98 protein-coding genes and 1 tRNA gene (1 of these 99 only partly in view) are annotated in these 115,343 nt (G+C 65.9%); 74 read left to right on the forward strand and 25 right to left on the reverse strand.

Annotated elements, in window-relative coordinates; all coding sequences use genetic code 11:
• Positions 1 to 37: 37 nt before the first annotated feature.
• The gene (locus ACSE4D_RS15880; RefSeq protein WP_436326261.1) at positions 38 to 1,105 is read right to left on the reverse strand and encodes a hypothetical protein; all 1,068 of its coding nucleotides are present in this window, start codon (positions 1,103 to 1,105) and stop codon (positions 38 to 40) included.
• On the opposite strand from ACSE4D_RS15880, the gene ACSE4D_RS15885 reads away from it, so the two are divergent.
• The 24 genes from ACSE4D_RS15885 (at position 1,091) to ACSE4D_RS16000 (ending at position 26,570) form a co-directional block, all read left to right on the forward strand.
• Entirely contained in the window at positions 1,091 to 2,071 is a 981-nt protein-coding gene (locus ACSE4D_RS15885) for a hypothetical protein (RefSeq protein ID WP_436326262.1), read from the forward strand. The genes ACSE4D_RS15880 and ACSE4D_RS15885 overlap by 15 nt on opposite strands.
• On the forward strand, positions 2,068 to 3,093 hold the full coding sequence (locus tag ACSE4D_RS15890) for an HAD-IIA family hydrolase (RefSeq protein ID WP_436326263.1): 1,026 nt from the start codon (positions 2,068 to 2,070) through the stop codon (positions 3,091 to 3,093). The genes ACSE4D_RS15885 and ACSE4D_RS15890 overlap by 4 nt, the downstream gene beginning before the upstream one ends.
• Positions 3,090 to 3,302 carry a hypothetical protein gene (locus ACSE4D_RS15895; protein ID WP_436326264.1) on the forward strand — a complete coding sequence of 71 codons (213 nt, stop codon included), beginning with the start codon at positions 3,090 to 3,092 and terminating at the stop codon, positions 3,300 to 3,302. The genes ACSE4D_RS15890 and ACSE4D_RS15895 overlap by 4 nt, the downstream gene beginning before the upstream one ends.
• Complete coding sequence (locus ACSE4D_RS15900; protein WP_135542057.1) at positions 3,299 to 4,105, forward strand: TlyA family RNA methyltransferase; 807 nt, start codon at positions 3,299 to 3,301, stop codon at positions 4,103 to 4,105. Before ACSE4D_RS15895 ends, ACSE4D_RS15900 begins: the two co-directional genes overlap by 4 nt.
• The gene (locus ACSE4D_RS15905) at positions 4,102 to 5,058 is read left to right on the forward strand and encodes an NAD kinase (RefSeq protein WP_425120360.1); all 957 of its coding nucleotides are present in this window, start codon (positions 4,102 to 4,104) and stop codon (positions 5,056 to 5,058) included. Before ACSE4D_RS15900 ends, ACSE4D_RS15905 begins: the two co-directional genes overlap by 4 nt.
• The gene (gene recN / locus ACSE4D_RS15910) at positions 5,059 to 6,762 is read left to right on the forward strand and encodes a DNA repair protein RecN (RefSeq protein ID WP_436326265.1); all 1,704 of its coding nucleotides are present in this window, start codon (positions 5,059 to 5,061) and stop codon (positions 6,760 to 6,762) included.
• A gap of 15 nt (positions 6,763 to 6,777) precedes the next feature.
• Positions 6,778 to 8,016 (forward strand): putative cytokinetic ring protein SteA, encoded by a 1,239-nt coding sequence (gene steA / locus ACSE4D_RS15915; protein WP_436326266.1) that lies wholly within the window; start codon positions 6,778 to 6,780, stop codon positions 8,014 to 8,016.
• The gene (locus ACSE4D_RS15920) at positions 8,009 to 8,986 is read left to right on the forward strand and encodes a copper transporter (protein WP_135542049.1); all 978 of its coding nucleotides are present in this window, start codon (positions 8,009 to 8,011) and stop codon (positions 8,984 to 8,986) included. Before steA ends, ACSE4D_RS15920 begins: the two co-directional genes overlap by 8 nt.
• Positions 8,983 to 9,888, forward strand: coding sequence for a hypothetical protein (locus ACSE4D_RS15925; protein WP_425120363.1), 906 nt, complete (start codon positions 8,983 to 8,985; stop codon positions 9,886 to 9,888). The genes ACSE4D_RS15920 and ACSE4D_RS15925 overlap by 4 nt, the downstream gene beginning before the upstream one ends.
• Positions 9,885 to 11,594: a murein biosynthesis integral membrane protein MurJ gene (gene murJ / locus ACSE4D_RS15930; protein ID WP_425120364.1), complete on the forward strand. Its 1,710-nt coding sequence runs from the start codon at positions 9,885 to 9,887 to the stop codon at positions 11,592 to 11,594. The genes ACSE4D_RS15925 and murJ overlap by 4 nt, the downstream gene beginning before the upstream one ends.
• Positions 11,591 to 12,814, forward strand: coding sequence for a glycosyltransferase family 4 protein (locus ACSE4D_RS15935; protein ID WP_436326267.1), 1,224 nt, complete (start codon positions 11,591 to 11,593; stop codon positions 12,812 to 12,814). Before murJ ends, ACSE4D_RS15935 begins: the two co-directional genes overlap by 4 nt.
• A 33-nt stretch (positions 12,815 to 12,847) precedes the next feature.
• Entirely contained in the window at positions 12,848 to 13,984 is a 1,137-nt protein-coding gene (locus tag ACSE4D_RS15940; protein ID WP_436326268.1) for a group 1 glycosyl transferase, read from the forward strand.
• Positions 13,985 to 13,992: 8 nt separating this feature from the next.
• The gene (locus tag ACSE4D_RS15945; protein WP_426937447.1) at positions 13,993 to 15,672 is read left to right on the forward strand and encodes a CTP synthase; all 1,680 of its coding nucleotides are present in this window, start codon (positions 13,993 to 13,995) and stop codon (positions 15,670 to 15,672) included.
• Between the two features lie 92 nt (positions 15,673 to 15,764).
• On the forward strand, positions 15,765 to 16,565 hold the full coding sequence (locus ACSE4D_RS15950; protein WP_135542037.1) for an NUDIX domain-containing protein: 801 nt from the start codon (positions 15,765 to 15,767) through the stop codon (positions 16,563 to 16,565).
• Positions 16,566 to 16,571: 6 nt separating this feature from the next.
• Entirely contained in the window at positions 16,572 to 17,522 is a 951-nt protein-coding gene (xerD, locus tag ACSE4D_RS15955) for a site-specific tyrosine recombinase XerD (protein ID WP_135542035.1), read from the forward strand.
• Between the two features lie 38 nt (positions 17,523 to 17,560).
• Complete coding sequence (locus tag ACSE4D_RS15960) at positions 17,561 to 18,430, forward strand: ParA family protein (protein WP_135542081.1); 870 nt, start codon at positions 17,561 to 17,563, stop codon at positions 18,428 to 18,430.
• Between the two features lie 146 nt (positions 18,431 to 18,576).
• Entirely contained in the window at positions 18,577 to 19,488 is a 912-nt protein-coding gene (locus ACSE4D_RS15965; RefSeq protein ID WP_436327142.1) for a segregation and condensation protein A, read from the forward strand.
• A complete protein-coding gene (gene scpB, locus ACSE4D_RS15970; protein WP_425120369.1) occupies positions 19,485 to 20,156 on the forward strand; it encodes an SMC-Scp complex subunit ScpB in 672 nt (223 codons plus the stop codon). Before ACSE4D_RS15965 ends, scpB begins: the two co-directional genes overlap by 4 nt.
• Positions 20,157 to 20,173: 17 nt before the next feature.
• A complete protein-coding gene (locus ACSE4D_RS15975; protein WP_135542029.1) occupies positions 20,174 to 21,034 on the forward strand; it encodes a pseudouridine synthase in 861 nt (286 codons plus the stop codon).
• The gene (locus tag ACSE4D_RS15980; protein WP_436326269.1) at positions 21,031 to 22,269 is read left to right on the forward strand and encodes a prephenate dehydrogenase; all 1,239 of its coding nucleotides are present in this window, start codon (positions 21,031 to 21,033) and stop codon (positions 22,267 to 22,269) included. Before ACSE4D_RS15975 ends, ACSE4D_RS15980 begins: the two co-directional genes overlap by 4 nt.
• Entirely contained in the window at positions 22,266 to 22,925 is a 660-nt protein-coding gene (gene cmk / locus ACSE4D_RS15985) for a (d)CMP kinase (protein ID WP_436326270.1), read from the forward strand. The genes ACSE4D_RS15980 and cmk overlap by 4 nt, the downstream gene beginning before the upstream one ends.
• On the forward strand, positions 22,922 to 24,433 hold the full coding sequence (der, locus tag ACSE4D_RS15990; RefSeq protein ID WP_436326271.1) for a ribosome biogenesis GTPase Der: 1,512 nt from the start codon (positions 22,922 to 22,924) through the stop codon (positions 24,431 to 24,433). The genes cmk and der overlap by 4 nt, the downstream gene beginning before the upstream one ends.
• On the forward strand, positions 24,434 to 25,927 hold the full coding sequence (locus ACSE4D_RS15995) for an AI-2E family transporter (RefSeq protein ID WP_436326272.1): 1,494 nt from the start codon (positions 24,434 to 24,436) through the stop codon (positions 25,925 to 25,927).
• A gap of 16 nt (positions 25,928 to 25,943) precedes the next feature.
• Positions 25,944 to 26,570, forward strand: coding sequence for an L-threonylcarbamoyladenylate synthase (locus tag ACSE4D_RS16000; RefSeq protein ID WP_135542023.1), 627 nt, complete (start codon positions 25,944 to 25,946; stop codon positions 26,568 to 26,570).
• Positions 26,571 to 26,677: 107 nt separating this feature from the next.
• Here the strand turns inward: ACSE4D_RS16000 and ACSE4D_RS16005 are convergent, their stop codons facing one another.
• The 5 genes from ACSE4D_RS16005 to ACSE4D_RS16025 form a co-directional block, all read right to left on the reverse strand.
• Positions 26,678 to 27,382 carry an ABC transporter ATP-binding protein gene (locus tag ACSE4D_RS16005; RefSeq protein WP_135542021.1) on the reverse strand — a complete coding sequence of 235 codons (705 nt, stop codon included), beginning with the start codon at positions 27,380 to 27,382 and terminating at the stop codon, positions 26,678 to 26,680.
• Positions 27,382 to 28,170, reverse strand: a complete 789-nt coding sequence (locus ACSE4D_RS16010) for an ABC transporter ATP-binding protein (RefSeq protein ID WP_135542019.1) — start codon at positions 28,168 to 28,170, stop codon at positions 27,382 to 27,384. The genes ACSE4D_RS16005 and ACSE4D_RS16010 overlap by 1 nt, the downstream gene beginning before the upstream one ends.
• Positions 28,167 to 29,258 carry a branched-chain amino acid ABC transporter permease gene (locus tag ACSE4D_RS16015; RefSeq protein WP_135542017.1) on the reverse strand — a complete coding sequence of 364 codons (1,092 nt, stop codon included), beginning with the start codon at positions 29,256 to 29,258 and terminating at the stop codon, positions 28,167 to 28,169. The genes ACSE4D_RS16010 and ACSE4D_RS16015 overlap by 4 nt, the downstream gene beginning before the upstream one ends.
• A complete protein-coding gene (locus ACSE4D_RS16020; RefSeq protein WP_135542015.1) occupies positions 29,255 to 30,121 on the reverse strand; it encodes a branched-chain amino acid ABC transporter permease in 867 nt (288 codons plus the stop codon). The genes ACSE4D_RS16015 and ACSE4D_RS16020 overlap by 4 nt, the downstream gene beginning before the upstream one ends.
• 87 nt (positions 30,122 to 30,208) lie before the next feature.
• Entirely contained in the window at positions 30,209 to 31,420 is a 1,212-nt protein-coding gene (locus ACSE4D_RS16025; protein WP_135542013.1) for an ABC transporter substrate-binding protein, read from the reverse strand.
• A gap of 449 nt (positions 31,421 to 31,869) precedes the next feature.
• On the opposite strand from ACSE4D_RS16025, the gene ACSE4D_RS16030 reads away from it, so the two are divergent.
• Positions 31,870 to 32,613: an SDR family oxidoreductase gene (locus tag ACSE4D_RS16030; RefSeq protein WP_135542011.1), complete on the forward strand. Its 744-nt coding sequence runs from the start codon at positions 31,870 to 31,872 to the stop codon at positions 32,611 to 32,613.
• Positions 32,614 to 32,741: 128 nt separating this feature from the next.
• A complete protein-coding gene (locus ACSE4D_RS16035) occupies positions 32,742 to 33,941 on the forward strand; it encodes an acetyl-CoA C-acyltransferase (protein ID WP_135542009.1) in 1,200 nt (399 codons plus the stop codon).
• 349 nt (positions 33,942 to 34,290) lie between these two features.
• On the opposite strand, the gene ACSE4D_RS16040 is transcribed toward ACSE4D_RS16035, so the two are convergent.
• Positions 34,291 to 37,314 (reverse strand): hypothetical protein, encoded by a 3,024-nt coding sequence (locus tag ACSE4D_RS16040; RefSeq protein WP_436326273.1) that lies wholly within the window; start codon positions 37,312 to 37,314, stop codon positions 34,291 to 34,293.
• Positions 37,315 to 37,667: 353 nt separating this feature from the next.
• Between ACSE4D_RS16040 and ACSE4D_RS16045 the strand changes: the two genes are divergently transcribed.
• The 6 genes from ACSE4D_RS16045 (at position 37,668) to ACSE4D_RS16070 (ending at position 45,206) form a co-directional block, all read left to right on the forward strand.
• Positions 37,668 to 38,984, forward strand: a complete 1,317-nt coding sequence (locus ACSE4D_RS16045; protein ID WP_135542007.1) for an MATE family efflux transporter — start codon at positions 37,668 to 37,670, stop codon at positions 38,982 to 38,984.
• Positions 38,981 to 39,862: a GNAT family N-acetyltransferase gene (locus tag ACSE4D_RS16050; RefSeq protein ID WP_240690049.1), complete on the forward strand. Its 882-nt coding sequence runs from the start codon at positions 38,981 to 38,983 to the stop codon at positions 39,860 to 39,862. The genes ACSE4D_RS16045 and ACSE4D_RS16050 overlap by 4 nt, the downstream gene beginning before the upstream one ends.
• 277 nt (positions 39,863 to 40,139) lie before the next feature.
• Entirely contained in the window at positions 40,140 to 41,354 is a 1,215-nt protein-coding gene (locus ACSE4D_RS16055; RefSeq protein WP_135542006.1) for a metal-dependent hydrolase family protein, read from the forward strand.
• A gap of 194 nt (positions 41,355 to 41,548) precedes the next feature.
• A complete protein-coding gene (locus ACSE4D_RS16060) occupies positions 41,549 to 42,091 on the forward strand; it encodes a DedA family protein (RefSeq protein WP_135542004.1) in 543 nt (180 codons plus the stop codon).
• A 372-nt stretch (positions 42,092 to 42,463) separates the two neighbouring features.
• A complete protein-coding gene (locus ACSE4D_RS16065; RefSeq protein WP_135542002.1) occupies positions 42,464 to 43,855 on the forward strand; it encodes a sodium:proton antiporter in 1,392 nt (463 codons plus the stop codon).
• A 43-nt stretch (positions 43,856 to 43,898) separates the two neighbouring features.
• Complete coding sequence (locus ACSE4D_RS16070) at positions 43,899 to 45,206, forward strand: MFS transporter (protein WP_135542000.1); 1,308 nt, start codon at positions 43,899 to 43,901, stop codon at positions 45,204 to 45,206.
• Between the two features lie 283 nt (positions 45,207 to 45,489).
• Here ACSE4D_RS16070 and ACSE4D_RS16075 read toward each other — a convergent pair.
• Positions 45,490 to 45,563: transfer RNA gene (locus ACSE4D_RS16075), tRNA-Pro, on the reverse strand.
• A 230-nt stretch (positions 45,564 to 45,793) separates the two neighbouring features.
• Between ACSE4D_RS16075 and gcvH the strand changes: the two genes are divergently transcribed.
• Genes gcvH through ACSE4D_RS16095 form a run of 4 tightly spaced genes read left to right on the forward strand, consistent with a single transcriptional unit; the run spans position 45,794 to position 49,244 of the window.
• A complete protein-coding gene (gene gcvH, locus ACSE4D_RS16080; protein ID WP_135541998.1) occupies positions 45,794 to 46,198 on the forward strand; it encodes a glycine cleavage system protein GcvH in 405 nt (134 codons plus the stop codon).
• On the forward strand, positions 46,198 to 47,343 hold the full coding sequence (locus ACSE4D_RS16085; protein WP_436326274.1) for an FHA domain-containing protein: 1,146 nt from the start codon (positions 46,198 to 46,200) through the stop codon (positions 47,341 to 47,343). Before gcvH ends, ACSE4D_RS16085 begins: the two co-directional genes overlap by 1 nt.
• A gap of 10 nt (positions 47,344 to 47,353) precedes the next feature.
• A complete protein-coding gene (locus ACSE4D_RS16090) occupies positions 47,354 to 47,839 on the forward strand; it encodes a bifunctional nuclease family protein (RefSeq protein ID WP_135541994.1) in 486 nt (161 codons plus the stop codon).
• A gap of 10 nt (positions 47,840 to 47,849) precedes the next feature.
• On the forward strand, positions 47,850 to 49,244 hold the full coding sequence (locus ACSE4D_RS16095) for a class II 3-deoxy-7-phosphoheptulonate synthase (RefSeq protein WP_135541992.1): 1,395 nt from the start codon (positions 47,850 to 47,852) through the stop codon (positions 49,242 to 49,244).
• Positions 49,245 to 49,413: 169 nt separating this feature from the next.
• Here the strand turns inward: ACSE4D_RS16095 and ACSE4D_RS16100 are convergent, their stop codons facing one another.
• Both ACSE4D_RS16100 and ACSE4D_RS16105 read right to left on the reverse strand, forming a co-directional pair.
• Positions 49,414 to 51,483 (reverse strand): protein kinase domain-containing protein, encoded by a 2,070-nt coding sequence (locus ACSE4D_RS16100; protein ID WP_135541990.1) that lies wholly within the window; start codon positions 51,481 to 51,483, stop codon positions 49,414 to 49,416.
• Positions 51,480 to 52,751 carry a lytic transglycosylase gene (locus ACSE4D_RS16105; RefSeq protein WP_240690048.1) on the reverse strand — a complete coding sequence of 424 codons (1,272 nt, stop codon included), beginning with the start codon at positions 52,749 to 52,751 and terminating at the stop codon, positions 51,480 to 51,482. Before ACSE4D_RS16105 ends, ACSE4D_RS16100 begins: the two co-directional genes overlap by 4 nt.
• A 125-nt stretch (positions 52,752 to 52,876) precedes the next feature.
• On the opposite strand from ACSE4D_RS16105, the gene ACSE4D_RS16110 reads away from it, so the two are divergent.
• Complete coding sequence (locus ACSE4D_RS16110) at positions 52,877 to 53,227, forward strand: Rv2175c family DNA-binding protein (RefSeq protein ID WP_425119620.1); 351 nt, start codon at positions 52,877 to 52,879, stop codon at positions 53,225 to 53,227.
• 79 nt (positions 53,228 to 53,306) lie between these two features.
• Here the strand turns inward: ACSE4D_RS16110 and ACSE4D_RS16115 are convergent, their stop codons facing one another.
• Together ACSE4D_RS16115 and ACSE4D_RS16120 are read right to left on the reverse strand one after the other, a co-directional pair.
• Positions 53,307 to 54,650, reverse strand: a complete 1,344-nt coding sequence (locus ACSE4D_RS16115; protein ID WP_436326275.1) for a polyprenyl synthetase family protein — start codon at positions 54,648 to 54,650, stop codon at positions 53,307 to 53,309.
• Positions 54,647 to 55,192 carry a hypothetical protein gene (locus ACSE4D_RS16120; protein ID WP_436326276.1) on the reverse strand — a complete coding sequence of 182 codons (546 nt, stop codon included), beginning with the start codon at positions 55,190 to 55,192 and terminating at the stop codon, positions 54,647 to 54,649. The genes ACSE4D_RS16115 and ACSE4D_RS16120 overlap by 4 nt, the downstream gene beginning before the upstream one ends.
• Positions 55,193 to 55,252: 60 nt before the next feature.
• Between ACSE4D_RS16120 and dinB the strand changes: the two genes are divergently transcribed.
• The 3 genes from dinB to ACSE4D_RS16135 all read left to right on the forward strand — a co-directional run bounded on the left by dinB (position 55,253) and on the right by ACSE4D_RS16135 (position 57,907).
• Positions 55,253 to 56,488 (forward strand): DNA polymerase IV, encoded by a 1,236-nt coding sequence (dinB, locus tag ACSE4D_RS16125; RefSeq protein WP_135541984.1) that lies wholly within the window; start codon positions 55,253 to 55,255, stop codon positions 56,486 to 56,488.
• A 131-nt stretch (positions 56,489 to 56,619) separates the two neighbouring features.
• Positions 56,620 to 57,027 (forward strand): DUF3040 domain-containing protein, encoded by a 408-nt coding sequence (locus ACSE4D_RS16130; RefSeq protein WP_135541982.1) that lies wholly within the window; start codon positions 56,620 to 56,622, stop codon positions 57,025 to 57,027.
• Positions 57,028 to 57,220: 193 nt separating this feature from the next.
• On the forward strand, positions 57,221 to 57,907 hold the full coding sequence (locus ACSE4D_RS16135; protein ID WP_436326277.1) for a YdcF family protein: 687 nt from the start codon (positions 57,221 to 57,223) through the stop codon (positions 57,905 to 57,907).
• A gap of 75 nt (positions 57,908 to 57,982) precedes the next feature.
• Here the strand turns inward: ACSE4D_RS16135 and ACSE4D_RS16140 are convergent, their stop codons facing one another.
• The 3 genes from ACSE4D_RS16140 to ACSE4D_RS16150 all read right to left on the reverse strand — a co-directional run bounded on the left by ACSE4D_RS16140 (position 57,983) and on the right by ACSE4D_RS16150 (position 62,836).
• The gene (locus tag ACSE4D_RS16140; RefSeq protein ID WP_436326278.1) at positions 57,983 to 60,466 is read right to left on the reverse strand and encodes a transglutaminaseTgpA domain-containing protein; all 2,484 of its coding nucleotides are present in this window, start codon (positions 60,464 to 60,466) and stop codon (positions 57,983 to 57,985) included.
• A 74-nt stretch (positions 60,467 to 60,540) separates the two neighbouring features.
• Positions 60,541 to 61,842, reverse strand: coding sequence for a DUF58 domain-containing protein (locus tag ACSE4D_RS16145; RefSeq protein WP_436326279.1), 1,302 nt, complete (start codon positions 61,840 to 61,842; stop codon positions 60,541 to 60,543).
• A gap of 4 nt (positions 61,843 to 61,846) precedes the next feature.
• On the reverse strand, positions 61,847 to 62,836 hold the full coding sequence (locus ACSE4D_RS16150; RefSeq protein WP_135541330.1) for an AAA family ATPase: 990 nt from the start codon (positions 62,834 to 62,836) through the stop codon (positions 61,847 to 61,849).
• A 487-nt stretch (positions 62,837 to 63,323) separates the two neighbouring features.
• On the opposite strand from ACSE4D_RS16150, the gene mraZ reads away from it, so the two are divergent.
• The 22 genes from mraZ (at position 63,324) to nrdR (ending at position 89,370) form a co-directional block, all read left to right on the forward strand.
• Complete coding sequence (gene mraZ, locus ACSE4D_RS16155) at positions 63,324 to 63,755, forward strand: division/cell wall cluster transcriptional repressor MraZ (RefSeq protein WP_135541328.1); 432 nt, start codon at positions 63,324 to 63,326, stop codon at positions 63,753 to 63,755.
• Between the two features lie 168 nt (positions 63,756 to 63,923).
• Positions 63,924 to 64,886 carry a 16S rRNA (cytosine(1402)-N(4))-methyltransferase RsmH gene (rsmH, locus tag ACSE4D_RS16160; protein ID WP_135541326.1) on the forward strand — a complete coding sequence of 321 codons (963 nt, stop codon included), beginning with the start codon at positions 63,924 to 63,926 and terminating at the stop codon, positions 64,884 to 64,886.
• A complete protein-coding gene (locus ACSE4D_RS16165; RefSeq protein WP_135541324.1) occupies positions 64,883 to 65,440 on the forward strand; it encodes a hypothetical protein in 558 nt (185 codons plus the stop codon). Before rsmH ends, ACSE4D_RS16165 begins: the two co-directional genes overlap by 4 nt.
• A gap of 75 nt (positions 65,441 to 65,515) precedes the next feature.
• Positions 65,516 to 67,297 (forward strand): peptidoglycan D,D-transpeptidase FtsI family protein, encoded by a 1,782-nt coding sequence (locus ACSE4D_RS16170; RefSeq protein WP_436326280.1) that lies wholly within the window; start codon positions 65,516 to 65,518, stop codon positions 67,295 to 67,297.
• A complete protein-coding gene (locus tag ACSE4D_RS16175; protein WP_436326281.1) occupies positions 67,294 to 68,916 on the forward strand; it encodes a UDP-N-acetylmuramoyl-L-alanyl-D-glutamate--2,6-diaminopimelate ligase in 1,623 nt (540 codons plus the stop codon). The genes ACSE4D_RS16170 and ACSE4D_RS16175 overlap by 4 nt, the downstream gene beginning before the upstream one ends.
• 1 nt (position 68,917) lies before the next feature.
• On the forward strand, positions 68,918 to 70,384 hold the full coding sequence (locus ACSE4D_RS16180; protein WP_135541320.1) for a UDP-N-acetylmuramoyl-tripeptide--D-alanyl-D-alanine ligase: 1,467 nt from the start codon (positions 68,918 to 68,920) through the stop codon (positions 70,382 to 70,384).
• Entirely contained in the window at positions 70,381 to 71,469 is a 1,089-nt protein-coding gene (gene mraY, locus ACSE4D_RS16185; RefSeq protein ID WP_135541318.1) for a phospho-N-acetylmuramoyl-pentapeptide-transferase, read from the forward strand. Before ACSE4D_RS16180 ends, mraY begins: the two co-directional genes overlap by 4 nt.
• 52 nt (positions 71,470 to 71,521) lie before the next feature.
• Positions 71,522 to 73,030: a UDP-N-acetylmuramoyl-L-alanine--D-glutamate ligase gene (gene murD, locus ACSE4D_RS16190; protein ID WP_205683372.1), complete on the forward strand. Its 1,509-nt coding sequence runs from the start codon at positions 71,522 to 71,524 to the stop codon at positions 73,028 to 73,030.
• A gap of 1 nt (position 73,031) precedes the next feature.
• Complete coding sequence (gene ftsW / locus ACSE4D_RS16195) at positions 73,032 to 74,630, forward strand: putative lipid II flippase FtsW (RefSeq protein WP_436326282.1); 1,599 nt, start codon at positions 73,032 to 73,034, stop codon at positions 74,628 to 74,630.
• Position 74,631: 1 nt separating this feature from the next.
• Positions 74,632 to 75,732 carry a UDP-N-acetylglucosamine--N-acetylmuramyl-(pentapeptide) pyrophosphoryl-undecaprenol N-acetylglucosamine transferase gene (locus ACSE4D_RS16200; RefSeq protein WP_436326283.1) on the forward strand — a complete coding sequence of 367 codons (1,101 nt, stop codon included), beginning with the start codon at positions 74,632 to 74,634 and terminating at the stop codon, positions 75,730 to 75,732.
• Positions 75,733 to 75,734: 2 nt separating this feature from the next.
• The gene (gene murC, locus ACSE4D_RS16205) at positions 75,735 to 77,135 is read left to right on the forward strand and encodes a UDP-N-acetylmuramate--L-alanine ligase (protein ID WP_425119608.1); all 1,401 of its coding nucleotides are present in this window, start codon (positions 75,735 to 75,737) and stop codon (positions 77,133 to 77,135) included.
• Positions 77,136 to 77,140: 5 nt separating this feature from the next.
• A complete protein-coding gene (locus ACSE4D_RS16210) occupies positions 77,141 to 77,896 on the forward strand; it encodes a cell division protein FtsQ/DivIB (RefSeq protein ID WP_436326284.1) in 756 nt (251 codons plus the stop codon).
• Between the two features lie 227 nt (positions 77,897 to 78,123).
• Complete coding sequence (gene ftsZ, locus ACSE4D_RS16215) at positions 78,124 to 79,308, forward strand: cell division protein FtsZ (RefSeq protein ID WP_436326285.1); 1,185 nt, start codon at positions 78,124 to 78,126, stop codon at positions 79,306 to 79,308.
• A gap of 1 nt (position 79,309) precedes the next feature.
• A complete protein-coding gene (gene pgeF, locus ACSE4D_RS16220; protein ID WP_436326286.1) occupies positions 79,310 to 80,068 on the forward strand; it encodes a peptidoglycan editing factor PgeF in 759 nt (252 codons plus the stop codon).
• A 78-nt stretch (positions 80,069 to 80,146) separates the two neighbouring features.
• Positions 80,147 to 80,671 carry a cell division protein SepF gene (locus ACSE4D_RS16225; RefSeq protein WP_135541298.1) on the forward strand — a complete coding sequence of 175 codons (525 nt, stop codon included), beginning with the start codon at positions 80,147 to 80,149 and terminating at the stop codon, positions 80,669 to 80,671.
• Between the two features lie 94 nt (positions 80,672 to 80,765).
• Entirely contained in the window at positions 80,766 to 81,065 is a 300-nt protein-coding gene (locus tag ACSE4D_RS16230) for a YggT family protein (RefSeq protein ID WP_135541297.1), read from the forward strand.
• A 337-nt stretch (positions 81,066 to 81,402) separates the two neighbouring features.
• The gene (locus ACSE4D_RS16235) at positions 81,403 to 82,212 is read left to right on the forward strand and encodes a DivIVA domain-containing protein (protein WP_135541296.1); all 810 of its coding nucleotides are present in this window, start codon (positions 81,403 to 81,405) and stop codon (positions 82,210 to 82,212) included.
• A gap of 96 nt (positions 82,213 to 82,308) precedes the next feature.
• Entirely contained in the window at positions 82,309 to 82,842 is a 534-nt protein-coding gene (locus ACSE4D_RS16240) for a signal peptidase II (protein WP_436326287.1), read from the forward strand.
• The gene (locus tag ACSE4D_RS16245; protein ID WP_436326288.1) at positions 82,839 to 83,762 is read left to right on the forward strand and encodes an RluA family pseudouridine synthase; all 924 of its coding nucleotides are present in this window, start codon (positions 82,839 to 82,841) and stop codon (positions 83,760 to 83,762) included. The genes ACSE4D_RS16240 and ACSE4D_RS16245 overlap by 4 nt, the downstream gene beginning before the upstream one ends.
• Positions 83,763 to 83,928: 166 nt before the next feature.
• A complete protein-coding gene (gene dnaE / locus ACSE4D_RS16250; RefSeq protein ID WP_426937503.1) occupies positions 83,929 to 87,438 on the forward strand; it encodes a DNA polymerase III subunit alpha in 3,510 nt (1,169 codons plus the stop codon).
• A gap of 121 nt (positions 87,439 to 87,559) precedes the next feature.
• Entirely contained in the window at positions 87,560 to 88,870 is a 1,311-nt protein-coding gene (gene hisD / locus ACSE4D_RS16255; RefSeq protein WP_436326289.1) for a histidinol dehydrogenase, read from the forward strand.
• 2 nt (positions 88,871 to 88,872) lie between these two features.
• Positions 88,873 to 89,370, forward strand: coding sequence for a transcriptional regulator NrdR (nrdR, locus tag ACSE4D_RS16260; RefSeq protein ID WP_135541286.1), 498 nt, complete (start codon positions 88,873 to 88,875; stop codon positions 89,368 to 89,370).
• A 280-nt stretch (positions 89,371 to 89,650) separates the two neighbouring features.
• On the opposite strand, the gene ACSE4D_RS16265 is transcribed toward nrdR, so the two are convergent.
• Positions 89,651 to 91,882: a HelD family protein gene (locus ACSE4D_RS16265; protein WP_436326290.1), complete on the reverse strand. Its 2,232-nt coding sequence runs from the start codon at positions 91,880 to 91,882 to the stop codon at positions 89,651 to 89,653.
• Between the two features lie 153 nt (positions 91,883 to 92,035).
• Complete coding sequence (locus ACSE4D_RS16270) at positions 92,036 to 92,788, reverse strand: spermidine synthase (RefSeq protein WP_436326291.1); 753 nt, start codon at positions 92,786 to 92,788, stop codon at positions 92,036 to 92,038.
• Between the two features lie 309 nt (positions 92,789 to 93,097).
• Between ACSE4D_RS16270 and ACSE4D_RS16275 the strand changes: the two genes are divergently transcribed.
• Both ACSE4D_RS16275 and ACSE4D_RS16280 read left to right on the forward strand, forming a co-directional pair.
• Entirely contained in the window at positions 93,098 to 94,309 is a 1,212-nt protein-coding gene (locus ACSE4D_RS16275; RefSeq protein WP_436326292.1) for a DUF4192 family protein, read from the forward strand.
• Positions 94,310 to 94,583: 274 nt separating this feature from the next.
• Positions 94,584 to 96,092, forward strand: a complete 1,509-nt coding sequence (locus ACSE4D_RS16280; protein ID WP_425119603.1) for an RNA polymerase sigma factor — start codon at positions 94,584 to 94,586, stop codon at positions 96,090 to 96,092.
• A gap of 143 nt (positions 96,093 to 96,235) precedes the next feature.
• On the opposite strand, the gene ACSE4D_RS16285 is transcribed toward ACSE4D_RS16280, so the two are convergent.
• On the reverse strand, positions 96,236 to 97,081 hold the full coding sequence (locus ACSE4D_RS16285; protein ID WP_436326293.1) for an N-acetylmuramoyl-L-alanine amidase: 846 nt from the start codon (positions 97,079 to 97,081) through the stop codon (positions 96,236 to 96,238).
• A 127-nt stretch (positions 97,082 to 97,208) separates the two neighbouring features.
• Between ACSE4D_RS16285 and ACSE4D_RS16290 the strand changes: the two genes are divergently transcribed.
• Complete coding sequence (locus ACSE4D_RS16290) at positions 97,209 to 99,320, forward strand: DNA gyrase/topoisomerase IV subunit B (RefSeq protein WP_436326294.1); 2,112 nt, start codon at positions 97,209 to 97,211, stop codon at positions 99,318 to 99,320.
• Positions 99,321 to 99,367: 47 nt separating this feature from the next.
• Here the strand turns inward: ACSE4D_RS16290 and ACSE4D_RS16295 are convergent, their stop codons facing one another.
• Positions 99,368 to 100,261, reverse strand: a complete 894-nt coding sequence (locus ACSE4D_RS16295) for a M56 family metallopeptidase (protein ID WP_436326295.1) — start codon at positions 100,259 to 100,261, stop codon at positions 99,368 to 99,370.
• A gap of 18 nt (positions 100,262 to 100,279) precedes the next feature.
• Positions 100,280 to 100,642, reverse strand: a complete 363-nt coding sequence (locus ACSE4D_RS16300; RefSeq protein ID WP_135541270.1) for a BlaI/MecI/CopY family transcriptional regulator — start codon at positions 100,640 to 100,642, stop codon at positions 100,280 to 100,282.
• 245 nt (positions 100,643 to 100,887) lie between these two features.
• Between ACSE4D_RS16300 and ACSE4D_RS16305 the strand changes: the two genes are divergently transcribed.
• From ACSE4D_RS16305 to cydC, 3 genes are read left to right on the forward strand one after another with little or no spacing between them, the layout of a single operon-like run.
• Positions 100,888 to 102,453, forward strand: a complete 1,566-nt coding sequence (locus tag ACSE4D_RS16305; protein WP_425119631.1) for a cytochrome ubiquinol oxidase subunit I — start codon at positions 100,888 to 100,890, stop codon at positions 102,451 to 102,453.
• 12 nt (positions 102,454 to 102,465) lie between these two features.
• A complete protein-coding gene (gene cydB, locus ACSE4D_RS16310) occupies positions 102,466 to 103,488 on the forward strand; it encodes a cytochrome d ubiquinol oxidase subunit II (RefSeq protein ID WP_135541268.1) in 1,023 nt (340 codons plus the stop codon).
• Positions 103,485 to 107,045, forward strand: a complete 3,561-nt coding sequence (gene cydC, locus ACSE4D_RS16315) for a thiol reductant ABC exporter subunit CydC (protein ID WP_425119600.1) — start codon at positions 103,485 to 103,487, stop codon at positions 107,043 to 107,045. The genes cydB and cydC overlap by 4 nt, the downstream gene beginning before the upstream one ends.
• Here cydC and sepH read toward each other — a convergent pair.
• Entirely contained in the window at positions 107,020 to 108,144 is a 1,125-nt protein-coding gene (gene sepH / locus ACSE4D_RS16320; protein ID WP_425119599.1) for a septation protein SepH, read from the reverse strand. The two genes, cydC and sepH, sit on opposite strands and share 26 nt — an antisense overlap.
• Positions 108,145 to 108,402: 258 nt before the next feature.
• On the opposite strand from sepH, the gene ACSE4D_RS16325 reads away from it, so the two are divergent.
• Entirely contained in the window at positions 108,403 to 109,515 is a 1,113-nt protein-coding gene (locus ACSE4D_RS16325; RefSeq protein ID WP_425119598.1) for a ferrochelatase, read from the forward strand.
• A 64-nt stretch (positions 109,516 to 109,579) separates the two neighbouring features.
• Here the strand turns inward: ACSE4D_RS16325 and ACSE4D_RS16330 are convergent, their stop codons facing one another.
• A complete protein-coding gene (locus tag ACSE4D_RS16330; RefSeq protein ID WP_135541260.1) occupies positions 109,580 to 109,807 on the reverse strand; it encodes a hypothetical protein in 228 nt (75 codons plus the stop codon).
• Positions 109,808 to 110,091: 284 nt separating this feature from the next.
• Between ACSE4D_RS16330 and ACSE4D_RS16335 the strand changes: the two genes are divergently transcribed.
• On the forward strand, positions 110,092 to 110,391 hold the full coding sequence (locus tag ACSE4D_RS16335; protein WP_135541258.1) for a DUF4193 domain-containing protein: 300 nt from the start codon (positions 110,092 to 110,094) through the stop codon (positions 110,389 to 110,391).
• A 95-nt stretch (positions 110,392 to 110,486) separates the two neighbouring features.
• On the opposite strand, the gene ACSE4D_RS16340 is transcribed toward ACSE4D_RS16335, so the two are convergent.
• Positions 110,487 to 110,942 (reverse strand): DUF3093 domain-containing protein, encoded by a 456-nt coding sequence (locus ACSE4D_RS16340; protein ID WP_135541256.1) that lies wholly within the window; start codon positions 110,940 to 110,942, stop codon positions 110,487 to 110,489.
• A gap of 64 nt (positions 110,943 to 111,006) precedes the next feature.
• On the opposite strand from ACSE4D_RS16340, the gene dut reads away from it, so the two are divergent.
• From dut to ACSE4D_RS16355, 3 genes are read left to right on the forward strand one after another with little or no spacing between them, the layout of a single operon-like run.
• On the forward strand, positions 111,007 to 111,480 hold the full coding sequence (gene dut, locus ACSE4D_RS16345) for a dUTP diphosphatase (protein WP_425119597.1): 474 nt from the start codon (positions 111,007 to 111,009) through the stop codon (positions 111,478 to 111,480).
• 6 nt (positions 111,481 to 111,486) lie between these two features.
• A complete protein-coding gene (locus tag ACSE4D_RS16350; protein WP_425119596.1) occupies positions 111,487 to 112,299 on the forward strand; it encodes a DUF3710 domain-containing protein in 813 nt (270 codons plus the stop codon).
• 6 nt (positions 112,300 to 112,305) lie between these two features.
• Entirely contained in the window at positions 112,306 to 112,683 is a 378-nt protein-coding gene (locus ACSE4D_RS16355) for an OB-fold nucleic acid binding domain-containing protein (RefSeq protein WP_425119595.1), read from the forward strand.
• Positions 112,684 to 112,757: 74 nt separating this feature from the next.
• Here the strand turns inward: ACSE4D_RS16355 and ACSE4D_RS16360 are convergent, their stop codons facing one another.
• Both ACSE4D_RS16360 and ACSE4D_RS16365 read right to left on the reverse strand, forming a co-directional pair.
• Positions 112,758 to 113,435 carry a potassium channel family protein gene (locus tag ACSE4D_RS16360; protein WP_425119594.1) on the reverse strand — a complete coding sequence of 226 codons (678 nt, stop codon included), beginning with the start codon at positions 113,433 to 113,435 and terminating at the stop codon, positions 112,758 to 112,760.
• A complete protein-coding gene (locus tag ACSE4D_RS16365) occupies positions 113,432 to 114,106 on the reverse strand; it encodes a potassium channel family protein (RefSeq protein ID WP_425119593.1) in 675 nt (224 codons plus the stop codon). The genes ACSE4D_RS16360 and ACSE4D_RS16365 overlap by 4 nt, the downstream gene beginning before the upstream one ends.
• 136 nt (positions 114,107 to 114,242) lie before the next feature.
• On the opposite strand from ACSE4D_RS16365, the gene ACSE4D_RS16370 reads away from it, so the two are divergent.
• Positions 114,243 to 115,343, forward strand: partial view of an APC family permease gene (locus tag ACSE4D_RS16370; RefSeq protein ID WP_425119592.1) — the 5' portion only. Its footprint extends 804 nt past the window's final position; only the first 1,101 of its 1,905 coding nucleotides appear in the window; the start codon lies at positions 114,243 to 114,245; the stop codon falls past the right edge of the window.

Consider the following 115,343-nt stretch of genomic DNA (forward strand, 5'->3'; position numbering starts at 1 on the left):
TGTCATCCGCGCAATGATCTTCCACGTCCGCTGTCATTCATCCCCTGGTGCCGAGGCGACGCGGACTGCCGCTGCCGCCGAACCGATTCGACTTGTGCTGGCCGTTCGACTGGATTCGCCTTGATTCTAACAGAGGGCTGACGCGGTGACCTGGGAGTCGACGGGTGAGAGGAGAGCTCGCGGCGGAGTCTGACGTGTCCCCGCACACAGGGCGACTCGGCGGTGAGTGCACTAGAATGGAGCGGAACATTGAAAAGACTTCATAGGGAGAATCGTGGCCCAAGGGGATTCGCGAGACAGCCAGAACAACCGCCGCGCAGAAGGCGGTCGCGGCGCAGATCGCGACAACAATCGCAACCGTCGACCGGACAACCGGGACGGCCGCGGGCCACGCCATTCCGATCGCCGTGATGACCGCCGAGGTGGGTATCAGGGCAACCGTCGTGACGATGACCGTCGCGGTGGGTACCAGGGAAACCGTCGTGACGACGATCGCCGAGGCGGGTACCAGGGAAACCGTCGTGATGACGATCGCCGAGGCGGGTACCAAGGCAATCGTCGCAACGATGATGATCGTAGGGGCGGTTTCAACCGTGACCGTCGTGACGATGACCGTCGTGGTGGGTATCAGGGGAATCGTCGTGATGACGATCGCCGAGGCGGGTACCAAGGGAATCGTCGTGATGACGATCGCCGAGGCGGGTACCAAGGGAACCGTCGTGATGACGATCGCCGAGGCGGGTACCAAGGGAACCGTCGTGATGACGATCGCCGAGGTGGCTACCAGGGCAATCGTCGCAACGATGATGATCGTAGGGGCGGTTTCAACCGTGACCGTCGTGACGATGATCGTCGTGGTGGTTACCAGGGGACTCGTCGTGATGATGACCGCCGGGGCCGCGGAGGATACGGTCGCAATGACAACGACCGCCGTGCGTCGCGCAAGACCGATACCGGCGAATACGCACGCGAGCAGCGCGCCCGCCGCCCGCGCGTCCAAGAACCCGAGATCCCCGAAGGCGTCACCGGCCGCGAGCTCGACAAAGAGATCTTCGCTCAGCTGCGCTCCCTCGACAAAGAGAACGCGATCATGGTCGCCAAGCATCTCGTCGCCGCGGGCGGGCTGCTCGACCTCGATGCCGACCGCGCCCACGAACACGCGAAGGCCGCTATGGCTCGCGCCGGCCGCGTGGCCGTCGTCCGTGAAGCCCTCGGCATCGCTGCCTACTACGTCGAAAGATACGATGAGGCCGTGCGTGAACTGCGCACCCACCGCCGCATCTCCGGGTCGAATGACAACATCGCGCTCATCGCTGATGGCGAACGTGGCCGCGGCAAGCCGGAGAAGGCCATCGAGCTGCTGAAGCAGTCCGAAGAGCTCGACCTCGACAACGATGCTCGCACCGAACTCGTCATCGTCGCTGCCGGAGCGAAGTCCGACCTCGGAGACATCGCCGGCGCACGTCGACTCATCGAAGCCGAGGACTTCACCCAGAAGCCCAGCGGCGCACTGGTCCGTCTCATGGCCGCCTACGCCGAAGTGCTGCGCATCGACGGCGAGCCCGAACTCGCCGACAAGTACGAAGAGCTCTCCCGCCGCACGGCCAAGGCGACCGGCACACTCTTCGGCGACGAGGAGCCGGACCTCAACGCCGGTGTCGAGATCGAAACCGTCGACGAGATCGAAGACGAGCCCGAGGCCGCAGGCGACGCGTCCGCCGAGACCGGCGGCGAGACTGACGACCGCAAGTCCGAGGCCGCAGAGGAACCGTCCACCGAAGCCGGCAGCGAGACCGACGACCGCAAGCCCGAAGTCGCAGAGTCCGAAGCCGGAGAAGGTGCGTCCGCCGAGTCAGCAGCACCTGCCGACCAGACCCCCTCGTCGAAGACGCACGTCTCGGCGAAGGAACTGAAATCCGTCAAGGTCACCGACGAGGAGATCGAATCCGAACTCGACGAGATCCTCGCCGAGGCAGAAGCCGACGCCGGCACGGAAGGTGACACCGTTACCACCGACACCGCCGACGCCGGGACCGACACCGAGACCGCCGAGGCCGACGGAGACCAGTGACACTCCCCGCCGAACAGGCACAGACGTCGCACGGTTCCACGCCTGAGACCACGGGCGTGCCCATCGACTGTGTCCTGTTCGACCTCGACGGCGTCGTCTACCACGGCACCCACGCGATCGACGGAGCCGCTGACGGCATCAACTGGCTCCATTCCCAGCAGATTCCCGTCAACTACGTGACCAACAACGCCACACGCACCGCCGAAGCGACCGCGGAGAAGATCACCGGGCTGGGTATCGACGCCTCCGACGACGAAGTGACCACCTCGGCGCAGGTGCTCGCCGAACGCCTCGCGCAGCGGTTCGGGACCGGCGCCCGTGTCCACCTCGTCGGCACGACCGGACTGCGCATCGCGCTCGAAGACGCCGGACTCGAGATCACGGACTCCCCGGAAGCCCGGCCAGTGGCCATCGCGCAAGGACTCGACCCGAACATCGACTACGAGACGATCGTGCGCGCCTGCGCGACCATCCGTTCGGGAGCCGAATGGTGGGCGAGCAACCCCGACTTCTCCCTCATCACCGAATCCGGCAAGGTCCCCGGCAACGGAGCATTCGTCGAACTCATGTCCCGACTCACCGACACCGAACCCGTCATCGTCGGCAAACCCGCCCCGCACATGATGGAATTCGCGGCCAGCCGCCTCGGCGCCAGACGACCGCTGATGGTCGGTGACCGACTGAACACGGACATCGAAGGCGGACGTGCCGCCGGCTTCGACACCGCGCTCGTGCTCACCGGAATCCACGACATCCACGATGCACTCCGCGCAGCACCCGAACGCCGACCGACCTTCATCCTGCCGAGTCTGCGCGGCCTCGAAACCCTCATCACCGGCGCCGAGCGCAGCGAATGCACGCAGATCGAAACCGCCCTGCACCGAGCCTGGGACGCCATCGACGCGGGCGACACCGACGCCGAGGCGGTGCTGACCGAAGAGCAGCTGCCGCGCACGATCGGCGACCGTCCCGACACCTCCGACACCTCCGGGATTCGCAACGATGTTGAGGAGGACCAGTGACCGAATCACCGCGACCGACCCCTCCACCGCAGGCCCAACCGACACCGACACCGACACCGACCCCGACACCGGCTTCGCTGAGTGGAGACGTGCCCGTCGACGGCTGGCGTGCGCACCTCGCCGAGACCAAGGACGCCCCCGCCGCGCAGCGTCATGAGCGCCTCGGCACCCTGCTCGACGAACTCGACTCCCAGGTGGGCTCCTTGTGAGCAGGCTCGACCGGGCACTCGTCGACCGCGGACTGCTGCACTCCCGCTCCCGCGCGGCCCGCGAAATCGCCGCCGGCCGTGTCGGCGTCAACGGCCGCACCATCACCAAGGCCTCCCACGAGGTGGCCGAAGCCGATGACCTCACCGTCACCGAACCCGACCCCTGGGTCGCCCGCAGCGCCCACAAACTCCTCGGCGCCCTCGACGCCTTCGCACTCACGACCAGGCTCAGCGACCTCACCGCCCTGGACGCGGGCGCATCCACCGGCGGTTTCACCCAAGTCCTCCTCCAGCACGGAGTCGCCGAGGTCTGGGCGGTCGACGTCGGCCATGACCAGCTCGCCCCCATGCTGCGCGAAGACCCGCGCGTCCACGTCCGCGAAGGCCTCAACCTGCGCGAACTCTCGAACTCCGACGTACCGAGCGTCGACCTCGTCGTCGCCGACGTCTCCTTCATCTCCCTGCGCCTGCTCCTCGAACCGCTGCTGGCCGCCACGGCATCGACCGGGCAGCTGCTGCTTATGGTCAAACCCCAATTCGAACTCGCCCGCTCCTGCCTCGACAAGCACGGCGTCGTCACGTCCGCGGCCCACCGCCGCCGTGCGATCGACTCCGTCGTGACCGCCGTCGGCGAACACGCCGCACGCGTGAGCGACATTGCGGCCTCACCCTTGCCGGGACCCAGCGGGAACAGGGAGTACTTCCTGCGTGTTCGACCCGGCCGCGCCCCGGATGAGTCCGATAGGCTCGACGAAGCAACCATCCCCGCCCACCTGGACAAGATCATGAGAGGAGAGTCGTGACCAGACACATCATGGTGCTGCTGCACCCCCAACGTGAAGAGTCGGCCGTGGCCGCCGTCAGCGTATTCAAAGCTCTCCTCGACGACGGCATCACCCCCGTCGTCCTCGACGACGAGATCGTCGGCATCCGCGCCCGCCAAGCCGCGGCCCTGGGCACCGAAACGGTCGCCGAAGCCGACATCCTCGACCACTGCGTCATCATCGATGCCTCCGAGCTTGGGGAGTGGAAGAACGCCTGCGAACTCGTCATCGTCCTCGGCGGCGACGGCACCATCCTCCGCGCCGCCGAACGCTTCCACGGCTCCGGCGTACCCCTCATGGGCGTCAACCTGGGCCACGTCGGCTTCCTCGCCGAAAGCGAAAGAGAAGACCTCGCCGAGGCGGTCCACCGTGCCTCCCAACGCGACTACCTCGTCGAAGAGCGCCTCGCCCTCGACGTGTCCGTCTGGCACGAGGGGGAGAACATCTTCAACGCCTGGGCGCTCAACGAGGCGACCGTGGAGAAAACCTCGAAGTCGCGCATGGTCGACGTCGTCCTCGGCGTCGACGCCCGCCCCGTGTCCTCCTTCGGCTGCGACGGCGTCATCCTCGCCACCCCCACCGGCTCGACCGCCTACTCCTTCTCCGCCGGCGGCCCCATCGTGTGGCCCGAGGTCGAAGCGCTCATCCTCGTCCCGATCTCCGCCCACGCCCTCTTCGCCGAACCGCTCGTCGTCAACCCGAACTCCCGGCTCGGTGTGGAGATCTCCCCGACGAACCCCGACTTCTCCGCCGTGTTGTGGTGCGACGGCCGCCGTGCCCTTGAACTGCCGTCGGGCGCCCGCGTCGAGGCCACCCGTTCGAAGTCGCCGATCCGACTCGCCCGCCTGCACACCGGACCCTTCACCGACCGACTCGTCGCGAAGTTCCGCCTGCCCGTCTCCGGGTGGCGGGGCCCGATCAAGGAGGCCTGATTGATCTCCGAACTGCGCATCTCCCACCTCGGCGTGATCGCTGAAGCCGAGGTCGAACTCGACACCGGCTTCACCGTCGTCACCGGTGAGACCGGCGCCGGCAAGACGATGTTCGTCTCCGCCCTGTCCCTGCTCATGGGCCGCAAAGTCGGCTCCGGAGTCGTCCGCAAGGGCGCGGAGAAAGCCGAAGTCGAAGGCATCTTCACCGATGTCGCCGAGACCGTGCGCGAGCGCATCGAAGAAGCCGGCGGCAGCGCCGAGGACGAAGCGATCATCTCCCGCACCGTCGCGCTCAAGGGCCGCGCTCGGGCCACCGCGGGCGGACGCACCGTGCCGATCTCCGTGCTCACCGACATCTCCTCCGACCTCATCACCCTCCACGGCCAATCCGAACAGCTGCGACTCAAAGGCACCGCCCAGCAGAGACAGCTCCTCGACGCCGCCGGAGGACAGAGACTCGCCGAGGTGGCCGCCCGCTACCGTGCCGCGTTCGAGTCCTGGAAAGAGACCGAAGCCCGAGTCTCACGCATCAAAGACTCCACCGCGGCCCGCCGCGAACGCATCCTGTGGCTGCGCGGCTGCCTCGAAGCCATCGACGCCGTGCGCCCCGAACCCGGCGAGGATGAGACGCTGACCGCCCAGGCCGCGAAGCTCGGCGCCGCCGCCGAGATCACCCGCGCCGTCGGCGCCGCCCACGACCTGCTGCTCGGCTCCGAAGCCGACGACGCCGGAGCCGCCGTCGACCTCGTCCATCAGGCCATCGCCGCGATCAGCGACGTCGAATCCTCCGACCGAGAACTGACCACGATCCGCGAAGCCCTGGGCGACGCGGTGCTGCGCTTGTCGGACTCCGCCGCGGAACTGTCCTCCTACCTCTCCGGCTTCGACGAACTCGGCGAGACCTCACTGGAAGAGACCGAAGCCCGCCGCGCCGAACTCGGCACCCTGGCCCCCTACGGCCAGAACGTGGCCGAAGTCCTCGACTTCGAAACCCGGTCCGCGGCCGAACTCACCGAACTCGAAACCGAAGACCGCGACCTCGACGGCCTCGACGCCGAACTCGACCAAGCGCGGACCGAGATGGAAGAAGCCGCCGCGGCGCTGTCTGAGATCCGCACCGCCACCGCGCAGGAATTCTCCCAGGCCGTGAGCGAAGAGCTCGCGGCACTGTCGATGCCGAAGGCGAGCGTCGACTTCGAGCTCACGCCCCGGGAACCGACCAGCCACGGTGCCGACGAGGTGCGGCTGACCTTCGCCGCGCACGCATCCTCGACCCCCGACGACATCGGCAAGATCGCCTCCGGCGGTGAACTCTCCCGCGTCATGCTCGCCATCGAAGTCGTCCGCGCGGCCAGCGAATCCATTCCCACCTACGTCTTCGACGAAGTCGATGCCGGCGTCGGCGGCAAGGCGGCCGTGGAGATCGGCCGCAGACTGGCGAAGCTCGCCCGAAACGCCCAGGTCATCGTCGTCACCCACCTGCCGCAGGTCGCGGCGTGGGCCGACACGCACGTGACCATCGTCAAAGACGATGACGCCGAGACCGTGCGCTCGGGCGTGCAGGAACTCAGCGACGAAGACCGCGTCGTCGAACTCTCCCGCATGCTGGCCGGAATGGACGACTCCGACTCGGCGAAGGCCCATGCGGCCGAACTCCTCGACAATGCGCGGCAGGTCAAGGACGCCGGTGCGAGGACCACATGAGACAATGGCCGGACCATGAGAGTGCGTAGACATCGCGACGTTCCCGCCGCACCGACCCGGTCCGGTCCCGCCCCTGCCCGCCTGGACCGACGCACGAAAGACCTCACCAAACGCCTCGAAGCAGGCGATATCGCGGTCATCAAACACTCCGACATCGACCGGATCTCCGCCGAGGCCCTCGTCGCCTGCCGACCGGCCGCGGTGATCAACGCCGACAAATCGATCTCCGGCCGGTATCCGAACCTCGGCCCGGGCATCATCGTCGACGCCGGCATCCCCCTCATCGACGCCACCGGAGCAGAGATCTTCGACGCAGTCGACGAGAACGCCGAGATCTCCACCGAGGGCGGCACCGTCTTTGCAGGCGACACCGAGGTGGCCACCGGAGTTCTGCAGACGCACGAGACGATCGCCGACGACATGCACATGGCCGAAGCCGGAATGAACTCCGTGCTCGTGGACTTCATCGACAACACGATCGAATACATCCGCAAGGACTCCGACCTGCTCTCGGCCGAACTCGTTGTGCCCGAAGTGAAGACGCAGTTCACCGACCGACATGTGCTCATCGTCGTCCGCGGATACCACTACAAGGAGGACCTGGCGATGCTGTCCTCCTACATCCGCGAATACCGGCCCCTGCTCGTCGGCGTCGACGGCGGTGCCGATGCGATCATCGAAGCCGGCTACCGCCCCGACATGATCGTCGGCGACATGGACTCCGTGTCCGACGCCGCGCTGACCTCCGGAGCCGAGATCGTCGTCCACGCCTACCGTGACGGCAACGCGCCGGGCACCGAACGCGTCGAATCCCTCGGCGTCGAATGTGTGGCCTTCGCCGCCTCCGGCACGAGCGAAGACATCGCGATGCTGCTCGCCGATGACAAAGGCGCCGAACTCATCGTCGCCGTGGGCACCCACGACACCGTCATGGAGTTCCTCGACAAAGGCCGCAAGGGCATGGCCTCGACGTTCATCACCCGCCTGCGAGTGGGATCGAAGCTCATCGACGCCAAGGGAGTCTCCCTCCTCTACCGGCAGCGCATCTCCAGCCTGCAGCTGGCCGTGCTCATCATCGCCGGACTCGTCGCCCTCGGCGTGGCGATGACCGCAACCTCGGCCGGGCAGACCTTCCTCGGCCTCATCGGCGCCCAACTCGACGGCCTCTTCGGCTGGATCGGCTCCCTCTTCGGCGGGGACCCCGCGGCCTCGACAGAATCCGCCGGCTTCATCCAAGGACTGACCCGTGATTGATTTCCGCTACCACCTCGTCTCCCTCGTCTCGGTGTTCCTCGCACTCGCCGTGGGCATCGTCCTCGGCGCGGGCCCGCTCAAGGAACCGATCGGGGAATCCCTGCAGAGCCAGGTCGATGCGCTGCGCAGCGACCGAGACACTCTGCGAGCGAACCTCGATGCGGCCAAGGGCAACATCGACAAACAGAACGATTTCGTCACCGCAGCGGCTCCCGAACTCATCAAAGGCACCCTCAAGGGCCAAGACGTGAGCATCATCGCCGGACCCGAGGCCGACCCCGAGCAGGTCGAAGAGGTGAGCAACAGGGTCAAGGAAGCCGACGGCACGATCGCCGGCGACGTCTCCTTCGTCCCGACCACGCTCAGTCTCGAGGACTCCTCTGCGTTCCTCGAACAGCTGCGCAAGATCGTGCCGAAGCTGCCGAAGGACGATTCGACGGCGATCCGCGCGGCACTGGTCATCGCGCTCACCGGAGATGCCTCGATGCTCGAAGATCCCGCCGACCGCGACGCCGCGGAGAAGAAGTCCTCGCAGCTCTACGACGCCTTCGTCGACGCCGACCGTCTGCGCACCGACACCGATCACAAGACGACCTCGCTGTTCATCGTCGTCGACGATGAGAATTCGACTCTGGCCGAGGAGACGAAGCCGAGCCCGCAAGCCACCGATGACAAGGCCACCCGCACCCTGGTGACCGACTTCGTCACCGCACTCACCGCCGAAGCCACCTCGGTCGTCGTCGCCGGCGACGCCGGATCGTCCCAGAACGGACTCGTCAACGTGCTGCGGACGGAGAAGTCGCGGGCCAGCACCGTCGACGGACTCGGCCTCGGCGCCGGCCCCGTCATCGCCGTTCGGGCGCTGGCCGCCGGTGAAGCCGGCACCCACGGACACTACGGATTCGCCGAAGACGCGGAAGGGATCCTGCCCGCGAAGACGGACGAGACGAAGAAGGAAGAGGCGAAATGATCCGCTCCATCGTCAGCACCGCCGTCGCCGGACTCGCCGGATACGCGGCGACGAAGGCCGTGCTCAGGTCTCGGCTGCGCACCCAGCGGGACGTGGTGCGCACCAACCACGCCGGCCGCGAGGTCTCGCTCATCGAAGGCCCGGCCGTCACCGCTGGACTGCTCGCCGGCGGACTGCTCATCGAAGACCCCCGGCAGCGAGCCGCGACCCTGCTGGCCACGGCCGCGGCGGGCGGCCTCGGTGCCGTCGACGACTTCTGCGAATCCGGGTCCTCCAAGGGACTGCGCGGACACCTGAGCGCACTCGCCCGCGGTGAGATCACGACCGGAGCGCTCAAGATCACCGGAATTCCGCTCGCCGCGATCGCGGCCGCGACGATCCTGCGCAGCGGGGCACCTCGGCCCGGGGCCCACGGACTCGCAGACAGCCTCGGATCCGCCTTCGGCACCGGCCTCGGTGCTCGGAAGAACGACCGCGCCTGGTACGCCGCGGCCGCGGACATCGTCGTCACCGGGGGTGTCATCGCCGGATCGGCGAACCTGTTCAACCTCCTCGACCTCCGACCCGGTCGCGCACTCAAGACAGGGGCGCTCACCCTGGCGCTGACCGACCACGAACGTCGCGTGTCCTGGTCGCCGTCGGCCGCGATCGCCGGCGCCACGGCAGCGGCCTGGCCCGAGGACTTGGCCGGTGAGGTCATGCTCGGGGACACCGGCGCGAACGCGCTGGGCGCTGCCATCGGCGTGATCCTCGCCGAAACCGCGAGCCCGGGACGCCGCCGTCTCATCCTCGCCGTCCTCGCCGGACTCACCCTGGCAAGTGAGAAGGTGTCGTTCACCTCCGTCATCGAGTCCACCCCCGGACTGCGGGAGATCGACGCCTTCGGCCGCGAGGGCGTGTGAGCAAGCTCGTTCGAGTCCTCGCCTCCACGGCGCTGCTCGTATCGATCATCACCCTGCTGACCCGACTGGTCGGTTTCCTCCGCTGGTTGGTCTTCTCCGCGACCGTCGGTGCCGGCACCGTCGGCACCGCCTACCAGAGCGCCAACCAGGTGCCGAACATCCTCTTCGAGGTCGTCGCCGGAGGCGCCCTGGCCGGGGCCGTCATCCCGCTGCTCGCGATCCCGCTGGCCCGATCGGACCGCGCGACGGCCGGGCGGATCGCCTCCGGACTGCTGACCTGGGCCGTCTCGGTGACCCTGCCGCTGTCGATCCTGCTCGCCGTCTTCGCCGCGCCCATCGCGAACGTCCTCGTCGATGCGCGGACCAGCGACACCGGAGTGCAGGCGACCGTGCAGCTGCTGCTCATGTTCGCCCCGCAGCTCGTCCTCTACGGCATCGGCGCCGTGCTCACCGGCGTGCTCCAAGCCCACCGGAAGTTCCTCTGGCCGGCGTTCGCCCCGCTGCTGTCCAGCCTCGTCGTCATCGGCAGCTACATCGCCTACCGCATGGTCGGCGGCAACGACGACACCTGGCACTCCCACCTCGGCTGGCTCGGCTGGGGCACGACCATCGGCGTGGCCGCCCTCGCCCTGCCTCTGGCGCTGCCGATGGCCTCGACCGGGCTGAGACTGCGTCCCACCTTCTCCTTCCCGCCCGGGGTCGCCCACCGGGCGCTGCGACTGGCCGGGGCCGGGATGTCGGCTCTGCTCGCGCAGCAGGGCGCCGTGCTCGCGACCCTGACCCTGTCGAACCATTCGGGCGGAGAAGGCACGTTCGTCCTCTTCAGCTACATCAACGCCGTCTACCTGCTGCCGTATGCGGTGCTCGCCGTGACCGTGGCGACCGTGATGTTCCCGACCCTGTCCACCTGGGTGGGACGATCCACCGACCCCGAGGCGACCGACACGCACCGTACCGAAGCCCGGGTGCGACTGCGGGCCGTGACATCGACGACGACCGCGCTCATCGTCGCCATCGGCGGCCTCGGCGCCGTCATCCTCCTCTCCGCGGCCGGACCGCTGCAGACCTTCTTCATCGCCATCGACGCGGAGAAGAGCTCGTCGGCGCCCTTCGACTCGATGGCACAGGCGATCATGGTCATGGCACTGGCCGTGCCCGGCTGGTGTTTCGTCGCCTGGGGCACCCGCGTGTTCTACGCCCTCGAACGGTCCCGCCATTCGGCTGCGGCGACGACGACCGGGTGGCTCCTCGTCATCGTCGGCATGATCGCGGCCATCCTCGTGACGAATGCGAACGGGGATCCGGGGCTGACGCTCATCGCCATCTGCTGCGGCTACGTCTTGGGCATGAGCGTCGCCGGAGGATTCCTGCTCACGTCCATCCGCCGCGTCCTCGGCCCCACCGGCCTCGCGCTGGTCGGCCGCCGCGGACTGCTCACCCTCGGTGCCGCCGCCGTTGCCGGAACCGCGGGAGTCGTGACCTCGCAGTGGCTCGGGGGACTGCTCGACAATTCCGCGGGATCGGCCGTGCTCGCCGGCACCGTCTCCGCGCTGCTCGGCTGCGTGGTCTTCGCGCTCATCGTGCTCATCATCGACCGCGGCTTCCTGGGCGAGGTGCGCAGACTGCTCGCCGACCGGAAGGACACGGGTGCCGGCGAAGCGACGGTACCGCAGGGCACTGGAACGGACAGGGAGGAAGAATCATGAGGATCGTCTTCGTCATCGGCACCTCCACCGGGGGAGTCGGCACTCACGTCAAGGCACTGGCCCGCGACCTCGGTGCGGCCGGTCATGAGATCGGCGTCATCGGCCCCGCCGCGACCGATGAGCACTTCGGTTTCTCCCTGCTGCCCGGAGTCCGCTTCGCCGTGCTCGAACTCGGCACCGGAATCGGACCCGCCGATGCCGCCCTGATCCGGCGGCAGCGCAGTCTGCTGCGCAGCTTCGATGCGCAGATCGTCCACGCCCACGGGTTCCGCGCCGGACTCATCACGCAGCTGACGCTGCGCACCCTGCGCTCCCGTCCGCGTTTCGTCCTCAGCCTCCACAATCGGGCCAGCGGCCAGGGACTGCGTGGGAAGGTCGAAATCCGCGTGGAGACGATGCTCGCCCGCGGCGCCGACCTCGTTCTCGGTGCCAGCACCGACCTCGTCGAACGTGCCCAGGAACTCGGTGCCCGCGATGCCCGGTTCGTGCCCGCCGCCGTACCCGAGGTGACACCGGTGAGCGCCGAGGCGGCCGCCGCCACCCGCGCCCAGCTGGCAAGCACCTACGGCTTCGACGAGGGCGCGGTCATCGTCCTCGCCGTGGGCAGGGTCGCACCGCAGAAGAACTACCCGATGCTCGTGCGCGGGCTCGGCCGCCTCGGCGACACGACGGGCAGCACGAACCCGACCCGGACAGCGGACGCGGCACGCACGGGACAGGACGCCTCGCGCACGAAACAGGACGCGGGCGATCCGGCCCTCGTCGTGCTCATCGCCGGCGCCGCCGACGAAACGGTGCTCGGCGAAGTCCGGGCACAGTACGCTGAGCTCAGCGCCGCCTCGGCGATTCCCCCTCTGCATTTCCTCGGCGCACGCAGCGACGTCGCCGAACTCGCCGCAGCCGCGGACATCTACGTGCTCACGAGCGTGTGGGAGGCCCGCGCGCTCGTGCTCCAGGAAGCGCTCATCTCCGGCAAGGCGATCGTGGCGACCGCAACCGGCGGCAGCACCGAACTCGTCGGCGACGCAGGTGTCCTTGTCCCCGATGACGATGATCGGGCCTTCGCCGCCGCCGTCGCCGAACTCGCCGGAGACCCCGCCCGATGCGCCGAGCTCGGGGCACGGGCACGAGCCCGCGGAGCCGAGCTTCCCGGTGAAAGGGAAGTCGCCGAAGAACTCGCAGGCATATACACGGAACTCGTGTCTGCCCAGGTAGGCTAGAAGCAGCGTCGATCGAAAGTAGAGGATGAGGAAATGAGCGAATCCGGCGAGGTCAACCCACTGAGCGCAGACACGAGGATTCTGCACGTGCTCGCCGAGACCACCGGCCCAGTCGTCGAAGTGGCGAAGCTCGCCGTGCTCGGTCACCTCCGCGCGGGCTTCAAAGTCGCCGTCGCCGCACACCGGTCGCTGCTGGGCACCTTCGGAGTTCCCGAGGAGCTGGCCGACGAATTCCGCGAGATCGAACTCGCGGCGCGCCGACGCTTCTCCATGGCCGACCCGAACACCGCCTTCACCCTGCACAAGTACTACCAGCACGTGGACATCGTCCACGCGCACGGACTGCACGCGGCGACGCTCGCCGGGCTCGCCTTCACCGGTCTGCCCGCCCGCCTGCATCCGAAAGCCGTCGCCACGATCGAGTCCTTCGACTCCGCGAACGTCATCGAGAAGACCGGCGCCGAGATCGTCGGCCGCACCGCCACCGCCGTCCTCGGCACGACCGAACCCGTCGTCGACTACTACAGCGGGCGGGTCCCGATCGTCGAACGCGCCGAACTCGTCCACCCGGACATCGACGTCGACCTCACGGTGCGCACCCCGCGCGCCGATGTCCGACGCGAACTCGGAGTCAAGGAAGGCACCTGGGTGGTCGCCAGCCCCATCGCCCTGCGCGATCACACGGCGCTGGCGACCGTGCTCGACGCCGCCGTCCAGATCAACAGCCGACGCCCCGACCGCAACGTCGTCTTCGTCCTCACCGGCACCGGCAAGGACCGGTCGACGGTGTCCCGCGAATTCTCCGACCGCGGCGTCATCGTCGCCCCCGCCGGTGACCTCGTCGATGTGGCCGCGGCCGCTGACGTCGTCATCGCCAGCGAGACGATGACCGGCCTGTCCCACGAAGACCTCATGCAGCTGTCGAAGCCTGCCGTGTTCATCGGCAGCGAACGCCGCGCCGGCATCTGGGGAGAGGCCGCGAAGAGCGTCGACGCCGACGACACGGACGGTCTGCTGCGTGAGATCAATCATCTTCTCGACGACCCGGCCGGACGCGGCACCTCCGCCGTAGCCGCGAAGAAGCGGGTCATCGACGTCAGCAACGGCGCCGCGATCTCCGCTACGCTGCTCGACCTGTACGCCGAGGCCGACGCCGCCGCGGATTCGTGAGCCGGACTTTGATAGAATCAAATCCCGTGGTGAATCGAACTGGCCCAGGTGGCACTCATACGGCAAAGCACATCTTCGTCACGGGAGGCGTCGCCTCTTCGTTGGGAAAGGGACTGACGGCATCGAGCCTCGGTCATCTGCTCACTCAGCGCGGCCTCACCGTGGCCATGCAGAAGCTGGATCCCTACCTCAATGTGGATCCCGGCACGATGAATCCCTTCCAGCACGGTGAGGTCTTCGTCACCGAGGACGGGGCCGAGACCGATCTCGACATCGGCCACTACGAGCGTTTCCTCGACAACAACCTCGACGGCGCCGCGAACGTCACGACCGGCCAGGTCTACTCCTCGGTCATCGCCAAGGAGCGCCGCGGCGCGTACCTCGGCGACACGGTCCAGGTCATCCCGCACATCACCGACGAGATCAAGGCGCGCATGCGTGCGCAGGCCGAACGCCCCGAGGCCGACCGCCCCGACGTCATCATCACCGAGATCGGCGGCACCGTCGGCGATATCGAATCTCAGCCCTTCCTCGAGGCCGCCCGCCAGGTCCGCCACGACATCGGACGGGACAACGTCTTCTTCATCCACGTCTCCCTCGTGCCCTACCTCGGGCCCTCGGGCGAACTGAAGACGAAGCCGACGCAGCATTCGGTGGCGACCCTGCGCTCGATCGGCATCCAGCCCGATGCGATCGTGCTGCGCTCCGACCGCGAGCTGCCGGACTCGATCCGGGCGAAGATCGCCGGGGCCTGTGACGTCGAAACCGACGCGGTCGTCTCCTGCGTCGACGCTCCGAGCATCTACGACATCCCGAAGGTCCTCCACGACGGCGGCCTCGACGTGTTCGTCATCCGCAGCCTCAACCTTCCCTTCCGCGATGTCGACTGGACGAAGTGGGACTGGGTGCTCGAACGTGTGCACAACCCCTCGAGCGAGGTCACGATCGGCATCGTCGGCAAGTACATCGATCTGCCCGATGCCTACCTGTCGGTGACCGAGGCGCTGCGTCACGGCGGTTTCGCCAACGACGCGAAGGTCAAGATCCGCTGGATCGCCTCCGATGACTGCGAAACCGAAGCCGGAGCCGAGAAGGCGCTGGCCGGACTCGATGCGATCTGCGTGCCCGGCGGCTTCGGCATCCGCGGCATCGAAGGCAAACTCGGCGCACTCAAGTACACCCGCACCCATCAGATCCCGACCCTGGGTCTGTGCCTGGGACTGCAGTGCATGGTCATCGAGTACGCCCGCAATGTCGCCGGCATCGAGGCGGCCTCGTCGTCCGAGTTCGACCCGGAGACCACGGTCCCGGTCATCGCGACCATGGCCGAGCAGCTCTCCATCGTCGAAGGCGAAGGAGACCTGGGCGGGACCATGCGGTTGGGCACCTACGAAGCGAACCTCGCCGAGGGCAGCGTCGTCGCCGGTGTCTACGGTGCGACGACGATCAGCGAACGGCACCGCCACCGCTACGAGGTCAACAACACGTACCGGGATCAGCTCGCCGAGGCGGGGCTGGAGTTCTCCGGCACCTCACCCAACGGTGAGCTCGTCGAGTTCGTCGAACTGTCCGCCGAGACCCACCCGTTCTATGTCTCGACACAGGCCCACCCCGAGCTGAAGTCGCGTCCGACCGCGCCGCACCCGCTGTTCGCGGGGCTCGTAGCCGCGGCGCTGGCGCGTCAGTGAGCACTGTGACCACTGTTGTCAGCGAATGCCGTCGGCGGACACGCCGGCGGCATTCGCCGTTGCACCACCGTCGATGAAGAGGAAGGCAGACGATGAGCACCCTGCAGGATGAGCCGTACACTCCGTCGATCTCCGGATCCGAGGTCGTCTACCGCGGTGCGGTCTGGGACATCCGACGCGAGAGCTTCGACCTGCCCGAAGCCTCCGGACTCGTCCGCGACCTCATGGCCCATACCGGTGCCGTGGGGATCGCCGTCGTCGACGACCAGCAGCGGATGCTCCTCGTCCAGCAGTACCGGCACCCGGTGCGGTCCCGTCTGTGGGAGGTCCCCGCGGGCCTGCTCGACGTTGCCGGAGAAGACCCGGTCGACGCGGCCAAGCGGGAACTCGTCGAAGAAGCCGACCTCACGGCCGAACGCTGGGAGGTTCTCAGCGACTCCTGCCTGACACCGGGCGGCAGCTCCGAGACGATGCGGCTCTACCTCGCCCGTGACCTGGCGTTCGTGCCCGAGGCCGACCGGCATGAACGCGACGAGGAGGAGGCAGGGTTCCGCTTCCGCTGGGTCAGCGTCGACGAGGCGCTCGACGCTGTGGCCGAAGGACGGGTCACGAATGCGATCGCCCAGTTGGCGATCTTCCAGGTCGACAGAGTGCTGCGCGCCGAAGCGGCCGGACAGCCGGTTCAACTGCGCGCCGTCGACTCACCGCGGCCCCTCGTCGACGGACGCCCGGATTTCGGTCGCGGTGCCGAGGTCGAGACGAGAAGCGAGCCGACAGAGAACGTGGTCGCGGGAAGCGCGCCGACAGGGAACGTGGCCGGGCGAAACGCGCCGACAGGCAGCGCGACCGCGGGGGACGGACCAACCGGTTCCGATCGCACCGACGAGGCCTGATTCCTCGTGGCTCGGCACGGCGCCGAACTGCTGCCCGACGACCTCTCCGCAGAACTGCGTCGAGGGTTCGAGTCCTACCTCAATTCCCTGCGCTTCGAACGCGGCCTGTCCCGCAATTCCATCGACGCCTATGCTCGTGACCTCGCCCGATACGGAACCTGGCTGAGCGGTGAGGGGATCGGCCGCCTCGGCGAGGTGGAACGGTCCACCGTCGAAGCCTATGGTCTGCACCTGCTCGACACGGGGCTCGCTCCGCGGTCGCGGGCACGGGCCCTCGTCGCAGTCCGGCGCTTCCACACCTTCGCACTGGCGGAGAATCTCGCCCCCACGGACCCGGCTTCCGAGGTCAGTCCGCCGCAGGAAGGGCTGCGCCTGCCCAAGGCGCTCTCGCTCGACGAGATCGAGGGGATGCTTGCCACGACGGCGGGGGAGGAGCCCGTCCAGATCCGGGCCGCGGCCCTGCTCGAGCTCCTCTACGCCACGGGAGCGCGCATCTCCGAAGCGGTCGGCGTCGACCTCGATGACGTCGACCTCGACTCCGGGCTGGTCCGTCTCTACGGCAAGGGCGGGAAGGAGCGGATCGTTCCCTTCGGATCGCACGCGGCAACGGCACTGGGGGCGTGGGTGTCGCGCGTGCGGCCGGGGATGGCGGCGAAGGCGAAGACCTCGTCGCCGGCCGGGGCGCTGTTCCTCAACGCCCGCGGAACCCGGCTCTCGCGGGTCTCCGCATGGCAGATCGTCAAAGACGCGGCCGAGGCGGCACGGATCGACGCGGAAGTCTCTCCGCACACGTTCCGGCACTCCTTCGCCACCCATCTGCTCGAGGGTGGGGCCGACATCCGTGTCGTTCAGGAGCTGCTCGGGCACGCCTCGGTGACGACGACGCAGATCTATACGAAAGTTTCTGAAGAGACACTGCGGGAAGTGTACGCGACCTCGCACCCCAGGGCGCGGTAGGGTTGGACGAAGAGCAACGAAAGGTGGCCATCCGAGTGATGAATACGCAAGAGGCGTTGGATATCCCCCAGCAGAAGACCGCAGCAGCCGAGCCCGAGGAATTTCCGGAGCCGGCCCCCTTGGCTTCGCATGGACCCGCCCGCATCATCGCCATGGTCAATCAGAAGGGCGGGGTCGGGAAGACGACCTCGTCGATCAACCTCGGCGCGGCTCTGGCCGCATACGGCCGGAAGATGCTGCTCGTCGACTTCGACCCGCAGGGTGCCCTGTCCGTCGGCCTGGGCCTCAACCCCTATGACCTCGACATCAGCGTGTACAACCTGCTGATGAATCCGCGTCTGGACCCGCACGAGGTCATCGTGGGCACGGACTTCGAGGACATCGACATCCTCCCGGCCAACATCGACCTCTCCGCCGCCGAAGTCCAGCTCGTCGGCGAGGTCGCCCGTGAGCAGGTGCTTGCGCGGGCGCTGTCGAAGGTCGCCGACGAATACGACGTCATCCTCATCGACTGCCAGCCCTCGCTCGGTCTGCTCACCGTCAACGCCCTCACCGCCGCCCATGGTGTGATCATCCCGCTTGAGACCGAGTTCTTCGCCCTCCGCGGCGTCGCGCTGCTGGTGGAGACGATCGAGAAGGTCCAGGACCGGCTCAACCCCTCGCTCGAAGTCGATGGGATCCTCGCGACGATGTTCGACTCGCGGACCCTGCACTCGAAGGAAGTCATGTCGCGGGTGACCGAGGCCTTCGGCGACAAGGTCTTCGGGACCGTCATCAACCGCACCGTGAAGTTCCCCGATGCCTCCGTGGCCGCCGAACCGATCACGAGCTTCGCTCCCAAGCATGCCGGGTCCGAAGCCTATCGGCGACTCGCACGGGAGCTCATCGCCCGCGGAGGCGCACCCTGAGCGAGACCATCCAACAGGGCACGCACGATCCCGCAGCCCGCACCGACGACGGTGTCGGAACTGCGGATGACACGGGCACGGCCGTTGAAGGGTTCCAGGTCGAACTCGAGAACTTCTCCGGGCCCTTCGATCTGCTGCTCGGGCTGATCTCGAAACGACGTCTCGACGTCACGGAGATCGCCCTGGCCGAGGTCACCGACGAGTTCATCTCCTACACCACCGAGCTCAAGGACAAGGCGAACCTCGCCGAGATCTCCCAGTTCCTCCTCGTCGCGGCCACCCTGCTCGACCTCAAGACCGCGAGGCTGCTTCCGCACGAAGTGGGCGAGGAAGTCCTCGACCTCGAACTGCTCGAGGCCCGCGACCTGCTCTTCGCCCGCTTGCTCCAGTACAAGGCGTACAAGTCCGTGTCCGGCTACCTCGCCGAGGCGATGGCCGCCGGATCGATCCGCGCGCCCCGCGACGTCGTCCTCGAAGCCGAGTTCCAGGACGTGCTGCCGCCGCTGGAGATAAACATCGGCCCCGGTGAGCTGGCCGGGATCTTCGCCACCGTGCTCCAACGCGACCACACACCGCCGAGTGTCGCCGTCGACCACATCCACCTGCCGCTGGTCAGCGTCTCCGAGCAGCGCGGCCACATCCTCTCCCTGCTGCGCGCCGGAGAGCTCGACTTCGCCGAACTGCTCGAGACCGCGGAGAACACCCTGGTCGTCGTGGCCCGATTCCTCGCACTGCTCGAACTGTTCAAGGTCGGACTCTGCGATTTCGACCAGCCCGAACCGCTGGGGCGGCTGCTCATCCACCGCACCGAAATGAGCGAAGACGGCGTCGACCTGCGCACCGAGGGCGACTGGAGCGGAGACGAAAGCGGCGACGAAAGCGGCGACGACTCAGCAGGCGGCGACCCGTCGACGTCCGACAACGACGAGGGCGTTGGCGATGATGGGGGAGGCGACCCGTCGACGTCCGACAACGACGAGGGCGCTGGCGATGATGGGGGAGATGACAACAAGGACGATGAGGGCACTGACGCTGCTGGGGGAGATGCGCAATCATGATCGATGACGAGATCCTTGCCGGCATCGAAGCCGTGCTCATGATCACCGACTCGGCCGTGTCCGCCGAGGAGCTCGCCACTTCTCTCGGCCTCGACGTGGACACCGTTGTCGAAGCGATCACCACACTCAAGGCCGACTACGACGGCGATGCGGACCACCGGCAGCGCGGTTTCGAGATCCGCCACGTCGCCGGAGGCTTCCGCATCTTCTCCCGCGGTGACTACCACGAAGTCGTCAAGGACTTCCTCACCGCCGGGCAGAGCGCGAAGCTGTCCCAGGCCGCGCTCGAGACCCTCGCCGTCATCGCCTATCGGCAGCCGATCTCCCGACCCCGCATCGCCGCGATCCGCGGAGTCAGCGTCGACGGCGTCATCCGCACCCTGCTGCTGCGCGGACTCATCGTCGAAGCCGGGAAGGAAGCGTCCACCTCGGCGCTGCTCTATGCCACGACCCCGCAGTTCCTCGACACGATGGGCATGAACGCGATCGACGACCTGCCGGACATCGCCCCCTACCTGCCCGAGGACGCCGACGTCGCCGAACTCGGCTCCGATGACGATGAGGTGCTGGCCGAGATCGACGGCGACCTCGATGCCGATGACGATATGCCTGCCACCGGGGCCGATATCGCGGCCCCGGGCGCCGAGATGTCACGACTTGACGATTGATTTGAGAGAATGGGTATATGAGTCCCTACCGTGATCCACGCGCCCCTGGCGGGCGCCAGAACCGACCGAGCCGAAAACAGCGTGCATCGACCGCCGCGAAGTCCTCGAACAAGGGCGGTTCCGGCACCGGCCAGACATCGGATGCCCATGTCAGCGACGGTGTGAGGCTGCAGAAGGTGCTCGCCGAGGCGGGCCTGGGCTCACGTCGGGCCTGCGAGCAGCTCATCGTCGACGGACGCGTTGAAGTCGATGGGCAGATCGTGACCGAGCTGGGCACCCGGATCGACCCCCAAACGCAGTCCGTGTACGTGGACACAGTGAGAATTTCGACACAGACCAAGAAGGTCTACCTCGTGCTCAACAAGCCGGCCGGCGTCGTATCGACGATGAGCGACCCCGAAGGTCGCCCCTGCCTGGCCGACTACGTGCGCAACAACACCGAACGGCTCTTCCACGTCGGTCGTCTCGACACCGAGACCGAAGGTCTCATCCTGCTCACCAACGACGGAGAGCTGAGCAACCGTCTGGCCCATCCGCGCTACGAGGTTCCGAAGACCTACCTGGCGAAGGTCAAGGGCCAGCTGGCCAAGGACGCCGGCGCCATCCTCAAGGCCGGAATCGACCTCGAAGACGGCTTTGTCAAGGTCGACGACTTCAAACTCGTCGATTCGACCCCCGGCAAGTCCGTCGTCGAACTCACCCTCCACTCCGGCCGCAATCGGATCGTGCGCCGCCTGCTCGAAGAGATCGGCCACCCCGTGGAACGACTCGTGCGTCTGCGCTTCGGACCGGTCGTCCTCGACGAGCAGAAGCAGGGCAAGATCCGTCCGCTGCGCTCCGATGAGGTCGGCTCCCTCTTCGAGGCCGTCGGATTGTGAGAGTCCACATCATCGGCACCGGCCTGCTCGGTGCCAGCCTGGGCTTGGCGCTGAGCGCAAAGGGCCATCAGGTGACCCTCGAAGACACCTCGCCGACGGCTCAGCAGCTCGCTGCGGACCTCGGTGCCGGACGTCTCCTCGACGACGCTGCCAGCGCCGACCCGAGCACCGATGCCAAGACCGACTCCGGCACCGACCGCACTGCCGACTCCGGCACCGAGCCGAGCGCCCAGGCGGCCGGCTCGTCTGCACCCACGGCAGCGGCTTCGGCTTCCACGGTCACGACTTCGGCTCCCATACCCCCGGACATCGTCGTCGTGGCGACCCCACCCGACGTCGCCGCCCGCGTCATCGCCACTGCGCTGCAGAGCTACCCGAACGCGACTGTCACTGATGTTGCCAGCGTCAAGACCCGCCTCCTCGAGTCGGTGAAGACCCTGGTCACAGCCGCTCAGCTCGACCGGTACATCGGATGCCATCCGATGGCCGGGCGGGAGAAGTCCGGGGCGATCGCCGCACAGTCGGACCTCTTCACGGCCCGGCCCTGGGTGATCTGCTCGGACGAGGACACACCGGGCTCCCGCCTCGGCGAGGTCATCGCCATGGCCGAGGACACGGGCGCCTCTGTGCTCCACCTCGACCCGCGCATCCACGATGCCGCGGTCGCGAAGGTCTCGCATGTGCCGCAGATCGTCTCCTCCCTCGTCGCCTCCCAGCTGCGGCACGCACCGCTCGAGGAGATCGCGCTGGCGGGGCAGGGCCTGCGCGATGTCACGCGCATCGCCGCATCGGATCCGGGCCTGTGGACGCAGATACTGACCGGCAACGCCGAGGAAGTCCGGTCCGTGCTCGTCGACCTGCGGACCGAGCTCGACGAAGTCATCGGCGCTCTCGAACTCGGTCCCGGGGCGACCGGACAGCTTGCGAAGGCGATCGCGCTGGGCAATGAGGGACACGACCGGATTCCCGGCAAGCACGGGCAGCCGCCGACCACCTATGCTGTTGTCACGATCCTGGTTCCGGACACGCCCGGAACCCTGGCCCGGCTGTTCAAGGACATCGGCGACCTCGGCGTCAACGTCGAAGACTTCCGGATGGATCACGCCTCCGGTCGGAAACTCGGCATGGTCGACGTGTCCGTGGTCCCGGCCATCCAGCAGGAGCTGGAGATCGGATTGCTGTCGAAGGGATGGCAGATCCCCGAATCCGCCATCGAGAAAGAAGGAACTGCATGAGCGTCATAGCCATTGACGGACCGTCCGGAGTGGGGAAGTCGAGCACCGCCAAGGAGGTGGCGCGCAGGCTGGGCTACCAGTACCTCGACACCGGTGCGATGTACCGGGCGATGGCGTGGCTGTGCCTCAACCGTGGAGTCACCGACCCCGTCGACGTGCTCGAACAGGTGCGAGGCGCCGATCTGGAGATCTCGCTGAGCCCCGACGATTTCTTCGTCTCCGTCGACGACATCGACGTCACCGAGGACATCCGCGGTGAGGACGTGTCCGCGAATGTGCAGACCGTCTCCGGCGTCATCGACGCACGTGAGGAGCTCATCGACATGCAGCGGGCGTACATCGCCGCCGCCCCCGAGGGCATCGTCGTCGAAGGCCGCGACATCACCACCGTCGTCGCCACCGACGCCGAGGTGCGCATCCTCATGACCGCTCGCGATGAGGTCCGCGTGGCCCGCCGGGCGAAGGAAGTCCACGGAAACGCCGACGCCGAGGCGGTCGCCGCCACCCAGGATCTCGTCACAGGCCGTGACGCGAAGGACTCCGCCACGACGAGCTTCCTCGAAGCCGCCGACGGAGTGTATACACTCGATACCAGCGACATCGATTTCGACCAGGTGGTCGAGACGGTGCTGCAGCTGGTGAAGGACTCACAATGAGCGAACCCGAATTCCACGAGACACCCGACGAGGACCTCGTCGACCGCGTCGAGAGCATCAGCGACGAGGAAGCCGAGCAGCGGGCGACCGCGCTCGAAGCCGGACTCGAAAGCTACGAGCTCGAAGACGAAGACCGAGCGCTGCTGCACGCCTACGGTTTCGAGGACGAGGAAGAGGAGGCCCTCGGTGCCGCTCCCGTGCTCGCCGTCGTCGGCCGACCCAATGTCGGCAAGTCGACGCTGGTCAACCGCATCCTCGGTCGCCGCGAAGCCGTCGTCGAAGACGTTCCCGGAGTCACCCGTGACCGGGTGAGCTACCGCGCGGAGTGGAACACGAAGGAATTCACCCTCGTCGACACCGGCGGTTGGGACCAGGACTCGAAGGGCATGGCCTCGCGGATTGCAGTGCAGTCCGAGATCGCCGTGGACATGGCCGATGCCGTTGTGCTCGTCGTCGATGCGACGACCGGTCCGACCTCGACCGATGAGATGATCGTGAAGATGCTGCGGCGGAAGAAGAAGCCTGTCATCCTCGCCGCGAACAAGGTCGATGACGAGCGCGGCGAACTGATGGCCGCCGAACTGTGGGGCCTGGGCCTGGGCCAGCCGTGGACGGTATCGGCTCTGCACGGTCGCGGAGTCGCTGACCTGCTCGACGAGGTTCTGACGATTCTGCCCGAGGTCTCGGCCGTCGACGCCCGTATCGAAGAGGGCGGACCGCGTCGCATCGCGCTCGTCGGGCGTCCGAACGTCGGCAAGTCCTCCCTGCTCAACCAGCTCATCGGCACCGATCGTGTGCTCGTGGACAATGTCGCCGGCACCACGCGTGACCCCGTCGATGAGCTCATCGAGCTCGGCGGGAAGCAGTGGCGTTTCGTCGACACCGCCGGCATCCGTCGTCGTGCCCATCAGGCCAGCGGCGCTGACTTCTATGCTGCGCTGCGGACGCAGACCGCGCTGGAACGCGCCGAGGTGGCCCTCGTCCTCCTCGAGGTTCAGGAGCCTCTGAGCGAGCAGGACGTGCGCATCGTGACCACCGCAGTCGAAGCCGGGCGTGCCGTGGTGCTCGCGTTCAACAAGTGGGATCTGCTCGATGACGAACGCCGCTACTACCTCGAACGGGAGATCGAACGGGACCTCGGGCATGTGGCGTGGGCTCCGCGGGTGAACATCTCCGCGAAGACCGGTCGGCATGCGGAGAAGCTCGTCCCCGCGATGGAGGCAGCACTCGAGGGCTGGGACACCCGCATTCCGACGGGGCGGCTCAATGCCTTCCTCGGTGAGCTCGTCGCTGCGAACCCGCATCCCGTGCGCGGCGGCAAGCAGCCGCGCATCCTCTTCGGCACTCAGGCGCAGTCGCGTCCGCCGAAGTTCGTGCTCTTCACCACCGGATTCCTCGACCCCGGCTACCGTCGATTCATCATTCGCCGTCTGCGTGAGACCTTCGGGTTCAAGGGCACCCCGATCGAGGTGTCAATGCGCATCCGCGAGAAGCGGCGGAGACGCTGAGTGAACGAGGGCGAGCGGTCCGAGGATTCGACCGCACACGACGATGCGGCAGCCGGTGCGGCCGGTTCCTCGGCACGCCCTGCTGAGCCCGGCCCATCCGCTCCACCTGGCCCGTCCGCTCCGACTGGCCCGTCCGCTCCGACTGGCCCGTCCGCTCCGTCCGCGGAGTCGCAGTCTGAACAGGCCACGGACGCCGCTTCGGCTGCCGACTCGGAAACGACGGGGGACGACTCCGGTCGCGCCGCCTCGGTGATCGAGGATTCGGCTGCCGGCATCGACGAATCAAACGCAGGTGTCGACGACTTGGGCGCCCACCTCGACGGCTCGGGAGTCGGCGTCGACGAATCGGGCCCTGGCTTCGACGACTCGGGCGCCGACGTCGGCCCCCGGCCCTGGCACTCGCGCCCACCGGCACGCGCGCTCATGATCGCGGTGACCATGGCGGGGCTGGCCTACGCTCTCATGTTCTTCCGCGGTCTGCAGGACATCGTGGCTCCGGTGTTCCTCGCCCTCAACTTCTACATCGTCGTCTACCCCGTGCAACGGCTCCTCACCCGGTTCAAGGTGCCGCGCGCGATCGGCGCATCCATTTCTGTGGTCCTCGTGCTGTGCATGATCCTCGCCTTCTTCGGGCTCACAGCGTGGTCGGTGGCCGAGCTCGTCATCCTCATCCCCAGCTACAGCAACGAACTCGCCCACTCGTACCAGAACGCACTGGCGCTGCTCTCGGACATCGGGGTGACCTCCTCGGTGATCCAGCAGCAGCTCAAGGCCTTCGACGTGCGCTCCGTGCTCGATGCCATCTACCCGCTGCTGACGAACGTGTCCTCGGTCGCGGGTCTGCTCACGACGGTGATCATGTCGGTCTTCTTCGTGGCGATGGATTCGATGGGCATCGACAAACGGATGACGATGCTGTTGGACATCAAACCCTCCCTGTCGGCCTCGTTGGGCGACTTCGCCCGCGGAGTCCGTCGCTACTGGGTGGTCGCCACGATCTTCGGTCTCATCGTCGCCTTCCTCGATGTCGTCGCCTTGGCGATCATTGATGTTCCACTCATCTGGGTGTGGGGCGTGCTCGCGTTCCTCACGAACTACATTCCGAACATCGGCTTCGTCATCGGCCTCGTCCCGCCGGCTCTGCTCGCGCTCGTTGACAGCGGCTGGCAGTCGGCGGTGTGGGTGATCGTGGCCTACAGTGTGCTCAACTTCGTCATCCAGGCGATCATCCAGCCGAAGTTCACAGGAGAATCCGTCGGCGTGACCCCGCTCGTGTCGTTCCTCTCCCTGCTGTTCTGGGTGTGGATCCTCGGGTGGCTCGGAGCCTTGTTGGCGCTGCCGGCGACCCTGCTGCTCAAGGCGCTGCTCGTCGACGCGGACCCGCGGGCGAGGTGGGTGAACATCCTCCTGGCCTCCGACGCGGACACGGGGACGGGAAATCCGGTGACGGGATCGGCGCGAAAGGGCGCGGCCCCCTCGCCCTCCGAAGCCTGAGTGGTTAGCATGAAGTATGGCGACACTACTGAATATCCATCCGGAGAACCCACAGGACCGACTGATCGAGAAGGCCGCCGAGTCCCTGAGAAATGGTGGGCTCATCGCCTACCCCACGGACTCCTGCTACGCGCTGGGCTGCGCCCTGGACAACAAGGACGGCATCGAGCGGATCACCCGCATCCGGCAGCTGGGCTCGAAGCACCACTTCACGCTCATGTGCCATGATTTCGCCCAACTGGGACAGTTCGTCATCGTCGACAACTCGGATTTCCGGGCGATCAAATCAATGACGCCGGGGCCGTTCACCTTCATCATGAAGGCGACGAAGGAAGTGCCGCGGCGGATGATGCATCCGAAGAAGCATTCGGTCGGGGCGCGGATTCCGCAGAATGTCACCGCGCTGGCTCTCGTCGAAGCGATGGGCGAGCCGATCCTGTCGTCGACTCTGCTGCTGCCCGGCGATGAGGATCCGCTCACCCACGCCGAGGATGTCGTGGACCAACTGGGCAACGACGTCGACATCGTCATCGAATCCGGCGTGCCCGGAGTCGTGCCGACCTCGGTCATCGACTTCACCGGCCGGTTCCCCGAGGTCGCCCGCGTCGGAGCCGGAGACGTCTCCCGCTTCCTCGAGGAATGACGAACGCGTGCACCTGCACGCATAACCGACCGACAATCAGAACGGATGATGCCTCGCCGAGGTGGTGGTTGCGCCTCGGCGAGGCATCAGCTGCGTCTCGGAGCGCGTCAGAGACCCAGATAGGCTGCCTGGACGTCCGGATTGTCAAGCAGCCGAGAGGCATCATCGGCGAGCACGATCCGACCTTCAGCGAGGACATAGCCGCGATGGGCGATCGCCAGCGACGCCTTCGCATTCTGCTCGCTGAGCAGGACGCCGATGCCGTTGCGATTGATCTGTGCGACGGATTCGAGGACCTGTTCGACGACGATCGGTGCCAGACCCATTGACGGTTCGTCGAGGATCAGCAGGCTCGGATCCGACATCAGCGCCCGACCGATCGCCACCATCTGCTGCTGTCCGCCCGACAGCGAGCCGGCCGGCTGCTTCGCCTTCTCCTTGAGGATCGGGAACAGGTCGAGAACCTCCGCATAGATCTCCTCGGTGCGGGAACTGTTCCTGTGCGGGTACGACCCCAGCCGCAGGTTCTTCTCCACCGACATCTTCCCGAACAGATGACGTCCCTCGGGGCAGTGTGCGATTCCGGACTTGACGATGGCGTTGGCGCGGGCTCGGTGGAGTTTCCGGCCCTCGTAGTCGATCGTTCCCGTCCGCACGCGCATGAGTCCGCTGATGGTTCTGAACAGCGTGGTCTTTCCCGAACCGTTCGCGCCGAGGATGACGGTGAGTTCGCCCGCCCGCGCGGTGATGCTCACGCCGTGGAGGACGTCGGTGGCATCGTAGCCGGTGCTGACATTGTCGAGTGTGAGCATCACTTCTCCTTCTGGTCCGTCGGATCCTGGGGCGTCGAACCGAGATACGCATGGATGACGTCCGGATTCGACTGGATCTCGGAAGGCACGCCGAAGGCGAGCTTCTGCCCGTGGTCGAGGACGAGGATCGTGTCCGCGAGATCCATGATCATCGTCATCTTGTGTTCGACGAGGAGGACCGAGACCCCACGCTGGGGCAGCGAACGGATGAGGTTGCCGAAGTCCGCGGTCTCCTCCTCGGGGATGCCGCCGGCGGGCTCATCAAGGAGAATCAGCTCCGGTTCGGTCGCCAAGGCCATGGCGACGGCGGTGCGCTTCTGCACCTCTTGCGGAACATTGGAGGCCAGATCGTGCCGGTATTCCGCCACCCCGCAGTACTCGAGAGCCTCCATGGCACGGTCTTCATTGATCCGAGACTCCCGGCGGTGCCGCGGAGTGTGGAAGACAGCGTCGAAGATGGTGGACTTCGAACGCACGATCCGACCTGCCAGCACGTTTTCCAACAGGGTGCTGTCATCGAACAGGTTCGTGGTCTGAAAGGTGCGTGCGATTCCTCCGGCCACCGTATTGTGCGGCGAGGAGTGGGTGATGTCCTCGTCCTTGAAGCGGATGCTGCCGGACGTCGGCCGGTAGAAGCCGTGAACGAGGTTGAACAGGGTCGATTTGCCGGCACCGTTGGGGCCGATCACCGCGGTGATCCGTCCCTCTTCGACGTCCAGGTCCACGTCCTTGACCGCATCGAGTCCGCCGAAGCGTTTGCCGAGGCCACGTATTTCCAACAGGGTCATTTCTTCTCCTCGGGAGCGGCCGGGCCGCCGGAACGGGTGACATGGGAATCTGCCGCGTCGTCGTGTCCGGACGGGCCACCTCGGTTCGCTGACTCAGCGGCTTCCGCGCTTCGGCGGGCGGCGGCAACTCGCCGTCGACGATTGCGTTTGTCGACGAACCCGCCGAGGTAGCCGATGATTCCCCTGGGTGCGAAGATCACGAGTGCGACGATGATCGGTCCCAAGACGATGAAGCGGTAGGCCTGGAAGTCCTGGAACAGCTCGAACAGGAATGTCACGATCATGCTGCCCAAGAGCGGTCCTGCGACCGTACCCATGCCTCCGACGAGGATGAACATGAGGAATTCGAAGGTCTTGTCCAGGGACGCGGAATCCGGGCCGATGAAGCCGACGACGGTGGCGTACAGGCCGCCGCCGATGCCGCCGAAGACCGCGGAGGCGGCGAAGGCCAGCTGCTTGCTGAAGCCGACTCGCACTCCGATGGCGTCGGCGAGGTCTTCGCTGGTTCTGATCGTGAGCAGGGTCCGGCCCACACTCGAGCGGCGAACTGCGTAGGTGATGTAGACGCAGATGAGCAGGATGACGAAGACGAGGTAGAACATTGCCACCGGCGAACCGAAGTCGACGAGGCCGCCTCCTTCGGGGAACTTCACATTGTTGACTCCCGAGTGCGCATGGGTGACAGATTCCCACCGGCTGATGACCAGGAAGATGATGAAGCCGATGGCCATGGTGAAGATGGCGAAGTATTCGTCTTTCGTGCGCAGTGCGATGAGCCCGCACAGGTATCCGATGACGGCGGTGCCGATCACGGAGACGGCGAAAGCAGACCAGAACGACCAGTCGTAGTCGGTGGTGAGCAGTCCGACGCCGTAGGCGCCGATTCCGAAGAAGCCGCCCTGCGCCAGGGACAGCTGTCCCGTGAAGCCGAGGATGATGTTGAGTCCGTAGACCGCGATCGCCGCGCACATTCCGACGGTGATGACTCGCATGGCGTAGTTCTCGTGTGCGAAGAAGAGCGGAGCCGCAGCGATGAGGACGACGAGGGCGAATGTGCCGATGATTCTCGGGTTCTTCAATGCGTTCATCGCTGCACCGCCTTCGTGAAGAGTCCATTGGGTTTGATGGCCAACACGGCCACGAGAACGATGAAGGCCACGGTGTCACCGAATGCCGAGGACACATAGGTGGCGGTCATCGTCTCGGCGATCGCCAGGACGAAACCGCCGAGGATCGCACCGGGCAGGGACCCGAGCCCGCCGAGGATGATGATGGCGAAGACCTTGAGGTTGAGGGCATCGCCCATCGTGGGGGAGAGCAGGTTGATCGGTGCGACCAGTCCTGCCGCGATCGTGGCCAGGAGGGCCGAGAGCCCCAAAGTCAGCATCGACACCATGGACGGGTTGATTCCGACCAGGGAGGCGCCGATGCGATCCTGTTCGATCGCTTCGATCGTCTGTCCGTGGATGGAGCGTTTGATGAACCAGGCCAGCAGGGCCAACACGATCACCGCAGTGATGATGATGACGATGCGCTGGGCGGAGATCTCGGCGCCGAGGACTCGCAGTTCGCCGGTGATCGGTGTGTCCATCCGGCGGAAATCCGCGCCCCAGATCGCTTGTGCGAGGGCTTGGAAGAAGAACATCGCACCGACGGCCGCGATCATGTGGTGAGTGTGCGGAGAGTTCCGAAGCGGGTGGAAGACCAGACGTTCGAGACCGACGCCGAGGACGAAGAGGATGATCGCGGCCATTCCGATCGCCGCGATGTAGGGGACGCCGATGGTCGTGAGGAAGAAGTACGTGATGTAGGCGCCGAGCATGTACAGCGAACCATGCGCCAGGTTCGGAATGCGCAGGACGCCGAACACCAGGGTCAGACCGATCGCAGCCAGACAGTAGACACCGCCGAGTGCGAGGCCGTTGAAGAGTTGTTGGATGAAGAGAGTCATGATGATTCTGGTCCTCTGCAGGCATGAGGGCGGCTCGGGTGAGGCGCCGTCGTGGCGCCTCACCCACTGTCGTGCCGCAGACGGAAGTTACTTGTTGTCCGAGACCTGTTCGATCGGGATCTTCGTGTACTTGCCGTCGTCATCCAGGAAGGTCGCCTCGAGGTTCGGGTTGACCAGATGCCCTTCGTCGGTGATCTCCTCAGGGAACCCGTTGACCTTGTACCGGTCGTCGACTTCCGGAAGCGCGTCCGTGATGGCTTCGCGAATCTTCTCCGGATCGTCGGTGCTGCCCGAGACTTCCATCGCCTTGGCGATGATGGCGATGCCTTGGTAGTTCAGCGCCGTTTCGCTGGTGGCCACCTTCTTGTCCCCGGCTTTGTCGGCGAACTTCTTGAGGAAGTCCTCTGTGCCCGGGTCTTCGTATTCGGCGACAGGCAGGACTCCGACGGAGTTCTTGAGATTGTCGAGCTTCGTCACGGTCGCCATCTCGTCGAGTTTGGCCTGATCCATGACGAGGAAGCTGCCCTTGAAGCCCTGCTTGCGTGCTTCCTCCATGATCAGAGCGGTCGGCTGAGAGGGTCCGCCGACGAAGATCGCATCGGGCTTCTCTGCCAGTGCCTTGGAGACGGGTCCGGCGAAGTCGGAGACCGTGGCGTAGTCGATGCTGTTGTCCTTGCCGATCTCTCCGCCGGCGGCGCTCCACGATTCGGTGATCGACTCGGTCCACTGCTGACCGTATTCGCTCTGCGTTCCCAGCAGTGTGAGCTTCTTCCCGCCATGTTCCATGGCGGTTTCGGTGAACTCATCGGCGTAGGACTCGAAGTTCGGAGGGATCATCATCGTCAATGGATTGTCCGATTGCACGATCGCCGGATCCGAGGTGTACGCGGAGATGAGGAAGTTCGATCTGCCGCTGTTGATCTGCTGGATCGCTTTGATCGCACCGGCGTTGGGGGAGACGACGACCGGTGCTTTGTCCTGATCGGCCAGGCGCTGGGCATTGCTTGCCGCCGTGGCTGGTGCGTATTTGTCGTCGAGGGCCTTCAGCTCCAGAGTGACGGGCTTGCCGTCGACTTCGACTCCGTCGGAGTTGAGGTCGTCGATGGCCATTTCGAGGCCGATCTGGACGTTCTCTCCGTATGCTGCGCCTCCACCGCTGAGCGGTCCGGTGTAGCCGATGACGACTGTGTCGCCTTCTCCCGAACCTCCACCTCCACAGGCGCTCAGCGACAATGCGAATGCGCCCACGACTGCGGCGGCCAATAGTCTTCGACTGCGGTTTCGCGAGACAGAGTGCATCTTTTCTCCTTTGAAAAGCTCCCGGAGCGAGGACGCTCCACACAGTGTCCGAGGTGTCTTCTGTGACGGTTCTCGGAAGGCGCCGTCGAGATGAGATCGACAGCGACTGATTTGAACCTTCCCAAAACAATCCGGCGAAGTCAATGATTTTCGACGAGATTTTTGAACGTTCGATAATCAATCAGATTCGTCGCCTTGTTTCCGTAAAAGGCGAGGTGAGGCGTGGTGCGGAGCCGAATCCGGGGCGCTCGCGCCGCCTGTGCGGCTCTGCTATCGCGCTGATATGCCCACACTTTGAGCAATCAATCGTTCAGCGACGAGAAATGGTCTAGAGTGAAAGCGGTTGCGCAAGAGACCCCGGTCACATCGGCACTGCAGCGGAGGGTGACAGCTCGTGATCGCGCGATACGACATTGATATCTGAGACCACTATTCTGAGGAGCACGAATATGACTCGTACAGCTATCGTCACCGGAGGCGGACGCGGCATCGGCGCGGCAATCGCCAAGCGGCTCGGCGCCGACGGACTCAAGGTCGCCGTCCTCGACATGGGGCCGACAGACGACACCGTCGCAGCAATCAAGGCCGACGGAGGGGAAGCCCTCGGGCTCGAAGCCGATGTCTCCGACGAGGACTCGGTCAACGCAGCCGTCAAGCAGGTCGCTGACACCCTCGGTGCGCCCACCGTTCTGGTCAACAACGCCGGGATCCTGCGCGACAACCTGCTGTTCAAGATGTCGTATGAGGAGTTCAACAAGGTCCTCTCCGTCCACCTCGGCGGAGCTTTCCTCATGGCCAAGGCCGTCCAGTCGTACATGGTCGAAGAGAAGTTCGGGCGCATCATCTCGATGTCGTCGACTTCGGCGCAGGGCAACCGCGGGCAGACGAACTACTCGGCCGCGAAGGCCGGAATCCAGGGCATCACGAAGACCTGGGCCATCGAGCTCGGCAAGTTCGGCGTCACCGCGAATGCCATCGCCCCCGGCTTCATCGAAACCGACATGACGAAGGCCACGGCCGAGCGCGTGGGCATGGACTTCGACGACTTCGTCAAGGCCTCTGTCGAAGGCATCCCGGTTGCGCGCTCCGGCAAGCCCGAGGACATCGCCCACACGGCATCGTTCCTCGCCTCAGAAGGCGCCGGATTCGTCTCCGGTCAGGTCATCTACGTTGCCGGTGGGCCGAAGGACTGACCGTGAGCACCTGTTTGCGGGAAGCGGATCCCGCACGTCAGTGCCTGCTGGCGGGCAGCAGTTCTCGCAGGCCAGCACCATCCATGAACTCATGACGCGATGTTCGACATCTTCGAAAGGTTAGATCCATGAGAGAAGCAGTCATAGTCTCGACCGCGCGCACGCCGATCGGCAAGGCCTACCGCGGTGCATTCAACGACACTCAGGCCCAGGAGCTTGCCGGACATGCGATCAAGCATGCCGTTGAGCGGGCAGGTCTGGAAGGCGGTGAGGTCGAGGACGTCGTCTTCGGCGCCGCGCTCCAGCAGGGCAGCCAGAGCACGAACGTGGCCCGCCAGGCAGCGTTGCGCGCGGGTCTGCCCGTGACGGTCCCGGGGATGTCGATCGATCGGCAGTGCTCGTCGGGTCTGATGGGCATCGCCACTGCTGCGAAGCAGGTGCTCTTCGATGGTCAGGAGATCGTCGTGGGCGGTGGCGTGGAATCGGTGTCGTTGGTCCAGAACGACAAGATGAACATGTTCAGGGCGAAGGATCCGTGGCTCGAAGAGAATGTTCCCGGCATCTACTACCCGATGCTGGCCACCGCCGAGGTGGTTGCTGAGCGCTACGGCGTCAGCCGTGAAGCTCAGGACGAGTATTCGCTGTCCTCGCAGCAGCGCACTGCTGCCGGTCAGGAAGCCGGCCGTTTCGACGAAGAGATCGTGCCTCTGCCGACGACGAAAGTCGTTGTCGATAAGGAGACGAAGGAGACTTCGCGACAGGAGGTCCTCCTCACAGCCGACGAGGGCAATCGTCCTTCGACGACGCTGGAGAGCCTGGCCGGTCTCAATCCGGTGCTCGAACCCGGTGTGGCATCGAAGGTTCCGAGTATCACGGCCGGAAACGCCTCTCAGCTCTCCGATGGTGCTTCAGCCTCGGTGGTCATGTCCAGCGAGGAGGCAAGTCGGCGCGGACTCGAGCCGATGGGTATCTACCGCGGTATGGCTGTGGCCGGTTGCGCGCCGGACGAAATGGGCATCGGCCCGGTCTTCGCGATCCCGAAGCTGCTGAAGACGCACGGTCTGTCTATCGATGACATCGATCTGTGGGAGCTCAACGAGGCATTCGCTGTGCAGGCGCTGTATTGCCGCGATCGTCTCGGCATCGACCCGGAGAAGTACAACGTCGATGGCGGCGGCATCTCCGTCGGTCACCCCTATGGCATGACGGGTGCCCGTCTCGTCGGGCACGCTCTCATCGAGGGACGTCGTCGCGGCGCCAAGTACGTCGTCGTCACGATGTGCATCGGCGGCGGCCAGGGTGCAGCCGGACTGTTCGAAGTCTGCTGATCTCGTACGACGTTTCATCCGCCGAGGTGCTCGAACCTTGGGCCGCTGAGGAGCTGATGCTCCCAAGTGGTGAAGTCCCTGTGCGCTGGTGGCCCGAGGTGTTGTTGTGCTGATGCAATGGCCGTTCGCTGCGCGGACTCGCTGATGTGACGATGGTTCGCTGCCCGGACTTCCTGATGTGACAGCGGTCCGCCGCACCGATGATGCGCTGATGTATTGAAAGGTTGACGCGCTGGAGGGCTGAGAGTCTGAAGCGTCGACTGTTTGAGGGACTGACAAGCCGGTGGCATCTGGATTGAGATTGATCCAGATGCCACCGGCTTGTGTCGTACGGACTCGTGGCCGTGTATCAGAACGGCGGTGGTTCTCCGGAGTCCCAGAACCAGTCGCGGAGAACGGCGGACTCGTCGCCGGACTCGCTTCCCGCCCTACGTTCGGTCGGGGACTCACTTCCCCTCCGACGTTCGGCAGGATCGGTTGGGGCAGAAGGTTGGAAGCTCGTAATGGAGTGGGGATCGGCTTCTCTCCATCCGGGCTGTCCGTCGGCGGCAGCCGGCTCGGGGCAAGCCGATGCCCTCCGCCGTTCACCGGGGGTCGGCAGAGAACCGCAATCGGGCGAAGGCAATGGCTTCTCGTGCGACGACGATGACTTGTCGTGCGCTGACGATGACTTCTCGTTGGACGACGGCGACTTCCCGCCGGGAGCTGGCTGCTTCTCCTGATCGGGTGGCTTGTTCGTTCGGGGCATGCCGCGGCCGAAGCGTTCGAGGAACAGGCGCGCGTGCTCAACGTTGAGGGGATTGTCTGGAACGACGACTTCAACGGTGGCGCCCCGACGGAACACATATTCCAGATGACCGGGTTCGGTCATCCTGACGTCGTACTTTCCGTCGGTCTTCTGCTGGTGGTGGACCTTGCACAGGCAGTGGAGATTCCCGAACCGGGTGAGTCCTCCCTGACTCGGATCAGAGTGGTTGAAGGGGTCGATGTGGTCGATCTCTGTTGTCTCGGCGGGCCGAGTGCATCCGGGGAACGTGCAGGTCACGAACTGTGCGACCAGTGTTCTTCGAATGCTGTTGGGGATTGCGTAAGTCGTCGCCTTCGCGTCGACGGGAGTGCCGGTCGCCGGGTCGGTGAGCAGGCGAGTCCAGGTGGTGGAGTACCCGGCGACCCTGCGTGCCATATCGGCAGGGATCGGGGATCCGTCCGGCAGTGTTCCAGCGAGATTGCACACCTCGTCCGAAGTCAATGGTGCGTCGGAGGGCGGTAGCTCGAATGTTGGTGATGAGTCGGTCGGCGGTGGGTCGAATGTTGATGGTGCGCCGGTGGGTGGTGGCTCGGATACAGGTGGTGCGCCCTCGGGCGGTGGCTCGGACGTTGGTGGTGCTCCTGAGGGTGGGGGAGCAGCGGCCTCGCCGGCGTGAGCATCGACGTGGTCTCCGTCGCATTGCTCTTGGAGCTGGCTGAGCAGGGTCAGCATGGGCACGGTGATGAAGGTCCGTGCCTGATTCGACAGCCAGTACTCGTTCGTCGGCATGTCCAGGAGGAACTCGAAGCTGATTCGACGGGCTCCTTCGTGACGGATCGGCAGTCCGAACGCGTCGGGAGAACCGACGACTGCTTCGCCTGTGTCTTCGCCAGCGGGTCGTGCCCCGCTGGCGCGTGATCCGATGAGGGAAGCGAGAGCGCCGGTCAGTTCCTCTCCGACGGGATTGTTGGCCGCTGGGCCGGTGCTGTCGCTCGGGGTGGTGCGGCTGCTGAGAATGGCTTCGAGGAGCTGTGACTCAAAGGCACGATGGGCTGGGGTGATCTGTGAAAGGTCGGCGGTCTCTGGCCGACTCGCGACGGGGTCATCCTGGGCTCTGGCGGACTCCGCCTGTGTCTGGTGGGAGTATCCGTTGGCGTCCATGTCATCGAAGACGCGCTCGATGAGGTCGAGCAGAGACTCGCCCTCACGCAGAGGGACGCCGTCGATCCCGGAGAGGAGCCCGTCGAGTGGGAAGTCCGTATTCGTCGACTTGCCGTCAACCCCGTTGGTGCTGATGATGCGCAGCTTCATCTGCGGTCTCGTCCGGGTGAGGATGTCGAACATGAGCGCCGAGATCGATCGGTCCTCATCGAAGCAGTCTCCGTCCTTCAGCTGGCCGGAGAAGGCACTCGTGTTGCTCTTATAGACGGCACGCGCGAATGCATCCAGTCTCCGGTAGCAGGCCTGGAGTTCGGGCGCGGGCCCGGTCAGGGTGAGGTAGGCGGTTCCGTCGTCACCGGCGGAATAGTCGACGCGACGGCGCAGGGCGACGCTTTCGAGGGTGTCGTCGGGCGGCTGGGTTGCCGCAATCTTGAGTGCGAGTGAACGCTTGAACGTCTCGATCGTGATATCGGCGCGCCGCCTGGCCAGAAAGTTGTCGATCGCGGGGAAATGCTCGAAATGGAGATCGCGGCACGCGCGGGTCACACAGTCGACGTGTTCGATGGTGAAATCGCCGTCGAGGCAGCGGCGCAGGAACTTCGGCAGTCCGTGCGCAAATGTCATCGCCGAGGTCATATGGCGAAGCGAATTGCTCGTCGTGGCTCCGAGCAGGCTGGAGTACACGCCGGCCTCCGTCATCTCGATGTTGCCGCGCAGCCACGTGAAGAACGTGAGCTTCGGGTCGAAGCCGGGGAAGTCGGGCAGGGGTTCGGGGCTGTCGAGCAGCTGTTGAGCCAACATGCGCACACGACGCAGGTGCCGGCCCGCGGCGCGGTTCTTCTTCCGTCCTCGTCCTGTGCCGAACTTCGTGCCGGTCTCCGCTTCGACCTGAGCCAATGCCGTCGTCCAGGCGAGAGTCTCAGCGGCCGTGAGCTGACCCGTGAACGAGCGCCGGCCGGCGTCGGCGGAAGGCGCCGACGCACGGGAGCGTTCCGCCGCAACCGATGGGGACGCTGATGGAGACGAAGACTCCTCGACGGCTGGTGCGCTCGCCTCCTCGCCGGTCGGGGAGCCACCGCCTGCAAGGGCCCTGTTGCCGTGAGCATCCTCCGCGGCGCTTTCCGCGCAGCCAGCGGATGTCCCGGGCACGGCACCGCAGTGGCGTGTGACGGTCTCCGTGAAAGGGGCGAACTCGTAGACAGAGTCAGGCTTTCCTGCCTTGAGGCCGAGGACATAGGCCACGTCTTGGACGACCGCTCGGCTGGTGGCGATGAGGGAATTGAACTGAGCGAGACTGCTTTCGGTGTAGGCACGGAGCAAGTCAATGAGGTCGCTGTCTTCGGCGATCTCGAGCCGACGACCATGCGTCCGGCGGTGCTCAGCCAGGAGTTGAGCGTCCGCGTCGGCAGGGGGAGCAGCAGGCAGGATCGATGTCGAGCTGTCGTTGTTGCCGATGGTCTTCATCGGTGCTGCCTCTCTCCACGTCTCTGTGGAAGTCGAGCGTCGGGAAAGTCCCTACCTCAATTATACGATCAGGAGATAGAGATGAATATTACTATCTGATTACAAATAGAACAGCCAGTCACAAACAGTCCGTCCAAATAGCTTGACTGCAAATCCATTCATCTCTCCGTTGTTTGTCATCCCACAGTATCGTTCGCCACTGACACGAGATTCCGAGCAGGCTCTGCGCTCGGTCCGACGGCTGCCCGGTCAGTGTCCCCGACCCTGCGTCCACCCGACCTGCATTCCCGACACAGCGGTCACTCCACTGCTCACTTGGGCTCTCGGCGAGGGCGATTCGTTAGAATCGACCTGTGGCAGCGATCGACAAGAACATTCTCCGTTTGGCCCTCCCCGCACTCGGAGCCCTGATCGCCGAACCGATTTTTCTGCTCACGGACACGGCTATGGTCGGCCACCTCGGCGCGGGTGCTTTGGGATCACTGGCGATTGCCTCGACGATTCTGCAGACGGTCCTCGGTCTGATGATCTTCCTCGCCTATGCCACGACCCCGCGCGTCGCCAAACGGATGGGATCGGGGGACCGGGCGGGAGCGATCACGGCCGGCTTCGACGGAATCTGGCTCGCCCTGTGCACTTCGGTGCTGCTCATCATCATCGGACTGCCCCTGTTGGACACCGCGATCGCAGCTTTCGATCCGGGGCCGGCGATCACCTCGGGGGCGCATTCCTACCTGGCGATCTCCTGGTGGGGTCTGCCGTTCATGCTCACCGTCATCGCCGCCACCGGACTCCTGCGCGGGCTGCAGGACACGAAGACCCCGCTGATCGTCGCGGCCGTCGGATGTGTGGCGAACATCGGCCTCAACGCGCTGTTCATCTACGGGCTCGATATGGGTGTGGCGGGTTCTGCGATGGGCACAGTCATCGCGCAGGCCGGGATGTGCACCGTCTACATCGTCATCTCCGTGCGTGCGGCCAAGCGTCTCCACGCCACCGTTCGCCCCGACTGGTCGGGCGTGTTCACCTCGGCGAAGACCTCCGGCTGGCTGCTCGTCCGCAACATCTCGCTGCGTGCCGCACTCATCATCCTCGTGTTCATCGCCACATCGATGGGCACCACGGAACTCGCCGCGATCCAGGTCGCCCAGAGCATCTTCTTCGCTCTCGCTCTCGCCCTCGATTCGCTTGCCATCGCAGGCCAGGCGATGATCGGGCTCGAGCTGGGGGCGAGGAACGCCGAGGCAGTCGCCGCGATCAACCGGCGACTGTGCCTGTGGGGAATCGTCTTCGGCCTCGTCGTCGGCGTCATCCTGTTCGCCGGCTCCGGCATCATCCCGCGGGCCTTCGCCTCTGACGCCGAGGTGGTCACCGAACTGACCGCACTGCTGCCGGTGCTGGCGGTGAGCATGCCGATCGCCGGGTACGTCTTCGTCCTCGACGGCGTTCTCATGGGAGCCGAGGACGCGCGCTACCTCGCTCTGGCACAATTGGTCGCTGTGGTCGGGTATGCGATCCTGCTCGTTCCGATCGTCGCACTGTGGCCGGGCGCGCCGGGACTCTGGGCCGCATTCTGCATCGGATTCGTCGGCCTGCGCGCCGTGACCTTGGGTTGGCGAGTCCGCAACCGGGCGTGGATCGATCGCGCCGTTGAGAAAGGAATCTCATGACCGCTGGGAAGAACGAAGCTCAGGACCCGCAGACCACCCCCGCCGAGGCTGGGTCCTCCTGGCTGCGCGGACGGATCCGTCCGCTGCCGGCTGGGGCCGACGACGAAATCTTCCTGCCCTTCCTCGACCTGTGCTTCAACTGGTCCATGGACCAGCCGCGCATCGAGATCGACGAGCTCCGCTACCGCAGCGACGCCGTCTTCTACTACCGCGATTGGGGACGCGACGGTGACATCGCCGTGGCCGCCCACGCCGAGGCGGACACCGACTCGCCGATCGTCGGGCTCGCTTGGGTGCGCTTGGCCGATATCGCCGACGTCGTCGGCAAGGTCGACGAACGTGTGGGCGGGGACTTCGCGGCGGCTCTGGGGAAATCCGGCGCCGAGGTGGTCCCCAGCGAGATCGTGACCGACGCAGCGGGAGAAGCTGAGAGTACGGCCGGTGCGGGTGAGGCTGAGGGCACAGGGGCTGCCGACGGTGCGGGTGAGGCTGACGGTGCGGGCGAGGCTGACGGTGGAAGCGTGGAGGACGAGACCGCTGACACCGCCGCCGCGGAAGCAGAGGGGGAAGGTGCCGAGACGGCGTCCGCCGATCTGACACCGGCCGACGATGCTGCGCCCTTCACCGGGTACGGCTGGGTCGCCGCTGACATCCCCGAGCTCTCCGTCGCAGTCCTCCCCGAATACCAAGGGCAGGGGATCGGCGGCGCCCTCGTCGACACCGTGTGTGCGCTCGTGCGGATGAGCGGATACCCCGCAGTGAGCCTCGCCGTCGAAGACGGCAACGGCGCAGCGAAGCTCTACACCGACCGGGGCTTCGTCTCGGTCGGTCGGAATGGGGGCTCCGACGTCCTCGTCCGACGACTCAAGACGGACTGACCCTACACGTCGGGCCCGGAGCGTGGTCCCGACGTGTCAGACAGTCGCGTGCGAGTCTGACCGCCAACATCACTCACGGCCTCACAGTCTCACAGTCTCACTGCCTCGCTTCCTGGCTGCCTCACCGCCCCACGGCCTTACTGCTTCACGGTCTCGCTACCTCACAGCTTCACGGCCTCACTGCTTCACTGTGTACGGGCGGGGGAGTCCGTGATAGATGTGAAGGATCGGCTGCACACGGCCGACCAGTTGGTTTTCAATGATGAGGAGCACGCCCATGGTCACAGTTCTGTCCCACGCCACGGTCTTCGACGGCACCCGATTCCTGCCCGGCACCCGGGACGTCGTCCTCGACGGAGGGCGGGTCGCCTCGGTGACGGAGGGCGGCCAGGGATCGCACAACGCCTCAGATGACTTCGTCGACTGCACGGGCCAGACGATCATCCCGGGAATCATCGACTGCCACGTCCACTTGACGAGCTCGGGGGCGGCCTCGTCCTCGAACTTCCACGATCCGTTCTCGCTGCAGTTCTACAACTCCGTCGCCCATATGGAGTCCACGCTCAAGGGCGGGGTGACCACGGTCCGCGACGCCGGCGGCACCGACCTCGGGGCGAAAGTCGCCGTGGAGACAGGCGTGGTGCGTGGGCCGCGGCTGACGATCGCGGTCAACATCATGTCCCAGACCGGCGGCCACGGAGACTTCCACCTCGTCTCCGGAACCGAATCGCCGTTTCTCGGCCCCCACCCCGGCCGACCCTCCGGCGTCGCCGACGGGCTCGAAGGCGTGCAGAAGAAGACGCGCGAACTGCTGCGGGCAGGTGCCGACCACATCAAGATCTGTTCCACCGGTGGGGTGCTCTCGCCGCGGGACGATCCTCGCCACTCTCAGTTCACCGAAGCCGAGATCGCAGTCATCGTCGCCGAGGCGGCCGCCCAAGGCGCCCATGTCATGTCCCATGCCCAGGGCGCGCCGGGAATCAAGTCCGCCGTGCGTGCGGGTGTCCGATCGATCGAACACGGAATCTACCTCGACGACGAAGCCATCGACCTCATGCTCGAACACGGCACCTACCTCGTCCCGACCCTGCAGGCCCCGCAGGCAGTGATCAAGGCCGCCGAGGCGGGGGCGAGCCTGCCCACCACCGTCGTCGACAAAGCCCACCGTGTCGTCGAAACGCACCAGAACTCGATCGCCCGCGCCCATGAGGCCGGGGCGCCGATCGCGCTGGGCACCGACGCCGGAGTCGGCCCACACGGGCAGAACCTCGAAGAGATCAGCCTGCTCGCCGAGGTGGGACTCTCGACCGTCGAAGCCCTCTGCGCCGGGACCTCGGTGGCGGCTCGTGTGCTCGACGATGATCGGGTGGGTCACCTCGGCGAAGGCGGGCTGGCCGATCTCGTCGTCGTGGAGGGGGATCTGCGCACGGACGATGTCCGCGGGATCGAGAGCCGGGTCAATGCCGTCTACCTCGAAGGCGTGCTCGTCTGAACCGTGGTCGACTGTCTGCCCGGCGGTCCGGTGCTGGGTGAGCGGGCACTGAGCGGTCTGGGGCTTGTCGGTCCAGCGGCCTCGACGCGTGAGATCGGTCTCCACCGATCGTCTGGTGAGGGGAACCTAACTTAACAGGGGTATGATGGGTGGAGCCGAATCGTCGATGCCGAGCAGGAGGAACGCGCCCACCGATGAACCCCCTCGACTGGTCATTCCCGATCGCCGTCACCTGGCTGATCATGTTCGGCATCATCATCTGCCGTGCCGGCGGCACCTTCCTGCTCGGGCGTCTGGCACGCACCGGAATCCGCAAGATCGAACGCGTCGACAAGATCATGTCCGGATCGAAGTACCGGAAGGCCGAAGGCATGATCGAACGCTTCGGCGCTCCGGTGATCGCGGTGAGCTTCCTCATGATCGGTGTGCAGACCGTGCTCAACCTCGCAGCGGGGACGACGGGAATGAGCTACCGGCGGTACCTTCCGGCGCTCGCCGTCGGCGGAGCGATGTGGGCGACGATCTACTCGACGGTCGGACTCATCGGCTTCAAAGCGCTTGCCGCCGGATATCAGGCAGCTCCCGGCCTCACCGTCGGGCTCGCCGTGTGCTTCGCCCTGGCCATCATTGGTCTGGTCATCGGACTGAAGAAGCCGACCGAACCCACCGAGGCGGCCGCCGGAACCCGCTCGGACGCGGGGCCGAACCCGTCGAATACCGAACCCACCGGCGCCTGAGCCCCCGTGCCGGGTTGCGCACCGGCGTGTGGGCACCCTCAGTGACGTGTCGGTCTGACGCAGTCAGAGTGGGCACCCTCAGCGCGGAGTAGTGCACTGACGCTGTCACAGTGGGCCCCCTCGGTGATGTGTCGGACTGACACGGTCAGAGTGGGCTGCCTCGGTGAAGCTGTCGTGTACTTACCCGGTTACGGTGGGCCGCCTCGGCGAGGTGCGCGTGTCCGGCAATCGCCGTGGTGAGCGGCCTCGGGAGGTTTCCGTCCACCTGGCAAGTCGAGGATGGAACCTGTCTCGTGGTTCAGTAGAGTGGTGCTCTGTCAGCGTCGACAGGACGAGAGCGCTCGTCGACAGTAAGAGAAGGAGGGTCCGCGGATGGTCGTGGCCTGGTGGAGCATCATTCCGTTCGTTCTGCTGCTCGGGTGCATCGCGGTGCTCCCCTTGATCCCGGCTACTGAGAAGATCTGGGATCGCAACCTCGTCAAACTCATCGTCGCGCTCGTCCTCGGCGTGCCGATCGCGGTCTGGTTCCTCATCGGCGGAGAGGCGACCACCGTCATCGATGCGCTCCTCGAATATTTCCAGTTCATCGTGCTCATCGGCAGTCTGTTCGTCGCTTCGGGCGGAATCTTCCTCGTCGGCGACATCAAAGCGACGCCGAGGAACAACACGATCTTCCTCGCCGTCGGTGGTGTGCTCGCCTCCTTCATCGGCACCACGGGTGCGGCGATGCTGCTCATCCGACCGATCCTCAACACGAACCAGGACCGCAGACACCGGACCCACACGGTCATCTATACGATCTTCATCGTCGCGAACTGCGGCGGTCTGCTCACGCCGCTGGGCGATCCGCCGCTGTTCCTCGGCATGCTGCGCGGTGTGCCGTTCGAATGGACCTTCGGACTGTGGCCGTACTGGCTGTTCGTCAACGTCTTGCTGCTCATCAGCTACTTCGCCCTCGACACGAAGATGTATGCGCGAGAGCCGGAGGAGGCTCTGGCGAAGGACGCCGAGTACGTGACCAAACTCGGTCTGCGCGGGGCCAGCGGTCTGATCTTCCTGGCGATCATCATCCTCGCCGTCGCCTTCATCCCCTCGGTCGACATGCACGCGGTCGAAACCGGGCACGCGACGTTCGCCGACTATGTGCCCTGGCGCGAGCTCGTCATGCTCGGCTCGGCGGTCACGTCGTTCCTCGTCGGCGACCGGGGCGCAAGATTCAACCTCAACAAGTTCACCTGGACGCCGATCCTCGAAGTCGGTGCCCTCTTCATCGGCATCTTCCTCACGATGATGCCGGCGCTGCAGTACCTCAGCCAGGTCGCGCACAAGATACCGCTCAACGAGATCTCGCTGTTCGTCTTCACCGGCGGGCTGTCCTCGGTGCTCGACAATGCGCCGACCTATGTCACCTTCTTCGAGATGGCCTCTCAGGTTCCCGGCGAACCGCAGGTCGCCGGCGTCGCCGAGACCCTGCTCATCGCGGTCTCCCTCGGCGCAGTCATGGGCGGAGCCGTGACCTACATCGGCAATGGACCGAACTTCATGGTCAAGTCCGTGGCCGACTCTGCGAATGTGGCCATGCCGAGCTTCGGCGGCTACGTCTGGTGGTCGCTGCGCCGCCTCGTGCCGATCCTCGCTTCGATGGTGCTCATCTTCATGACGGACGGCATCTGGCTGCCTCTGCTGGGCGTGCTCCTCGGACTGCTCATCCTCGGGCAGGCCGGACGCGACCTGCGCGGGGCGAAGGTCTCCTCCGGCTCATGAGCCTCGGCGAGGTGAGGCAGGTGCGTCGATTGGCGGGTCCGGTGTGCCGGTAGGCGGCGGGCACGGACCCGGTCCGCGGGCAGCCGCCGGCGTCGGCCTCTACTTCGCTGGGAACGGGGCCGTCTTCGCCGGGCTTCTGACCTGGTATCCGCTCCTCGTCGAACGGCTGGGACTGAGCTCCTGGCAGTTCGGACTCGTCGTCGCCTGCTTCGCGGTGGGCTCGCTGCTGTCCTCAGCGCTGCCGGCCGCGCTCATCGCCCGCTTCGGAGCTCACCGGGTCGTGATCGGCGGGACGGTGTTCCTCGGTGCGGCCGCTGCCGCGACCGCGTGGTCGGTCAACGGCGTGATGATGGCACTGTGCCTGTTGCTGCTGGGCTGCTGTGACGCGATCGTCGATGTTGCCCAGAACGTCGTCGGCATCGCTGTGCAGGAGAAGCTCGAACGCACGATCCTGTCCTCGATGCACGCGCTGTGGAGCCTCGGCGGACTGCTCAGCGGCGCCGCCGCCACGGCCGCGGCGAGCTCGGGCGCGGACATGCGGGCGTGGTTGGCGGTCGTCGCCCTCATCGCGGTGGTCCTCACAATGATCGGACGCCGGCTCATCCGCGACGCCGCGTCGCCTCGGCGAGTGATCGATTCGGATGCCGACGGACCCGTGGGCGATGATTCGCGGGAAGACTCCGGTGCGCGAGATGCTGCCAGGGGCGAAGCCGGCAGGGGAAAGGAGTCGGACGGGTCGTCGGAGGAATCGTGGTCGGAGGCGTCGTCACGGGCCGGCCGATCGAAGCGCGCGGTCCTTCTCGCAGCATTGCCGTTGGCGATCGTCGCGATCTGCGGGGCCGCGGTGGAAGACATCGCGAACAACTGGGCGGGACTGGCCGCCGTCGAGTTCGCGAACGTTCCGGCCGCCTCGGCGGGTATCGCCTTCAGCATCGTCATCGGCAGCCAGTGCCTCGGCCGGTTCAGCGGGGACGTCCTGGTGACGCGGTTCGGTGCCGGACGGATTGCCCGGATCGGCGGCGGACTCATCGGCATCGGCGGGATCGGCGCAGTGTTCGCGCAGGAGCCGGTCATGCTGCTCATCGGGATGGTACTGCTCGGCTACGGTTCGGCGACGCTCGTGCCCGGCGCCCTCGGGGCGGCTGCACGGTTGCCCGGTGTAGGACGGGCCGGGGGAGTGACGTTGGTGAACTGGCTGATGCGTGTCGGCTACCTCGGCACGAGTCCGCTGGTCGGCGTCATCGCCACCGAGGCAGGACTGCGCTGGGGCCTCGGGCTGCTCGTCCTCGTCGGCGTGCTCACCGTCGTCTTCGCCCGCAGGCTCGACGTACCCGGGGCCGGCCGAAACTGAGCTTCGACCTCGACCGCACAGGCCACACGATTCGCGGCAGGATCGACCGGTTGGCTGCGCCCGCCTGCCGTGCCGACCAGGTTTGGTGCGCCCGTCTGTCACATTTCGTACATCCCATCGGGTTCGAAACTGATGAGGTGTACGAAAAGTGGTGGGTGAGAAGCGCGGAGTCGAATAAAGCTGCTTTGCGACAGATTGGATGCCGCAGAAAGCCAGGAGACGGGCGGGAAAAGAAAAAATGTGCCGCGTCATCGAGTGAACGATGCCGCGACACATTCGAGCGTCGGGCTAGCGGGATTTGAACCCACGACCTCTTCACCCCCAGTGAAGCGCGCTACCAAGCTGCGCCATAGCCCGTTACCGTACTCCCTCGTGGGCAACGAGAACCAGCTTATACCGATCAGGGGCCAACTGCCAAAACCACGTTCCGTGACCTTCGAAAAGCAGGTATCATCCCAGGTGGATACCGAAGAACCAGGGGCTGGCGTCGCCAGTTTCGGTGACTCGGTAACATTTCCGTTTCGTGATTGTTATGAAAGTGGACCAGGCGGCTATGCTTGGTACACCGACAAACTAGAGGAGTCGACATGGCAGATCTGGATTATCCAGTGTCTTTGCGGTACTCGCGCGACCATGAGTGGATTGCGACTACGGAGGACAATGCGGTTGTCCGTGTGGGTATCACTGATTTCGCACAGGAGCAGCTGGGCGATGTCGTCTATGTCGATCTGCCTGCCGTCGGTGATTCGATCGCTGCTGGTGAGTCCTGCGGCGAAGTCGAAAGCACGAAGAGCGTCTCAGACCTCATCTCCCCAGTTTCCGGGACCGTCACCGAGGTCAACGAGTCGCTCGACGACTCACCGGAGATCGTCAATTCATCGCCCTTCGAAGACGGGTGGATGTACCTTGTCGAACTCAGCGAACCTGAGCAGGTCGAATCGCTGATGGACAGCGAGCAATACAAAGAGCTCATTCAGAGCGAGGAGGCATAATGTCGCAGAATAACGATCAGAATCGTCCGACCCCCTCGCAGCCCTGGTACGACAACGGTCAGGTGCCGCAGTCGAAGAAGTTTCCGTTCGGCGCCGGCAGCGGCGACGACTCGGCGACCCGCGTGAATCAGCAGGTCGACCCGAACGGTCAGCCGAACACCCCTCCCTTCGGGCAGCAGCCTGCCGACGGCGCCCCGCAGGCACCGCAGTACGGCAACGGCCAGCAGGCCGGCAATGGTCAGCAGTACGCCGGCACCCCACAAGGTGGTCAGCAGTACGGGGGCACTCCACAGGCCAGCCAGCAGTACAGCAACGGACAACAGCAGTACGGCGGCACTCCACAAAGCGGTCAGAACTTCGGCGGCACCCCGCAGGGTGGCCAGAACTATGGCAACGCCCAGAACTTCGGGGCCTCCCAGCCGGCCAACCAGCCCTATGCGAACAACGGCCAGGGCAGTCAGGGACAGCCGCAGTATCAGCCGCCGCAGAACCAGTATCCTCAGCAGGGCTATGGACAGCCGCAGTCCGGCCAGCCGCAGGGTAGCCAGCCCCAGGGGAGCCAGGGCCAGCAGCAATACGGTTACAACGGCGCCGGTCAGTACGATCCCAGCCAGCCGCAGGGCAACCAGCCCCAACCGGGCAACCAGCCCCAACCTGGCAATTACGGCCAGCCGCAGTCCGGCCAACCCCAATCGGGCCAACCGCAGTCTGGCCAGCCTCAGGGGGCTCCGGCCGGAGGACAACGCGACCAGATGAGCGATTCGGGCAGCCAGCAGTTCCAGGGCATCCTCGATCCGCATACCGGTGAGATCCACCCGGTGCCCGACCTCGAAGGTCTGCAGGACGCCGATGCTCTCCTCGTCGTCGTGTCGGGACCGGACTCGGGCTCACAGATTCTGCTCGACACCGATGTGGTGACCGTGGGACGCAGTCCGAACGCGGACATCTTCCTCGATGACGTCACCGTCTCGCGTAAGCATGCCGAGTTCATCCGGACTCCCAGCGGCTTCACACTGCGGGACACCGGTTCGCTCAACGGTACGTATGTGGGCCGGCAACTCATCGACTCCATCGAACTGCAGAACGGAGCCGATGTGCAGATCGGTAAGTTCCGAATGATCTTCCAGCAGCGTCCGCGCTCCTGACCGGGGGATAATGTCAAAAGTTGAAGTCGAGGTTGTCGGCGTCCGCATCGAAATGCCCGCCAATCAACCGATCCTCCTGCTCAAAGCCAGCGAGCCCGCGTACTATCTGCCGATCTGGGTCGGTGCGATCGAGGCCAATGCTCTGTCGATCGCGCAACGGGGTCTGACTCCGCCGCGTCCGATGGCGCATGCTCTGCTGCTCGACGTGCTCACCAAGTACGAGGCAGAGCTGACAGACGTCACGATCACCGGCAAAGACGGTCAGATCTTCCTGGCGGAACTGCACACGAATGACGGGAAGTCGATCTCCGCACGTCCCTCGGACGCGGTGACACTGGCGTTGACCGCCGATTGCCCCGTCTACGTCGAATCCCAATTGCTTGAAGAATCCGGAATCGAAGCCCCCGAAGCCGATGAAGAGGAAGTCGCACAGTTCAGAGACTTCCTCGACAACGTTTCGGCCGAGGACTTCGAAACCGGCTCCGAAAACCCATGAAAGTGAAACATTGAGCCTCCACACCGATCCGGTCCTGTCCAACAGAGAAATCGCCGCTGCCGGCAATGACAATCTGCGCGGTCTCGATGACTGGCGCGAAATGGATCCGAAGCAGCAGCCGACCTATCTCGACAGTGCCGCGCTCGACGAGGTGCTCACAGACCTGCGCACCTCTCCTCCGCTCGTCTTCGCCGGAGAAGCCGATGTGCTCAAGCAGCGTATCGCCGCGGCTTCGCGTGGGGAGGCTTTCGTCCTCGCCGGCGGCGACTGCGCCGAATCCTTCGACGGAGCCCAAGCGGACAAGATCCGAGCCCGGGTCCAGACTGTGCTGCAGATGGCAGCCGTGCTCACCTATGGCGGATCGATGCCCGTGGTGAAGATCGGACGCATGGCCGGCCAGTTCGCGAAGCCCCGCTCAGCGGATATGGAGACCCGAGATGGAGTGACCCTGCCGTCGTTCCGCGGCGACATCGTCAACGGCTACGAATTCACCGAAGAATCCCGACGCCACGACCCGGAACGACTGCTCAAGGCCTACCACGTGTCCGCGTCGACGCTGAACCTCATTCGCGCCTTCACGCAGGGCGGATTCGCCGACCTGCGGTTCGTCCACGATTGGAATCGGGGATTCCTCGCCTCGAATCCCGGCTACCAGCGCTACGAGCAGACGGCCGCCGAGATCGACCGCGCCATTCGCTTCATGGATGCCTGCGGAGCCGACTTCGACGCGCTCAAGACCACCGAGTTCTATGCCGCCCACGAGGCGCTCCTCCTCGAATACGAACGCGCGCTGACTCGCATCGACTCCCGGACGGGCGAAGCCTACGACGTATCCGGGCACTTCCTGTGGATCGGCGAACGCACTCGTGAGGTCGACGGCGCACACGTCGACTTCCTGTCCAAGGTCCGCAACCCCATCGGCGTCAAGCTCGGCCCCACGGCCACGGCCGATGATGCTCTGGCCCTGGCCGAGAAGCTCGACCCGGATGCCGAGCCCGGTCGTCTGACCTTCGTCACTCGCATGGGTGCCGGTCAGATCGGCGAATCACTGCCCGCGCTGCTCGCCGGAATCGGTGACCAGCTGCCGCACGTGACCTGGGTGTGCGATCCGATGCACGGGAACACCATCACCTCGAACACGGGGTACAAGACTCGTCGCTTCGAGGACGTCATGGCCGAGGTCGAAGGCTTCTTCAATGCGCACCGCGATGCGGGCACGATCCCCGGCGGACTGCACATCGAGCTCACAGGCGACGACGTCACCGAGATCATGGGCGGCGCCACCGAGATCGATGACGAAGGTCTTCGCCGCCGCTACGAAACCCTCGTCGATCCGCGGCTCAATCACGATCAGTCGCTCGAGATGGCCTTCCAGGTCGCCGAATACCTCACTCGCAGACACTGATCGATCCGTTCCGGTCGAAGAGTGACAATGCCGGTGGCCCCGCAGATCATCTGCGGGGCCACCGGCATTCTGCTGAGGTGATCGGGAGCCCGATGCCGAGACCAGAGCTGCACGGTTCGATCCGAGCGAGTCCGACAGAGGCTGCCCGATCAGACTCGTCGCGCCGGCTCTACTTGTCCTTCGAGCTGTCCTTCTTGTCGTCTTTGGACTTCTCGTCCTTCTTCTCGTCCTTTTTGTCGTCCTTGGACTCTTCCTTCTTCTCCTTGCCCTTGGAGACACGGACGATGATGAGCGTGTTCGCAGGCTTCGACTCGGTGCTCTTCGGGAACTGCGACACGACCTTGCCCTTGGGCACGTCATCGGAGAACACTTCGTCCTTGCCGACACGGAAGCCGCGCTTGGCCAAGGTGGCATAGGCGGCGTCGAAGGTCAGTCCCTCGACATTGGGCACCGGGATCGGAGCAACGCCCTTGGAGATGACCAGATCGATCTTCTCGCCCTTCGACAGCTTCTTCCCGGGCTTCTGCGACGCAGAGATGACGGCATCCTTCGCGACCGTGTCGCTGTACTTCTCCTCGACCTTGCCGACCGTGAGCTTCGCCTTCTTCAGCGCCGCCTCGGCGTCGGAGCGGCTCAGGCCCTCCAGCTTGGGAACGGCGAACATCTCCTCGCCCTTGGACACAACGACCGTGACGGACGAGTCCGGTGCGAGCTCGGAGCCGCTGACGGGCTCGGTGCCGATGACGACCCCGGCGGGCACGGTGTCGTCGAAGACTTCCTTCGGCTCGGCCTTGAGATCGTTGTCCTCCAACTGCGAGGTGACTTCGTCCACCTGCTTGCCAGCCAGCTGACCGGGCACGATCGACGTCGGTTCCGGAAGGTTCGCGATGACCAGCCATGCCACGAGCGCGAGCACCGCGACGACGGCGACGAGCGCGGTGAGCACGCGACGACGGCGGCGACGGCCGGGGGACGCCGCGGTCGCGGCGGTTCCCGCGGATGCTGCGACTGCGGCACCGCTCGCAGCACCGCCGGAGGCGCCTGTCGCAGCACTGCCTGCAGCAGGCGCTGCGGCAGGCGACCGATCGTCGTCTGCTCGGGACTGTTCGTCTTCGTGCGTCTCGTCTTCGGAGGCCTCGTCTGCGTGCGTTTCGTCCCCGGAGCCGGACGCGACTGCGGCGGTGACGCCGCCGATGCCGGCTGCCGCAGACGCGATTCCGACCCCGGCCGCCTCGGCGCCGGTGTCGTTCTCGTCCTCATCCTCACCCTCGAGATACGGGATCTCGTCGGTGCGGGAGCGCTTCTCCTTCGGGACCTCCTCGCCGAGGTCGATGCTGGCGGTAAGCACGGGGGAGTGTTCGCCGGCGGCGACCTCCGGATCGCCGAGATCGAGTTCGGCCTCGCTCATCTCCGCTCGCGCCTCGGCCAGAGCCAGACGGAACTGAGCGGCATCGGCGGGACGATCCTCGGGGTCCTTCGACGTCGCCCACAGCACGAGCGCATCCAAGCGGGGGCTCAGACGCGGCACGACCTCCGAGGGCGGCGGCACCGTGTCGTGGACATGACGGTACGCGACCTGGATCGGCACGTCGTCGGTGTAAGGCTGAGCGCCGGTGAGCATCTCGTAGAACATGATGCCGACCGTGTACAGGTCGGTGCGGGAGTCGGCTCCGGCACGCGTGACGAGCTCAGGGGCGACATAGCCGACGGTGCCGATGAGCGTCTTCGTCGTCGTCGCCGTCGTCACCGCCCGGGCCAGACCGAAGTCGGCGAGTTTGACCTGACCGTCGGTGCCCAACAGCACATTGTCGGGTTTGAGATCACGGTGGATGATGCCGGTCGAATGCACAGCCTCGAGGGCGGCGAGGATCGCGTCGAGGACGACGATGGCCTGCCGGGGTGTGAACGTGCCGCGGTGCTTGAGTTCACGGCGCAGCGTCACCGAGGGCAGATACTCCATGACGAGGTAGACGATGTCGCCGTCGCGGGCCTGATCGTGGATGGCCACGAGGTTCGGGTGGGTGAGCCGACCGGCGTTGATGGCCTCACGGCGGAAGCGTTCGACGAACGTCTCATCGGAGATGAGGTGCTCGTGCATGACCTTGATCGCGATTTCGCGGTCGAGGCGCAGATCGGTGCCGCGGTAGACCATCGCCATGCCGCCGCGGGCGACCTTGGCGTCGATGCGGTAACGGTCGTTGAGGACCGTGCCGATGAGGGGATCTCGGCGGGCGGTCACAGAGCCTCCTGCATTCTCTGACGCTGCATCTGCACGGTGCGCACGAAGGCCTTCGTCTCCGCGAGCAGCCCGTCGGCGCGGACGGAGCGCAGATCCTGGTAGTAGCCGGCCAAGGCTTCGTTCTCGGATTCGGCGGTTTCGATGAGCCAGCCGAGGATGACGGTGCCGGCGACGATGTTGTCTTCGATGTCGAGCAGATCGAGTCCGCGCCCGACGATGTCACTGGCCCAACGGCCCGAACGCGGTGTGACCTGCATGATGCCGATGGCGTTGCCGGCCGAGACCGTCGTGTGCTGGAAACCGGACTCCTGAGCGGCGACGGCCAGCATGAGCGCAGGATCGGCACCGAGTTCCTCGGCGATCGAGGCGACGATGAGCCTCGCCTGCGCCGGCGCAGGATGGCGACGGTGCAGCAGGGTGTACTTGTTCAGTCGCGCCGCCCGCAGAACCGCCGGGCGGATGCCCTGCACCTGCGCACTGGCCGCGACACGGGGGATGTCCTGCGGGGGTTCGGGAGCGGTGCGGCGCGGACGAGCCGTCGAGGGCCGCAGCAGTAGCAGTTCGCCGACCTTGAGGTAGGAGTCATCGCCCATGGCATTGGCACGGCGCAGGGTCGCCGGGGAGATCCCGTGCCGTGCGGCGATGCCCTGCAGGGTCTCGCCGGGGGCGACGACGTGCGAAGGATCGTCATCGGGCAGATCGTTCTTCTCCGGCAGGGACAGCACCTGGCCCTGGTGGAGGTTCTGCCGCGGGGAGATGCGGTTGAGTTCGGCCAGAGCCGGCACCGAGACGCCGTGCTTGCTCGCGACACCGTAGAGGGTGTCGCCCTGCTTGCATTTGTAGGTGCGTCCGCCGTGGGTGACCGGAACGGTCGCACCGGCCGTACCGGAGATCCATTGCGGACCCATCGTCGGGGCGGGATTCCCTGAGGCCGGGCCCGTGTCGGTCGAATCCGCTGTGGTCGAATCGGCGTTCGAGTTCGCGGAACTCGCCGAGGCGGTCCCCGCCTCTTCGTCGGAGGCGGAATCTTCGTTGCCGGTGGGGTGAGGCAGGTCGGCAGCAGTACCCGCTTCGCCGGTGGGATCTGCCGGGGCGGCCGGGTCGTCGTCGGCGGGCTGGGCGGAGGGGGCAGCCTCGGCAGGGGAGTCGTTTTCGGGGTCGACGCGTTCGGCTCCTGGGATCGGCCCGGTCGAATTCACCTTCGAGGCGGCACGGATGTCAGGAGCTGCGGTGATGGGCACCTGCTGATGCCGTCGCGGTCGTGTCATCTGTCACCTATTGACTGTTGAATGGGGAAGCTACGGTCCCCAGCCTAACGAGTGGCCGCCGCCGACCCGAGCATTCGGCTCCGCATGGCGGGGTGTTTCTGCCGAATATTGCTACGCTTGGGCACGTGAATACCGAAGAACTCGTCCAGGACTGGGCCCCGCTGCCCGACATCGCAGAACTCACCGGACTCGGCATCTCCCAGGTGCGCCGCTTGCTCGAAGACGGCGCCATCTGCGGAATCAAAATCGGCAAGCCGAAGGTGCTGCAGGTTCCGCTGGCCTTCTTCATCGACGGTGAGGTGGTCAAATCGCTCAAGGGCACTCTGAACACCCTGGCCGACGCCGGATTCGACGACGAAGAAGCCATCGTGTGGCTCTTCACCCCGGACGATTCCCTGCCCGGTCGTCCCATCGACCTGCTGCGCGTGGGCAACCGCAAGGAAGTGCGCCGCCGCGCCCAGGCCCTCGCCTTCTGAAGAGCCCGGACCCCCGCATTCTCAAGATCATGCCCTCGCGTTGCATTCTCAAGATCATGCCCTCGCGTTCTCAGGCAGTTCAGCTGGTGCGGTAGCTCAGCGCCTTCGCGAATTCCCGGAGTCGGTCCTGCGCGGCAGAACCGATGCGGATACTCGCCGAGGCGGCCGACACTTCCGCTGTCCCCGCAGAAAGCGGGGCGGTCGAGTCGGTCGAGTCCGCTTCCCCCGCAGCCGCCCAGGCATCGACGATCGCTGCGGCCTTCGCGTGCTGAGCGGCGATGAACTCTTCGACGGCACCGAGGCCGCCTGACGCGGTGATCATCTCCACACATTCGGCGACGTCGGCATCGGAGAGGTCTGGATCGCCCAGGCGCGCGGCGAGGACCTCGAACTGAGCCGGGGAGATCCGGGTCGCGGTTTCGGCGATGAGCACCGTCCGCTTGCCCTCCCTGATGTCGTCACCGGCGGGTTTGCCCGTGGCCTGCGGGTCACCGGCGATGCCGAGCACATCGTCGCGCAGCTGGAACGCCTGACCGAGAGGCAGGCCGAAATCGGAGATCTCGGCGAGCAGATCCTCTTCGGCCCCGGCCAGTGCCGCGCCGAGGAGCAGCGGCTGCTCGACCGAATACTTCGCTGACTTGAAGCTCAGGACCTCCCACGCACGATCGGCGATGCGAGCGTCGTCGAGGGGGATCACCTCGGCGAGGACATCGAGGTACTGACCGACCATGACGTCCCGGCGGACGGTTCCGCGCAGCTCCCGGACCAACCGGGTGCTGCCCAACGTCTCCTGCGCACGTTCGAACAGCTCTTCGCTCAGTGCCAGGCAGATATCGCCGATGACGATCGACGCGGAGACGCCGAACGAGGCACCGTCGCCGTGCAGACCGGACTTCCTGTGGCGGGCCTCGAACTGTCGGTGCAGTGCGGGCTCACCGCGACGGGTGTCCGAGTTGTCGATGAGATCATCGTGGATGAGCGCCGCCGCATGCAGCAGCTCGAGCGACCCGGCTGCCTGTGCCAAGCCCGTGGCCACCTCGGCGCCGCCTTCCGCGGCATCTCTGCCTTCCGAAGCAGCGTCGCCGACGACTCCTCCGGCGAGCTGGAAGCCCCACCACAGGAGGACGGGGCGGATCCGTTTGCCGCCGCGGGTGAACGCGATGAGCGATTCGCCGATCGCGTCCGCATCGGGGGAGATGGACTCGAACTCGGCGGCCTTCTCGGCCAGGAAGCTCTCGAGCTGAGCGGACACCGCGGCAGCGATGCTCTGCGGCGAATCGAGCGTGGCGACGAGTGGGGACGGGCGGGAGGAGGCCGGTGCCGCCTGTCCGGCACGAGCGGATGCAGACGGGCCGGAAGCTGCCGACGCAGGCAGACCCGACGCAGGTGTCTCGTCCCGCGTCACTGACTGGTCGTCGGTCATGAAACGATGTTTCCGCCGACGGTGACGATCGACTGCGCCTTGTCGGCGGAGTCGTCGGCAACGGTGACGACGAGGACGCTGTCGTTGTCCTTGTGCTTGAAATTCTGCACGCGGGCGCTCTTCGTCTTCACCTCGTCGCCGAGCGGTTCGAAGTCGGCCTTGCCGAGCTCCTCGTCGTAGAACTTGAAGATGTCCTTGGCCTCGGCCTTCGCAGCGACGACGAGGCTGACCTGTTCGGGCTGCTTCGTGTCCTTGTCGTTGTGCGCCTTGACGATCGAGGCCGAGAGGACGTTCGACTTCGGGTAGGGCTTGACGTAGTCGGGCAGATCCTTGACGTCGTTCGAGGTGTCGGGATCCTGACCGGTCGCTTCCTCCGAGGCTTCGGCCGATGCCGTCTCGGAGTCCGACGGAGTCGCCTGTGCAGAAGAGGTCTGTTCGCTCGTCGGGGTCGAGTCGGTCGTGCCCTCATCGGCTCCGGAGCAGCCCGCAAGGGCAAGAGCGGCGGCGATGGGCAGTGTCATGACAGCGGTGCGCGATACCATGATTCAAGAGTACCTGGACTGTTCGGCGGAGCCGAAAGGAACTGACGCGAGGGGCAGGCGATGAGTCGGAAGCAGCTGGCGCGATCCGGAGGTGACCTCAGTCGACTGGGCACCGACGACGTCGGTGCCACGATGCTCCATCTCGACATGGATTCGTTCTTCGTCTCCGTGGAGCTGCTCAGCCGTCCGCAGCTCATCGGTCGCCCCGTCATCGTCGGCGGTCGCAGCGGCCGCGGCGTCGTCGTCTCCGCCAGCTATGAGGCCCGCGAGTTCGGTGTTCACGCGGCGATGCCGATGTCCCGGGCGATGAATCTGTGCCCCTTCGCCGAGGTGATCCCGCCTTCGCACGGCCTGTATTCCTCCTTCTCCCGCCAGGTCTTCGACCTCGTCGCCGAGGTGACCCCCGATGTCCGACAGGTCAGCGTCGACGAAGCCTACGTCGACGTCTCCGGTGCGGTGCGCCGCCTCGGCTCGCCCGTGGAGATCACCACGCGGCTGCGGGAGCAGATCAGGCAGCGCACGGGCCTGAGTGCCTCGGTGGGCATCGCCGGCAGCCAGGTCGTGGCGAAGCTCGCTTCGACCCGAGCGAAGCCCAACGGGCAGCTGCTCGTTCCGGTGGCGAAGACCCAGGAGTTCCTCGACCCGATGCCCATCGAAGCCCTGCCCGGGGTGGGGGAGAAGACGCAGCAGGGATTCTCCCGCTACGGTATTCGGCTCATCGGCGACCTCGCGGCCGTCGACGAGGCGTGGGCCGGACGCGTCTTCGGCGCTCACGGGCATCAGCTGTGGCGGGCCGCTCACGGTCAGGACTCCGGCGGATTCGACCGGCAGGCCAAAGAGCATTCGATCAGCGCGGAGAACACCTTCGGTGAGGACATCTGGGACCTCGACGTGCTCGAACATGAGCTGCTGCGACTGGCTGACAAGGTCGCCTACCGCGTCCGGGCCGAGGGGAAGGTCGCGACGACCCTGGGGCTGAAATACCGGCTTGGCGACTTCACCACTCTGTCGCGGTCGGTCACGCTCTCGGCTCCGAGCGATCTGGCGCGAGAGATGTACGAGGCGCTGCGGCCGGCGATGCGCAAGCTGCGCGAGCAGCGGACGCAGGGAGTCAGACTGCTCGGGGTGCGAGCAGCCGGCCTCATCGACTTCGCCGTCACGGGACGGCAGGCCACCTTGGATGAACCGGAGCATTCGGGCCGAGAAGCGGAGGTGGCCCTGGACGAGGTGAGGCGGCGTTTCGGGACCGAGGCGATCTCTCAGGCCTCACTTCTGCGCAAGCGGCAGGAGCCCTGACAGACGGTGAGCTGGACCATAGTCTGAAGACCCAGTGGGAATCCGGGCGATCAGCGGCCCCCGAGATGTTTTTTCGGTGCTCAGAGACTATGATTGAGTCAAAGACTTGAGTAGGGAAACGGGGGTTCGAGATGCCACTCTCCGATCACGAACAGCAGCTGTTGGATCAACTGGAGAAGCAGCTGCGCAGTGAAGACCCTCGTTTTGCACGCAATATCTCGGAAACCCAAGCCGCGGCAACGGGCCCGGGATTCTCCGCTAAGCGCTTCGTCCTCGGCATCCTCGTCACTCTGGCCGGACTCGCAGCGACGATCCTCGCGATCACGCTGGTGTCGGACTCGACCTGGTGGATCGCCCTCGGCGTCGTCGGATTCGGTCTCATGGTCGCGGGCATGTACTGGGCGTTCAGCCGTCCCGGTCACGTCCACACGACGCAGACGGAGGGCCGGACCGCCGGAGCGAAGACCAGCGAGAAGGGCAATGCCGGCTTCATGAGCCGACTCGAAGACCGGTGGGAAAAGCGCCAGCGCGGCGAATGACCCCGATCCTCACGATCAAGGCACTCTCAGAATGAGGGTGCCTTTTTCTGTGCCCGCCGACTTCATCCGCAAGGCGTTCGCGCGTTTCGCGTTCTGTGCCGGGATCGTCGGTGCAGTCCTGGGAGTCGTTTTCTCCTTTGGGGAGTTGACTCATCTGAGGTCGAGTCGTCGGCGGCTCGGGGACGGTCGTGGCGTGTCTGGCCGTGCGACCGGGCGTGCAGCTCGCGGTGCGGCCGGGCCAGGGGCCGGACGCGCCGTCGGCGGAGTGGCTGAACGGGTGGCCAGCCACGCTGCCGGAACAGCTGAACGGGTGGCCAGCTGCGCTGCTGGAACAGCCGAACAGGTGGCCAGCTGCGCTGCTGGAACAGCCGAACAGGTGGCTGGTGGTGATCAGATCATCGTGGTGCTCGGCTATGGGAACCGAGGCGAACGAGCGAATGGGATCAACCGATTCCGAGTCCGTGCCGGGCTGCGGACCGTCGACCCGCGGGCACGATCGGCCGTGCTCATCCTCTGCGGGGGAGCCGTCGCCGGACGGCGGCCCGAAGCGATGATCCTCGAACGCTTCGCTCGTGAGGAGCTGGGATTCACCGGCAGGATGCGCCTCGAGACGGAGAGCGCGACGACGTGGGAGAACATCCTCAACGCGATCCCGCTCATCGACGAGGAGCTGCGAGCCGAATCGACGATCAGCATCGTGTCGAACTCCCATCACGCCGAGAAGGCGCGCGACCATCTTTGGCAGCTGAGGCCCGACCTCGGTCGACGACTCGTGCGGGGAGGCGACTATCGGTTCGGTGAACTGCCTGTCGTCAAACCGATCGCCGCGGTCAGGGGATTGCTGGCCCTGCGAGAACTCGACCGGTCGAACTCGCTGTAGACACCCGCCCGGGTGCGTGCGGCAGCAGTCGCCGTCCGCAGTCAGGGCGTCTCGGCCCTCAGCGCTTCTGCGTCGTCATTTCGGACGGTTGAAGAGACTTGCCGGCCAGATCTTCGCTGAGATCCGATTGCCAGGAGTCGCTCGCTCGGACAGGTCTGTGCCGACCTCATCGATGAGCGCGCGCACCTCGGAGTCGTCGAGCGACTCGGCAGCGGCCCCGTAGCGCTTCGCCTCGAGAGCGTCGACGAACGCCGACAGCGCGGAGTCATCCCGGCCCCGATCATCCGGTTCGTTCGGTGCCGGGCGTTGCAGACGACGCAGCCGTTCATCCGAACGTTCAGCGGCACTCACACCACCATCGGATTCCTCAGCGGTGCCGGAGGAACCTGCGGCCACCGCGGCGGCGGACCTGCGGAGGGGCTCACCGGTCTCGGGATCGACCTCGACGGCGGCGGGACCGGCCCCGCCTGATGCAGCGCCACCTGCCGTGCTCGAGCCGGCGCCACCTGCTGTTCCAGCGCCACCTGCCGTACCGGTTGACCCGGAGGCGGCGGTCGGCAGCGTTCCCGCGAGGATGAGCTCGTTGAAGCGCAGCGTCCGGCTCGGGTCCAGGCTCTGCCCGTAGTCGGTAGCCAGGGCCCGCACCTCCGTCCAGACCGCCTCGAGGTCGTGCGGATCCTTCGTCCGACGCGAACGCAGAATCGACCGCCAGATGGCGGGAATGGCCGCGAGCAGGAGCAGAGCGAGCACGATGACGCCCACCCACACGTAGGTGGTCAGGTTTGCCCCGGCCGGTTCGGCGGCCTGAGTGCTCGTCTCCTCATCGCCTGCCTCCTCGGACTCGTCGTTCCCGGCGGCGGAGGTCTCCTCTGTCGGCTCTTCGCTCGGGCTCGCCGACTCCGATTCGTCGCTGTCCTCGTTCTCATCGGTACCGCTGGCCAGCGTCCACTTCGGAGGATCACCGGCTGGCCCACCGGGCGTGGGCTCGAAGCGGACCCAACCGGCGCCCTCGAAATAGAGCTCCGGCCAGGCATGCGAATCCTGCATGCTCACATCGAAACCGCCGTCGGCCTTCTCACCTCCGGCGAAGCCGACGCCGATGCGCGCCGGAATCCCCATCGTCCGCGCCATGATCGTCATGGCCGAGGAGAACTGGACGCAGTAGCCCTTCTTGTCTGCGAGGAAGTCCGAGATCGCGTCTCCGCTGGCCCGCTCCGGGGCGTCGATCGAATACTCGAAGTCGCCGCCGCGGAAGTACGCCTGCAGCAGCACTGCCGCTTCCCACTGGTTCTCCGCATCGGCGGTGACCCGCTCGGCGGTCTCCTGCACGCTGGCAGGCAGGGAATCGGGAACCTCGAGTTCGGTGTCGAAGTCCTTCTTGTCCACGGGCGTCGCGGACTGGAGGTCCTTGACGTCGGGATTCGGCGACAGGTAGTCCATCGAGTACTGCAGACCGCCGGTCTTCTCGCCGTTGCCCACCACGGTCAGTGTCTTCTCATCGAAGATCCATCGACGGTCCACGCCGTCGGGCTGCTGCGGAGCATAGGGCGAAGGAAGATACTGCTGGTCGTACTCATCGCCGATGGCGACGTCGATCGTCTCTTCCTTGAAGTTCTTATCCCGCGGCATTCCCTCGGGCCAGGGCATCCCGTCGGTGGCGATCGCGAAGGGATCGAGGCTGAACGGGCTCGGCGCCCAGTTCTCTCCGTCGAAGTCATCGATCGAGGTCAGTCGTACCGGATCGGAGTCCTCCCCGGTGGTCTGATAGCTGAACAGAGTCGCATCGTCACGATCGCCGAGGTTCTGCCGCAGATTGAGGAACGGGTTCGTCACCGTCAGATCGCCCTGCCCCTTCGACGCTCGGTCGGGCAGACTCGGCACCGGCGGCAGCAGCAGAGGCAGACCGAGGCCGATCGCCAGAGCCAGGGCACCGGCGAGAACCGCGGTCATCCCGCCGCGCCAGCGTGTGGCCGGCAGATACGGGCTGAGAATGAGCAGCAGGAAGGCTGCGAGGATCGCCACGATATGCCACCACCGCACCTCCTGTGAGGCGAAGTACACGGGGATCATCCACAGTACGAGCAGCAGCACACCGCCGACCTTCGGAGCCCGGAGGTCGGCGACGAGGCCGTCGATGAGGATCGTGATGAGGGTGAAGGCGATCGTGAGCATCGCGGTGAAGCCCGGGGTGCTCGCGGCCGGGGGAGCGGTCGCGTAGAGATCGCTGACACCGGCCGAGAGCTGGTCGATGACCTTCCCGAACGAGCTGCCCGTGGGGATGAAGCCGAGCAGCAGAGTGCCCTTCGCGCAGACGACGAAGACGGCGACGAGCCCGGCCGCACACTGGGCGATGACCGCGGTGCCGCTCGAACGCAGCACCGGGACGCTGCGGAACACGGCGCCGACGAGGACGACGAGACCGACCGACACGAGGACGGGCGCCAGCCAGGCGAAATCCTTGAACACCGCGGACACGGCCACAGCGGTCAGCGTCATCGCAGCGAATACGATGATCGCCTCGAGCCAGCCGGTGGGCGGACGCGAATCGTTCGTCGTCACGGCATCGGAAGCAGACTGAGACGGTGGTTCGGCCGTGGAATCGCCATGCGAACGAGTGGGAGGAGCATCGAGGCTCATCGGCGCACCCCCTCTGTTCCGGAGTTCGTCCCGGACGTGCCGGGAGCCGCGCCCGCTGGGTCGGAGCCAGCGCCCTGCGCGCCGGAGTTCGTGCCCGGCCTACCGGTGGTACCTGGGCGTCCGCCCGTTCCCTTGCCCTGCCCTCTGGCGGTCGGGCGCTTCGACTCGAACGTCGTCCATGACTCCGGCAGGTCCTCGCTGAGGCCCATCATCGTCATGTCGCCGATCTCGCTGAGCGTGCGCAGAGTCACGGGCACGCGACGCGAGAAGTGCGAGGCGAGCTCCTGACCGCGCTCATCACCGACGGAACAGATGACGATGTGGTTCGGGTTGTCATGTGCGGGAAGCTCGACTCTGCCCGGGCGAACAAGGGCGGAGAGAAGACGCAGCTTGTCGATGTCGCGCGCTCCTTTGAATCTGATCTGGTAGCGGGGGGCGACGACATTGACTTCGTAGTCGGCTCGCAGGAAAGCGGTTCCGGCAGCCGTTGCCGCCGCCAGCAGGAATTCGATCTCGAGGTCACTGGGTTCCGCGGCGTCGGCATCGGCGGCGAGGTCGACGAGGATGAGCGCGTACAGCGTCTCCTCATCGGCCTCGTGGCGGACCATGAGTTCACCGGACTTCGCGGTCGAGGGCCAGTGGACGTGCCGCAGATCGTCACCGGGCACATACTCACGCGTGTGGAAGTCGCGGGTGGTGTGTCCGGAGCGGATCTTGCCGTCGTCGAGGCGGGCGGGCCGGATCGACGAATCCTTCGGAATGCGTGCGCCCAGGTGCGGAACGGACACGGCGACGGGGAAGGCCCCATGGACCTTCCGCTTCATCTTGACCAGTCCGAAGGGGCCGAAGACGGTCAGGAGCACCGACTCGATGCCGGAGACCCCACGCCGGTGCGGTGTGAACGAGGTGAGCACGGTCTGCGAAGCCCGCTGGCTCAAGGCCGGCACCTCACCGGAGGTGGAGTCGCCGAAACCCTCGGCGGCGACGAAGTCGATGGTCGCAGAGGGGATCGCGAGCTGACCGATATTGGTCACCTGCGCCTCGATCTCGACCTCCTTGCCTTCGGCTGCCAGCGGATAGCGGTCCCGGCCGCCCGGCAGGAAGACCTGATGCACGTTGGTGCTCATCGCGATCGACACGCGTCGGGTGCCCCACAGGACGAGCAGCGCCGAGAGCACGACGAGTCCGAGCAGGAGCAGCCCGGCCGGAAGCAGTCCGGGCAGGGCGAAGCGGTAGGCCGTGATGATGAGGGCCGCCCCGGCGAGGACGAAGATGATTCCCGAGGTGCTCAGTCGCATGCCGTCACTGGTTCGCCGAGACGGGCACGCGGGCCAGTACGCGGCCGATGAGGTCCGCGGCCAGATCCGAGTCGTCGCCATCGCGGGGGATGATGCGGTGGGCGAGGATGTACGGCGCCAGAGCCTGCACATCATCGGGGGTGGCGAAGGTGCGCCCCGACAGTGCCGCCCGGGCCTTGGCAGCACGCAGCAGGTGAACGCCGCCGCGCGGCGAGCTGCCGAGCAGAATCGCCTGATCATCGCGGGTGGCCTGGAGGATCGCCACGATGTACTCGCGCAGCTGACGACTCGCCGAGACGTGCCGGACGATGGTGCGTGCCTGCGTGATCTGCTCGAGGTTCGTCACCGCCGTCGCGGACTCCAGCGGATCGTTCTGGATCTGATTGTCCAGCAGGTCGACCTCATCGGCCGTGGCGGGGTAGCCGAGCGAGATCCGGGTGAGGAACCGGTCGCGCTGCGCCTCGGGCAGGGCGTAGGTGCCCTCCATGTCGATCGGGTTCTGGGTGGCGACGACGATGAACGGCGTCGGCATCTGGTAGGTCTGCCCGTCGATCGTCGCCTGTCCTTCGGCCATGCACTCGAGCATCGCCGACTGGGTCTTGGGCGAGGCGCGGTTGATCTCATCGGCGATGACGATGTTCGCGAACACCGGGCCCTGCCGGAACTCGAAGTGCCGGGTCTCCTGGTTGAACAGGTTGACGCCGACGACGTCGGTGGGCAGCAGGTCCGGAGTGAACTGGATGCGGCGCACGGAGCCGTCGACGACCTTGCCCATGGCACGGGCGAGGAGGGTCTTGCCGACCCCCGGAACGTCTTCGAGGAGGACATGGCCGCCGGCGAGCAGCGCGATGAGCGAGAGCCCGACCGCTTCGTCCTTGCCTTCGAGCACCGCGTTCATCGCCGTGCGCGCCCGCGAGGTCAGGTGCTGCACCCATTCGATGTGTTCGGCACCGATCACGGAATTGGTCTGTGTACCTTCTTGGCTGATCGACATACCCTCCATTGTTCCTCATGCCCGCGGCCCCAGCCACACGAGCTTCTTTCAGGCTCCCCAGAGCCCTCCCCACCGCACTCCCCAGCATCCTCCCCACTGCGCTCCCCAGCATCCTCCCCACTGCGCTCCCCATTGGCCTCCCCACTGCGCTCCCCACTTTCCTCCACGTGGACCCTCCACTTTCCTCCCCGCTGTGCTCCACCTCGGCGGGAGGATCCGGTGAGATCCGCGAGAACTCGCGGATCTCGGCCACTTGACCGGCCTTCTCCGAAGCGGTCAACCGGCACCAGGGGACCACGGTTTCATGGCTTTCGACCACGCCGGCGACGCACCGACGGAAAATTTTCCCCACTTTCCTCCACCTATCTGACCTGGGAAAACATAAGAGCTTCAACGTCGGTCGGACAAGAAGCTGGAATACGTGGAGGGAAGTGGAGTACTGTGGTTGCTATCGGAGCCAATGGGTTTCCGAAAGGGGTGAGACGACATGTTCTTGGGCACTCATATGCAGAAGCTCGACGACAAAGGTCGCCTCATCCTGCCCGCAAAGTTCCGCGAGGAGCTGTCGCCCGGACTCGTCCTCACTCGTGGCCAGGAGAACTGCCTCACCCTGTTCCCCACCACGGAGTTCGAAGCCGAGCACGAGCGAATCCAGAACGCGCCGAAGACGAATAAGGAAGCCCGCGATTACCAGCGTGTGTTCCTGTCGGCGGCTTTTGCGGACCAACCGGACAAACAGGGGCGCATCACGGTCCCGAACATATTGCGGCAGTACGCATCACTTGATCGGGAGGTCGCAGTGATCGGCATGGGCAACCGAGTCGAGATCTGGGACGCACCGACCTGGGAGGACTACCTCGTCGGCGCTCAGCAGGCCTTCGCCGAACGCGAAGAGGAGGTGATCCCCGGAGTGATCTGATTCTGCTCGGGCTTGATCCTTGCCCGCCGTGCTCGAGTTTCGGGGAACTTCCCCGTTTCCGAAGCTCGGACGTCCTGACACACTTCCCCGGTGGCAGGGCCGCGGCGGGCAAGGTTCTGGCTCCAGCAGCACGCACCCCCGAACCACCCACTGACGAAGGACCAACGCATGACAGCTCAGCACGTACCGGTGCTCCTCGAACGCGTGGTCGAACTCATCGGCGTCGGTGTCGAGGCCGCTCGCGAAGCCGGAATCACCCCCGTCGTCGTCGACGGCACACTGGGCATGGGCGGCCACTCCGAAGCCGTCCTCCAGGCTTTTCCCGATGTCCACCTCGTCGGCATCGACCGCGACCTGCAGGCCATCGACATCGCCACCACACGCCTGGCCCCCTTCGCCGATCGCACCGACATCGTCCACGCCGTCGACGATGAGCTGCCCGAAGTCCTCGATGACCTCGGCATCGCCGCGATCAGCGCGATCCTGCTCGACCTCGGAGTGTCCTCCCTGCAGCTCGACGAAGACGATCGCGGATTCTCGTACTCCCGGCCCGCGCCCCTGGATATGCGCATGGATCGCACGCAGGAGCTCACCGCCGCCGAGGTGCTCGCCACCTACTCCGAAGCCGAGCTGCGACGGATCCTGCGCGAATACGGCGAAGAGAAGCTGGCGGGCAGGATCGCGAAGATCATCGTCACCGACCGTGAACACACACCGTGGGAGACCTCGGACCAGCTCGCCGCGATGCTCGGCCGCGTGATCCCGCAGACGAAGAAGAAGTCCCACCCCGCCAAACGCACCTTCCAGGCCCTGCGCATCGAGGTCAACGACGAACTCGGGGTGCTGCGCACTGCGCTGCCGGCGGCACTGGAAGCCCTGCACATCGGGGGAGTGGCCGTCATCGAGTCCTACCAGTCGCTCGAAGACACCATCGTGAAGAAGACGCTGCGCAAGGCCACGACCTCCTCGGCGCCACCGGACCTGCCGGTGGTCCCCGAAGACCTCCGACCCTGGCTGACCGAGATCATTCGGGGCGCAGAGAAGGCGGACGAAGCAGAGGCAGAGACCAACCCGCGGGCGGCCAGCGTCCGACTGCGGGCAGTGCAGAAGATCAGGGAGGCACGATCGTGAGCAACTCCACGGCAAGAGCCCGCCAGCACAACTTCCCCGAACGTCACCGCCGCCTCGAAGAAGCAGGCAGCGCGGCGAAGCTGCGTCTGCTGAAGTTCGAGCTGCCGAAATCGCGTCTGCCCTTCTCGCTGCTGTGCGTGGGGATCCTCGTGGCCACACTCGTGGCCGTGCTGCTGCTCAACATCTTCGTGTCCCACACCTCCTACAAGGTCGACCAGCTGACCTCGGAGAAGGAAGCGCTGGCCGAGCAGAAGGACCGCCTCGTCGAGGACAACTCCTACCGCGAGTCCCCGCAGAACATCGCCCTCGCCGCCGAAGAGCTCGGCCTCGTCCGCGACTCCTCCCCGGAATTCCTCGACGCGAAGACCGGGAAGATCATCGATGCCCCGGGAATCGACGTCAGCGGTGAGAAAGAGCCCACAGTCGTGCCCGGGCCGCGCGCCGATACACGCGAAGACCTCCGACCCAATCTACGATCGGATGAGAAGCTCCCGGTCGTCGGGGGCAGCCCGAGCAACGACATCGCGGCTCCGAGCCAGGAGTCACCGAAGTAGTCCGAGCTCACCGGGACCAGGGAACGGCCTGACCGAACCATTCGCCGACCATGCCAAGGACCGAGGACAAGTGCAATGGGCCCAGCCACGAGCCGACTGAAGAAGAAGCGCAAGAACGCAGGACCCAATCTGCGCCTGCGCATGGGCCTCATCGCCGCGCTGTCGATCCTCGCTCTGCTCATCACCTCCGTGCGGCTCGTGTCCATTCAGGGAATGGACTCGATGAAGCTTGCGGAGAAGGCCCTGTCCAACCGCCTCGTCACCCAGACCCTACCGGCCGATCGGGGACAGATCCTCGCCTCCGACGGCACGGTGCTCGCCGACAGCGTCTCCCGATACCAGCTCGTCGTCGACCAGCAGAACGTCGCCCAATACAAGGTCGACGGAAAACTCGTCGGCGCATGGGGTGCCGCCGAGGCGCTGGCGAAGCCCCTGAATACCGACCCCGGACTCATCTACCCGAAACTCGTCGGTGACAAACGCTGGAACCCCGTGGCCAAAGGACTGACCTCGGAGACCTGGCGGGACGTGCAGAAACTCGAGGTCCTCGGCATCTCCGCCGAGGAGTACGCCGTGCGCTCCTATCCCGCCGGCGGGGTGGCCGGCAATCTCGTCGGATTCTTAAGCTCCGACGGCACCGCGCAGGCCGGCCTCGAGATGGCCTACGACGATCAGCTGTCCGGCAGAGACGGCCAGCAGCAGTACGAACGCGGTGCGCGCGGAGAGATCATCCCGCTCGGGGACAACAACATCAAGGACGCCGTCGACGGCGAAGGGCTGCAGACGACGATCGATCCGGACCTGCAGTACTACGCACAGCAGGCCATCGAAGAGCAGCGGAAGAAGCACAAGGCCGAATCCGCGTCCATCGTCATCAAAGAGGTCAAGACCGGACGGGTCCTCACCGCCGCCGATGCGCCCACCGTCGACCCGAACTCTCCGGGCAAGGTCGACGGCGAGGACCGCGGTTCCCGGATCTTCACCGACGTCTTCGAACCCGGTTCGACGGCGAAGATGGTCACGGCCGCCGCCCTGCTCGACCAAGGACTGGTCACCCCCGAACAGGAATTCACGGTTCCCGACAAATGGAAGGCACCGAACAACGAAGAGTTCCGCGACTCCCACGAACACCCCGACGAGAAGCTCACGTTCGCCGGAATCCTTGCGCAGTCCTCGAACACCGGCACCATCCTCGCCGGCGAGAAGCTCACCGAGGAGCAGCGCTACGAATACATGAAGAGGTTCGGCTTCGGCTCGACCACGGGGATCGGCTTCCCCGCCGAGACGGGAGGCATCCTCCACCCGTACAAGGACTGGGACGGCCGCACGAAGTACACCGTGATGTTCGGTCAGGGCATGGCCGCGAACGCGCTGCAGACCACCGACGTCATCTCGACCATCGCCAACGGCGGTGTCCACGTGCCCTCCCGCCTCGTCGAGGGCATGATCTCCCCGCAGGGCCGGGCCCTGTCGACCCCGCCCGGGAAGACGCAGCGAGTCGTGAGCGAGAAGGCCGCGGATGAGACCCTGCGCATCCTCGAAGGCGTCGTCGCCGAAGGCACCGGCCAGTCCGCGCAGGTCTCGGGCTACCGGGTGGCCGGTAAGACCGGCACCGCGCAGGCGCCGGCGGCCGAAGGCGGCGGCTACGACGGATACACCGCGTCCTTCGTCGGTGTGCTTCCGGCAGAAGACCCCGAACTCGCGATCTCCGTGACATTGCAGCGGCCGCGAAAGGGCTACTACGGTGGTCAGGCCGCTGCCCCAGTCTTCTCCGATGTCGCAGGCTTCGCGATGCGGCACCTGAAGATCCCGCCGTCGACCGAGAAACCCGAGCTGCCTGCCCGAGAATGGAAATGATGCGTTTTTCACAGCTGCTGCCGATCGCCCCCGGCACCGTCCACGGCGATCCCGAGAAGGAGGTCACGGGAGTCTCCCATGACTCGCGTGCGGTCGCACCCGGCCAGCTCTACGCCGCGCTGCCGGGAGCCAATGTCCACGGAGCGAAATTCGCCCCCGAGCTCATCCGCTCAGGCGTCGACGCGATCCTCACCGACTCGCACGGCTGGACGCAGGTCACCGAGGCACTCGGTGGAACCGAGTCCGACCGGGCACTCCTCGACGGGGTCACCGCCCTCATCGTCGAAGCCCCCCGCGCGGTGCTCGGATTCGTCTCCGCCGCCGTCTACGGGACCACCTCGGTGCCCGAACTCATCGGCGTCACGGGAACGAACGGGAAGACGACGACGACCTACCTCGTCGACGGAATGCTCGCGGCCCTCGGCCACCGCACGGCCGTCATCGGCACCGTCGCCATCCTCATCGCCGGTGACACCGTCCCGAGCGTGCGCACGACCCCGGAGGCCCCGGAGCTGCACGCCCTGTTCGCGAAGATGCGCACCGCTGAGGTCGACACCTGCTCGATGGAGGTCTCGTCCCACGCCCTGAGCCAGCACCGCGTGGACGGTGCCCACTTCTCCGTGGCCGGATTCACGAACCTCTCCCAGGACCACCTCGATTTCCACAACACGATGGAGGAGTACTTCGAGGCCAAAGCGCAGCTGTTCACCCGCACCTTCTCCGACCGCGCGGTCATCGTCGTCGAAGACGAATGGGGCGAGCGGATGGTCGACGCCGCACAGGTGCCCGTGCGCACCCTCGGCCGCGACGAGCGCAGCCAGTGGCGCATCGACCACACCCCGGGGGAGTCGGAGTTCGTCCTCCACCTCGGCGACGACGAGTCCGCAGGACCGAACCGGGCCGAAGGCGAGAGCGCCCACGCTCTCCGGTCGATCCGGCTGCGGTCGCCGCTGCCGGGCGATTTCAACGTCACGAACACCGCACTGGCCGCGGCCATGCTCATCGAATCCGGGGTCGCAGCCGAAGACATCGATGCGATCGGACGCAGCTTCGTGACCTCGGTGCCGGGCCGGATGGAGATCATCGACGTGTCCGGGCCCAGGGCGCTCGAGGAATCCCACCCCGAACTGCTCCCACGCGCCATCGTCGACTACTCGCACACCCCCGACGCGATCGCCAAGGCCCTGGCAACCCTGCACGCGGACTCCGAGGAACTCGTCATCGTCTTCGGCGCCGGCGGCGACCGAGACCGCGGCAAACGCTTCGGCATGGGCCAGGCGGCGGCACGAGAAGCCGATGTGATCGTTCTCACCGACGACAATCCCCGCACCGAGGATCCCGCCGCGATCCGCGCCGCCATCAGGGAAGGCGTCGATGCCGCCGTCAGCGCCGGCCAGGCGCGTGTGAAAAAGATCATCGAAGTCCCCGATCGGGGCCGGGCCATCGACGAGGCGATCGCCTCCGCAGACCCGTCCACGACCGTGCTCATTGCGGGCAAGGGGCATGAGACGGGCCAGACCGTGGGCACCACGGTGACTGAATTCGACGACCGGGCGCGGACACGCTCGGCGCTGTCCATGCGACTGGGCGGCGAACAACCAGGTAAAGTTCACAGATGATATGAAGCGACTGACTGCAGCCGAGATCGCAACCGCCTTGAACGGCGAGTTGTACGGCATCGACCCCGAGACCCCATTGACCGCCGGTGTGGTGACCGACTCGCGAGAAGTCGGACCCGGCGATATCTACGTCGCCCGCCGAGGCGCGAGCTTCGACGGCATCGAATTCGCCGCAGCCGCCGTCGAGGCGGGCGCGGCCCTGATCATCGGCGAATCCGTCCCCACCGTCGATGAACAGCCCCTGCCCACCGTCGTCGTGGCCGATGCCACCGAGGCGCTGGGCCTGTTGGCCAAGCACAGCATCGAAGGACTGCGTGCCGACGGTGAGCTCACCGTCATCGCGATCACCGGCTCCGTGGGCAAGACCACGGTCAAGGACCTCGCCGCGGACCTGCTCGCAGGTGCTGCCGAGACGGTGTGGCCGCCGAACTCGTACAACAACGAGGTGGGGGTGCCGCTGACCGCGCTGCGGGCAAGCGAGTCCACCCGCTTCCTCGTTCTCGAGATGGGCGCCCGGTCGATCGGCAACCTCGCCTACCTGACCAGCCTCATCCGACCGGACATCGCCGTCGAACTCGCCGTGGGCACCGCTCACTCCGGAGTCTTCGGATCGATCGAGAACACCGCCCGTGCCAAGGCCGAGCTCGTCGAGTCGCTGCCGGCAGGATCGACCGCGGTGCTCAACGCCGACGACTCCCGGGTGGCGGGAATGCGCGAAGTGCTTACCCCGGAAGTGACCACCCTGTGGTTCTCCCAGCGTGAGTCCCTGCCCGAATGGGTCGGCGCCGAAGATGCGATCGTGCGCGGCACCGCAGTGACCACCGACTCCTCCGGGCACCCGACGTTCACGCTCACCCTGCCGGGTGAGGAACCGTCTGAGGTGCGACTGGCCCTCATCGGCGAACACCACGTCGGCAATGCCCTGGCGGCCGCGGCCATCGCCCACGCCTGCGGAGTCGGCACGAAGTCGATCGTGACCACACTGTCGACCTCCTCGGCGGCCAGCCGCTGGCGGATGGAGCTCATCGACTCGCCCTCGGGCGTGACCGTGCTCAACGACGCTTACAACGCGAACCCCGAATCCATGCGAGCCTCCTTGAAGACCCTGGCCTCGATGGGCCGCGGCGATGAGGAGAACCGGCCCCGCCGCACCTTCGCCGTTCTCGGTGAGATGCTCGAACTCGGCGAGGAGTCCGTGTCCGCGCATTCAGACATCGGCGAGCTCGTCGTGCGCCTGAACATCACCCGCACCATCGTCGTCGGTGAAGGCGCGAAGCCGATCTTCAACGCCGCGAACCTCGAAGGCTCCTGGGGCAACGAGGCGATCTGGGTGGCCACCGCCGCCGAGGCGCGGGATCTACTGAGCTCCGAACTCGCCCCGGGCGACATCGTCCTGTTCAAATCCTCCCGAGACGCGGGTCTGCGCTACCTCGGGGACGAAATCGCCGGAGTATCGGGGGCCCAATGATTGCCGTACTGCTCGCAGCCTGCCTGGCTCTCATCCTCACCCTCGTCGGCACTCCGCTGTTCATCCGGGTGCTCGTCAAACAGGGCTACGGCCAGTTCGTCCGTGACGACGGCCCGACCTCGCACGCGACGAAACGCGGCACCCCGACCATGGGCGGCGTCGTCATCATCGGCGCCGCGGTCCTGGCGTACCTGCTCGGACACCTGTTCACCGGTTCGGTGCCGACCGCCTCGGGGCTGCTGGTGCTCTGGCTGGCCGCGGGACTCGGCGTCGTCGGATTCCTCGACGACTTCATCAAGATCAAGAAGCAGCGGTCACTGGGTCTGCGCCCGGTGCCCAAGCTCATCGGTCAGGCCTTCGTCGGCATCTCCTTCGCCGTCCTGGCCCTGCAGTTCCCGAACTCGTTCGGAGAGACCCCCGCGTCGACGAAGATCTCCTTCATTCGGGACACGAACCTCGACCTCGCCTTCGGTTCGGCCGTGCTGGGCCTCATCCTCTTCATCATCTGGGCGAACCTCATCGTCACCGCGGTCTCGAACGCCGTCAACCTCACCGACGGGCTCGACGGCCTGGCCACCGGCGCCTCGGTGGTGGTGTTCGCCGCCTATGTCGTCATCGGCACATGGCAGTCGACCCAGAACTGCAACCTCATGTCCGAGGCCACGAACGCCTGCTACTACATGCGCGACCCCCGCGACCTCGCGATGGTCGCCGGAGCCATGGCCGCCGCCTGCTTCGGTTTCCTGTGGTTCAACACCTCACCGGCGAAGATCTTCATGGGAGACACCGGTTCGCTCGCCATCGGCGGCGCCTTCGCCGGACTCGCGATCATGTCGCGCACCGAGCTGCTGCTCATCGTCCTCGGCGGACTCTTCGTCATCATCACCCTCTCGGTGATCATCCAGGTCGCCTCCTTCAAGACCACCGGCAAACGCGTGTTCCGGATGGCACCGCTGCAGCACCACTTCGAACTCAAGGGGTGGGCAGAAGTGACGATCGTGGTGAGATTCTGGATCATCGCCGCGCTCTTCGTCATCGCCGGAATCTGCCTCTTCTACGCCGACTGGGTGGCTCGCGTTGGCTGATGAGCAGAACCCGACCGCAGACGACCGGTCCGCTGCACAGGCCTCCGACACCGTGGCTGTCGGGCAGGTCCCGGCCGCGCTGACCGGACCGAACTCGTCGCTGGCCGGCCTGCGGATCCTCGTCACCGGGCTCGGGGTCACGGGATTCCCCGCGGCGGTCCACCTCGGCGAACGCGGTGCCGATGTCATCGTCATCGACGGTGATGATCAGGCCGACGTCAGTGAGAAGGCGCAGATCCTCGAGGTCTTCGACGTCGACATCCGCCGCGGACCCGAGCACGTGGAGGCCCTGCCCGAGGGTCAGATCGACCTCGTCGTCACCTCTCCCGGCTGGCGACCGGACCAGCCGGTGCTCGCCGCGGCGGCTGCGGCCGGCATCCCCGTCATCGGCGAAGTCGAGCTCGCGTGGCGCATCCGTGGGACCAATGACGCGAAATGGCTGGCCATCACCGGCACCAACGGCAAGACGACGACCACGACGATGCTCGAGTCGATGCTCCTCGCCGCCGGACTCAAGGCCAAGGCCTGCGGAAACATCGGCACTCCGCTGCTCGAAGCCGTGCTCGAACCGGGACTCGAAGTCCTCGCGATCGAACTCTCGAGCTTCCAGCTCCACTGGCAGGAGTCGATGAGCGCTGACGCCGCGGCCGTGCTCAACATCGCCCCGGACCACCTCGACTGGCACGGCAGCGCCGAGGCCTATGCCGCCGACAAGGCGAAGATCTTCCATAATGCGAAGCTCGCGTGCGTGTACAACTGCGCCGACGAGGCGACCCTGCACATGGTCGAAGAGGCCGACGTCATCGAAGGTGCCAAGGCCATCGGCTTCACCACCGGTGTGCCGCGGCCCGGTGAGCTCGGCGTCGTCGAGGAGCTGCTCGTCGACCGCGCATTCATCCCGCAGCGCTATTCCTCGGCCGCGGAGATCGCCTCCCTCGCCGACGTGGCGGTCGCCACCGGTGTCGACGGCAGCGACCCCGCACCGCATCAGGTCTCCAACGCTCTTGCCGCCGCCTGCCTGGCACGGGCCATCGACGTGCCGGGACAGGCGATCTCGGCCGGCCTGCGCAGTCATTCGCTCGGCGCCCACCGAATGGTCACCGTCGCCGACGCCGACGGAGTCCGCTGGGTCGATGATTCGAAGGCGACGAACACCCACGCAGCGAACGCCTCCTTGGCCGCTTTCGACTCCATCGTGTGGATCGCCGGAGGACTGCCCAAGGGGGCGGACTTCACCGAGCTCTTCACCGCTCACCAGGAGCGGATCAAGGCGCTCGTGCTCATCGGAGCCGATGACTCCGCCTACCGCGAAGCCATCGCCGCCACCGTCCCCGACCTCGAAGTCGTCCGCATCGAACCGGCACTGGCCGTCGACTCGGGCGTGCCCAAGCGTCGCGGAGAAGCGGTCGCGGCAGCCGCCGTCGATGCCGCGGCGGCTCTGGCCGAAGAAGGCGACACCGTGCTGCTGGCTCCAGCCGCCGCGAGCATGGACCAGTTCCTCAACTACAACACTCGCGGCGAACTGTTCACCGAAGCCGTCCAGAACCGACTGGGACGCTGAGATGGGCCGGCAGACCACCGCGAAGGCGGATGAACGCCGTCGCCGGAAGCTCGCGAAGACGACCACGTCCGCATCTGCGCCAGCGAGGTCGACCACGTCGGCATCTGCGCCAGCGGCGACGAAGACTGCCGCACCTCGAACCGCCCCCGCGAAGACCTCGGGGCGGAAGACCGCCGGGCGGACAACCACGGGACGGAAGACCACCGCGCCCAAGTCGGCCGCGGAATCGACGAAGCGGGCCGGCTCGGCGAGAACCTCGGCTCAGCCCTCGGCCAAGGCAACCGGTGCGAAGAAGTCCGCCGCCTCCGCTGAGAGCAGACAGACAGGCGCTGGGAAGAAGCCATCGGCGAAGAATCCCTCGGTGGTCAAAAGGGTCTGGACGGCCCTGCGTGAGGACTATTCGCGTTTCTCCGCCTACCCGCTGACGACCTACTACATCATCCTCGTGTCCGTGCTCGCCCTCACCGGCCTCGGACTCGTCATGGTGCTCTCGGCTTCGTCGATCACCTCCTATGCCGGGGGAGCGGGCTCCTCCTTCGCCTATTTCAACAAGCAGGCACTGTTCGCCGGCGTCGGCCTCGCCCTCATGGTCGTCGCCAGCTTCATGCCCCTGAGCGTATGGCGCAGGCTCGCCTGGCCGGCGATGCTCGTCGGCCTCGCCATGCAGGCGGCGGTCTACGTGCCCGGCCTCGGCAAGTCCGCGAAGGGCAATGCGAACTGGATCGGCCTCGGCGGATTCCAGATCCAACCCTCAGAATTCCTCAAGGTCGCCTTGGCCCTGTGGCTCGGTTTCACGCTCGCCCAGAAGTTCGGCAGGCTCACCACCTTCGGCCACGCCATGGTCCCCGTCGTACCCGGTGTGCTCGCCGCCGTCGGCCTCGTCGTCGGCGGCAACGACCTCGGGACCGGCCTCGTCTTCATTGCCATGGCTGTGGTGTGCCTGTTCATCGGCGGTTTCCCGATCAAGTACTTCCTTCTGCTCGGCAGCATCCTCGCCGCCGCAGTCGTCTTCTTCGTCCTCACGTCGGAGAACCGCCTCAACCGCATCAAGGCGATGCTCACCGGCCACGCCGACCAGACCGCCGCCGACACGATGGGCCAAGCGTGGCAGTCCAACCACGGCCTGTTCTCCCTGGCCTCCGGAGGCTGGTTCGGCGTCGGACTGGGCGCCAGCCGCGAGAAGTGGTCCTGGCTGCCCGAAGCCCACAACGACTTCATCTTCGCCATCATCGGCGAGGAGCTCGGCCTCGTCGGCTCGCTCGTCGTCGTCTTCGTCTTCGCCGTCCTCGGCTACGGGATGGTCCGGGTGATCCTGCGCTCGGACAACCTCATGGTCCAGGTCGCCACTGCCGGCTTCTTCGCCCTCATCATCGGACAGGCCGCGATCAACATCGGTGTCGTCACCGGACTGCTGCCCGTCATCGGCCTGCCCCTGCCCTTCGTGTCCTACGGAGGTTCGTCGATCATCGCCTCGCTCCTGGCCATCGGCGTGCTCCTGTCGTTCGCCCGCACGGAACCCGGAGCCGAAGAAGCCATCATCGTCCACAGAGATCGCATGCGATCATCGTTCGCCGTGCTCGCCCGCAAGAGAAGGAAATGAGATGACGAGTATCCTCCTGGCCGGTGGAGGCACCACCGGCCATATCTCGCCGATGCTGGCGATCGGCCGGGAACTGCGTGAGAAGCACCCGGACTGGGACATCATCGCCCTGGGCACCCCCGACGGACTCGAAGCCGAGCTCGTGCCCCGCGCCGGCTTCGAACTGCTCACCATCGACAAGGTGCCCATGCCCCGATCGATCAGTCCGTCCCTGTTGAGGTTCCCCGGGCGCTTCGCCGGAAACATCTCCGCGGTCAGGAAGATCATCACCTCCCGGAACGTCTCCGCCGTCGTCGGTGTCGGCGGCTACGTCTGCCCGCCGGCATTCCTCGCCGCGAAGCAGGCGAAGATTCCGCTCATCGTCCACGAAGCCAATGCGAAACCCGGAATGGCCAACCGCCTCGGCGCGCGACTGACGACCGCCGGGCGGGTGGGCATCACCTTCCCGGACACGGAGCTGCGCAACTCGACGCTCGTGGGCATGCCGATGCCCGCGGAGATCACCGCGCTCGACCGCAGCGATGCCGACCAGCGGGCCGCTCACCGCGCCGACCTGGGGCTGCGTGACGACGCTCCCGTGCTCGTCGTCACCGGCGGGTCCTCGGGCGCACAGAAGATCAACGCAGCCTTCCTCGCCTCCGCCGATGCCTGCCAGGAGGCAGGCGTCCAGGTCCTCCACATCACCGGAGCCGGAAAAGGTGAGGAGCTGCGGTCCGCCACCGCTCAGCTGCCCGACTACCATGTCGTCGACTATGTCGACGGCATGCACCGGGCCTACTCCGTGGCCGATCTCCTCGTCGCCCGGTCCGGAGCCGCCACCGTCTCCGAGACGACCGTCGTCGGCGTGCCCGCCCTCTACGTGCCGTTGGCCATCGGCAACGGCGAACAGCGACTGAACGCGGCCGGCAGCGTCGAGGCCGGAGCTTCGCTCATGGTCGACAACGCCGAATTCTCCGCTGCGACGGTCACCGAGAGCATCCTGCCGCTGCTCGGCGACCGGCCGCGGCTGGAGGAGATGAGCCGCGCCGCTTCTGCACTGAACTATCCCACCGACGCCGCAGCCCGAATGGCCGGCATCGTCACCCGCGCGTTGGAAGGCTGAACATGTCCCAAGCGAATATCGTCCCCGTCACCGAACTCGGTGCCGTCCACTTCATCGGCATCGGCGGATCGGGAATGTCCGGAATCGCCCGGATCATGGTCATGAACGGAGTCGACGTCTCGGGATCGGATGCGAAGGAATCCAACGTCGTCGACGTTCTGCGAACCCTCGGCGCCACCGTCACGATCGGACATTCGGCGGACAACCTCGGCGACGCCGATACCCTCGTCATCTCCTCCGCCATCCGCAAGGACAACCCCGAACTCGTCGAGGCGCAGCGCCGGGGACTGCGCATCCTCCACCGCTCCGGTGCCCTCGCCTCGCTCATGGTCGACAAACGCGCCGTGGCCGTGGCCGGCACCCACGGAAAGACCACGACGACCTCGATGGCGACCGTGGCCCTGCAGGCCTGCGGCATCGACCCCTCGTTCGTCATCGGCGGAGTGCTGTCGACGACGGGCACGAACGCGCACCTGGGCACCGGTGATGTCTTCGTCGCCGAGGCGGACGAATCCGACGGATCCTTCCTCCTCTACGAACCGACCATCGGCATCCTCACGAACGTCGAAGCCGACCACCTCGACCACTACGGGACACCGGAGAAGGTCCGCGAGGCGTTCATCGAATTCTGCAACGGCATCCAGTCCCGCGGCGGCACCATCATCGCCTGCGCCGACGATGCCGGATCCCACGACGTGGCCACGGCGGCCCGAGCCCAAGGCGCCGACGTCGTGTTCTACGGCACGGGAGACGACGCCGACGTCCTGCTGAACAACCTCGACTCCGGGATCGGCTCACGCTTCGACCTCGACCTGCCCGGACGCGAGACACCTCTGAGCGTCGAACTGCGGCAGCCGGGACTGCACAACGCGCTCAACGCCACTGCCGCGATCGCCGTGGCGCACTGCCTCGGCGCGGATGTCGACCGTGCGGCGACGGGCCTGGCCGAATACGGCGGCACACGCCGCCGCTTCGAAGAGCGCGGGATCGCCGCCGGAGTGCGCGTCATCGACGACTACGCTCATCACCCGACAGAGCTGCGGGCCGTTCTCAACGCCGCCCGCGGAGTCGTCACCGACGGCGGACGCGTCTGGGCGATCTTCCAACCCCACCTGTATTCGAGGACCATGGAGTTCCGGGAGGAGTTCGGCCGAGCTCTGGGCCTGGCCGACGAAGTCGTCGTGCTCGACGTCTTCCCCGCCCGCGAAGACCCGGTTCCCGGTGTCACCGGCGCCCTCATCGCCGATCGGGTCCCGCACGATCACGTCACCTTCGAAGAGTCGTTCGCCGCGGCGGTTCCCTTCGTCGCCGAGCGCGTGCGTCCCGGCGACCTCGTGCTCACTCTCGGCGCCGGGGATGTGACGATCCTCGGGCCCGAGCTGCTGAGCGCACTGGAGAGCTGAGACCGATGGTGCCGCTTCCCCCAGCCCGCGCCGGTGAGAACTCCACCGCCGATCTCACCGGGGTCATCCGGGCCCGCCGCCGGCAGCTGTGGCGCAGACGCCTCATCGCCATCGGCCTCGTCCTCGGTGTGCTCGCCGTCGCCGCCATCGCATGGTTCTCACCGCTGCTGGCCCTGCAGAAGGTGAACGTGAAAGGCAGCGAACTCGTCGACCACGACTCGGTGAGCTCCTTCGTCCTCGATGGGGAAGGCGGCACCCCACTGCCTCAGGTGCGTCCCGGGACGGTGGAGAAGTCCGTGCTCAAGAAGTTCCCGAAGGCCCAAGAGGCCGCGGTCCGCTACGCCGGGCCCCGGTCGCTGCAGATCACGATCACCGACCGGACTCCGGTGCTTGCGATCGAAGGCTCCTCGGGCTACCGCCTCTACGACGCCGCGGCCGTCGACCTCGGCGTCGTGGACAAAGCGCCGAAGAAGCTCACGGTGCTCGGAGACTCCGGAGACGAACCCGACAAGTCGACGGTCTCCGCAGTCATCCGCTTCCTCGGCCACCTGCGGCCCGAGCTGCGCGGGCAGCTGACGACCATCGAGGCGAAGGACGCGAACAGTCTCCAAGCCGAACTCGACACCGGCGACGACCATGCCACGGTCGTCCTCGGCGATTCCTCGAACGCCAGCCTCAAGGTGCGCACAGCCGCCCAGCTGGCCGCCGAGGGCCGCACCGAGATCGACGTCTCCGTGCCCTCGGTGCCCGTGACGAACTGAGGCAGTTCTCGCGTGGGAGACGCCCACGTCTGCGCCACGGCACGAATCGCCGACGATTGCCGCTGTTTGGCTCCGACACACCGGGTGGGAAGTTTGGCCGAAGCCCGACACTCCGGGGAGAATGGTTGCAGTGATGTTGCCCCGCCCAATAGCCTCAGGGCAGAGAACACAGACCGAATGCGCACGCAGACCCTGCGTGACTGAAGCGCTTGAGACGAGGAACCGACTTGGCTGAATTCCCACAATCCGGAGCGGATATCAAGGTTGCCGGAACCGGCGGCGGCGGTGTCAACGCTGTGCAGAGGATGATCGACGTCGGCCTGCGCGGCGTGGAGTTCATCGCAATCAACACCGATGCCCAGGCTCTCGTTCTCTCCGACGCGGATGTGAAGCTGGAGATCGGCCGTGACCAGACCCGCGGCCTCGGCGCCGGAGCCGATCCGGAGATCGGACGCAAGGCCGCCGACTCGTCCGAAGAGGCCATCCGCGATGCCCTCGAGGGCGCCGACATGGTCTTCGTCACCGCCGGCGAAGGCGGCGGCACGGGAACCGGTGCGGCCCCCGTTGTCGCTCGAGTGGCCCGTTCGCTCGGCGCCCTGACCATCGGCGTCGTCACCCGCCCGTTCACCTTCGAGGGGCGCCGTCGTTCCGCGCAGGCCGAAGCCGGCATCGCCGCTCTGCGCGAAGAGGTCGACACCCTCATCGTCATTCCCAACGACCGACTGCTGTCGATCTCCGATCGCAGCGTCTCCGTCGTCGAAGCCTTCCGCTCGGCCGATGAAGTCCTGCGCTCCGGTGTCCAGGGCATCACCGACCTCATCTCGGTCCCGGGCCTGATCAACCTCGACTTCGCCGACGTGAAGTCCGTCATGCAGGATGCCGGCACCGCGCTCATGGGCATCGGTGCGGCCACCGGAGACGACCGCGCCGTGCAGGCCGCCGAATCCGCCATCGCCTCCCCGCTGCTGGAAGCCAGCATCGACGGAGCCCACGGCGTGCTCTTCTGCATCACCGGCGGCGGCGACCTCGGTCTCTTCGAAGTCAACGAGGCAGCGCGTCTGGTCCAGGAAGCGGCCCACCCCGAAGCGAACATCATCTTCGGCGCCGTGATCGACGACAACATCGGCGACGAATGCCGCGTGACCGTCATCGCCGCCGGCTTCGACAACACCTCCCCGAACGCCGAATCCGCGGGTGCCGAAGCGGTCCCGGCCTCCATCCCGGCCGCCGCCCCGGCAGAGACCGAGAACGAATCACCCGTGATCTCCGAACCTGAGGCCGAGGACGCCGAAGCCACGGAGGCGCAGCCGGCTCGCCGCAGCGAGGACTACCAGATTCCGGCCACGCTGCCCAACGAACGCAGCAGCTCGAACGTCGACAACGACCTCGATATCCCGGACTTCCTCAAGTAACATGCTGCGCTCGAGGTTCGTCATCCCCGGCAGGCGCACCGCCCACGTCGCCTTCACCGACCGGCACGGCGGGTACTCGAGCGGGGACTTCGCCTCGTTCAACCTCGCCCGCCATGTCGGCGATGATGACGAACTCGTCGCAGCCAACCGCGCCGCTCTGGCCCAGGTCCTGGGTCTGAGCGGCGAACGTCTGTCCTTCGTCTCCCAGGTCCATGGCACCACGGTGAACAGCATCGCCGCCGAGACCGAACTGCGGCAGGCTCCCGTCGAAGCCGATGCGCAGATGACGAACCTCGGCGGCATCGGACTGGCGATCATGGTCGCCGACTGCACCCCGATCATGCTCGCCGATGCCGACACCGGGATCATCGCGGGTATCCACGCCGGCCGGCAGGGAATGGCCGCAGGAGTCGTGCCCGGCACGATCGCGCGCATGCGGGACGCGGGAGCCGGTGAGATCCACGCCGTCATCGGGCCCTCGGTGTGCCCTCGCTGCTACGAGGTCTCAGCCGAACTGCGCACCGAAGTCGCCGAGATCGAGCCCACGGCCGCCTCGGTGTCGGTGACGGGAACCCCTGCACTGGACGTCGCCGGAGCAGTCGCCGAACAGCTGCGCCGGGAAGGCGTGACCATCGACCATTTCTCCCGCACCTGCACCAAGGAATCCGAAGATCTGTTCTCCTATCGCAGGCACCAGCGGACGGGCCGGTTCGCCGGGATCATCTGGCTGCAGGAAGAAAACCCCACGACACACCCGTAGGACTCACCCTTCCGCATGCCCACGTGCGATAGTTTGGGCCACAGGTGAGCAAGTGCCGAAGTCCGAGGAGCTTAAGACATGTCAGCAATCAAGAAGACGCTGGAATACCTGGGTTTCGTCGAAGAAGAGGACGAGACCACCGAGCGCCATGAGTCCGAGCGTCGCGAACCCGCATACCGGGACCGCGAAGTCATCGAAACCTTCGACGACGTCGACCGGCACGAAGAACCCGAAACGGCAGAGGATCGCAGCCCCGCTCCGGTGACGCCGATCCACCCGTCACCGATTCGTCCCGTAGACACCCCGGCTCCAGGAACCTCAATGAATCGCATCAGGACCATCCACCCGCGCAGCTACAACGATGCCATGGTCATCGGATCGGCCTTCCGCGAAGGCACCCCGGTGATCATGAACCTCTCGGAGATGGACGAGAACAACTCCAAGCGGCTCGTCGACTTCTCCGCCGGCCTCATCTTCGGTCTGCACGGTTCGATCGAACGGGTGACGAACAAGGTCTTCCTGCTCACCCCGGAGAACATCGAGGTCGCAGGCGAGAACGAAGCCGATTCGGACACTCAGGCCAGCTTCTTCAACCAGAGCTGAGCGGTTCGGGAACTTCTCTCAACTCCTCTTCAGCTCGAGCCGTTAGGCTGGGGCTCCGACACTCAAGCACCAACGAAAGGCGCGAGGGACCCCCGTGGCCATGATCTTCTACATCCTCGGCACTGCGCTGAGCCTCTATGTCTACGTGCTCCTGGCCCGAGTCGTGCTCGACCTGGTCCAGGTGTTCTCCCGTGACTGGAAGCCGGCCGGTTTCTTCCTCGTCCTCGCGGAGATCGTCTACACACTCACCGACCCGCCGCTGAAGCTGCTGCGCAAGGTCATCCCACCACTGCGGCTGGGGCAGATCTCGCTCGATCTCGGCTTCATCGTTCTGCTCATCGGCATCCAGATCATCGCCTCGGTGTTCTTCAACCTCTCGCACACCACGGCCTGATCCCCGGCGCGGAGGGTCCCACGCTCACAGGAGAGCGGAGACCGGTGTTTGCGGCGAATAGCCCGAAATGCTGATTGTGCCTCGTGAAATGCCTCAACGAAGTGCAATGCGAATATCGGGATTCGATTGTCCCAATAGGCGATAAATGGTGAATATACTCACCGAAATTGGCCGAGCGTGTGGAGACCTTGTTAGCCTCGGATAGGTAAAAGTTCGTCATCGAATGCGTGACACGCCTTAACTGCACGACAAAACTGCAGGTGTTACGCTAATGTGACGTTGAAGCCGTCCTTCCGGGCGGCAGCGTAATGATTGTAGATCGACCGAAGGTGACCTCATGGCGCTCACGCCTGAAGACGTAGTAAACAAGCGGTTCCAGCATGTGAAGTTCCGCGACGGGTACGACCAGGATGAAGTCGACGATTTCCTTGATGAGGTCGTCGTTGAGATCCGCCGTCTCTACCAGGAGAACGACGAACTGCGTCAGAAGCTCTCCACCGCCGAACAGCGTGTGAAGGAACTCGAAGCCGGCGGCGCCTCCGCCGCTCCGGCGCAGGACATCGACGCTACCCAGGCCATGCCTGCCGCGGTTCCGGCTCCCGAGGAGCAGGCCGAGGCGCCGGCACCCCAGGAAGCACCTGCCGCTCCGGCACCGGTCGAAGAAGCCCCGGCTCAGACCTCCGCTCCGGTGGTCAAGGAAGCCGCACCGACTCCGCAGGAGTCCTCGGCTGCACCCGCAGTCGCTGCCGGCGCAGCCGGTGGAGCAGCGGGCGCGGGCCTCGGTGCAGTCGGCGGCGACGGAGATGCCCACGGCCTCATCGCACTGGCCCAGCGCGTCCACGACGAGCACGTTGCCGAAGGTGAGCGCAAGCGCGACGAGCTCATCCAGGGCGCCGAGAAGGAAGCCGCCGATATCGTCGGCAAGGCCGAGACCAAGCGGGATGAGACCCTGTCGACCCTCGAGTCGCAGAAGTCCACGCTGGAGCGGTCGATCGACCAGCTGTCGAACTTCGAACGTCAGTACCGCACACGTCTGAAGAGCTACCTCAACGATCAGCTGCGGGACCTCGAGAACTCCACGAGCCTGGCTCCGGAGACCCTCGACGGAAACAATCCGCTGGGCGGTTCGTCGAACCACAAGCTCTGATCCACAGCGCACGGCAGAGGTCCGGGAACTCCGCGGAGGTCCCGGACCTCAGTCGTGCGCGTTCGACGTCGATGACGGTGGACTAGAATGAACCGAATGAACGATCCTGCCCCACGGGTGAACAGACCTCGTGCCGCCAAGCTGGTCCTCCTGTTCTCGATCGCGGCGATCGTGCTCGTCATCGATCAGGTCACAAAATTCCTCGCCGTCACTCTGCTCGAAGGGCAACCGCCGGTGCCCGTGATCGGGTCCTTGGCCGGGTTCAACTTCTACCGCAACCCCGGTGCCGCCCTGGGACTCGGTTCGAGTGTGACCTGGGTGTTCCCGCTCATCGCCGTCGGCGTGTTCATCGCGATCCTCCTGCTCTCCCGCAAACTCGGTTCTCGGGCGTGGGCGATCGGATTCGGCCTGCTGCTGGGCGGGCTCTTCGGCAACCTCGTCGATCGGCTGTTCCGGGAACCGGCATTCCTCCACGGGGCCGTCGTCGACTTCATCGATCTGTCGCTGTTCATCTGCAATGTCGCCGATATTGCGATCTCCGCCGCTGCCGTGGTGCTCATCATCGCCAGCCTCAAAGGCATCGAACTCGACGGTTCGGACTCCACCCGTGTGAAAGAGGACTCTCAATGACCGAACGTTCCATCCTCGTCCCTGAGGGGCTCGAAGGCCAGCGCGTGGACGCTGCGATGTCGAAGCTTCTCGGACTCTCCCGCACCGCCGCCGCAGACATCTGCGCCGACGGGGGTGTGCAGATGTCCGGACGTCCCGTGATCAAATCCGACCGGGTCATCGCCGGCGAACGCCTCGACATCATGATGCCCGAACCGAAACGGCCCCTCGAAGTCGTGGCCGACCCGGTGCCGGGCATGCGGATCGTCCACGACGAGGATGCCTTCGTCGTCGTCGACAAACCCGTCGGCGTCGCGGCCCATCCGGCCATCGGCTGGACCGGAAGAACCGTCGTCGGCGGACTCGCCGCAGCCGGTTTCCGGATCGCGACCTCCGGTGCTCCCGAACGTCAGGGCATCGTTCAGCGCCTCGACGTGGGCACTTCCGGTCTCATGGTCGTGGCGAAGAGCGAATACGCCTACAGCATGCTCAAGCGTGCGTTCAAGGAGCGCACGGTGGAGAAGACCTACCATGCGGTCGTCCAGGGGCTTCCCGACCCGGTGCTCGGAACCATCGACGCCCCCATCGCACGGCATCCGAAGCACGACGGGCTCTACGCCGTGCGCACGGAAGGCAAGAACGCGATCACCCACTACGAGGTCATCGAGGCCCACCGCCGTGCCGCGCTCGTCGAAGTCCACCTCGAAACCGGGCGCACGCACCAGATCCGCGTCCACTTCTCCGCGACCAAGCATCCCTGCGTGGGCGACCTGCCCTACGGTGCCGATCCGGTGCTGGCCAAAGAACTCGGGCTTGAACGGCAGTGGCTGCACGCGGTCAAGCTCGGATTCCACCATCCCGACACGCAGAAGTGGGTCGAATTCGATAGCGGCTACCCCGAGGATCTGCAGGTCGCTCTCGACGGCATCCGACCGAACTGAGCACGGTCTGCCGGGCTATGACCGTGGCCCGAATGACAGCCTGTGGGCCTCTGTCGAAACGCAGCTGATGGACTAAGCTGGATGGGCAATACCGGCCACTTCAGGAAGGCGGCGCCCAGTGCCGAACGAGGACTTCGTCCACCTCCACGTCCACACCGAATACTCCATGTTGGACGGTGCGGCCCGCCTCGCCGACCTCATGGCGGCGACGAAGGCTTCGGGCATGTCCGCGATCGCCACGACCGACCACGGCTACCTCTTCGGTGCCTTCGACTTCTGGTCCCAAGCCACGGCGGCCGGCATCAAACCCATCATCGGCGTCGAAGCCTATGTCACCCCGGGAACCGACCGGCGGGACAAGACGCGAGTGAAGTGGCGCACCGACGAATCGCAGAAGAGCGACGACCTCTCCGGCGGTGGTCTCTACACGCACATGACCCTGCTGTCGCGGAACAACACGGGGATGCGCAACCTGTTCAAAGCCTCCTCGTACGCCTCTCTCGACTCAGTGACCGCGAAGTGGCCCCGGCTGGACCAGGAACTGCTTGAGACCTACTCCGATGGGCTCATCGCCACGACGGGCTGCCCCTCGGGCGAGATTCAGGTGCGGCTGCGTCTGGGGCAGTACGAAGAGGCCCGGGCCGCCGCCGGCAAGTATCGGGAGATCTTCGGCAAGGAGAACTACTACGTCGAACTCATGGACCATGGGCTGTCCATCGAGAAGCGCGTGACGAAGGATCTCATCCGTCTGTCGAAGGAGATGGACATTCCGCTGGTCGCGACGAACGACCTGCACTACACCCACGAATCCGATGCGAAGGCGCACGAAGCACTGCTGGCCATCCAGTCCGGCTCCAAACTCATCGAACCGACCTACGATCAGGGCGGTTCCCGCTTCGCCTTCTCCGGCTCCGGCTACTACCTCAAGTCTGCGGCCGAGATGCGCTCCCTGTTCAAGGAATTCCCCGAGGCGTGCGACAACACCCTCGAAATCGCTGAGAAGTGCGAAGTCTCCTTCGACACCTCGGCGAACTACATGCCGAAGTTCCCCTGCCCGCCCGGCGAGGACGAGACCTCGTGGCTGATCAAGGAAGTCGCGAAGGGACTCGACTACCGGTACCCAGACGGTGTGCCCGACGATGTCCGCAGGCAGGCCGACTACGAGCTCGACGTCATCATCTCGATGGGCTTCCCCGGCTACTTCCTCGTCGTCGCCGACTTCATCAACTGGTCGAAAGACCACGGCATCCGGGTGGGGCCCGGCCGTGGTTCGGGCGCCGGCTCCATGGTCGCCTATGCCATGCGCATCACCGACCTCGACCCGCTCCAGCACGGACTGTTCTTCGAGCGCTTCCTCAACCCGGACCGTGTGTCCATGCCCGACTTCGACGTCGACTTCGATGATCGTCGCCGCGGCGAGGTCATCGAATACGTGACGGAGAAGTACGGCGACGAACGTGTCGCGATGATCGTGACCTACGGCACGATCAAGACGAAGATGGCGCTCAAGGACTCCGCACGTGTCCTCGGCAAACCATTCTCCATGGGTGAACGTCTGACGAAGGCGCTGCCGCCGGCCGAGATGGCCAAGGACATCCCGCTCAAGGACATCGAGGACCCGGACTCCAAGCGGTACAAGGAAGCCGGAGAGTTCCGCGAACTCGTCGACACCGATCCCGAAGCCCGGGAGACCTTCGAGACCGCGAAGGGCCTGGAAGGGCTGAAGCGGCAGTGGGGTGTCCACGCCGCGGGCGTCATCATGTCCTCGGATCCGATCATCGACGTCATCCCGATCATGCGGCGGTTCCAAGACGGACAGGTCATCACCCAGTTCGACTACCCGACATCTGAGGGTCTCGGACTCATCAAGATGGACTTCCTGGGGCTGCGCAACCTCACGATCGTCTCCGACGCGGTCGAGAACATCAAGGCCAACCGGGACCTCGACCTCAACCTCGAGCACCTGACCCTCGACGACCCCGACGCCTACGAGCTGCTGGCCCGCGGCGACACCCTCGGCGTCTTCCAGCTCGACGGCGGCGGACTGCGCGCCCTGCTGCGGATGATGAAGCCCGACAACTTCGAGGATATCTCCGCGACCCTTGCGCTCTATCGCCCCGGCCCGATGGGTGCCGACTCGCATACGAACTACGCCCTGCGCAAGAACGGACTGCAGGACGTCACCCCGATCCACCCCGAGCTCGAGGAACCGCTCAAGGACATCCTCGACACGACCTACGGCCTCATCATCTACCAGGAACAGGTGATGGCGATCGCGCAGAAGGTCGCCGGATATTCGCTCGGTCAGGCCGACATCCTCCGTCGTGCGATGGGCAAGAAGAAGAAGTCGGAGCTCGACAAGCAGCAGGTCGGCTTCTTCGGCGGCATGAAGGAACGCGGCTACTCCGAGGCCGCCGCCCAAGCTCTGTGGGACATCCTGCTGCCGTTCTCCGACTACGCGTTCAACAAGGCTCACTCGGCCGCCTACGGAGTCGTGTCCTATTGGACCGCCTACCTCAAGGCCCACTACACCGCCGAGTACATGGCTGCGCTGCTGACCTCGGTTGGTGACAACAAGGACAAGCTGGCGATCTACCTCAACGAGTGTCGTCGTCTGGGCATCACCGTGCTGCCCCCCGATGTCAACGACTCGGCTCTGCACTTCACCCCGGTCGGCACCGATATCCGCTTCGGCATGGGCGCTGTGCGCAATGTCGGCTCGCATGTGGTCGAAGGCATCGTCGAGGCCCGCGGGGAGAAGGGCGCCTACACCTCGTTCACGGACTTCCTTGACAAAGTGCCCAGCCACGTGTGCAACAAGCGCACCATCGAATCGCTCATCAAGGCCGGTGGCTTCGATTCGCTCGAACACACACGGCGGTCCCTCGTCGAGATCCACGAAGAAGCCGTGGATTCGGTCATCGGCGTCAAACGGCAGGAAGCCAACGGCCAGTTCGACCTCTTCGCCGGGTTCGGCGGGGGAGACGATTCGCCGGGCTTCTCCGTGACGATCCCGGACCGTCCGGAATGGGAGAAGAAGGAGAAGCTGTCCTTCGAACGCGACATGATCGGCCTCTACGTCTCCGACCACCCGCTCAACGGACTCGAAGGGGTGCTCGCCGCAGAATCCGAGGCCTCCATCGCCGAGGTGGTCGACCCCGAATCGCAGCGCCACGACGGATCCCAGATCAAGGTCTGCGGAATGATCACGCAGGTCACCCGCAAGGTGTCGAAGAACTCCGGACGCCCCTACGCGATCGTCACGCTCGAGGACCTCGAAGCCGAGATCGAAGTGATGTTCTTCGGTGACACCTACGAGCCCGTGGCGAGCCTGCTGGCCACCGACCTTGTGATCTCGCTGACCGGGCGCATCCGCACCTCCGAAGACCGCCCGACCTCGCTGATGGCGATGTCGATGACGATCCCGGATGTCACCGACCCCAAGGATCGGCCGCTCAACCTGCTCATGCCGATGGAGAAGGCCACCGAGGAGATGGCGACGAAGCTCAAACGGATCCTCGAGTCGAACAGGGGCCAGACCGACGTCCACGTGATCTTGTCCCAGCCGGGACGTCAGACCGTGATGAGGCTCGACCGGTCGATCCGCGTCGATCCGAATCCGAGCCTCTACGGCGACCTCAAGGCGCTGCTGGGATCGCGCTGCCTCAGCGGTTGAGCCGCGAGAGCCGGCAGAAACGGGGCCGGCGGCCCGCGCCTGCGCGAGGTGCCGTCTCCGCTGCCCGCTGAACGGCTCGAACCGCGGACCGGGCGTCTGGCCCGCAGCGACGGCGACTAGAATGGTGCAGGTGAACATTCTGGACTACCGTGGCGAGACCCTGAACAAGCGATTCCTGGCGCAGGCGCTTCCCCGTGCCGCCGAAACGCATGCCGATATCGAACGTCGCGTGGCCGAGCTGCTCGAAACCGTGGCCGCAGGCGGAGCGGCCGCCGTGCTCGACTACACCGAACGCTTCGACGGCGTGCGCCCCGAGACCCTGCGGGTGCCCGCAGCGAGCCTGGCCAGCGCCGCGGCCGAACTCGACCCGAAGGTCAAGGCCGCGCTCGTCGAGTCCATCGACCGGGCTCGGAAGGTCGCGGCCGATCAGCGCCCCGCCGATGTCCGCACCCAGTTGGCCTCCGGGGCCTTCGTCACCACTCGCCACCTGCCGGTCGAACGAGTGGGACTCTATGTGCCCGGCGGTCTCGCCGTCTACCCCTCGACGGTGATCATGAACGTCGTGCCCGCCCAGACCGCAGGGGCAGACTCGCTGGCGATCGCCAGCCCGCCGCAGGCCGACGGACTGCCGCACCCGACGGTGCTGGCCACGGCCCACATCCTCGGTGTCGATGAGGTGTGGGCGATGGGCGGCGCCCAGGCGATCGGCGCCCTGGCATACGGCTTCGACGACGGGGAGGGACTCGAACCTGTCGACCTCATCACCGGACCCGGAAACGCCTATGTGGCGGCCGCGAAATCACTCGTGAGGTCCCGGGTCGGCATCGATGCGGTCGCCGGCCCGACGGAGATCATCATCCTCGCCGACGCGAGCGCGAATCCGCGGTTCGTCGCCGCCGACCTCATCAGCCAGGCCGAACACGACGAACTGGCCGCCTCGGTGCTCGTGACCGATTCTGCGGACCTCGCCGAAGCGGTCGTGGCGGAGCTCAAGGTGCAGGTGCCTGCCGCGATGCACTCCGAACGGATCTCCACGGCCCTGTCCGGACGGCAGTCGGCCATCGTCCTCGTCGACGACCTCGACGCGGGCATCACCGTGGTCAACGGCTACGCGGGCGAACACGTCGAGGTCCACACCGCCGATGCCGCCGCGGTGGCCGAACGGATCACCAGCGGGGGAGCGGTGTTCCTCGGCGACTTTGCACCGGTCTCGCTGGGCGACTACTGCGCCGGTTCGAACCATGTGCTCCCGACGATGGGCACCGCCGCTCATGGTTCGGGCCTCGGGGTGCACTCATTCATCAAGGTCAGCCAGGTCATCGACTATGATCGCCAGGCGCTGTCCGAGGTGGCCGAACACATTGATGTTCTCGCCGCCAGCGAACAGCTGCCGGCCCATGGTCGCGCCGTGGATATCAGGTTCGAGGAGTAGAGATGCGTTGTCCGTTCTGCCGTGAGTCCGATTCCCGCGTCGTCGACTCGAGGACCAGCGAAGACGGCGCAGCGATCCGCAGACGGCGACAGTGCCGCCACTGCGGTCGCCGCTTCACCACGATGGAGGCCACGAGTCTGTCGGTGATCAAACGCTCCGGGGTCACCGAGGAGTTCTCGCGGCAGAAGATCATGTCGGGTGTGCGCAAGGCCTGCCAGGGCCGACCGGTCAGCGACGATGACCTCGCGAAGCTCGCGCAGAAGGTCGAGGAGAACATCCGCTCGAAGGGCATCGCCGAGATCGATGCCGACGAGGTGGGACTGTCCATCCTCGATCCGCTGCGCGAGCTCGACCAGGTCGCCTACCTGCGCTTCGCCAGCGTCTATCAGGGGTTCGACTCGCTCGAAGACTTCGAAGCCGCGATCGATTCGCTGCGTGCCGATGCGCTTCTGCAGGCCGGCCAGACCCGGGAACCGACCCCGGAGGATTTCGCGGACTGACCGGATCCTGAGACCGGTGAAAAATCCTTGCGGAAATCTTCGTCTCGAGTACCGCGGTACATAAATAGTTGTGTAGTATTGTCAGTGCGCGCTACGGCGCGCGGCCGCTTGCGGTTCGGAGGGGAAGCCGAACCCAAGCGGCCTTTCACATTCACGCTCACGGAAACGGCGGGTCTGAGGCCGAAGAGCGCGTACAGCAACGGCCCCGTCCGAGTCGAAACGCCCACGTGTGAGACCGGGCCGTTCGACGCGGACGGAGCCGCAGCCGATTCGGTGCTGATCAGCCGGCGCGGCGCACGGATTCAGCGGCGAAGAGCTCGACGAGTTCCGTGGTCGCCGAGGCGAGGACGCGCAGACGCTCCGTGGTCCTCGTCAGTGCCACATAGAGTCCGCCGATGCCGGTTTCGCTGCCGGCAGGAGCGATGGAACCGGGTTCGACGATGATCACTGAGTCGAACTCGAGGCCCTTGGCCTGTTGCGGGGTGATGAGGGCGATCTGATGGTCGAGGCCGGTGACCGACCGTCCGAAATCGAAGTCCGCGAGCACCTCGGCGATGGGGTCGATGAGCTCCGGCGGAGCGATGACGGCGATCTTTCCGCCTTCTGCGGCAGCCACTTCCTCAGCGGTCGTGGTCACCAGGGCATCGAGGACCTCGGTTTCGTCGGCGAAGGTGTCCAAGCGGGGATCGACACCTCCCTGACGCACCGATTCGACGAGCTCGAGCTGCGGGAAATGTCGGTGGAGGTATCGATTGGCCAGATCCATCACCGACTGCGGGGTGCGGTAGGAGACCGTGAGCACCTGGAGAGCGAAGCGGTCGCCGACGAACTCGGAGAGGATCGAGGACCAGGTGCGGGCGTTGTCGACCTGCGAAGACTGCGCGAGGTCACCGACGACGGTCGCCGATTTCGAAGGAACCCTGCGGAAGAGCACCCGCCACTGCATGGGGGAGAGCTCCTGGGCCTCATCGACGACGAGGTGGCCGTACGTCCACTCTCGGTCCTCCAGAGCGCGTTCGGCCAGGGTCATCGTCGGACCCTGCTCCTCCCACCGTTCGGCGAGCATCTCAGCGGTGACCATTCCGCCGGTCTCGGTCATGTCCACGACGGCCTCGGCGTAGTCGCGGGCCGCATCGTCGCGAGCCTGGGTCTGCTGCGGGCTGGAGCCGAGGAGTTCGGCCAACTCATCGAGCAGCGGGACATCCTCGACGGTGAATTCCTGCTGACGGTGCTCGAGCAGGGTCGACTGCTCGGCCGGGGTGAGCAGCCTGCCGGCGGCGGCACGCAGTTTGTGCGGTTTGCCCAGCAGGGCGCGCAGCGCACCGGCGGGGCTGATGGGGAACCAGGCGAGATTGAGGGCACGACGGACGTCGACGCTCGACCTCAGCTCCTCCATCAGCTCGGGCAGGCGCTCACCGGCGGCATCGAGGCCCATCTCGCGGGCGAGATCCTCGGCGAGGATCTTCAGCAGACCGGTGACGAATCCCGTGCGCGCCGCGTTGTGCGCGTCTCCGCTGCGCTGTGCTCGGTCGCGGGCCGACCGGACGTCCTTGCGTCGCAGCACGATGGTGTGCGAACCGACGCGCAGCTCCTCGTCGTGCTCGGGCACCCGCTGATAGTTCGCGATGTGATTCTTCAGGATTGTGGCCATGACGCCGCGGCCCTTGATCTCCGCGACCGCCGGATCGTCGGTGGCATCGGTGTCGAGTCCGGGGTAGAGCTGACCGGGGGTGAGGAGGACGGCTCCGGTCTCGCCGAGGCTGGGCAGCACCTTCTCGATGTACTTGAGGAACACCGTCGACGGACCCACGAGGAGGACACCCGACTTGGCGATCCTCTCCCGGTGGCGGTAGAGGAGGAACGCGGCACGGTGGAGGGCGACCGCGGTCTTCCCCGTGCCCGGACCGCCTTGGACGACGAGGAGGCCGGAGAGCGGCCGGCGGATGATGGCGTCCTGCTCGGCCTGGATGGTGGCGACGATATCGCCCATCCGGCCGGTGCGATGACTGGACAGAGCCGCCAGCAGGGCTCCTTCGCCCTGCAGGTTCGACCGCTGATCATCGTCGAGGGCCTCGATGTCGAGCACATCGTCCTCGATCCCGGTGACCTTCCGGTTGGCGGTCACGAGGTGACGGCGGCGGGCGACGCCTTCGGGGGTGGCCGCGGTCGACTGGTAGAAACGCTCCGCGGCCGGTGCTCTCCAGTCGATGAGGATCTGCTGACGCTGCGCATCGGTGAGACCGATGCGGCCGATGTAGGTGGGGTCGTCCTCGTCGACGAGGTCGAGGCGACCGAAGCACAGTCCCTCCTCGGCGCCGTCGAGGCGGATGAGCTGATCTTCGTACAGGGTGGCGAAGGCATCACGTTCGGTGCGGTGCTGGTGGTTGCCTCCGACCTCGGAGATCCTCACGGTTCCGAGGCGTGCTGTCGTCTCCTCCCGCAGCTCATCGAGTCGGGCATAGAGCTCGTCGAGCTTGGCCTGCTCGACGCGAATTTCTGAAGTTTCGGTCATCTCACCTTCTTGGGTCGGCATTCAATTATGCCGAACTTTCCTCGGTGTCTGTAGTCGCAGGGTCATTTCGGATCGGGGCGTACCTCACATTCCCCACCAGGACGGGTGGTCAGGACCGCAACGGGGCCGGTTCGCCGTCGGAGTCTCACGAGTTCACAGGCCCAGGCGGGAGCGCAGACCCTTTCCGGACAGGAACGTCGCGACCGAAGCGGCTGTCCGCAGACTGCGGTCGAGTCCGGCCGTATCCAACGGTGTGTTCGATGCGAGCACGACGACGTTGCCGCGCCGACGTCCCTTGAGGATCGCCGATTCCGTGGCCGCGGCGAGGTGCGCGAAATGCTCCCCCATAGCATTGAGCTCGAATTTCAGTACCCCATGGTCACCGGAATCGGGGACATTGGCGACATAGAGACCGGAGTCCTTGACCGCCTCGGCGCAGGACGCGAAGAAGTCTGGGCTCTGCAGGGCCGGGGGCACCGAATCGTGGTCGAAGGCGTCACGGACGAGGACATCGAGGGTGTCGGGCCGGAACGTCCCGATCTCCGCGGCCCCGTCACCGGCTCGCAGGGCCAGGGCAGGGGAGCGGGGCAGATCGAACCACTCGCGTACGAAGCCGAGCAGCGCCGCGTCGATGTCGATCGCCGTCTGCTTCGATCCCGGCCGCGTCGCGTCGAGCGCACGCGCGAGCGCGCAGCCGGCCGCACCGATATGCGCGGCCCGCAGAGACCCGGCGGGGAGGACGACGTCGATCGCGCGGCGCATCCAGTCGAGGTACTCGAAGTCCAGGCGGGTGGGATCACTGAGGGTGATCGACGACGAGGGAACGCCATTGACGTGGAGGACATAGGAATCGGCCTCCCCGTCGAGCTTCTCCAGGCGGGCCGTCCCCGTCGAGATGTCGACCACTTGGGACCCCGGTGCTGTGTAAATCCGTCTCTTCGCCACCCCTCACTTGTATGTCAGTGGAGCCCGCGTGGCAATTCGGTCCGAATCCGCGTGGGGACGAAGGCCGCGACTCGGACACCGGGGGCCTGTGGATCGCTTCCCGCTGTCCACAACCACGGGAAGAGGTCTGGTCGTCGGCAGAGCGGATCGGATGGAGTGGAAGCTCGACCGCACCAACGAGTTCGACCGCACCATCGAGTTCGGACCGCACCAATGAGTTCGGACCGCACTGCCAGAACACAACGAGGACACAACAGGCGAGGACAGATCATGAGAACACCAGCCCGCTCACCAGAAGACATCATCGGAATCATCCCCCACACTCTCGGCTACACGCCCCGCCGCAGTCTCGTGGCGCTCATCGTCGGCACCGAGACCGGTGGGACCCAGACGAGTTCGACGACCCTGCGTACCGACTTCGACCGGGAGACCGCGGCGCGGATCATCTCCGAGGGAGGAACCTGGTATGCGGATCTCGTCTCCCGCGCCTGCGCAGTGACCGGCATCTTCTTCGTTCTCTACGATGACGACTACGAACCGGTCGCCGAGTGCGAACCGACCGGCGGCAGCGAACCGACCGTCGACCTCGGTGCCGCCGGCCGGGACGACGAATACGCCGCGGTCCATCGCAGCCTCATCCGTGCCGCCATCGACGAGCTGGCACTGACCTTCGACGCCAGAGGGATCGACACACTCAGCGCCTGGTGGGTGAGCAGGGACCGATTCGGGCGCATCGACCACGACGGATACGACAGCACACCCCTGATCGCAGCGACCACCTCGGCGTGTGCGACGGAACTCGTGGCCGGCGGATCCAATCCGGTCAGCGCCCCCGAGGAGCTCGTCATCGCACCGCTGTCGGCCGCAGCCTTCGCCGACAGCAGGCGCGGACGCGAAGAGGAATGGATGGGCATGGGGGAGGCCTTCACGATCTTCGCCGAACTCTATCCCCGCCTGAACGCGATGCGCGCCGGTGAGGAGCCCTTCGACATCGCCCGGCTGCAGGCCCTCATGGAGCTGCCGACGGTGATGGCACTCGACACCCTCCTCGCTGAGAAGTGGTCGAGGGACGCACTCGAGATGATCCTCAGCTTCGACCACCCGGACTTCCCGCCCGCTCGCGTCCTCGACGCCGACGGCGACCGACTGCGCGAACTCTGCTGGGACTCGAGTCGCCGGGCCGACGCGGCGCGGGAGCTCATCGGGCTCTCCGAACGTGCTCCGCACCCGCGCGATGTGCTGCTGTCCATCGCCTTCCTCAAGGAATACCTGCCGGTCGGTCACCCCCAGGTGCGAGCCACGGCGTATTCGGTCATCGCATGGTTCGAATGGGCACTGGGCGGGTCGACGATGGCAGAGAACTACGCTCTGGCCGCCCTCGACCTCGAACCCGAGCACGGGCTGGCCGGGCTCATCGCGAACGCTGTGAAGAGGGGCTTCCTGCCGCGCTGGCTCATGGACACCGAGGGCGCACCCCTGTGAACGGGCGCACCGGCGCGGAGGAACGACCGGCGCGGAGGAAAGCCGGCGCCGACGACAGACCGGCGCGGAGGAAAGAGGGAACAGAACCGACGGGCGCGGTGTTCGCCCAGACAGCGCGTCGGCACGGTGCCCGGGACTTGCGCAGCCCCGATTCGCAATGCCGGGAATAACGTGCGAAAATTAGGCGTTGACCCAGTCATAGCATGATGGGCGGACTCTGCGTTCGCTCCGGACCGTACTCGGACCACTTGACTTGGGTCTTAGTACTGTCCGAATGCATGGGGAAGTTTCAACGCTCGCGAAAGGTGAACACGTGCCGAGAGTCGACAAGGAAACCACAACGGTGACAGAGAAGTCGGAGGGAACGGCCGGCAAGACCTCGACCGGTGGATCCAAGACCACTGCGGCGTCGAAGTCCACTGCGAAGAAGACGACGAAGGCGTCGACCACCGCCGGAGCGAAGAAGGCGACGACGAAGGCGACCGCGGCGAAGGTTGAGAAGGCCGCGCAGGCCAAGACCACCGCCGCGAAGAAGCCGGCCGCTGCGAAATCCGCCGCGACGAAGACCACGGCAGCGAAGGCCACCGCGGCCAAGTCGACCGCGGCACCGAAGAAGACCACCACGAAGGCGGCCGCAGCCAAGGACGCGAAGAAGGCGACCAAGGCGAAGAAGACCGTCGAAGACATCGACACCACCGAAGAGGTCGAGCCGGCCGCGGACGCACTCGCCACCGAGGAGAGCCCCGCGGAGGCAACCGAGACGAAGAACTCGGAGGAGAAGGAGAAGAACGCAGCCGTCGCCGAAGCCGGCGGCTTCATCGTCTCCGACGCCGACGAGGAAGACGCTCCTGCACAGCAGGTCGTGTCCGCAGGTGCGACCGCGGACCCCGTCAAGGACTACCTCAAGCAGATCGGCAAGGTGGCCCTGCTCAACGCCGCCGAGGAGGTCGACCTGGCCAAGCGGATCGAGGCCGGCATGTATGCCGAGCACCTCCTCGACGCCGGTGAGGTCAGTGATCCGCGCGAGACGATGGACTACAAGTGGATCATCCACGACGGTCGGATCGCGAAGAACCACCTCCTCGAGGCCAACCTCCGCCTCGTCGTGTCCCTGGCCAAGCGCTACACCGGACGCGGCATGCTGTTCCTCGACCTCATCCAGGAAGGCAACCTGGGCCTCATCCGCGCCGTTGAGAAGTTCGACTACACCAAGGGCTTCAAGTTCTCGACCTATGCCACGTGGTGGATCCGCCAGGCCATCACCCGCGCCATGGCCGACCAGGCTCGCACCATCCGCATTCCCGTGCACATGGTCGAGGTCATCAACAAGCTCGCTCGTGTGCAGCGCCAGATGCTCCAGGATCTCGGACGCGAACCGACCCCGGAAGAGCTCGCGAAGGAACTCGACATGACGCCCGAGCGCGTCGTCGAGGTGCAGAAGTACGGGCGTGAGCCCATCTCGCTGCATACGCCCCTGGGCGAAGACGGCGATTCGGAGTTCGGCGACCTCATCGAAGACTCCGAGGCGGTCGTGCCCTCGGATTCGGTGAGCTTCACACTCCTGCAGGAGCAGCTGCATTCGGTCCTCGACACGCTCTCCGAGCGCGAAGCCGGTGTCGTGTCCATGCGCTTCGGACTCAACGACGGACAGCCGAAGACCCTCGACGAGATCGGCAAGGTCTACGGGGTCACCCGTGAACGCATCCGCCAGATAGAGTCGAAGACGATGGCGAAGCTGCGTCACCCGTCACGCTCGCAGGTGCTGCGCGACTACCTCGACTGATGAGCGGCTGAGCCCGCCCACACGAGACCGCACGCCCCGGGGACGCCCCTCGGGGCGTGCGGTGTCCGAGGGCCCAGTTCGCGAAGTCAGAACCCGGCGACCTCGGTGAAGTCAGAAGCTGTTGACCGTCGACCTCCGTGAAGTCAGAACCAGTCGACGATGCCGTCGAAGAGCGCCGCCGCGTATTTCGACTGCCCGGACTTCGACTCCATGAGCTTCGCTTCGGCGGGGTTGCGCATCTCCCCGCATTCGACGATGACGGCAGGCACGGAGGCATTGTTCAGGCCCGCCAGATCGGGGCGACGGCTGATCGCATCCTTCCCGTAGGCCTGATTCGGGGTGAACGTCTCACCCATCGCCGAGCCCAGCGACTTCGCCAGTGAGACGGAGGCCTTCTCGGTCTTCTCGTCTTCGCCGGGGTCGGCCACGATGATGTGGAAGCCCCGGACCGAACTCGATTCGCTGCCGTTGGCGTGGATGCTCACGAGCAGATCGGCGTCATCGGCGAAGGTGCCGCGCTCATCCACGCACGGCCCCACCCCCTTGTTGTCCTTGCGGCTGAGCACGACCGTCGCCCCAGCCTGTTCGAGGGAGTGCCGCAGCTTCTTCGCCACCGCCCAGGTGAAGTCGGCCTCCGGATAGTCCGAGTTCGTCGAGGTGCCCGTGGTGTTGCACGGCTTCGTGCCGCCGCGACCATCGGGGACGGGCCGATTGATCTTCGCCGGGGCGGCGGCATTGCCGCCGTTGTGGCCGGGATCGACGGCGATCGTCTTCCCACTGAGGTCGACCTCGGCCGGGTCACTCGCCGAGGCGGCCCCGGCCTCGGTGCCGGACGTGCGCTCACCTGCCGGTTCGGTCGCTGCTGCCGTGCCGGATGCCGGGGGCGTCGTGTCCGCACCGGGGGTGGTCTCCTCCCCGCAGGCGACGAGACCGGGCAGGCAGAGTGCGGCGGACAGGACGAGGGCGGCAGAGAGAAGGCGACGACGCATGAGTCCCATTGTCTCAGCCGAACCCGGTCGGGCACCGGAAATTAGCGAAACTCATCTCGACACGGCCCGCAGGGAATAGGGCGCAGAGCCCGCAACGATTAGAATTTAATCGAACGAGAGGAAATCTGTGGAAGACGAAAGCTACGGCGCCAGACATCTGTCGGTCCTGTCCGGTCTCGAGGCGGTGCGCAAACGCCCGGGAATGTACATCGGCACGACCGACTCCCGCGGTCTCATGCACTGCCTGTGGGAGATCATCGACAACTCCGTCGATGAGGCTCTCGGCGGGCACGGATCCGGCATCCTCATCGAACTCGCCCCCGACGGATCGGTCGCGGTTACCGACCAGGGCCGCGGCATCCCCGTCGACATCGAACCGAAGACCGGACTGACCGGAGTCGAGGTCGTCATGACCAAGCTCCACGCCGGCGGCAAATTCGGCGGATCCTCCTATGCGGCCTCCGGTGGCCTCCACGGCGTCGGCGCCTCAGTCGTCAACGCCCTGTCCGCACGCCTCGACGTCGAGGTCACGCGCGGGTCGAAGGTCCACAAGATGTCTTTCCGGCGTGGTGTGCCCGGTCGTTTCGACGACTCCGCCGGGACCACGAGTCCGGACAACCCCTTCGAAGAGTTCCACGAGCCGACGGGTCTCGACGTCGTCGGCAAGGCCAAGCGCGGTGTCACCGGCACGCGTGTGCAGTACTGGGCGGATCCGCAGATCTTCCTGGCCAAGGCTCAGTTCGACTATCAGCACCTCGTCGAACGAGCTCGGCAGACCGCTTTCCTCGTTCCCGGGCTCGAGATCCGCATCGTCGACCGTCGCGGTGTCGCCCGGGACGAGACTGGTGCCGTCATCGCCGAGCGCGAGGAGATCTTCAAGTTCGACGGCGGCATCACGGAGTTCGTCGACCATCTCTCCATCGACCCGCCGATCACCGACACGTGGCGGCTGCAGAACACGGGCACCTTCAAGGAAACGGTGCCGGTGCTCGACGCCTCGGGGCACCTCGAATCCAAGGAGGTCGAACGCGAGGTCGGCATCGACATCGCACTGCGCTGGGGGACCGGCTATGACACGAAGCTCAAGACCTTCGTCAACGTCGTGGCCACGCCGCACGGCGGCACCCACCTCGCGGGGTTCGAACAGGCCTGCCTGAAGGCGATGCGCAAGGCCGTCGAGGCCAATGCGCGGAAACTCAAGGTCGGCAAGGACAAACTCGAAAAAGACGATGTCATGGCCGGGCTCACCGCTGTGGTCACCGTGCAGCTGGCCGAGCCCCAGTTCGAGGGCCAGACCAAGGAGGTCCTCGGCACGGCCGCAGTTCGACAGATCGTTGCCAAGACCGTCGAATCCCAGCTCGGCGATGTGCTCTCGTCGACGAAGCGGGCGGAGAAGCAGCAGGCCGCGGTCCTCTTGGAGAAGGTCGTCGCGGAGATGAAGTCGCGCATCTCCGCTCGCACCCACAAGGAGAACCAGCGCCGCAAGACCGCGCTGGAGGCCTCCTCGCTGCCGGCGAAGCTCTATGACTGCCGTGACAACGGAGTGGAGAACACCGAACTGTTCATCGTCGAAGGCGATTCGGCGATGGGCACCGCCAAGGCCGCACGGAACTCCGACCATCAGGCACTGTTCCCCATCCGCGGAAAGATCCTCAACGTGCAGAAGGCGACCCTGGCGGACATGCTCGCCAACGTCGAATGCTCGGCCCTCATCCAGGTCATCGGTGCCGGCTCCGGACGCAGCTTCGACCTCGGATCGGCCCGGTACGGACGAGTGATCATCATGACCGATGCCGACGTCGACGGGGCGCACATCCGCACTCTGCTGCTCACCCTCTTCTTCCGGTACATGAAGCCGCTGGTCGAGCAGGGGCGGGTCTTCGCAGCCGTGCCGCCGCTGCACCGGGTCGAGGTCGTCACGAAGCGCGGCACCCCGAATGACGTCGTCTACACCTATTCGGAGGCCGAGCTGCATGCTCTGCTGAAGAAGCTCGAAAAGCAGAAGAAGGTGTACAAGGAGCCGATCCAGCGCTATAAGGGCCTGGGGGAGATGGACGCCGACCAGCTGGCCGAGACGACGATGGACCCGGGGATGCGCACGCTGCGGCGAGTGACGATGGCCGACGCCGAGGCGGCGGAGAACACCTTCGAACTCCTCATGGGCTCCTCCGTGGGGCCGCGCAAGGAATTCATCGTCTCCGGTGCCGCCGTCCTCGACGCCGAGCGCATCGACAGCTGAACCGCCGCTGTCCGCCCGCCGTCGCGGACGATCGCCCGCGACGGTAATCAGATGCCGAAGGCAGCGGGCGTGAGGATGAGAAGGGTCGGGACGAGCAGCAGCACTGCGGCCAATCCGATCGACATCAGCCGCACGGGGATCCGTGTCGAGTCCAAGGGATGGGAGAGCCTGCGGATGCGCTGTGCCGAGAGGTCACCGCGGTGCTCGGGGTTCATCTCCGCCGCCGACTGCACGGCCTGAGCGAGGATCTGCGGATCCACGCGCTCTCGTGCCTGATCATCGGCCATGAGCTCGATGAGCCGATTCACCGAGTTGAGACCGATCGCCGTGGCAGAGAAGTAGGGCAGAGCGCGGTGCCAAGCGGCGAAGGGAATGACGAGCACGTCGTGCCGGAAGTCCAGATGCGCCCGCTCGTGCGCGATGACCGCGGTGCGTTCGTTCTCATCCAGGGCCTTGATCAGGCCGGTGGAGAGCACAGCCGTGCCCTTCCGCGGTCCTTTCGGCAGACAGTAGGCGACCACTTCGTCGGTGCTGATGATCCGCGTATCGGGGTAGGTCGCCGAGGGCTCGCTGAGCAGGTGGAGGATCTCATCGTGGCGCAAGCGCGCCTTCCTCGCCGAATAGAAGGTCAGAACCAGGCAGCCGAGCAGTCGGCCGATGAGGAGGACGGCGATGATGAGGAAGACCCATGCCACCAGCGAAAGCTGAGTATGGGTTTCACCGCGCAGCAGTTCGAGGAGTCCCTGAGGCAGACTGGTCGTTCCGGGAGCAACGGCGAAAGCGAGTGCGGCTCCGATGAGGGACAGCCCACCGGAGAGGCCGACAGCCTGCCAGAGGACGACTTCCGAGATCGGATCACCGCGAAAGCACGCGAGAGCCGCAGGAATCGGCCATGCCAGCAGAAACGCCAGCACGGCCAGAATCAAGCCCACGATGGTCATTGAGGTGACCGATCTGGGTCAGGACTGCGTCGAGTGATTGCGTCCGAGCAGGTTGCGCAGCGCCTTGGTGTCGGCTTCCGTGACGGTGCCGAGGAAGCGTGCGAGGACGGCCTGACGGTCCGGGGCCTGCGAGAGCATCTCGGTCATCAGCTCCGCCACGTGGTCTTCGCGAGTGGATACCGCGAGGTAGCGATGCGGGCGAATGCTCCGGTCGCGAGTGACGAAGCCCTTCTTCTCCAGGCGGGAGAGGACAGTATGGACCGTCGTCAGAGCGAGCTCTCGATCCGAGAGTACGTCGCGGAGCTCGGCGGCACTCAATCCGTCGTCATGGACCCAGATGGCGTCCATGACGCTGCGTTCGAGTTCACCCAGTGTTCCCACAGTTCTTAAGTCCTCAGTCTTCTTCGTCGGCCAGTACAACAAGAGTATATCTCTACAGTCTGTCGAATTCCAGGCAGGCGGCTGTGTGGCGCCCGCTGGTCGACACTGGTCTCCCGCGGCAGGGGAGGGGCATACTTGGTACAGGGAATCTTGAATGACGAAACGGTGACGGTGCCGGTTCTACGGAGTGTAGAATTCTACGCAGCGTAGAAACATTGCCGAACCTGAACGGAGAGCCCATGGAATTGGACCCGGTCCTCATCGGACGATGGCAATTCGGAATCACCACGGTCTACCACTTCTGGATGGTGCCGCTGACGCTGGGGCTCGGGATGCTCGTCGCGATCCTGCAGACGATCTACCACCGCACAGGCAACGAGGTCTACCTGCGGAGCACGAAGTTCTTCGGCAAACTCTTCCTCATCAACTTCATCATGGGTGTGGCCACCGGCCTCGTCCAGGAATTCCAGTTCGGCATGGCCTGGAGCGAGTACTCCCGCTTCGTCGGCGATGTCTTCGGCGCGCCCTTGGCTCTCGAGGCGCTTCTCGCCTTCTTCCTCGAATCGACGTTCATCGGCCTCTGGGTCTTCGGCTGGGGCCGGCTGCACCGGGCCGTCCACCTCGGGGCGCTGTGGTGCGCGGTCATCGGATCGTGGATCTCGGCCTACTTCATCATCGTCGCGAACTCGTGGATGCAGCACCCCGTCGGCGTCGAACTCGTCGACGGTCGACCGGTGATGACCGATGTGTGGGCCGTGCTCGGCAACAACACCGCCATCGCGGCCTATACGCACACGCTCTTCGGTGCCCTGGCCGTCGGCGGTTCGTTCCTGCTCGGCATCTCCTGGTACCACCTCTACCATCGACGCAAGGACGGCATCGACACCGTCGGCGCCGACGGCAAGGTCATCGTCGGGTCCACACCCGAACTGCCCGGGCGCGACGCGGCCGACCACACGGTGTGGATCAAGTCGCTGCGCATCGGCGCCATCGTCGGCATCATCGCCTTCGCCGGAGTCTCCATCACCGGTGACGTCCAGGCGAAGCTGATGTTCGAACAGCAGCCGATGAAGATGGCCTCCGCCGAGGCGGCCTGCCACGACGGCACCGAATTCTCCGTCCTCACCATCGCCGACCCGGCGTCGAACGACTGCGACGGCGTCCAGAACATCTTCGAGATCCCCGGGTTGCTGTCCTTCCTCGCCAACGGCGACTTCGACACCCCGGTCCACGGCGTGACGACCCTGCTCCCGGAATACCAGGAGCGCTACGGCACCCATATCCCCGATGACCCGAGATACGGCGAACACGCCGGTGAGCCGATCGACTACCAGCCGATCATGATCGTCACCTACTGGGGATTCCGCATGATGATCGGCTTCGGTGCTCTCGCCGCCGGTGTCTGCGCGATCGGACTCTGGCTCTCTCGCAAGGGCACGGTTCCGCAGTCGAAATGGCTCAGTCGGGGCTTCGTCCTGGCCATCACGGCACCGTTCATCGCGAACTCGGCAGGATGGATCTTCACCGAGATGGGCCGTCAGCCCTTCGTCGTGGCCCCGAACCCCGCCCAGCTCGACGGTGTGTTCATGTACACCCAGGCGGCGCTCTCACCCGAGGTCACACCCGCAATGCTGCTGTTCTCACTGATCAGCCTGACCCTCGTGTACGGGGTGCTCATGGTCGTGGAGCTGCGGCTGCTGACGACCTATGTCAAGGGCGGAGTCGCCTCGGCGATGCCGGAGCTCGCGGCGCCCAAATCCAAACCCACGATCACCGACGACGGCGATGATGTGCTGTCGTTCGCCTACTGAGGGAGAATCACGATGGAAATCCTCGCCACGATCTGGTTCGTTCTCATCGTCGTCCTGTGGATCGGCTACATGTTCCTCGACGGCTTCGACCTCGGCGTCGGCATGATGATGCCGTTCCTGTCCCGCAGCGAACGCGGCAGACGCGTGCTGCTCAACTCGATCGGTCCCGTGTGGGACGGCAACGAGGTGTGGCTGATCACCGCGGCCGGCGCGATGTTCGCCGCGTTCCCGCATTGGTACGCCTCGCTGTTCTCCGCCCTCTACATTCCGCTCACCCTGTGCCTGCTCGGCCTCATCTTCCGTGCCGTGTCGATCGAGTACCGCGGAAAGGGCCACACACAGGCGTGGAAGTCGTTCTGGACCTGGGCGATGGCGGTCGGTTCGGCCGTCACCGCGTTCTGCATCGGTGCGATGTTGGCAATGACGACGACCGGGCTGCCGCTCAACGGCCACGGTGACATCGTCGGCGGTCCCTTCGCCTGGGTGTCCTGGCCGGCTCTGCTCGGCGGACTCGGCGGGATCGGGTTCACCCTCGTCCACGGGCTCGTCTTCCTCGGACTCAAGACGCAGGGAGAGATCCGGGCCCGGGCTCAGCGGTGGGCCGCGCGTGCCATGCTGCCTGCGGCGATCCCGTTCGTCATCTGGTTCGCTCTGTCCGTCACGCACCGCACCTGGCTCATCGTCCCCGTGCTCATCGGGCTCATCACTCTCATCACCGCGTTCTTCGCGGTGCGGGCCGGTGCTGAGAAGCGCGCCTTCGTCCTCCACGGGATCTACCTGCTGACCGGACTCGGCTCGGTCTTCGCCGGAGCGTACCCGAATGTGCTGCCGTCGACGCTCGATGCGGCGAATTCGCTGACGGTGGCCACGGCCTCGTCCTCGGACTACACCCTGACCGTCATGCTCATCGTCACCGTGGTCATTCTCCCGGTGATCATCGGCTATCAGATCTTCAGCTACCGGATGTTCCTCGGTCGCATCGCTGAGACCCACATCCCCGAAGCACACAAGGTGCCGGTGGCGATCCGGTCGTGAGCTCACCCCTGTCGATCCTGCTCGAGCTGCCGAACGGTCGGCGGGGACTCGTGCTCTCGGTGTGCTCCGCGCTCTCGCGGGCAACAGGGATCGTGCTCGTCGCCGAAGCGCTCGTGCGTGCCATCGTCGGCCACAGCGCACCGGGACTGTGGGTGGTCCTCGGCATCCTCGGTGCGCTGCTGCGCGGCGGCGGGCTGTGGCTGGACAGGCGACTGGGCGCTTCCCTGGCCGCCGAATCGAAACGCGATCTGCGCGCGGGGATCCTCGGCACCCTGCTGCGCGGCCGCGGACGGCCGAAGACCACGACAGCGGTCACGGTCACCCGCGGCATCGACGACCTCGACGACTACTTCACCACGGTGGTGCCCGCGCTCAGCGCCGCCGCCGTGGTCCCCGTCGTCCTGCTTGTGCGGATCGTCTTCAGCGATGTGCTCTCGGCGGTGATCATCGCCGTGTGCCTGCCGCTGGTGCCCGTGTTCATGGTGCTCATCGGTCGGTACACGGCCGAATCGACGCGTGAGACGCTCGGTGCTCTGGAACGTCTGTCCGATCATCTGGCCGAACTCGCCGAGGGGCTCCCCGTCCTCATCGGTCTCGGCCGGTCCCGTGATCATGCGCGCCGTCTGCGCGAGCTCGGGCAGCGCTACCACGATGCGAACCTCTCGACGCTGCGCATCGCCTTCCTCTCGAGCCTGGCGCTCGAGCTCATCGCCACGATCTCGGTGGCGCTGGTCGCCGTGGTCATCGGGCTGCGCCTGGTCAACGGGACGATGGATCTCAGTGCGGGGCTCTTCATCCTCCTCATCGCCCCCGAATGCTTCATCCCTCTGCGTGAACTCGGCTCCGGGTTCCATGCCAGCGAGAACGGGCGCGAAGCTCGCGGACGGGCGCAGGGGCTGCTTGCCGAAGCACAGGCGGCGAGTGAGACGCCGGTGCGTGACGAGGGACAGGTGCCCGGCGCTGCACCGGTGCCCGGCGAGGTGGTGTCGGCCATCGGCGAGTCATCGAGCCAGCACGTCATCTACGGTGACGGCACACTCGTCTCCTGGTCGGGCACCATCGACACCGCCCCGGGAGTGACCACGATCAGCGGACGCTCGGGCGCGGGGAAGACCACCGTCTTGAGCGCCCTGGTCGGCAGCCTGCCCGCCGGGGCCCGGACCACCGTCGCACCTGTGTCTGCGGCCTATGTGCCGCAGGCGCCGCGGATGTTCTCCGCCACCATCGGTGCCGAACTCGGCCTGTTCGGACTCGATCGTGAACAGGCACGGGCCGCCTTGGCCGCCGCCGGTCTGCCCACGGAACTGTCCACCCAGACGGCCGCGCTCAGCCCCGGCCAGCAGCGTCGTCTCGCGTTGGTGCGGGTGCTGCACCGCCTCGGCGGGGGAGCCGATATCCTCGTCCTCGACGAACCGACCGCGCACCTCGACGCCGACAATGCCGAAATCGTCATCGCCATGATCGCCGAGGCGGCCGCCACCCATCGTGTCGTCCTGGCCAGCCATGACGAGCGGGTTCGCGCTCTGGCCGAGACCGAGATCCGCCCGGAGAAGACCCCGGCGGCAGAGAGAACAGATGCCGAAGCGCAGGCGCACGTGCGCACCGGTGCCAGAGGTACGGTCGCCGAAGCGGACGCGAGCATCCAGGATTCGCCGCAGGCGGTCTGCGCCGGTGGCGACGGCGTCAGTGAATCCTCGTCCTCGCGGGGACCGGAGTCCGCAGGGGAGGCGGTCTCGAAGCGCGGTTCGGAGCCCGACTCAGAACTCGGCGAGGAGTCTGCTTCGGAAATCCCGCCCGCCTCGGAACCGTGGCCGGCTGCGCTGCGGAGGCGATGGTCGATCCTCTCCTCGAGCCTGCCGCTGTTCACTCCGTCGATGCTGCTCGCCGCCCTCACGGCCTGTGCCTCGAGCCTGGCGGCCATCGCCCTGACCGCGGTCTCGGCCTGGCTCATCGTCGAAGCCTCGTACCAGCCGCCGATCATGCTGCTCATGGTCGCCATCGTCGGTGTCCGGTTCTTCGGCCTCAGCCGTTCAGTGCTCCTCTATGTCAGTCGCCTGCGGCTGCACTCGGCGATCTTCGCCGCGCTCACCCGACTCCGCACCACCGTGTGGGAGCATTTCGAATCCGTGGGCATGAGCGACCGGAGACTGCGCACCTCGGACTCCGCCCTGCGGGCCATGGTCGCCGACGCCGACGATGTGCGCGACCTCGTCCCACGCACCCTGTTCCCGCCGCTCGTGTCCGCGATGGTCGTCATCGGTGTGAGCATCACCGCAGCCCTGCTCGACTTCGGCGCGCTGCCGTGGATCCTGCTGCTCGCCGGGATCGATCTCATCATCGTCCCGATCATCGTCATCCGTGCCGAGAGCAGACTGGCACGCGGCATCCGCGATGACCACAACCGGATCCTCTCCCTGCTCACCAGGGCGCTGAGCGCCAAAGACGATCTGCATACGAATGGGGCCGATGACCGCGTCCTCGGCCTGCTGGCCGCCTCGGAGAAGAGACTGGCCGCGAAACAGGCCGCCTCGGCACGGAATTTCGGACTGGCCCAGGTATGGCTGCAGCTGAGTACCTTCGCCACAGCTCTGGTGCTGGCAGTGACGTCGGAGACTCCGACGGAGATCCTCGCAGTCCTGACCCTCATGGCGCTCGGGCTCAACGACGTGTTCGCCTCCGCACTCGAGGCATTCCGGCAGCTGCCGGGACTGGCCGCGGCACTCGACGCGCTGCCGGCTGCACAGCGCGGCACGAGGGCCCGGCAGCCGCGGGCTTCAGAGCCGGAGCGCGAGGACGACACCGCAGACGCAGAATCATCGGCAGCGCCATCGCGGACCGTGAGCGCTCGGGCGGGAATCGAGTCACTCGAACTCGACGGAATCACCGTGGGGTGGGATGAGCAGGCGGTGCTCGAGGGACTTCGTCTGCAGGCCGAACGCGGCAGCTGGACCGTTCTGTGCGGAGACAGCGGCACCGGGAAGACGACGAGTCTGAGCGTGCTGCTGCGATTCCTCGACCCCTGGTCCGGGTCCTATACCGCCCGCGACAGCGAGGGTGAGGGCCACGATATGCTCACGCGCTCACCCGAAGACCTGGTCGGGCAGTTAGCCTGGTGTCCGCAGGAAGCGCACGTCTTCCGCTCCACCGTGCGCGGCAACCTGGCGCTGGCCCGGCCGAGCCTGCCCGCTGACGCGGAGATGTTCGAGGCTCTGCGTGCCGCAGGGCTGGGCGAATGGGCTGATGCCGCCGGCCTCGACCGCTGGGTCGGCGATCACGGTACGGAAGTCTCCGGAGGTCAGCGACAGCGCCTTGCGGTGGCGAGGACCCTGCTCACCGGAGCCGGTGTCATCGTCCTCGACGAACCGACGGCACACCTCGACGATGAGACCGCGAGGGACCTCATCGACGATCTGCGCAGGAGCCTCGTGGAACGCACCGTCGTCATCGTCACTCACGACCGTCGACTCATCAACGTCGGGGACACGGTCGTCGATCTGGGCCGGAACGCCCCGGAAGACGGCAGGGCCGAAGTCAGTCCCGCTTCGAGCCGAACATGATCTCGTCCCAGCTCGGGATCGACGCGCGGGAGTTCTTCTTCGCCTTCGGCTTCGCTTCCTTGGCCGCAGACGCATCCTTGTGCTGATCGGAGTGGTCGCTGACACCGGGCTCATTGAGCAGGGACAGCTGATTCTCGTCGTCGAAGACGCCGACCTTCTCGGTCGGCTCCTGCGGGTCGTCTTCCGCCGGTGCGGGATCTTCGAAAGCGAAGACCTCATCATCGGTGGCAGCCTCGGGCTGGCCGGGAGCAGTGTGAGCGCCCTGGGGGTGCGTCTCAGGATCCTCGGTGACCGCACGCAGACGAGTGCGCGGCTCCTCCTCCGCCTCATGATGGCGACGCTTGCGCAGGTTCTCCAGGATCCGCCCGGTCTCGGCCTGGTGGTCGCGGGCCTGCTGGGACGGCGCCGAACCGGCCGTCGGCCGCACGGGTCCGTCTGAGGCGATCGACTCAGACGCGCCCGACTGCGGGAAGACGTCGACCTCCTCGGTGGTGACCTGCCGTTCGGCTCCGGACCCATAGTTCGGGATCGGGCCGGTGTCGGTCGGACCGGAATCGGCGAGCCATTTGGCTTCGTCGTCGATCGGGGTCAGCGAGCGGCGGTAGTAGTGCCAGCTCGCGGTGCGGACGCGGTCGGCGGCAGTGAAGGTGAGCTGGACGTACCAGTTGCCGTCCTGCTGCTTCCAGGAGTCCCATTCCATCGTGTCGATGTTGACGTCGCGCATCGCCAGACGTTCCCGGCACAGCTCGATGAGCGGGGTCGGATCACCGTTGGGATCGTGATCGGAGTAGATCGGATGACGACTGGCCAGGTAGGCGGTACGTTCGCGTTCGGCCATGGCCGGGCTCTCATAGGTGCGCACGTAGTCGATGTCGGCGCCGGTGGAGGCGGCGACCTCTTCGGCGTCCATGCCGCCGCGGATCATGGCCTGGATGTCCTTGGGCCGTACGGGAGCATCGGACTTGGATGGGGTGCGTTCCCTGCGCACCGCGGCGGTGAGAGCCTCGTCGAGGACGACTCGGTACTGAAGCCCGTTCTCGTCGTTCAACAGCAGATGGGTGCCATCTGCGTCGACTCCGTTCAAGATCAGTTCACGCATTGCCTTAAGCTCCTTTGTCGCGTCTCATCTGAATCGTGTCACGTTCGGCCTCTCGCGCCGGGCAGATTTGCACGCGAGTCGCGAAATCACGGGCCGGTTCGGGATCCGTGCGGGTGAAACTGTGAATTCTGACACGCAGGAGCGTCACTTGCCGCCGGCGAGGCGGGCCGCGCCGGCGCGGCGTCTGCTCCGTGAGTGGGGCGCGCTCACTCTGCGGACATCGGGCCGAGACGCTCTACAGCCTGTAAAATCGAAACCGTGAATAAGACTGCACCCATCGATGCCCTGATCCTCATGTCATTCGGAGGACCCGAGGCCCCAGAAGAAGTGGTTCCCTTCCTCCGCAACGTCACCGCCGGCCGCGGGATCCCGGAGGAGCGACTCGAGGAGGTGGGGGAGCACTACTTCGGCTTCGGAGGCAAGTCCCCGATCAACGACCAGAACAAGGCTCTGCTCGCCGCGCTGCGGGCCGAACTCGACCGCCGCGGAATCGACACCCCGCTGATCTGGGGCAACCGCAACTGGGATCCTTATCTCACCGATGAGGTGCGCGCCCTCGCCCAGAACGGTGCCTCCTCGTTCCTCTCCATCGACACCTCCGCCTACTCCTCGTACTCCTCATGCCGGCAGTACCGTGAGGACTTCGCGGAGACGATCGACACGCTCGCCGGGGAGGGGCTCACAGTCTCGATCGACAAGATCCGCCAGTTCTACAACCATCCCGGCTATGCCGACGCCTGTGCCGCCTGCCTGAGGCAGGCCCTGACGGACTTCAAGAAGCAGGTCGGTGAGCTCGACGCGGCCGAACACCGTATTCTCTTCGTCACCCACTCGATTCCGAACGTCATGCAGGATGCGTCGGCGGCGACGACGAACGGCTACCTCGCCCAGCACGAAGAGCTCATGGACCACCTCATGGGTCGCATGGACGAATCCGAGCGCATTCCCGCCGAACTCGTCTACTGCTCCCGGTCGGGCTCGCCGGAGGTGCCCTGGCTCGAACCAGACGTCAACGACCGGATGGCCGAACTCGCCGAGGAGGGGGTCAGCGGTGTCGTGCTCGTGCCCATCGGCTTCATCTCCGACCATATGGAGGTCGCATTCGACCTCGACACCGAAGCGAAGGAGACTGCGGACGAACTCGGGTTCGCGTTCACCCGCGCCGCCACCGTCGGCACTCATGAAGCGTTCGTGTCCGGTCTCGTCGACCTCGTCATGGAGCGAGTCGCACAGCTGCGCGGTGAAGAGGTCGAAGCCCCCGCGCTGCCCGGAACGGTGGCGCTGGTGCCCGGCAGCGGAGCGTGCAGCATCGAGTGCTGTCGCGGTCGTATCGAACGCGCCACGGTCCCGAACTGGGCGCACGCGAACTGATTCCAGAACATGAAGAACCCTCCCTCACCGATTCGGTGGGGGAGGGTTCTTCGTTCTCAGATCCTCAGGCGTCTTCCGGGCTCGGGATGACGGGCAGAGCGCCCGTCTCGGCCTGGATCACCTCGGCGATAGGTCCGGTATCGACGTCGTTGCGATCGGCGAGTTCCATGAGGTTCTGCAGGTCGTCGATGAGATTTTCGACGAGGAAGTCGTCACCGGCGGACCGGGCCTCGTGAATGCGATGACGGACATCATCGATTCGAGTATCGAGCTGATCAGCGAATTCACTCATTGTGGATCCGTCCTTCCTGGGGTCGCCTCCGGTGGGGACGAACCCGGTGTTCTACCGGCAGAGCGGACTGTCGGTGCTGTCCATCACAAGCATTCTTGCAGAGCTTCTCGAGAACTCTATGTGTGATCGACATGTGTCGACAAACTGGTGATGAGAATCACCGTATAGGGTACGCATTCCATCTTGCCAACGGCAAGCATACAGTGCACAATGCTGGGGACACGTCACGCGGAGGATACGATGATCCTCTTCGGCACCCCCTGGACAGAGAGCGATGAGGCCATATGGCAACAGACTACGACGCACCTCGCAAGCAAGACGATGAGATCAAGAGCGATTCGATCGAACAGCTCAAGGCTCAGCGCTCACAGGCGCAGGCAAGCAAGATCGATGAAGACGAGACCGCGGTCGCCGAAGGCTTCGAACTTCCGGGCGCGGACCTGTCGAACGAAGAGCTCTCCGTTCGTGTTCTCCCCAAACAGAACGACGAGTTCACCTGCATGGAATGCTTCTTGGTCCGCCATCGTTCGCAGCTTGCGACCGAAGAGGGCGGCGTGCCGATCTGCACGGACTGTGCAGGCTGATTCGCTTCTCTCCAGATATACGCAACGCGCCCTTCGCAATGAAGGGCGCGTTGCGTATTTCTGACTCTGCGGCAGATGAGATGCCTGCAGTCCGTTCAGCCGTTGAGGGCCGCAGCGAGATCGTCGGCGCGGCGCGTGGACACGAGCCAGTAGGGAGTGGGGTCCGAATCGTCATCGAGATCGATCCGCACGACCGCCTTCGCCCAGGGGCGGATCTTGAGGAATGCTCGCGCATCGAGGTCGACGCCGCGGGCCTGGCGGGCCGCCTCGCCGTCGAAGGCCTGCGCACTCGGAACGAACTTCCGGTCGATATGGGCCTCGCCGACGAACAGCTGCTGCTCCGTGACGATGATCGTCACGGTCAGGGAGGTCAGCCACCATGCCAAGAGGGCGAAGCTGATGATGGGCAGGATGATGGTGCCCACGGGCCAGACGGGGGCGACCATGAGCGCGGTCGATGCCGCGGCCACCACGATGAAGAACCACATGCCGATCGACGGACGGAGTTTCTCCTGGAAGATCACCTGGGTGCCGGATTGCGTTGTTGCCATGTCCCCATTGTCCCACAGCGAAAAGTTTGGCCGCGCTCAGGCTGGAGCGTTAGAGTGCATCTTTGTGACGGAAACCCTGAAGATCAACCTCCAGCTCCTCGACGCGGGCATGAACGCCCCCGCCTACGCGCACGCGGGCGACGCCGGAGCCGACCTGCGCTCGACCGTCGACTTCGTCCTCGAACCCTTCGAACGCCGTGTGGTGCCGACGGGAATAGCGATCGCCGTGCCCGAAGGCTATGCGGCGTTCGTCCACCCGCGCTCGGGACTGTCGAGCAAGCATGGGGTCACCATCGTCAATGCGCCCGGAACCATCGATTCCGGATACCGCGGCGAGATCAAGGTGCCGCTCATCAACCTCGACGCGAAGACCCCGCTGCGCATCGCCCGGGGTGACCGCATCGCCCAACTCGTGATCCAAGCAGTGGCACAGGCTGACTTCGAGATCGTCGACACCCTTGACGCCAGTGACCGCGGAGCCGGCGGATTCGGCTCCACCGGCGGTATCGACGCCGGCCTCAGCGAAAAGGAGAAGTGAGGACTCATGGGACTGTTCTCCCGGTTCAAGAAGACCACACCGACGACCGATGACGATGTCCGCGCAGAAGAAGCCGTCGACGACGAAGAAGAAGAGGAACTCACCGCCGAAGACACCGAGGCGACCGACCTCGAAACCGAGGACGGAGAGCCGGAGGAAGACCTCGACGAAGAAGAGGCGCTGCTGGAGAAGTCCGCACCCTTCGACCGGTCCGAGAAGGGACCGTTCGACATCTCCGAGGACTACCCGGAGCACGATCGCCTCGACCTCGGCGCCCTCAAGGTGCCCGTCGTCGACGGCATGCAGGTGCGACTGGACACCGACGATGATTCGCAGCGCGTCCTCGCCGTCACTCTCATCCACGACGGTGGAGGAATCCAGCTCCAGGCGTTCGCGACGCCACGCTCCGAAGGACTGTGGAACACCGTGCGCCAGCAGCTCGCCGAGTCCGTGACCGGTCAGGGCGGAGAATCGACCGAGCTGCATACCTCGCTCGGGAAGGAACTGGCGATCGAGGTCCCCGCGAAGACGGAATCGGGTCGCCCCGGCAAACGCGCCATGCGCTTCGCCGGCGTCGACGGACCGCGCTGGTTCATCCGCGCCGTGTTCTCCGGCAAGGCCGTGACCGATGATGAGATCCGCGCCGAACTCTCCGCTCTCCTGCGCGGAGTCGTCGTCGACCGCGGTGAAGAAGCCATGGCTCCCAGAGAACTCATCGCCCTCACCGCGCCGCAGGTCGGAAACGACGACGAGGAGGAGAAGGACGAGGACGAGCTCAACCCGTTCGAGCGCGGTCCCGAGATCACAGAGGTCCGCTGAACCGGGATGCTGGATCTCATCAGCCGCCTCGTGCGTGACTTCGGCTCCCGCGATGCCGAAGCCCGCGCCGATCTGCGCTTCGTCAGCCAGATCCCCGGAGCCGTCCCGGTCGAAGACTTGGAGGCTCGGAAGACCTCGCGCATCGCCGGAGTCGTCTCAGCCACCACCCAGTCGTGCAGCGGCGACAGCCCCCGTCTCGACATCACCGTGGCCGACGGCACCGGTGAAGCCCGCGCCCAGTTCCTCGGACGTCGGGAGATCAGCGGCATCCGACCCGGCGCACTGGTCGTCCTCGAGGGCCGATTCTGCGGCAAAGACGGTGTGCTGACCGCGCACAACCCCGTCTACGAACTGCTGCAGACACGCGACGACTCGGACGACTGACCCAGCCTCGAGACGGACCGGACGACTGGGCCGGCCACAACTCGGACGGCCAGCTCAGTTCCCAGCCGATTGTCTCAGTCCTCGGTCGACGCCGCCGTCGCCCGCAGCAGCTCGAGCAGCGCGCCTTCCTGATCGGGGGAGGAGAGGAAGAACAGTTCGTCCCCGGCCTCGATGACGTCATCGGCACTCGGAGCGAACGCTCGCGAATTGCGGATGATCGCCACCAACACCGTATCCAGCGGGAACGTGATCCCGCCGATGCGTTCGGCCACGAGCGCGGCGTTCTCATGCACCGTGAACTCGAGCAGACCCGCCTGGCCGCGTTCGAAGCTCATGAGGTGGACGAGTCCGCCGACCTCCACCGCCTCCTCGACGAGAGCGGTCATCAGTCGCGGAGTCGACACCGCCACATCGACGCCCCAGTTGTCGTCGAAGAGCCATTCGTTCTTCGGATTATTCACCCGCGACACCGTCCGGGGCACCCCGAACTCGGTCTTCGCCAACAGCGAGAGCACGAGGTTCGTCTTGTCGTCTCCGGTCGCGGCCACGACGACATCGGCTTCCTCGAGCCCCGCCTCGGCCAGGCCGGCGAGCTCACACGCGTCGGAGAGCAGCCATTCGGCTCCGGGGATCCGCTCCAGCCCGAGAGCGTCCTTGTTCTGATCGATGAGCAGAACGGAATGATCCTTGTCGATGAGCTCCCTGGCGACCGAACGACCGACGGAACCGGCTCCGGCGATGACGACCCTCATTGTTCTTCCTCCACGGTTGCCACGGGCTGATCGAGGATCCGCTCGATCTCGCCGAGGCGGTCGACCGGACACATGAGATGGACGAGATCCCCGTCCTGGATGAGCAGATCTTCGTGAGCGACGATGCCCTCGGACAAGCGGGTGACGTAGGCGACCCGTGCCTTCGTCCGTGATTCGATCTCTTTGATCGGGCGGGCCACCCAACCGGGATCGAGATGCACCTCGGCGAGGACGAGATTGCCCGAAGGCTCACGGTATTCGGTGATCGAACCCTGCGGGACGAGCTTGCGCATCACCTGCTCAGCCGTCCACCGCACCGTCGGCACGGTCGGGATGCCGAGGCGTTCGAAGACCTGCGCACGAGCCGGGTCGTAGATGCGGGCCGCGACATTCGTCACCGCGAAGGTCTCGCGGGCGACACGCGCGGCGAGGATGTTCGAATTGTCCCCGCTCGAGACCGCAGCGAAGGCGAAGGCCTCGGCAGTCTTCGCCTGGGACAGGGTCTCTCGGTCGAAGCCGATGCCGGTGATCGTCGAACCGCTGAAATCGCGACCGAGTTTGAGGAACGCGTCCGGGTTCCGATCGACGACCGCGACGGAGTGTCCATTCGCATCAAGGGCTTTGGCCAGGGAGGCCCCGACCCGGCCGCAGCCCATAATCACGAAGTGCATCGGTTTTCCTCTCCGCAGTGATCTACCATTGGTTGCCGTGGCCAGCAGTTTTTCTGATGCCGTCAAAAGACTACTCGTTGGACGGCCCTTCCGCAGTGAGGACAGGCGTGCGCCGGCGCTGAAGAAGCGCATCGCAATGCCCGTCTTCGCCTCCGACATGCTCTCATCGGTGGCCTACGCTCCCGATGAGATCCTGTTGGCACTGTCGCTGACCTCACTCGTGGCCCTGACGGTGGCCCCGTGGATCGGCGTGGCCGTGGGCATCGTCATCCTCGTGATCGTCGCCTGCTATCGCATCAATGTCAGGGCCTACCCCTCCGGCGGAGGCGACTACGAGGTGGCCTCGAAGAACCTCGGCTCCGGTGCCGGGCTCGTCGTCGCCGCGGCCCTGCTCGTCGACTATGTGCTCACCCTGGCCGTATCGATGACGGTGTTCGCCGCGTACATCACGACGGCCTTCCCGCCGCTCGCGCCCTATCGGGTGCCGGTGGCGATCGTCGGCATCCTGCTCATCTGCCTCGCGGGCCTGCGTGGATCCCGGGCGACGCCGATGCTCCTGGCCGTGCCGACCTACCTGTTCCTCGGCGCCGTGTTCCTCACCATGTGCGTGGGCCTCATCAGGGTCGGCTTCGGCGACACCCCGCACGCCCAGACCGCCGACTACACGGTCGTCCACGGCAGCGTCGGCGACCAGGCGACCCTCGGACTGGCCACGGTCCTCATCGTGCTCCGCGCCTTCTCCTCGGGAGCCGTTGCCCTGGCCGGTGTCCAGACCGTAGCCAACGCGGTGCCGGCGTTCAAGAAGCCGCGCGGCAAGAACGCCGGCAACACCCTGCTGCTGTCCGGCCTGCTCGCCGCCCTCATGCTCACCGGGCTGACCTACCTGGCCTCGGCCACCGGCATCAAATACGTCGACGACCCGCACCTCTACCTCGTCCGCGGCGACGGCAGCCCGATCAGTGCCGAATACGAGCAGGAACCCGTGCTCGCTCAGCTTGCACATGCGATCTTCGATAACGCACCCGTGATGTTCTACATCGTCGTGCTCATCACCGCCCTCGTGCTCATCGCCGCCGCGAACACCGCCGTCGAAGGCTTCCCGGGACTGGCCTCCCGATTGGCGCGCGACGAATTCCTGCCCCGACAGCTGGCGACGAAGGGTGACCGGCTCACCTTCTCCAACGGCATCCTCCTGCTCGCGGGGGCCGCGATCGTCCTCGTCATCGCCACGAGCGCC

It is taken from the genome of Brevibacterium sp. FAM 27836 (assembly GCF_051351055.1).
GTDB lineage: Bacteria > Actinomycetota > Actinomycetes > Actinomycetales > Brevibacteriaceae > Brevibacterium.

Bases quoted from the DNA above. Each gene is read 5' to 3' on its own strand.
- ACSE4D_RS15885 (WP_436326262.1), top strand. From the start codon at position 1,091: ATGGTCGCCAAGCATCTCGTCGCCGCGGGCGGGCTGCTCGACCTCGAT.
- ACSE4D_RS15880 (WP_436326261.1), bottom strand. From the start codon at position 1,105: ATGCTTGGCGACCATGATCGCGTTCTCTTTGTCGAGGGAGCGCAGCTG.
- steA (WP_436326266.1), top strand. From the start codon at position 6,778: ATGAGAGTGCGTAGACATCGCGACGTTCCCGCCGCACCGACCCGGTCC.
- ACSE4D_RS15925 (WP_425120363.1), top strand. From the start codon at position 8,983: ATGATCCGCTCCATCGTCAGCACCGCCGTCGCCGGACTCGCCGGATAC.
- ACSE4D_RS15935 (WP_436326267.1), top strand. From the start codon at position 11,591: ATGAGGATCGTCTTCGTCATCGGCACCTCCACCGGGGGAGTCGGCACT.
- ACSE4D_RS15940 (WP_436326268.1), top strand. From the start codon at position 12,848: ATGAGCGAATCCGGCGAGGTCAACCCACTGAGCGCAGACACGAGGATT.
- ACSE4D_RS15950 (WP_135542037.1), top strand. From the start codon at position 15,765: ATGAGCACCCTGCAGGATGAGCCGTACACTCCGTCGATCTCCGGATCC.
- ACSE4D_RS15960 (WP_135542081.1), top strand. From the start codon at position 17,561: ATGAATACGCAAGAGGCGTTGGATATCCCCCAGCAGAAGACCGCAGCA.
- scpB (WP_425120369.1), top strand. From the start codon at position 19,485: ATGATCGATGACGAGATCCTTGCCGGCATCGAAGCCGTGCTCATGATC.
- ACSE4D_RS15975 (WP_135542029.1), top strand. From the start codon at position 20,174: ATGAGTCCCTACCGTGATCCACGCGCCCCTGGCGGGCGCCAGAACCGA.
- cmk (WP_436326270.1), top strand. From the start codon at position 22,266: ATGAGCGTCATAGCCATTGACGGACCGTCCGGAGTGGGGAAGTCGAGC.
- der (WP_436326271.1), top strand. From the start codon at position 22,922: ATGAGCGAACCCGAATTCCACGAGACACCCGACGAGGACCTCGTCGAC.
- ACSE4D_RS16000 (WP_135542023.1), top strand. From the start codon at position 25,944: ATGGCGACACTACTGAATATCCATCCGGAGAACCCACAGGACCGACTG.
- ACSE4D_RS16005 (WP_135542021.1), bottom strand. From the start codon at position 27,382: ATGCTCACACTCGACAATGTCAGCACCGGCTACGATGCCACCGACGTC.
- ACSE4D_RS16010 (WP_135542019.1), bottom strand. From the start codon at position 28,170: ATGACCCTGTTGGAAATACGTGGCCTCGGCAAACGCTTCGGCGGACTC.
- ACSE4D_RS16015 (WP_135542017.1), bottom strand. From the start codon at position 29,258: ATGAACGCATTGAAGAACCCGAGAATCATCGGCACATTCGCCCTCGTC.
- ACSE4D_RS16020 (WP_135542015.1), bottom strand. From the start codon at position 30,121: ATGACTCTCTTCATCCAACAACTCTTCAACGGCCTCGCACTCGGCGGT.
- ACSE4D_RS16025 (WP_135542013.1), bottom strand. From the start codon at position 31,420: ATGCACTCTGTCTCGCGAAACCGCAGTCGAAGACTATTGGCCGCCGCA.
- ACSE4D_RS16030 (WP_135542011.1), top strand. From the start codon at position 31,870: ATGACTCGTACAGCTATCGTCACCGGAGGCGGACGCGGCATCGGCGCG.
- ACSE4D_RS16035 (WP_135542009.1), top strand. From the start codon at position 32,742: ATGAGAGAAGCAGTCATAGTCTCGACCGCGCGCACGCCGATCGGCAAG.
- ACSE4D_RS16040 (WP_436326273.1), bottom strand. From the start codon at position 37,314: ATGAAGACCATCGGCAACAACGACAGCTCGACATCGATCCTGCCTGCT.
- ACSE4D_RS16050 (WP_240690049.1), top strand. From the start codon at position 38,981: ATGACCGCTGGGAAGAACGAAGCTCAGGACCCGCAGACCACCCCCGCC.
- ACSE4D_RS16055 (WP_135542006.1), top strand. From the start codon at position 40,140: ATGGTCACAGTTCTGTCCCACGCCACGGTCTTCGACGGCACCCGATTC.
- ACSE4D_RS16060 (WP_135542004.1), top strand. From the start codon at position 41,549: ATGAACCCCCTCGACTGGTCATTCCCGATCGCCGTCACCTGGCTGATC.
- ACSE4D_RS16065 (WP_135542002.1), top strand. From the start codon at position 42,464: ATGGTCGTGGCCTGGTGGAGCATCATTCCGTTCGTTCTGCTGCTCGGG.
- gcvH (WP_135541998.1), top strand. From the start codon at position 45,794: ATGGCAGATCTGGATTATCCAGTGTCTTTGCGGTACTCGCGCGACCAT.
- ACSE4D_RS16085 (WP_436326274.1), top strand. From the start codon at position 46,198: ATGTCGCAGAATAACGATCAGAATCGTCCGACCCCCTCGCAGCCCTGG.
- ACSE4D_RS16090 (WP_135541994.1), top strand. From the start codon at position 47,354: ATGTCAAAAGTTGAAGTCGAGGTTGTCGGCGTCCGCATCGAAATGCCC.
- ACSE4D_RS16105 (WP_240690048.1), bottom strand. From the start codon at position 52,751: ATGACACGACCGCGACGGCATCAGCAGGTGCCCATCACCGCAGCTCCT.
- ACSE4D_RS16115 (WP_436326275.1), bottom strand. From the start codon at position 54,650: ATGACCGACGACCAGTCAGTGACGCGGGACGAGACACCTGCGTCGGGT.
- ACSE4D_RS16120 (WP_436326276.1), bottom strand. From the start codon at position 55,192: ATGGTATCGCGCACCGCTGTCATGACACTGCCCATCGCCGCCGCTCTT.
- dinB (WP_135541984.1), top strand. From the start codon at position 55,253: ATGAGTCGGAAGCAGCTGGCGCGATCCGGAGGTGACCTCAGTCGACTG.
- ACSE4D_RS16130 (WP_135541982.1), top strand. From the start codon at position 56,620: ATGCCACTCTCCGATCACGAACAGCAGCTGTTGGATCAACTGGAGAAG.
- ACSE4D_RS16145 (WP_436326279.1), bottom strand. From the start codon at position 61,842: ATGCGACTGAGCACCTCGGGAATCATCTTCGTCCTCGCCGGGGCGGCC.
- ACSE4D_RS16150 (WP_135541330.1), bottom strand. From the start codon at position 62,836: ATGTCGATCAGCCAAGAAGGTACACAGACCAATTCCGTGATCGGTGCC.
- mraZ (WP_135541328.1), top strand. From the start codon at position 63,324: ATGTTCTTGGGCACTCATATGCAGAAGCTCGACGACAAAGGTCGCCTC.
- rsmH (WP_135541326.1), top strand. From the start codon at position 63,924: ATGACAGCTCAGCACGTACCGGTGCTCCTCGAACGCGTGGTCGAACTC.
- ACSE4D_RS16170 (WP_436326280.1), top strand. From the start codon at position 65,516: ATGGGCCCAGCCACGAGCCGACTGAAGAAGAAGCGCAAGAACGCAGGA.
- ACSE4D_RS16175 (WP_436326281.1), top strand. From the start codon at position 67,294: ATGATGCGTTTTTCACAGCTGCTGCCGATCGCCCCCGGCACCGTCCAC.
- ACSE4D_RS16180 (WP_135541320.1), top strand. From the start codon at position 68,918: ATGAAGCGACTGACTGCAGCCGAGATCGCAACCGCCTTGAACGGCGAG.
- mraY (WP_135541318.1), top strand. From the start codon at position 70,381: ATGATTGCCGTACTGCTCGCAGCCTGCCTGGCTCTCATCCTCACCCTC.
- ftsW (WP_436326282.1), top strand. From the start codon at position 73,032: ATGGGCCGGCAGACCACCGCGAAGGCGGATGAACGCCGTCGCCGGAAG.
- ACSE4D_RS16200 (WP_436326283.1), top strand. From the start codon at position 74,632: ATGACGAGTATCCTCCTGGCCGGTGGAGGCACCACCGGCCATATCTCG.
- murC (WP_425119608.1), top strand. From the start codon at position 75,735: ATGTCCCAAGCGAATATCGTCCCCGTCACCGAACTCGGTGCCGTCCAC.
- ACSE4D_RS16210 (WP_436326284.1), top strand. From the start codon at position 77,141: ATGGTGCCGCTTCCCCCAGCCCGCGCCGGTGAGAACTCCACCGCCGAT.
- pgeF (WP_436326286.1), top strand. From the start codon at position 79,310: ATGCTGCGCTCGAGGTTCGTCATCCCCGGCAGGCGCACCGCCCACGTC.
- ACSE4D_RS16225 (WP_135541298.1), top strand. From the start codon at position 80,147: ATGTCAGCAATCAAGAAGACGCTGGAATACCTGGGTTTCGTCGAAGAA.
- ACSE4D_RS16235 (WP_135541296.1), top strand. From the start codon at position 81,403: ATGGCGCTCACGCCTGAAGACGTAGTAAACAAGCGGTTCCAGCATGTG.
- ACSE4D_RS16240 (WP_436326287.1), top strand. From the start codon at position 82,309: ATGAACGATCCTGCCCCACGGGTGAACAGACCTCGTGCCGCCAAGCTG.
- ACSE4D_RS16245 (WP_436326288.1), top strand. From the start codon at position 82,839: ATGACCGAACGTTCCATCCTCGTCCCTGAGGGGCTCGAAGGCCAGCGC.
- dnaE (WP_426937503.1), top strand. From the start codon at position 83,929: ATGTTGGACGGTGCGGCCCGCCTCGCCGACCTCATGGCGGCGACGAAG.
- hisD (WP_436326289.1), top strand. From the start codon at position 87,560: ATGGTGCAGGTGAACATTCTGGACTACCGTGGCGAGACCCTGAACAAG.
- nrdR (WP_135541286.1), top strand. From the start codon at position 88,873: ATGCGTTGTCCGTTCTGCCGTGAGTCCGATTCCCGCGTCGTCGACTCG.
- ACSE4D_RS16265 (WP_436326290.1), bottom strand. From the start codon at position 91,882: ATGACCGAAACTTCAGAAATTCGCGTCGAGCAGGCCAAGCTCGACGAG.
- ACSE4D_RS16275 (WP_436326292.1), top strand. From the start codon at position 93,098: ATGAGAACACCAGCCCGCTCACCAGAAGACATCATCGGAATCATCCCC.
- ACSE4D_RS16280 (WP_425119603.1), top strand. From the start codon at position 94,584: ATGCATGGGGAAGTTTCAACGCTCGCGAAAGGTGAACACGTGCCGAGA.
- ACSE4D_RS16285 (WP_436326293.1), bottom strand. From the start codon at position 97,081: ATGCGTCGTCGCCTTCTCTCTGCCGCCCTCGTCCTGTCCGCCGCACTC.
- ACSE4D_RS16295 (WP_436326295.1), bottom strand. From the start codon at position 100,261: ATGACCATCGTGGGCTTGATTCTGGCCGTGCTGGCGTTTCTGCTGGCA.
- cydB (WP_135541268.1), top strand. From the start codon at position 102,466: ATGGAAATCCTCGCCACGATCTGGTTCGTTCTCATCGTCGTCCTGTGG.
- sepH (WP_425119599.1), bottom strand. From the start codon at position 108,144: ATGCGTGAACTGATCTTGAACGGAGTCGACGCAGATGGCACCCATCTG.
- ACSE4D_RS16330 (WP_135541260.1), bottom strand. From the start codon at position 109,807: ATGAGTGAATTCGCTGATCAGCTCGATACTCGAATCGATGATGTCCGT.
- ACSE4D_RS16335 (WP_135541258.1), top strand. From the start codon at position 110,092: ATGGCAACAGACTACGACGCACCTCGCAAGCAAGACGATGAGATCAAG.
- ACSE4D_RS16340 (WP_135541256.1), bottom strand. From the start codon at position 110,942: ATGGCAACAACGCAATCCGGCACCCAGGTGATCTTCCAGGAGAAACTC.
- ACSE4D_RS16350 (WP_425119596.1), top strand. From the start codon at position 111,487: ATGGGACTGTTCTCCCGGTTCAAGAAGACCACACCGACGACCGATGAC.
- ACSE4D_RS16355 (WP_425119595.1), top strand. From the start codon at position 112,306: ATGCTGGATCTCATCAGCCGCCTCGTGCGTGACTTCGGCTCCCGCGAT.
- ACSE4D_RS16360 (WP_425119594.1), bottom strand. From the start codon at position 113,435: ATGAGGGTCGTCATCGCCGGAGCCGGTTCCGTCGGTCGTTCGGTCGCC.
- ACSE4D_RS16365 (WP_425119593.1), bottom strand. From the start codon at position 114,106: ATGCACTTCGTGATTATGGGCTGCGGCCGGGTCGGGGCCTCCCTGGCC.